Annotated in this window: 97 protein-coding genes, 4 tRNA genes and 1 pseudogene (1 of these 102 running past the window's edge); 45 read left to right on the top strand and 57 right to left on the bottom strand. The window is 45.6% G+C overall.

The genetic code is table 11. The features are described 5' to 3' along the window. The 18 genes from L5L91_RS14665 to flgB form a co-directional block, all read right to left on the bottom strand. Positions 1–37: the 5' end (the start) of a hypothetical protein gene (locus tag L5L91_RS14665; protein WP_113940811.1), read on the bottom strand. It extends 290 nt beyond the left edge of the window; 37 of the gene's 327 nt are visible here — the first part of the coding sequence; the start codon lies at positions 35–37; its stop codon lies off the left edge, out of view. After that, entirely contained in the window at positions 6–386 is a 381-nt protein-coding gene (gene fliS / locus L5L91_RS14660; RefSeq protein WP_113940812.1) for a flagellar export chaperone FliS, read from the bottom strand. The genes L5L91_RS14665 and fliS overlap by 32 nt, the downstream gene beginning before the upstream one ends. Before the next feature lie 13 nt (positions 387–399). Beyond that, positions 400–1,746: a flagellar filament capping protein FliD gene (gene fliD / locus L5L91_RS14655; protein WP_113940813.1), complete on the bottom strand. Its 1,347-nt coding sequence runs from the start codon at positions 1,744–1,746 to the stop codon at positions 400–402. A gap of 302 nt (positions 1,747–2,048) precedes the next feature. Further along, entirely contained in the window at positions 2,049–2,867 is an 819-nt protein-coding gene (locus L5L91_RS14650) for a flagellin (RefSeq protein ID WP_113940814.1), read from the bottom strand. A gap of 220 nt (positions 2,868–3,087) precedes the next feature. Next, positions 3,088–3,891 (bottom strand): flagellin, encoded by an 804-nt coding sequence (locus L5L91_RS14645; protein WP_113940815.1) that lies wholly within the window; start codon positions 3,889–3,891, stop codon positions 3,088–3,090. Between the two features lie 215 nt (positions 3,892–4,106). After that, positions 4,107–4,919, bottom strand: coding sequence for a flagellin (locus L5L91_RS14640; RefSeq protein WP_006083386.1), 813 nt, complete (start codon positions 4,917–4,919; stop codon positions 4,107–4,109). A gap of 144 nt (positions 4,920–5,063) precedes the next feature. Then, entirely contained in the window at positions 5,064–6,077 is a 1,014-nt protein-coding gene (locus L5L91_RS14635; protein WP_263236986.1) for a hypothetical protein, read from the bottom strand. A 12-nt stretch (positions 6,078–6,089) separates the two neighbouring features. Continuing rightward, positions 6,090–7,007 (bottom strand): flagellar hook-associated protein FlgL, encoded by a 918-nt coding sequence (gene flgL / locus L5L91_RS14630; protein WP_263236985.1) that lies wholly within the window; start codon positions 7,005–7,007, stop codon positions 6,090–6,092. An 11-nt stretch (positions 7,008–7,018) separates the two neighbouring features. After that, on the bottom strand, positions 7,019–8,392 hold the full coding sequence (gene flgK / locus L5L91_RS14625; RefSeq protein ID WP_113940818.1) for a flagellar hook-associated protein FlgK: 1,374 nt from the start codon (positions 8,390–8,392) through the stop codon (positions 7,019–7,021). Beyond that, entirely contained in the window at positions 8,389–8,796 is a 408-nt protein-coding gene (locus tag L5L91_RS14620; protein WP_113940819.1) for a rod-binding protein, read from the bottom strand. Before L5L91_RS14620 ends, flgK begins: the two co-directional genes overlap by 4 nt. Then, positions 8,796–9,908: a flagellar basal body P-ring protein FlgI gene (locus L5L91_RS14615; protein ID WP_113940820.1), complete on the bottom strand. Its 1,113-nt coding sequence runs from the start codon at positions 9,906–9,908 to the stop codon at positions 8,796–8,798. Before L5L91_RS14615 ends, L5L91_RS14620 begins: the two co-directional genes overlap by 1 nt. 14 nt (positions 9,909–9,922) lie before the next feature. Next, the gene (gene flgH / locus L5L91_RS14610) at positions 9,923–10,585 is read right to left on the bottom strand and encodes a flagellar basal body L-ring protein FlgH (RefSeq protein ID WP_113940821.1); all 663 of its coding nucleotides are present in this window, start codon (positions 10,583–10,585) and stop codon (positions 9,923–9,925) included. Between the two features lie 10 nt (positions 10,586–10,595). Continuing rightward, complete coding sequence (flgG, locus tag L5L91_RS14605; protein ID WP_006083393.1) at positions 10,596–11,381, bottom strand: flagellar basal-body rod protein FlgG; 786 nt, start codon at positions 11,379–11,381, stop codon at positions 10,596–10,598. An 11-nt stretch (positions 11,382–11,392) separates the two neighbouring features. Continuing rightward, positions 11,393–12,127, bottom strand: a complete 735-nt coding sequence (locus tag L5L91_RS14600; protein ID WP_131523393.1) for a flagellar basal body rod protein FlgF — start codon at positions 12,125–12,127, stop codon at positions 11,393–11,395. A gap of 14 nt (positions 12,128–12,141) precedes the next feature. Next, positions 12,142–13,344 carry a flagellar hook protein FlgE gene (gene flgE / locus L5L91_RS14595; RefSeq protein ID WP_113940823.1) on the bottom strand — a complete coding sequence of 401 codons (1,203 nt, stop codon included), beginning with the start codon at positions 13,342–13,344 and terminating at the stop codon, positions 12,142–12,144. Between the two features lie 22 nt (positions 13,345–13,366). Continuing rightward, the gene (locus tag L5L91_RS14590) at positions 13,367–14,029 is read right to left on the bottom strand and encodes a flagellar hook assembly protein FlgD (RefSeq protein WP_263236984.1); all 663 of its coding nucleotides are present in this window, start codon (positions 14,027–14,029) and stop codon (positions 13,367–13,369) included. Between the two features lie 2 nt (positions 14,030–14,031). Continuing rightward, positions 14,032–14,448, bottom strand: coding sequence for a flagellar basal body rod protein FlgC (gene flgC / locus L5L91_RS14585; protein ID WP_113940825.1), 417 nt, complete (start codon positions 14,446–14,448; stop codon positions 14,032–14,034). Positions 14,449–14,456: 8 nt separating this feature from the next. Further along, the gene (gene flgB, locus L5L91_RS14580; protein ID WP_113940826.1) at positions 14,457–14,807 is read right to left on the bottom strand and encodes a flagellar basal body rod protein FlgB; all 351 of its coding nucleotides are present in this window, start codon (positions 14,805–14,807) and stop codon (positions 14,457–14,459) included. Positions 14,808–15,026: 219 nt separating this feature from the next. Between flgB and flgA the strand changes: the two genes are divergently transcribed. The 3 genes from flgA to L5L91_RS14565 all read left to right on the top strand — a co-directional run bounded on the left by flgA (position 15,027) and on the right by L5L91_RS14565 (position 16,471). Next, on the top strand, positions 15,027–15,641 hold the full coding sequence (flgA, locus tag L5L91_RS14575; RefSeq protein WP_263236982.1) for a flagellar basal body P-ring formation chaperone FlgA: 615 nt from the start codon (positions 15,027–15,029) through the stop codon (positions 15,639–15,641). Between the two features lie 100 nt (positions 15,642–15,741). Further along, positions 15,742–16,023, top strand: coding sequence for a flagellar biosynthesis anti-sigma factor FlgM (gene flgM / locus L5L91_RS14570; RefSeq protein WP_113940828.1), 282 nt, complete (start codon positions 15,742–15,744; stop codon positions 16,021–16,023). Continuing rightward, complete coding sequence (locus L5L91_RS14565; protein WP_113940829.1) at positions 16,016–16,471, top strand: flagellar protein FlgN; 456 nt, start codon at positions 16,016–16,018, stop codon at positions 16,469–16,471. The genes flgM and L5L91_RS14565 overlap by 8 nt, the downstream gene beginning before the upstream one ends. Before the next feature lie 85 nt (positions 16,472–16,556). On the opposite strand, the gene L5L91_RS14560 is transcribed toward L5L91_RS14565, so the two are convergent. Genes L5L91_RS14560 through L5L91_RS14530 form a run of 7 tightly spaced genes read right to left on the bottom strand, consistent with a single transcriptional unit; the run spans position 16,557 to position 23,359 of the window. Then, positions 16,557–16,982, bottom strand: a complete 426-nt coding sequence (locus L5L91_RS14560) for a hypothetical protein (protein ID WP_131523390.1) — start codon at positions 16,980–16,982, stop codon at positions 16,557–16,559. Beyond that, positions 16,960–18,309: a FliI/YscN family ATPase gene (locus L5L91_RS14555; protein WP_113940831.1), complete on the bottom strand. Its 1,350-nt coding sequence runs from the start codon at positions 18,307–18,309 to the stop codon at positions 16,960–16,962. Before L5L91_RS14555 ends, L5L91_RS14560 begins: the two co-directional genes overlap by 23 nt. Next, entirely contained in the window at positions 18,287–18,997 is a 711-nt protein-coding gene (gene fliH, locus L5L91_RS14550) for a flagellar assembly protein FliH (protein WP_131523389.1), read from the bottom strand. Before fliH ends, L5L91_RS14555 begins: the two co-directional genes overlap by 23 nt. Beyond that, positions 18,997–19,983, bottom strand: coding sequence for a flagellar motor switch protein FliG (locus L5L91_RS14545; protein WP_049821660.1), 987 nt, complete (start codon positions 19,981–19,983; stop codon positions 18,997–18,999). The genes fliH and L5L91_RS14545 overlap by 1 nt, the downstream gene beginning before the upstream one ends. 16 nt (positions 19,984–19,999) lie before the next feature. Continuing rightward, complete coding sequence (gene fliF / locus L5L91_RS14540) at positions 20,000–21,676, bottom strand: flagellar basal-body MS-ring/collar protein FliF (protein ID WP_219255430.1); 1,677 nt, start codon at positions 21,674–21,676, stop codon at positions 20,000–20,002. A gap of 12 nt (positions 21,677–21,688) precedes the next feature. Then, positions 21,689–22,027, bottom strand: a complete 339-nt coding sequence (gene fliE / locus L5L91_RS14535) for a flagellar hook-basal body complex protein FliE (RefSeq protein WP_261272829.1) — start codon at positions 22,025–22,027, stop codon at positions 21,689–21,691. A 30-nt stretch (positions 22,028–22,057) separates the two neighbouring features. Continuing rightward, complete coding sequence (locus tag L5L91_RS14530; protein WP_263236980.1) at positions 22,058–23,359, bottom strand: sigma-54 dependent transcriptional regulator; 1,302 nt, start codon at positions 23,357–23,359, stop codon at positions 22,058–22,060. 1,062 nt (positions 23,360–24,421) lie between these two features. On the opposite strand from L5L91_RS14530, the gene L5L91_RS14525 reads away from it, so the two are divergent. From L5L91_RS14525 to L5L91_RS14485, 9 genes are all read left to right on the top strand, one after another. Further along, positions 24,422–25,303 carry a FliM/FliN family flagellar motor C-terminal domain-containing protein gene (locus tag L5L91_RS14525; protein ID WP_263236979.1) on the top strand — a complete coding sequence of 294 codons (882 nt, stop codon included), beginning with the start codon at positions 24,422–24,424 and terminating at the stop codon, positions 25,301–25,303. Then, entirely contained in the window at positions 25,296–25,652 is a 357-nt protein-coding gene (locus tag L5L91_RS14520; protein ID WP_011848040.1) for a FliM/FliN family flagellar motor switch protein, read from the top strand. The genes L5L91_RS14525 and L5L91_RS14520 overlap by 8 nt, the downstream gene beginning before the upstream one ends. Further along, positions 25,649–26,383 carry a flagellar type III secretion system pore protein FliP gene (gene fliP / locus L5L91_RS14515; RefSeq protein WP_263236978.1) on the top strand — a complete coding sequence of 245 codons (735 nt, stop codon included), beginning with the start codon at positions 25,649–25,651 and terminating at the stop codon, positions 26,381–26,383. The genes L5L91_RS14520 and fliP overlap by 4 nt, the downstream gene beginning before the upstream one ends. A 4-nt stretch (positions 26,384–26,387) precedes the next feature. Continuing rightward, positions 26,388–26,657 (top strand): flagellar biosynthetic protein FliQ, encoded by a 270-nt coding sequence (locus L5L91_RS14510; protein ID WP_006083412.1) that lies wholly within the window; start codon positions 26,388–26,390, stop codon positions 26,655–26,657. A gap of 1 nt (position 26,658) precedes the next feature. Then, on the top strand, positions 26,659–27,438 hold the full coding sequence (gene fliR, locus L5L91_RS14505; protein ID WP_168825895.1) for a flagellar biosynthetic protein FliR: 780 nt from the start codon (positions 26,659–26,661) through the stop codon (positions 27,436–27,438). Further along, positions 27,435–28,565 (top strand): flagellar biosynthesis protein FlhB, encoded by a 1,131-nt coding sequence (flhB, locus tag L5L91_RS14500; RefSeq protein WP_263148216.1) that lies wholly within the window; start codon positions 27,435–27,437, stop codon positions 28,563–28,565. The genes fliR and flhB overlap by 4 nt, the downstream gene beginning before the upstream one ends. Before the next feature lie 15 nt (positions 28,566–28,580). Then, positions 28,581–30,662 carry a flagellar biosynthesis protein FlhA gene (flhA, locus tag L5L91_RS14495; protein ID WP_168825899.1) on the top strand — a complete coding sequence of 694 codons (2,082 nt, stop codon included), beginning with the start codon at positions 28,581–28,583 and terminating at the stop codon, positions 30,660–30,662. A 316-nt stretch (positions 30,663–30,978) separates the two neighbouring features. Then, entirely contained in the window at positions 30,979–31,734 is a 756-nt protein-coding gene (ric, locus tag L5L91_RS14490; RefSeq protein ID WP_198573128.1) for an iron-sulfur cluster repair di-iron protein, read from the top strand. A gap of 132 nt (positions 31,735–31,866) precedes the next feature. Further along, positions 31,867–32,370 (top strand): helix-turn-helix domain-containing protein, encoded by a 504-nt coding sequence (locus L5L91_RS14485; protein ID WP_105250431.1) that lies wholly within the window; start codon positions 31,867–31,869, stop codon positions 32,368–32,370. Positions 32,371–32,399: 29 nt separating this feature from the next. Here the strand turns inward: L5L91_RS14485 and L5L91_RS14480 are convergent, their stop codons facing one another. From L5L91_RS14480 to lptM, 7 genes are all read right to left on the bottom strand, one after another. Further along, the gene (locus L5L91_RS14480; RefSeq protein ID WP_113940843.1) at positions 32,400–32,978 is read right to left on the bottom strand and encodes a HupE/UreJ family protein; all 579 of its coding nucleotides are present in this window, start codon (positions 32,976–32,978) and stop codon (positions 32,400–32,402) included. Positions 32,979–33,091: 113 nt separating this feature from the next. Beyond that, positions 33,092–33,823 carry an HAD-IA family hydrolase gene (locus tag L5L91_RS14475; RefSeq protein ID WP_263236976.1) on the bottom strand — a complete coding sequence of 244 codons (732 nt, stop codon included), beginning with the start codon at positions 33,821–33,823 and terminating at the stop codon, positions 33,092–33,094. Beyond that, on the bottom strand, positions 33,823–34,743 hold the full coding sequence (gene xerC / locus L5L91_RS14470; protein WP_263193318.1) for a tyrosine recombinase XerC: 921 nt from the start codon (positions 34,741–34,743) through the stop codon (positions 33,823–33,825). The genes L5L91_RS14475 and xerC overlap by 1 nt, the downstream gene beginning before the upstream one ends. 57 nt (positions 34,744–34,800) lie before the next feature. Next, the gene (locus L5L91_RS14465) at positions 34,801–35,430 is read right to left on the bottom strand and encodes a DUF484 family protein (protein WP_173496192.1); all 630 of its coding nucleotides are present in this window, start codon (positions 35,428–35,430) and stop codon (positions 34,801–34,803) included. Next, the gene (gene dapF / locus L5L91_RS14460) at positions 35,427–36,254 is read right to left on the bottom strand and encodes a diaminopimelate epimerase (RefSeq protein WP_105250436.1); all 828 of its coding nucleotides are present in this window, start codon (positions 36,252–36,254) and stop codon (positions 35,427–35,429) included. Before dapF ends, L5L91_RS14465 begins: the two co-directional genes overlap by 4 nt. Before the next feature lie 76 nt (positions 36,255–36,330). Next, positions 36,331–37,575: a diaminopimelate decarboxylase gene (gene lysA / locus L5L91_RS14455; RefSeq protein ID WP_168825915.1), complete on the bottom strand. Its 1,245-nt coding sequence runs from the start codon at positions 37,573–37,575 to the stop codon at positions 36,331–36,333. A gap of 57 nt (positions 37,576–37,632) precedes the next feature. Further along, positions 37,633–37,824, bottom strand: a complete 192-nt coding sequence (gene lptM, locus L5L91_RS14450) for an LPS translocon maturation chaperone LptM (RefSeq protein ID WP_168825920.1) — start codon at positions 37,822–37,824, stop codon at positions 37,633–37,635. 79 nt (positions 37,825–37,903) lie between these two features. On the opposite strand from lptM, the gene cyaY reads away from it, so the two are divergent. Then, entirely contained in the window at positions 37,904–38,233 is a 330-nt protein-coding gene (gene cyaY, locus L5L91_RS14445) for an iron donor protein CyaY (RefSeq protein ID WP_105250439.1), read from the top strand. Positions 38,234–38,316: 83 nt separating this feature from the next. On the opposite strand, the gene L5L91_RS14440 is transcribed toward cyaY, so the two are convergent. Further along, on the bottom strand, positions 38,317–40,728 hold the full coding sequence (locus tag L5L91_RS14440; RefSeq protein WP_263236975.1) for a class I adenylate cyclase: 2,412 nt from the start codon (positions 40,726–40,728) through the stop codon (positions 38,317–38,319). A gap of 202 nt (positions 40,729–40,930) precedes the next feature. Here L5L91_RS14440 and hemC point away from each other — a divergent pair, with 202 nt between their 5' ends. From hemC to L5L91_RS14385, 11 genes are all read left to right on the top strand, one after another. Beyond that, positions 40,931–41,863 carry a hydroxymethylbilane synthase gene (hemC, locus tag L5L91_RS14435; protein WP_131523367.1) on the top strand — a complete coding sequence of 311 codons (933 nt, stop codon included), beginning with the start codon at positions 40,931–40,933 and terminating at the stop codon, positions 41,861–41,863. Positions 41,864–41,867: 4 nt separating this feature from the next. After that, positions 41,868–42,608, top strand: a complete 741-nt coding sequence (locus tag L5L91_RS14430) for a uroporphyrinogen-III synthase (protein ID WP_263142975.1) — start codon at positions 41,868–41,870, stop codon at positions 42,606–42,608. 60 nt (positions 42,609–42,668) lie between these two features. Next, the gene (locus tag L5L91_RS14425; RefSeq protein ID WP_263197086.1) at positions 42,669–43,850 is read left to right on the top strand and encodes a uroporphyrinogen-III C-methyltransferase; all 1,182 of its coding nucleotides are present in this window, start codon (positions 42,669–42,671) and stop codon (positions 43,848–43,850) included. Continuing rightward, entirely contained in the window at positions 43,847–45,013 is a 1,167-nt protein-coding gene (locus tag L5L91_RS14420; RefSeq protein WP_168825925.1) for a heme biosynthesis HemY N-terminal domain-containing protein, read from the top strand. The genes L5L91_RS14425 and L5L91_RS14420 overlap by 4 nt, the downstream gene beginning before the upstream one ends. Before the next feature lie 433 nt (positions 45,014–45,446). Then, on the top strand, positions 45,447–53,093 hold the full coding sequence (locus L5L91_RS14415) for a beta strand repeat-containing protein (RefSeq protein WP_263236973.1): 7,647 nt from the start codon (positions 45,447–45,449) through the stop codon (positions 53,091–53,093). A 90-nt stretch (positions 53,094–53,183) separates the two neighbouring features. Next, the gene (locus L5L91_RS14410) at positions 53,184–55,361 is read left to right on the top strand and encodes a type I secretion system permease/ATPase (protein WP_105250446.1); all 2,178 of its coding nucleotides are present in this window, start codon (positions 53,184–53,186) and stop codon (positions 55,359–55,361) included. Then, positions 55,358–56,740: an HlyD family type I secretion periplasmic adaptor subunit gene (locus L5L91_RS14405; RefSeq protein ID WP_263236971.1), complete on the top strand. Its 1,383-nt coding sequence runs from the start codon at positions 55,358–55,360 to the stop codon at positions 56,738–56,740. The genes L5L91_RS14410 and L5L91_RS14405 overlap by 4 nt, the downstream gene beginning before the upstream one ends. Positions 56,741–56,770: 30 nt before the next feature. Continuing rightward, on the top strand, positions 56,771–58,192 hold the full coding sequence (locus tag L5L91_RS14400; protein WP_105250448.1) for a TolC family outer membrane protein: 1,422 nt from the start codon (positions 56,771–56,773) through the stop codon (positions 58,190–58,192). Continuing rightward, a complete protein-coding gene (locus tag L5L91_RS14395) occupies positions 58,189–58,797 on the top strand; it encodes an OmpA family protein (RefSeq protein WP_219251756.1) in 609 nt (202 codons plus the stop codon). Before L5L91_RS14400 ends, L5L91_RS14395 begins: the two co-directional genes overlap by 4 nt. Before the next feature lie 19 nt (positions 58,798–58,816). Further along, a complete protein-coding gene (locus tag L5L91_RS14390) occupies positions 58,817–59,524 on the top strand; it encodes a transglutaminase-like cysteine peptidase (RefSeq protein WP_105250450.1) in 708 nt (235 codons plus the stop codon). Positions 59,525–59,532: 8 nt separating this feature from the next. Next, complete coding sequence (locus L5L91_RS14385) at positions 59,533–61,452, top strand: EAL domain-containing protein (RefSeq protein ID WP_105250451.1); 1,920 nt, start codon at positions 59,533–59,535, stop codon at positions 61,450–61,452. A 258-nt stretch (positions 61,453–61,710) separates the two neighbouring features. Here the strand turns inward: L5L91_RS14385 and L5L91_RS14380 are convergent. From L5L91_RS14380 to L5L91_RS14365, 4 genes are all read right to left on the bottom strand, one after another. Then, a tRNA-Pro gene (locus tag L5L91_RS14380) sits at positions 61,711–61,787 on the bottom strand. A 156-nt stretch (positions 61,788–61,943) separates the two neighbouring features. Continuing rightward, a tRNA-Pro gene (locus L5L91_RS14375) sits at positions 61,944–62,020 on the bottom strand. A 32-nt stretch (positions 62,021–62,052) separates the two neighbouring features. After that, a tRNA-His gene (locus L5L91_RS14370) sits at positions 62,053–62,128 on the bottom strand. Positions 62,129–62,181: 53 nt separating this feature from the next. Beyond that, positions 62,182–62,258, bottom strand: a tRNA-Arg gene (locus L5L91_RS14365). Positions 62,259–62,464: 206 nt separating this feature from the next. Here L5L91_RS14365 and L5L91_RS14360 point away from each other — a divergent pair. Continuing rightward, a complete protein-coding gene (locus L5L91_RS14360; RefSeq protein WP_263236969.1) occupies positions 62,465–65,113 on the top strand; it encodes a diguanylate cyclase domain-containing protein in 2,649 nt (882 codons plus the stop codon). 47 nt (positions 65,114–65,160) lie between these two features. On the opposite strand, the gene rep is transcribed toward L5L91_RS14360, so the two are convergent. After that, the gene (gene rep / locus L5L91_RS14355) at positions 65,161–67,173 is read right to left on the bottom strand and encodes a DNA helicase Rep (RefSeq protein WP_113940857.1); all 2,013 of its coding nucleotides are present in this window, start codon (positions 67,171–67,173) and stop codon (positions 65,161–65,163) included. Between the two features lie 234 nt (positions 67,174–67,407). On the opposite strand from rep, the gene ubiK reads away from it, so the two are divergent. The 3 genes from ubiK (at position 67,408) to L5L91_RS14340 (ending at position 68,505) form a co-directional block, all read left to right on the top strand. After that, positions 67,408–67,662: a ubiquinone biosynthesis accessory factor UbiK gene (ubiK, locus tag L5L91_RS14350; RefSeq protein ID WP_006083441.1), complete on the top strand. Its 255-nt coding sequence runs from the start codon at positions 67,408–67,410 to the stop codon at positions 67,660–67,662. A 93-nt stretch (positions 67,663–67,755) separates the two neighbouring features. Next, positions 67,756–68,121, top strand: a complete 366-nt coding sequence (locus L5L91_RS14345; protein WP_173247981.1) for a hypothetical protein — start codon at positions 67,756–67,758, stop codon at positions 68,119–68,121. Positions 68,122–68,157: 36 nt separating this feature from the next. Further along, complete coding sequence (locus L5L91_RS14340) at positions 68,158–68,505, top strand: hypothetical protein (protein ID WP_263201275.1); 348 nt, start codon at positions 68,158–68,160, stop codon at positions 68,503–68,505. On the opposite strand, the gene L5L91_RS14335 is transcribed toward L5L91_RS14340, so the two are convergent. Continuing rightward, positions 68,502–69,674 carry a winged helix-turn-helix domain-containing protein gene (locus L5L91_RS14335; RefSeq protein ID WP_263236967.1) on the bottom strand — a complete coding sequence of 391 codons (1,173 nt, stop codon included), beginning with the start codon at positions 69,672–69,674 and terminating at the stop codon, positions 68,502–68,504. The two genes, L5L91_RS14340 and L5L91_RS14335, sit on opposite strands and share 4 nt — an antisense overlap. A 249-nt stretch (positions 69,675–69,923) precedes the next feature. Here L5L91_RS14335 and L5L91_RS14330 point away from each other — a divergent pair, with 249 nt between their 5' ends. From L5L91_RS14330 to L5L91_RS14320, 3 genes are all read left to right on the top strand, one after another. After that, the gene (locus tag L5L91_RS14330) at positions 69,924–70,454 is read left to right on the top strand and encodes a hypothetical protein (RefSeq protein ID WP_263236965.1); all 531 of its coding nucleotides are present in this window, start codon (positions 69,924–69,926) and stop codon (positions 70,452–70,454) included. Positions 70,455–70,630: 176 nt separating this feature from the next. Next, positions 70,631–72,109, top strand: coding sequence for a cell envelope integrity protein CreD (gene creD / locus L5L91_RS14325; RefSeq protein WP_263236964.1), 1,479 nt, complete (start codon positions 70,631–70,633; stop codon positions 72,107–72,109). Between the two features lie 93 nt (positions 72,110–72,202). Continuing rightward, on the top strand, positions 72,203–73,012 hold the full coding sequence (locus L5L91_RS14320; RefSeq protein ID WP_411568915.1) for a phosphatase PAP2 family protein: 810 nt from the start codon (positions 72,203–72,205) through the stop codon (positions 73,010–73,012). Positions 73,013–73,095: 83 nt separating this feature from the next. On the opposite strand, the gene L5L91_RS14315 is transcribed toward L5L91_RS14320, so the two are convergent. Then, on the bottom strand, positions 73,096–73,821 hold the full coding sequence (locus L5L91_RS14315; RefSeq protein ID WP_263236958.1) for a substrate-binding periplasmic protein: 726 nt from the start codon (positions 73,819–73,821) through the stop codon (positions 73,096–73,098). A gap of 189 nt (positions 73,822–74,010) precedes the next feature. On the opposite strand from L5L91_RS14315, the gene L5L91_RS14310 reads away from it, so the two are divergent. Then, positions 74,011–74,511 carry an Lrp/AsnC family transcriptional regulator gene (locus L5L91_RS14310; protein WP_105253008.1) on the top strand — a complete coding sequence of 167 codons (501 nt, stop codon included), beginning with the start codon at positions 74,011–74,013 and terminating at the stop codon, positions 74,509–74,511. Between the two features lie 333 nt (positions 74,512–74,844). Beyond that, entirely contained in the window at positions 74,845–76,209 is a 1,365-nt protein-coding gene (locus tag L5L91_RS14305; RefSeq protein WP_263147542.1) for a sodium-dependent transporter, read from the top strand. A gap of 243 nt (positions 76,210–76,452) precedes the next feature. Here L5L91_RS14305 and L5L91_RS14300 read toward each other — a convergent pair whose 3' ends face one another. From L5L91_RS14300 to ilvC, 10 genes are all read right to left on the bottom strand, one after another. After that, the gene (locus tag L5L91_RS14300) at positions 76,453–77,316 is read right to left on the bottom strand and encodes a Tim44 domain-containing protein (protein WP_263147544.1); all 864 of its coding nucleotides are present in this window, start codon (positions 77,314–77,316) and stop codon (positions 76,453–76,455) included. A gap of 504 nt (positions 77,317–77,820) precedes the next feature. Further along, the gene (locus tag L5L91_RS14295; protein ID WP_263236956.1) at positions 77,821–78,312 is read right to left on the bottom strand and encodes a DUF4303 domain-containing protein; all 492 of its coding nucleotides are present in this window, start codon (positions 78,310–78,312) and stop codon (positions 77,821–77,823) included. Positions 78,313–78,359: 47 nt separating this feature from the next. Beyond that, positions 78,360–78,980: an imm11 family protein gene (locus L5L91_RS14290; RefSeq protein ID WP_263163973.1), complete on the bottom strand. Its 621-nt coding sequence runs from the start codon at positions 78,978–78,980 to the stop codon at positions 78,360–78,362. 501 nt (positions 78,981–79,481) lie between these two features. Further along, the gene (locus L5L91_RS14285) at positions 79,482–79,742 is read right to left on the bottom strand and encodes a hypothetical protein (RefSeq protein ID WP_263163972.1); all 261 of its coding nucleotides are present in this window, start codon (positions 79,740–79,742) and stop codon (positions 79,482–79,484) included. A 1-nt stretch (position 79,743) separates the two neighbouring features. Then, positions 79,744–80,877, bottom strand: coding sequence for a pyridoxal-phosphate-dependent aminotransferase family protein (locus L5L91_RS14280; protein WP_263236955.1), 1,134 nt, complete (start codon positions 80,875–80,877; stop codon positions 79,744–79,746). Positions 80,878–81,084: 207 nt separating this feature from the next. Beyond that, a complete protein-coding gene (gene ilvA, locus L5L91_RS14275) occupies positions 81,085–82,686 on the bottom strand; it encodes a threonine ammonia-lyase, biosynthetic (RefSeq protein ID WP_263237002.1) in 1,602 nt (533 codons plus the stop codon). A gap of 17 nt (positions 82,687–82,703) precedes the next feature. Next, entirely contained in the window at positions 82,704–84,563 is a 1,860-nt protein-coding gene (gene ilvD / locus L5L91_RS14270; RefSeq protein WP_263236954.1) for a dihydroxy-acid dehydratase, read from the bottom strand. Positions 84,564–84,620: 57 nt separating this feature from the next. Continuing rightward, positions 84,621–84,878 (bottom strand): acetolactate synthase 2 small subunit, encoded by a 258-nt coding sequence (gene ilvM, locus L5L91_RS14265; RefSeq protein ID WP_006083459.1) that lies wholly within the window; start codon positions 84,876–84,878, stop codon positions 84,621–84,623. Beyond that, positions 84,875–86,548, bottom strand: a complete 1,674-nt coding sequence (gene ilvG, locus L5L91_RS14260; protein ID WP_263236951.1) for an acetolactate synthase 2 catalytic subunit — start codon at positions 86,546–86,548, stop codon at positions 84,875–84,877. Before ilvG ends, ilvM begins: the two co-directional genes overlap by 4 nt. A 674-nt stretch (positions 86,549–87,222) precedes the next feature. After that, the gene (gene ilvC / locus L5L91_RS14255; RefSeq protein WP_263236947.1) at positions 87,223–88,701 is read right to left on the bottom strand and encodes a ketol-acid reductoisomerase; all 1,479 of its coding nucleotides are present in this window, start codon (positions 88,699–88,701) and stop codon (positions 87,223–87,225) included. Positions 88,702–88,932: 231 nt separating this feature from the next. Between ilvC and ilvY the strand changes: the two genes are divergently transcribed. Continuing rightward, a complete protein-coding gene (gene ilvY / locus L5L91_RS14250) occupies positions 88,933–89,805 on the top strand; it encodes an HTH-type transcriptional activator IlvY (protein WP_105250471.1) in 873 nt (290 codons plus the stop codon). Positions 89,806–89,998: 193 nt separating this feature from the next. Here the strand turns inward: ilvY and L5L91_RS14245 are convergent, their stop codons facing one another. From L5L91_RS14245 to L5L91_RS14230, 4 genes are all read right to left on the bottom strand, one after another. Then, positions 89,999–91,315 carry a hemolysin family protein gene (locus L5L91_RS14245; RefSeq protein WP_105250472.1) on the bottom strand — a complete coding sequence of 439 codons (1,317 nt, stop codon included), beginning with the start codon at positions 91,313–91,315 and terminating at the stop codon, positions 89,999–90,001. Between the two features lie 755 nt (positions 91,316–92,070). Then, a complete protein-coding gene (locus tag L5L91_RS14240) occupies positions 92,071–93,855 on the bottom strand; it encodes a GGDEF domain-containing protein (RefSeq protein ID WP_263237001.1) in 1,785 nt (594 codons plus the stop codon). Positions 93,856–93,900: 45 nt separating this feature from the next. Beyond that, entirely contained in the window at positions 93,901–94,929 is a 1,029-nt protein-coding gene (locus tag L5L91_RS14235; RefSeq protein ID WP_198573256.1) for an ABC transporter substrate-binding protein, read from the bottom strand. Between the two features lie 694 nt (positions 94,930–95,623). Continuing rightward, the gene (locus L5L91_RS14230; protein ID WP_263236946.1) at positions 95,624–96,742 is read right to left on the bottom strand and encodes a YwqG family protein; all 1,119 of its coding nucleotides are present in this window, start codon (positions 96,740–96,742) and stop codon (positions 95,624–95,626) included. 218 nt (positions 96,743–96,960) lie between these two features. On the opposite strand from L5L91_RS14230, the gene L5L91_RS14225 reads away from it, so the two are divergent. The 3 genes from L5L91_RS14225 (at position 96,961) to L5L91_RS14215 (ending at position 100,454) form a co-directional block, all read left to right on the top strand. Then, positions 96,961–98,487, top strand: coding sequence for a YifB family Mg chelatase-like AAA ATPase (locus L5L91_RS14225; RefSeq protein ID WP_219251774.1), 1,527 nt, complete (start codon positions 96,961–96,963; stop codon positions 98,485–98,487). Between the two features lie 112 nt (positions 98,488–98,599). Next, on the top strand, positions 98,600–99,496 hold the full coding sequence (locus L5L91_RS14220; RefSeq protein ID WP_105250476.1) for an acyltransferase: 897 nt from the start codon (positions 98,600–98,602) through the stop codon (positions 99,494–99,496). A 13-nt stretch (positions 99,497–99,509) separates the two neighbouring features. Continuing rightward, the gene (locus L5L91_RS14215) at positions 99,510–100,454 is read left to right on the top strand and encodes an acyltransferase (RefSeq protein WP_263236944.1); all 945 of its coding nucleotides are present in this window, start codon (positions 99,510–99,512) and stop codon (positions 100,452–100,454) included. Positions 100,455–100,461: 7 nt separating this feature from the next. Here L5L91_RS14215 and L5L91_RS14210 read toward each other — a convergent pair whose 3' ends face one another. After that, the gene (locus tag L5L91_RS14210; protein WP_173496164.1) at positions 100,462–100,956 is read right to left on the bottom strand and encodes a DUF523 domain-containing protein; all 495 of its coding nucleotides are present in this window, start codon (positions 100,954–100,956) and stop codon (positions 100,462–100,464) included. 300 nt (positions 100,957–101,256) lie between these two features. On the opposite strand from L5L91_RS14210, the gene L5L91_RS14205 reads away from it, so the two are divergent. The 6 genes from L5L91_RS14205 to L5L91_RS14180 all read left to right on the top strand — a co-directional run bounded on the left by L5L91_RS14205 (position 101,257) and on the right by L5L91_RS14180 (position 113,173). Next, positions 101,257–102,024 carry a GntR family transcriptional regulator gene (locus tag L5L91_RS14205; RefSeq protein WP_006084449.1) on the top strand — a complete coding sequence of 256 codons (768 nt, stop codon included), beginning with the start codon at positions 101,257–101,259 and terminating at the stop codon, positions 102,022–102,024. Between the two features lie 52 nt (positions 102,025–102,076). Further along, on the top strand, positions 102,077–102,955 hold the full coding sequence (gene prpB, locus L5L91_RS14200; protein ID WP_006084450.1) for a methylisocitrate lyase: 879 nt from the start codon (positions 102,077–102,079) through the stop codon (positions 102,953–102,955). Between the two features lie 167 nt (positions 102,956–103,122). Further along, the gene (gene prpC / locus L5L91_RS14195) at positions 103,123–104,250 is read left to right on the top strand and encodes a 2-methylcitrate synthase (protein ID WP_263236941.1); all 1,128 of its coding nucleotides are present in this window, start codon (positions 103,123–103,125) and stop codon (positions 104,248–104,250) included. 80 nt (positions 104,251–104,330) lie between these two features. Further along, on the top strand, positions 104,331–106,934 hold the full coding sequence (gene acnD, locus L5L91_RS14190; RefSeq protein WP_263236938.1) for a Fe/S-dependent 2-methylisocitrate dehydratase AcnD: 2,604 nt from the start codon (positions 104,331–104,333) through the stop codon (positions 106,932–106,934). Between the two features lie 139 nt (positions 106,935–107,073). After that, positions 107,074–108,276 (top strand): 2-methylaconitate cis-trans isomerase PrpF, encoded by a 1,203-nt coding sequence (gene prpF, locus L5L91_RS14185; protein WP_263236934.1) that lies wholly within the window; start codon positions 107,074–107,076, stop codon positions 108,274–108,276. Between the two features lie 370 nt (positions 108,277–108,646). Continuing rightward, positions 108,647–113,173: an EAL domain-containing protein gene (locus L5L91_RS14180; protein ID WP_263237000.1), complete on the top strand. Its 4,527-nt coding sequence runs from the start codon at positions 108,647–108,649 to the stop codon at positions 113,171–113,173. Between the two features lie 72 nt (positions 113,174–113,245). Here the strand turns inward: L5L91_RS14180 and L5L91_RS14175 are convergent, their stop codons facing one another. Next, positions 113,246–114,337 carry a branched-chain amino acid aminotransferase gene (locus L5L91_RS14175; RefSeq protein ID WP_263163952.1) on the bottom strand — a complete coding sequence of 364 codons (1,092 nt, stop codon included), beginning with the start codon at positions 114,335–114,337 and terminating at the stop codon, positions 113,246–113,248. Between the two features lie 228 nt (positions 114,338–114,565). Between L5L91_RS14175 and L5L91_RS14170 the strand changes: the two genes are divergently transcribed. Next, the gene (locus L5L91_RS14170; protein ID WP_263163950.1) at positions 114,566–114,838 is read left to right on the top strand and encodes a Rho-binding antiterminator; all 273 of its coding nucleotides are present in this window, start codon (positions 114,566–114,568) and stop codon (positions 114,836–114,838) included. Between the two features lie 13 nt (positions 114,839–114,851). Further along, positions 114,852–115,232: a hypothetical protein gene (locus tag L5L91_RS14165; RefSeq protein ID WP_263236932.1), complete on the top strand. Its 381-nt coding sequence runs from the start codon at positions 114,852–114,854 to the stop codon at positions 115,230–115,232. Here L5L91_RS14165 and L5L91_RS14160 read toward each other — a convergent pair. Further along, positions 115,179–115,343 (bottom strand): annotated as a pseudogene (locus tag L5L91_RS14160) (group II intron reverse transcriptase/maturase); the annotation flags it as partial. The gene L5L91_RS14165 and the pseudogene L5L91_RS14160 overlap by 54 nt on opposite strands.

Here is a 115,343-nt window from a genome sequence, read left to right as displayed (position 1 = left end):
ACTGCTTAATTGAGATTTGTCCATCCTTCTCTGACATTAGTAATCACCTGAGTCACTGGAACTAGCGCTTCAGCACTGTTTTCAACACTGGCGCTGACAAGCTGACGGCTACAAAAGTCATAGAGACGATGTAAGCTCACGGCAACCTCACCACCATTTTCAAGGTCAAGCATAGAGTCCAAGCCATGCACGATATTAAGGCACTTATGGATACTCATTCCTTTCGCCTCAAACCTTTGGTATTCCATATGGCCAGCGGTCCGCTCTAGTTCTTCCAATAAACCATCAAGTAGCATACGCACCATGTCATGGGTTGTTGCTGCCGCTACTTGTGCATCTAAAGCGGTTTGCTTGTAGGCATTAAATGGATCGTACTCATTTAACATTTTTTACTGCTTCCTATGAAAACAACTGACTTGCGGAATTAAATTGATTAATGGTGGATTCCATTGCCGTAAACTGGGTTAAATAAATCTGATACTTTTGATTCATCTGATAATCATGGCGCGCCATACTGTCATTCACACTTTTAATCTGCTTATTTAGCGCTTCCTGCTTTTGATCGATATAGCCATTAAACTGTGTAAAAGGTTTTAGGGTCTTTTCTATGCTTTTGATATAACTGTCAGGACCAGTAAACATGGCTTGTACTTTTTCTGGATCACTTTTAAAGCTATCGGTCAGCTTAGCATCATCAATTTTTAGTTTTCCGTCTCGTCCAATCTCAATCCCGATATCAGACAAACGCATGCCATTAGCAGCCGTTGCAAATACAGAATCACGTAATTTAGACTGGAGAAGGCGAATAGAGGTATCCCCCTTCAACACTCCAATTTGCGCTTCACTCACTGCAGTGGTTTTGTCTTCCTTATCTTTATCGGAAGAGCCAGAATCAGAGGTTTTAACGCCCATAGAACGAGTTAATTGATTAATTTGCGTCATTAAAGAATTAAATGAATCGACAAAATCCTTAACCGCTTTCTTATTCGCTTCAAAATCGTCTGTGACTTTAATCATGCTGCTTTCACCAGCCGCATGCACCTTGACTAATTCGAGGCTGACACCATCAACAACATTTTCTAGATAGTTACTACTGCTGGTAATACTGATACCGTTTAATGTGAGTTCCGCATCTTGTGCTGCACGACGTTCTGTCATGCCCCAATCGGCACCGTTAAACTCTACCTTCACTTGATTCGCGACACCCGATTCCTTTGAAGACAGCATAAATTCGATTTGGTTACCTGTGCGCACTAATGACGCTTGTACACCAGGATTACCCACTTGTTTATTGATCACATCGCGTAACTGAGACACAGAAATAGCCGCACCGCCATTAACCGTTGCCAAATCAATTTCCATACGCTTAGTCGGATCACTACCGACTTGAATACTGATAATACCCGACGTTGGCAACAATTCACTTTCAGAGGAATAGGCTTTAGTCAGTTGATGCGCTTGCGCAAGTTTATGCACACTCAAATCATAGTTGCCCTTAGGCGCATCAGATTTAACTGTCGCGGTCGCATTCTCGCCCGTAACCGTAGCAATTTTGCCTTTAGCTGCATCGCCACCCATTTCACTCAGCTTAGTGGCCATCTTCTTCATATTATTTTCGAGCAACGTATAAGCATCTAACTGTGTTTTGCTGGCAGTTAGCTTGCCTTTGTAAAGCGTATCTTTACCTGCGCGGTCTGCGCCAATCAGTTGCTGAGCAAATTGTGCTGCATTCATACCTGAAATCATGACTACCTCCACTCGTTCTAGAGCAAAACGCATGCCAAAAACAAGCTACTGTTTTTAAATGAATTTAAATAATTAACTGGCCCAAAAACAGCTAAATACTTCCGCATGAACACTTAAACAGGAAAACCATCTTCCACTTTGTGTTATCGAAAATTACCCCCTAAAACATGAACCTTATAGGTTTCAATCTCGGGTTTAGCGACTATCGACCAATACATAAACCGTGGCTAAAATAAAAATGCCAGTCAGCGCAACTAACTGGCATTTTAGCCGTGACCAATGACATCACTTGCTCAATAACATTAACGCAATAAACCCATGACTAAGCCCGTGTTCTGGTTAGCAGAGGACAGTACTGTTGTACCCGCCTGAACTAATAATTGATTACGTGTCATATTGGCAGATTCAACCGCGAAATCGGCATCCATAATACGGCCGGCAGCGGCTTTAGTATTTTCAGTTACACTGGCAAGGTTAGCCGCAGTATGGCCAAGACGGTTAATGTTGGCACCTAAGGTTGAACGTTCTGTCCCCACTTTAGCCAAGAAGGTATCAACAGCCCCGATAGCCGTATTGGCGGCTGCAGAAGTCAACAAATCACCAGTAACAGTCTTATCAATAGCACCTAAGGTAACTGACATTTGCTCTGCTCCATCCGAGCCAATCTGAAAGGTCACACCTTTGACGAGTACACCATCAGTAGCATCTTTAAATAAGTTATTACCCGCATAGGTTGTATTTTCTACAATACGGGTAATTTCTGCATTTAATTGCTTAAATTCATCATCCAACGCTTTTAAATCTGCTGTAGAGTTAACGCCGTTTGATGCTTGAGTCGCCAATTCTTTCTGGCGGTTAGCAATAGTCGTTAATTCTTCTAACGCACCATCTGCGGTTTGCAGCATAGAGGTCGCATCAGAAATATTGCGTGAAGCCGTTTCCATGCCCTTTACGTTAGCGCTCATGCGGTTAGCAATTTGCAAACCCGCTGCATCATCAGATGCGCTATTGATACGTAAACCCGTCGACAAACGCTCCATAGCATTAGTTAATAGATTATTACTTTTATTAACAGCACCTTGTGCAACAATTGACGCGTAATTAGTGTGAACACCTAACATATCAGCTCTCCTAGAAAAAACAGTTATCTTGGCTATGCCTGAATCCCGGTATAGCTCCATAACTAAGTAAGGCGACAGCAACAGCGCAAAACTAAAACTTATTTAAAAATAGATGGGATCACCTCTATAAAAACAGACTTAAATGGCATCCACAAAACGCCATAAAAAATGCCAGCAAGCTAAGCTTACTGGCACTTAAAACTAACTCAACTCAGCGTAATTAACGCAGTAGCCCCATCACTAAACCTGTATTTTGGTTAGCAGAAGACAGTACCGTTGTACCCGCTTGAACTAATAATTGATTGCGGGTCATATTGGCAGATTCAACCGCGAAATCGGCATCCATAATACGTCCAGCGGCGGCTTTGGTATTTTCAGTCACACTGGCAAGGTTAGCTGCAGTATGTCCAAGACGGTTAATGTTGGCACCTAGGGTAGAACGTTCTGTACCGACTGCAGCGATGAAAGTATCAACAAGGGCAATTGCCGCATTCGCGCCAGTAGTTAAATCACCAGCAGCCAGCGCTGCATCATCTATGGCTGTTGTTGTAACAACCAATTTTTCACCCGTTCCGGCACCAATTTGGAAGGTAACACCAGCCTCCAACTTGGTGAATAAGTTATTACCGGCATAAGTTGTATTATCGAGAATACGGGTAATTTCGGTGTTTAATTGAGTAAACTCATCATTCAGAGCCGTTAAATCATCAGCAGAGTTAACACCGTTTGCCGCTTGAGTGGCGAGTTCTTTCTGGCGATTAGCAATGGTCGTTAATTCTTCTAACGCACCATCAGCAGTTTGTAGCATAGAGGTCGCATCAGAAATATTACGTGAAGCGGTTTCCATACCTTTAACGTTAGCGCTCATGCGGTTAGCAATTTGCAAACCAGCAGCATCATCAGATGCGCTATTGATACGTAAACCTGTCGATAAACGCTCCATTGCATTAGTCAATAGGTTATTGCTTTTGTTAACAGCACCTTGAGCAACAATTGAAGCGTAATTAGTGTGAACACCTAACATATATAGTTCTCCATTAAATAACGAGTAGCGGGGTTAGACCTGAGTTCAGGGATAACTAACTAAAGCGACCACACAAGCGCTTAACTAAAACCTATTTAAAAATAGAGTGTATGACACTATAAAAACTAGACTGAAATGGCATGCACAAACACCATAAAAATGCCAGCAAGCTAAGCTTACTGGCATTAAAACTAACACTGACTAATTGAATAAAATTAGCGCAGTAAGCCCATCACTAAACCCGTATTTTGGTTAGCTGAAGACAGTACCGTTGTACCTGCTTGAACTAATAATTGATTGCGGGTCATATTGGCAGATTCAACCGCAAAGTCAGCATCCATAATACGGCCAGCAGCGGCTTTAGTATTTTCGGTAACGCTCGCTAAGTTAGCAGCAGTATGGCCAAGACGGTTAATGTTGGCACCTAAGGTAGAACGCTCAGTACCCACAGCGGCTAAGAAGGTATCCACAAGGGCAATTGCAGCATTGGCGGTACCACCAGTTAAAGTACCTGCGACAGTTTTAGGAATTGCGCCTAATTTAACATCCATTGTTTCCGTTGTTCCGGCGCCAATTTGAAATTTCACGCCCGTACCAGAGGTCAATACACCAGTATCGAATAATTTATTACCGGCATAAGTGGTATTTTCTACAATACGCGTTATTTCGGCGTTCAATTGCGTGAACTCATCATTTAATGCCGTTAAATCAGCCGCAGAGTTAACGCCGTTAGAGGCTTGAGTAGCCAATTCTTTCTGGCGATTAGCAATGGTCGTTAATTCTTCTAACGCACCATCAGCGGTTTGCAGCATAGAGGTAGCATCAGAAATATTGCGTGAAGCCGTTTCCATACCTTTTACGTTAGCGCTCATGCGGTTAGCAATTTGCAGACCAGCAGCATCATCAGATGCACTATTAATACGTAAACCCGTCGACAAACGCTCCATAGCATTAGTTAAAAGGTTATTGCTTTTATTTACAGCACCCTGCGCAACGATTGAAGCGTAATTAGTATGAACACCTAACATAGTAGTTCTCCAGAAAATAACGATTGTTTTGGTTAGGCCTGAATCCAGGCATAACTCATTAAGGCGACATGAAAAGCTCATCACTGAAGCCAAATAGCTTATTTTCAAAAATTAAATAATCACACTTAGGGTTCGCTTCAAAAATTAGAGCAGCAGAGCGCTAACCTGTTCGCGGTTCGTATTTCCCTGCGCCATCAAAGATGTTACTTGATAGGCAAAAGGATAGGGTTGCATAAATTTATGCAAATGCTGGAGTTCAAATTTGGGCTGACTAGATGCGGTCAATTGCTTAACCTTCACCAGTAGTAAACGGTGGGATGCTTTAATATCATCAATTTGCACTGTGACTTTTTTATCTACCTTTGACACTTTAGCCAATGTCATTTTTAACTTTTCAGTATCCGTAAAATTCCATTCACGGGGATCCTGCCAACTAAATTTCTCTTCTAATGGTATATTCCTCGGCTCACCCGCGGGCAATCTTTGCCCTTCGCCCACCATTAAAATCCCCCCATTGAGCTTCATCCAAGTCTCATGCTGTGCAGTAAACACTGTGTCATTGCTCGATAAGCGGTCGATACTTATCCCTATCGAAGCTAAAACAGGCTCTATGATATCTTGTAGCTCTAAGCGATTTTTATTGGCAGGCAAAAGCAAATGCAATGTTTGCTTCTCAGTAAAAAGCGTAATCCGCTCATCGCGGTTCTTAGGTGATGTGAGATCGACTCGTCGGAACCTAAAACAATGTAATGCCGCAGGCTGAGATGCTGAAATCAAATTCAAATGATGATCGAGTAAACGCTTTCCTTGGTAATAAGGCCTAATCTCGATTAATTGTCTTCGACACTCTTCCGCTTTATGTAATGCATCTTCAACAACTGTGTTTTTACTGAACAAGCAGGTTTGTAGCTGTTTGTTTAGTTGACCTAGGATACTTTTGGCTGAAATCAAGCTCTGTAACACCACTTGCGATGCACTAATATTATGTTGCTCTTGAGTCACCTTGGCCCAACGTCCGTAGGCTTCCAATCTATGCTTAGGTATGGGCCTCGCTTTCGGTGCACTGCGGGGCGCACCTGATATCGGAGCAACATAATGAGACGTTACCGTCTGACTTTGACGTAACTGACTAAGTGACTCACCTATCCCTTTGATCATTTAACTCATTACCTACATATGATTGAAAAGGGACAGCTGGCTTATCTGTACAAAAGTTTGCTGGGTAATTTTTAATGCGGTTAATTTGACATTGAACTCGGCAGTGGCTGCGGCATAATCGAGTTCCTGCGTTTCACCTATCACTTGTTTACTAAACAACACCATTTCTTCATGGGAGCTTTTAACTAAAGCGAGATTATTTTGTTTGCCACCAAAATCGGTAATAGCCGCACCTATGCTATCTAAGGTTTCACTTAACGCTGTTTGTATTCCACTCGCGGCTGCACTAAAAGCAGGATCGCTTGGTGATAAGCTTGGATCATTTAATACGTTAATATAGTCCATTGCTTGATTTAAAATATCTTGACCAGCATTGGAGAACAAGACTTTTTCGGCGGTGACATTAGCCGTAGTCCATGAAGAGTTAGACGTTTGTACCGTTCTCTCGCTAGTATCACCTTGGTAGACGTATCGCCCAGCCGCATCCTTAACTACCGCAGCTTTCTCAATCGCATTACCGGAAAAGAGATAATTACCCGACTCATCGGTGGCGTTAATATTATCCACTAACCCCTTTAAGAGTTCTTCCATTTCAGAAGCATAGGATGCTCTATCCTCTTTCGAGAGATTCGAACTATTAGTCGCAATACTGATTTCTTTCATCCGCTGCTGCGTCTCAACCATGCTGGATAAATAGGTTTCAGCACGGCTCATATTGGTACTTAAGGAATCGATATTTTTAATGTATTGCTGTACTAGTGCTAAATCGCGTTGGTTATCCATTACCCGAACAACACCAATAGGATCATCCGAAGGCGATAGTATTGAAACACCTTTAGAGAGCATTTGATTCAAACGTGCCACATCATAGGTCGTGTTCTGCAAACTGTTTAAATTGTTAGTGTATAAATTTTGCATTGTTACACGCATGAATAAAGTCCTTAAAAGCTACTAAGCATAGTTTGAAACAGTTGATCTGCGGTGGAAATCACCTTCGCATTTGCCATATATGACTGCTGATAGATGATCAAATTAATCCCTTCTTCATCGGGATTCACACCACTGGTACTCGCCCATTGGGACTGCGCATCTTTTTGCAAATCTACACTGGTTTTAGCAAATGAAATCGCTTGGCGAGAAGCAGAACCTAACTGGCCAACCTTGCTGGAAAAGGATTCCGCTAAGCTTGTATTACTGCCAAGACTAGTAAAACTCAGTTCTTTATTCGCTAGCTGTACTAAAGCTTTTAAATTTGCGTTATCGCCTTGGGTGCCATCTTTACCAAAGGCAAGTTTATCAGGCGTAAAACCGGCCGTTAGAGATAAGCTTCCTCCTGGGTTATTAGCTTGATAAGTAAATAAATCCTGTGACGGTGTCGCACCATTTAAGTCAGTGCCAGAAGCAAGAATAGAATTAAACTCGGTCGCTAACATGACCGCTAATTCATCTATGTACTGTTGCGAATCCGCAAGCTGCACATCACGGTACGTAAGCAAGGCACCTAAACTGCCACCAGCGGTTTCATCAACATTAAACTGGCTAGCACCAAATTGGATAGTCACCAAATCGTTCTTAGGATTGGTGGGATCGGGATTACTCGTTAACTTAGCGGCAGTATTTCCCGTCAATAGTGGCTCACCTCGGGCCAGCGAGATATTGACCATGCCTTGGCTATCTTCAACAACCCGAATATCTAAAATCGCCGCTAAGTCATCAATCGCAGCATCTCGACTATCTTGCAGTGCAGGGGGAATCGTTCCTGTCACACTTGCCGCCTGAATGTCGCGGTTGAAACTGGCAATAATATTTAGTTGTGAGTTGATCTCTTTTACGGACGAACCAAGCTGTCCATTGATCTGATTACGTTGCGAATCAATATTGTCGTTGATTGCATTCACTCTTTGGGCAACGGCTTTAGCCTCATTAAGTACACCTTGTCGGTAGGCAATGAGATTAGGTTGTTCCATAGATGAATTTAGGGCGGCGAATAATTGATCTAGGCCTTTGGAGATATTATTCCCTTCGGCACCAAATACTTGTTCAGCCTGACGCAAATAACTACTTTGCACTTTAGAAAAACCAACAGCACTCGTGGTTTGCCATAACTGCGCAACTTCGTATTGATCAGAGATCCGTCTAACACCATCAACAAACACGCCCGCGCCGGAGCCATAAGCACCGCCACCAACCGAACTTAACATCACCTGCTGACGTGAATAGCCTGCAACCATAGCATTAGCAACGTTATTTGAGGTTGCATTCAATGCGGCCATGCTTGCCAATAAGCCAGACTTACCAATGTTCAACATGCTCATTTAAAATCCTTCACAACGGGCCGCATAATAAGTGCAGGCTGCATCGCTGTTGTTGTCATCTGTTGAGGATCAAAGGCGACCGGATCTTTCTCAGACTGAAATGAACGTGATAGCTGCTTAGTCATCACGTCAGCCAAGCCCATACCATTGACTTGGCTTAAACGACTTGCCAATTCCGCATCATGTAAATCTTGATAAAGGCCATTATTGCTTTTGGAGGTTAAAGGATTATCTTCATCGGCCATAGCGTCAGTGGCTGAGCGCATTTGCTTAAGTACCGTTTGCAGGAACTGCGCCTCAAATTGTTGACTGACTAATTTAAGTGCACCTTGCTCGCCATTCGCCTTAATCAAATCATCAGCATTCAGCTTATTTAAGTAACCGCCCGTATTTTCAACTTTCATTAAATCACCACCAAATCAGCTTCTAAAGAGCCCGCTTCCGCCAAAGCTTCTAGAATTGCCATTAAGTCCATTGGTGTCGCACCTAAGCTATTTACGGCACGCACGATTTCTTCAATTGCCGTGCCCTCAGGCCAAACAAACATACGTTTGTTACCTTGTTCAACCAATACTTGGCTATCATTAGTCACCACGGTTTCCCCTGCGGCATTACCAAGATAAGCGCCATTAGGCTGACTCACGTTTTCCCGTTCAACAATAGTCACTGTCAGATTGCCATGGCTCACAGCGGCTTTACGAACCACAACATCTCCCCCTAATACCACTGTGCCTGTACGACTATTAAACACGATTCGAGGTGAACGTCGGCCTTGGTCAATCTTGAGTTCTTCAAGCATTGACATAAAAGTCACACGCTCTCGATTCGACTTAGGCGCGTGTATCAGAACCTTGGCATGATCTTGCGCACGTGCAACATCGGGTCCAAATAGTTCGTTAACAGCCCGTTCGATATTTCGGGCGGTTTTAAAGTTAGGATCCTTAAGGTTTAATATGATGTCTTCATTATCACTAAAGTTACTTTTGATTGGTGCCTCAAGTAAGGCACCATTGGGGATAGTGCCAACAGTTGGCACATTCACAGTCACAGATGATCCATTACGACCGGCGGCAGAAATACCGCCAACCACTAAGTTGCCCTGCGCTACCGCGTAAACCTCACCATCGACAGCCCTAAGAGGCGTCATTAATAAGGTTCCGCCCTGAAGACTTTTTGCATCACCAAGGGATGAAACCGTCACATCTAAGGATTGTCCTGGGCTCGCCAGAGAAGTAATAGTCGCATGCACAGCAACAGCGGCGACGTTCTTTAACTTAGGATCGGTTTTATCATCAATCTGTACACCAAACTGTTTAAGCATATTGACGACAGATTGACTGGTAAATTTAACTTGAGAGCGGTCACCCGTTCCATTTAATCCGACGACTAAGCCATAACCCACGAGTTGGTTATCACGCAGACCTTGCACATCGACAATATCCATCAAGTAGCGGCTTTGCTCTTCCGCTTGCAGTGTACCAGTAGCCAAAAGTAACAATAATAAACAACGTAGCATCAAAATATCCTTTGCTAGAGCGGGAACCATGGACTATTGAAATAGCGAGAAGCCCATCCCATAGCATTACTGTCGGCAATGGCACCTTGACCACCATAAATAATTCGAGCATCGGCAATGCGTTGCGACGATATCGTATTGTCATTACCTATATCATCAGCACGTATAATGCCAAGTAAGCGTAAATACTCATCGCCTTGATTCAATCGCAGCCATTTTTCACCACGTATCAACAAGGTACCATTAGGTAAAACCTTAGAAACGGTTACAGTGATTGAACCTGATAACTGGTTTTGCTGTGTACTTGAGCCTGCACCATTAAACCCTCTCGAAAAAGAGGTTTTACCGTCAGCATTGGCCGTTTTATCACCAATATTGCCCGCAAGTCCCATACCCATATCTTGTTCTTTGTTGGTCTTGGTATCCGCTTTCTTACTCGAATAGGTTTTTTCATCTAACGCGACGGTTAAAATATCGCCCTCACGGAAAGCACGTTTATCCTTAAAAAGTGTCAACATGAAACCGGGACGATAAAGACTGCCATCCTTTGCATCTGGCAGGCTGTAGTCAATCTCAGGCGGTGCCCACTCTTTAGTGCCAGGTTTAGTCTCCTTATCTGGAATATGCGACATACAACCCGATAAGAGTGCAAACCATAAAAACCATAACCAACGCATGATTGCCTCTCTAAACCGATTGATTGAGGAACTTGAGCATATCGTCTGAGGCTGACACAACTTTGGCATTCATCTCATATGCTCTCTGCGTGGAAATCATTTCGACCATTTCTTCCACCACGTTGACGTTTGCGCCCTCTAGCGCACCCTGTCTTAAAGCACCTAAAGCTTGATCACCCGCCACACCTTCAACCGCCACACCCGATGCCGCCGTTTCACGGTAAAGGTTGTCACCTCGAGCTTCTAACCCTGCTGGATTAGTAAAGTTAACAAGCGTGATTTGACCTAAATCTTGAGGTTCAGCTTCACCCGCCATTTTCGCTGTGACAACACCATCGTTAGCAATGGTAACGGTTAGCGCATCTTCAGGGATCACGATATTAGGCACTAAAGGTAAACCTTGTGATGTGACCATCATGCCTTCACTACTGCGATAAAACTGACCGTCACGGGTATAAGCAAGATCGCCATTTGGCTCTTCTACTTGGAAAAAACCATGACCTTCGATCGCTAAATCCAACTGCTGACTGGTATTTTGCATATCCCCAGTAGTGAATATTTTTTGAGTACCAACGACTCTCGTTCCTGCACCTAATTGCAGACCCGATGGCAGATTATTCAGTGCATCAACCTGTCCACCTGGCTGACGTTGAACCTGATAAAACAGATCATTAAACGCAACACGGTCACGCTTAAAACCTGTGGTATTCACGTTTGCCAAGTTGTTGGCAATCGCAGTCATTTTCGTATCTTGTGCTGTTAGGCCGGTTTTACTTACCCATAACGCTGATTGCATACCAATAATCCTTAAACATTGCCCAGCAGACGATTACCAGCCTCGGCCAGCTTTTCTGCACTTTTCATTAACTTAACTTGAATCTCAAATTGACGACTCAAATCCATAGATGCAATAAGCTCTGACACGGCCTGCACGTTACTCGACTCAAGGAAGCCACTATCCACTAACACACCTTCATCTTGTGGCACTGCTTGGCCATCACGACGATAGAGCAACCCATCTTGCCCCTTTTGCATTAAGGCAAAGTCAGGATTCACTAGCTTTAATCGGCCCACTTCCTCAATGATCCCGCCTTCGGAGGGTAAAACACTGACTGTGCCGTCTTCACCCACAAAGACATCTTTATGCTCAGGCAACGCTATCGGCCCATCAACGCCTAATACAGGTCGGCCATCGATAGTCAGTTGCCCCTCGGCATTGGTCTCAATTGCACCTGAACGGGTGTATGCTTCAACACCGTCAACAGCCACACTGAACAAGCCTCGATCGCGGATCGCTAAATCCAATGAACGGCCCGTAGGATTGATCACCCCACTTTGCTGGCTAAAACCACTACTCTCAGTCTGTGCCATAACCCTTGTGTTCAAACTATTACCTTGAACAGCTAAAGGCACGGCATTAACGCGCTCAAGGTCGGCTTTAAATCCTGCAGTTTCAGCGTTAGCCAAGTTATTCGCGCGAATACTTTGCGCCTCAAGAATACGAACTGCACCACTGGCGGCGGTATAAAGCATCTTCTCCATGTCAGTGTCTCTTCTTAAATGGCATTAAGTAATGCTTGTTGCATAGTCGAGTTCACATCAAGAACTTTGGCGTTAGATTGATAATTACGTTGTGCCGACATGAGGTTAACCATTTCAGCGGTCGTATCCACATTCGAGCCCTCTAAATACCCCCCCGTTACAGTGCCCATAGTTCCTGTAGATGGCGCTCCCATAATCGCTTGCCCAGCGGTATTTGTAGCCACCCAAGCATTGTTACTCACGGCAGATAAACCATTGGGATTACTAAAGTTTGCGAGGACGACCTGACCCTGTAATTGATCTTGGCCGTTAGTATAAGTGCCATACAACATGCCATTGTCATCCAGACGCACGCCTTTCAATTCACCCGAGGTGTAACCGTCTTGAGATAAGCTGGAGTTGTTATATTTGGCGGCATACTGAGTGCTTTTATCAAAATTGATATCAAATTTAAGCGGTGATGCCCCATTACCCAATGTAAGGTCGAAGGTATCCTTTGTCGTAGTTGGATCTAAAATGCCTTTTGAATCAAATTTTAATGTTGTTTGGTCTGGCAGAAGAGTCCCATCCAGAGTGTAATTAACCGTCCACTCATTCGGCGCTGTTTTTACATAATACTGAGTCACCACATGCTCAGTACCCAAAGAGTCGTAGACACTGGTGGTACCAATAGAGTGATAACTATCAATATTTTTAGGATCAAATGGCACGGCTGGGACCGCTGGAGGAATAACATCGACTCTCGCATCGAGATTTGAAACCATGCTGACATTCGTTGTGGCTTTGGCCGCTAAAGAAGCCGTTTGTACCTGTAAATCACCCGCATTGCCAGTTTGCAATCTTCCCGTCGCATTCACAGAATATCCCTGTAAACGATTACCGACTGGATCGGTTATAAAGCCTTGATTGTCCTTATGGAACATCCCTGCTCTAGCATACATGGCGCCGCCATCATTCCCCTTGAGAACAAAAAAGCCTTCGCCTTGGATCCCCATATCAAGCTGACGACCGGTATAAGTTAAGCTGCCACCTTTAGAGAAGTTTTGGCTCGTTGACATCACGCCAACGCCACCCGCCTGACCACCATTATAAATGGATGCAAATTCACTACGGCCACCGCGAAACCCACTCGTCGATGCGTTAGCAATGTTATTACTGATAGTGTTGAGATCTTGAGTCGTCGCCTGTAAACCACTTAAAGCTATGTTAAATGACATCTTAATATCCTATAAAAATAATTTAAGAAACTTCAGAAATATTGAGCACAGAAACAACTCCAACACCATGGCCCATTTCAGCCATCATCATGCCGGATGCACTGGAGAAATGGATTCTCTCGATCGGTGCCTTAATATACGTTGGCGCAACTAAACTATTTTCACCTAGTGTCGCCTTAGCTTTGATTTCATATTGGCCTGCAGACAACCCCAGCTCAGCAGGATCGATAGAGAACCGAACATCACCAACATCCTGAGCACCGAGTTGAATAGTGCTAACGACCTGACCTTGTGCATCGATAATTTCAAGATCTAAGCCTTCAGCTGCATTCTCTAAATACACTTTGCCTTCAACCGCTTCACCATCGAGCTGAAACTCAGACACAGGCACCATGGCATTCTTACCAATCAAAGATGCCGACTGTACTATGCCCAAATTTTCCATCATGACCATTTGGCTTGATTGATTCTTCCGCATTCCCTCTAAGCTTTCGACCTGCGAAAACTGCGCTAATTGAGAGATATACTCAGCACTGTTAAGCGGTTTAGTGGGATCTTGATTCTTGATTTGTGCAATCATTAAGGTCATAAATTCATTCTTTAATGACGCAGCATCATTCCCTGGTGCCGTTAATGCACCTGCAGGATTCTGAATCGAGTTGTTACCAGAGCGAGCCAATTCCATTGCTATTTATTCCCTAGTTGCAATAAACCTTGCTGCATAGAACGCGCACGATTCATGATTTCAACACTGGTTTCAAATGAACGACTTGCCGCCATCATGTCAGCCATTTCTTCAATCGTGTTCACATTAGAGTAGGCAACATAACCTTGTTCATTGGCAAAGGGATGATTCGGCTCATAACGCATATCCAATGGGGCATCCGCTTGGACTATGTCGCTCACTTCAATCGAAGCACCAATCGCACCTTGTTGAGTCGCATCGTAAATAGTCGCAAATACGGGTTTTAATGCTCGATAGGCCGACTCAGGGTTTTCGGCGGCAGTTCCAGCGTTAGCTAAGTTACTCGCGACCGTATTTAAACGTATGGTCTGAGCATTCATGCCAGCACCCGCTATTTGATAAATATCGCCAAATGACATACAGGCTCCTAACGACCTTCAATAGCAGACTTTAGACCGGCTATTTTCATGTTTAAAAATGTCAAACTCGTTTGATAATCCATCGCATTCTGTGAATATCTTGCCTGTTCCTTACCGAGTTCCACGGTATTATCATCGGCAGAATTTTGATAAGGCATGCGATAAGCGAGGCTGTACTCTTGATTCATCTGCATGCCTGCTTCAACTTGCTTCATGGCCGCTTTGAAATCCAAATCCCTCGCTTTGTACCCCGGAGTTTCGGCATTGATTAAATTACTCGCTAATACCTTGCTTCTCTCCACTCTAAAATCGAGTGTCTGAGGATGTATTCCTAATGCTTTATCAAGGTTGATAGCCATCTCAACTCCTAGTACTGTATGCGTAATTAATTTAGATGGTCGAGCAGCTTACAATTAGCATGCCAATATACTTATCCATATAAAACAGTTGGTTAAATGAAATTGCTATCGATATACGGAAAGTTCTTTTCCCTCACTTTCTTACTGAGCATAGGGTTACTTCCGCTCAATGTGCACGCGAGAGGGAAGATCACGGCGACAGAACAAATATCTCTGCAAATGACAAACTCCGTAGCCGCAGAGATAGCTAAGTGGCAACAATCGCAAGAGATCAAAAAAGTCAGCAAAAAAATCACACTGCACATTCCTTCCAGCACAGCCAAGCTAAAAACGTGTAGCACGGCGCTCCAAGTCGAGGCTGCTAAAGGGCTCCCATTCGGTCGGATCCAACGAAAAATAAGCTGTGCCTCTGAAGGCTGGTCACTCTATGTTCGGGCCAAGGTTGCTCTCAGCGCCTACATTCCTGTTGCCAACAAAACGCTTAAGAGAGATGAAGTTGTCACATCAGAAAATCTACAATGGCAAATGCTGCCCTTAACTGCATCAGATCAAGACATTATTACTGATGAAAAACACATTTTAGGGCAAGCGGTTGCCAGAAAAATAATCAAAAACAAACCCATAAGAGCAAGCAATTTAAGTGCACCAGAACTCGTGAGCATAGGAGATGAAGTGATTATCGAAGCAGTCAGTGCCACCTTTTATGCCAATATGATTGGGATTGCTATGGATGCGGGTAAACAAGGTGATGCCATTAGAGTGAGGAATAGTAGTTCAGGGAAAATCATTACCGCCTACCCCATAGCTAAGGGGAGAGTTGAAACCCGTTTTTAACATTTAAGCCACCTTAGGATAAATTTAAAAATTTATTTTAGATTTATCCTATTTAGGTCGCCTATATCTAATATCTAGCCATTTATGACGATGAACATCTATGGAAATTAATAAAATTAGCAGTGCCTTGAGCACTGAGTTCAGCACGAGTAAGAGCGCTAATACGCCCAGAAAGCCCGTTGAATCAGAAAATCTATCAACGCCAACACGACAAGATATTAGTCACGACTGGCAATTGTTAGAACAAACCCAGAAAGAGTTACATACCATCTCCGACGTTGACACAGATAAAGTTGCTGCTATACGTCAGGCTTTAAGTAATGGCAGCTTTGAGCTGAGCTTAGATAAAATTGCAGATAAGATATTGATACAGCATGGATAATAGTCAAGTAAATAAGCGCGAACTTGTTCAAAGTTTAATTCGCGATATTCGTCAAGATCTTGATGGATATAGTCAATTAAAATCAATGCTTAAGCACCAACGTGAATTAATGCAACGCAGGGATAATGATGCGCTCTTAGCCCATAACGAGCGTCAAACTGCGCTGTGTAACAAGTTAGCTTTGAGAGCCAAACAGCGAAGCGAAAATCTCGCGACACTAGGTTTTAATAGTGACAATAGTGGCATGAGACGCTTAATCACGGCGCTACCTGATCACCTAAGACCGCAAATAAAAATGTCATGGGACAACTTGCAGCTCTTAGTTAAAGATAGCCAAACAGCCAATGAAACCAACGGCAGATTGCTCGTAATACAGCAAGAAACGATTAACCGTATCCTGAATCAAGATGGCCAACACCATGAAATTGATTACGGTGCCAAACGCTAATCAAACTGAATTATTGAGAGTTACCAAAGCCCTCGCTAATGGGACATAGTTTAAAAGGTGGCTCTCAGCTGTAATGACACAGCGCCTATTGGCCTTTATTCTTGTAATAGAAACCCGCCATATCATCAACAATAGCCTGTTCACGGCGCGCCACTTGTGCTTGTTCTTGTATATGTGTTTGTTTTTCAAGCCACTTCAAACCTTGCTGACGCCCTAATTGCTTACGCCATAGGCGATCAATACGCAGTTGTTCCTGTTGTAGAAAAACCTCCTTTTGAGCTAACTTCACCCGCATAGGCTCTAACACTTGCGCCATACTTGCGGAATTTTGCCAGAGCAAAACATTTGAGCCCTCTTTCGCACCACGATAAGTCAATATCATTTGGGCTAAGGCTTGATTTTGTTGTTGATTTAGTTGGACGCTTAGGCTGGAATCATCGCGTTTTTGCCCTAGCTGCGCTAATTTCTTTTCAGCTTGAACACGTAACTTAGAGAGATGACGCTGGCTCATATCCCATAACTCCCATCAACTGTTCCAATTGCACTAAACTTTCAGCCAGATTGACTTTACTGTGTGTGGTCTGGCGTAAAAATCGTGCCATTTCTGGATACACTCGCACAGCAAGATCCATTTCAGGATCTTGGCCAGCTTGGTACCCACCTAAAGGTAATAAGTCTCTAACCTCATTGTAACGACTCAAAAGATGTCTAAAGATCTGACTCTGTTCAATACTGCTAGAGGTCGCTATGTGCATGGCTAAGCGGCTCACTGACGCATTAAGATCAATCGCAGGGAAATGTCCTTGCTCGGCCAATTTACGACTTAGCACTATATGGCCATCTAAAATAGCTCTCGCTGCATCTGCAACAGGATCCTGCTGATCATCACCCTCGGCCAATACGGTATAAAACGCGGTTAACGTTCCCGTCGGATGTTCACCATTGCCCGCCATTTCCACCAGTCTAGGTAACTGTGCAAATGCCGATGGCGGATAGCCTTTGGTTGCTGGAGGCTCACCTAAACTCAAGGCGATTTCACGCTGTGCCTGAGCATAACGAGTCAATGAGTCGACTAATAGCAACACTTGCTTACCTTGATCTCTAAAAGCACAGGCAATGGAGTGGGATAACCGCATTGCACGTAATCGCATGAGCGGTGTGGTATCTGCAGGGGCTGCAATAATCACAGCCCGTTTACGCCCTTCTTCACCGAGTGTTTCTTCAATAAACTCCCTGACCTCACGGCCACGCTCACCAATTAAGCCAACCACCACGACATCTGCTTCAGTAAAACGAGTCATCATGCCTAATAACACACTCTTACCCACACCAGAGCCCGCAAAGAGCCCGAGTCGCTGGCCTCTACCAATAGGCAACAAACTATTGATGGCGCGAATTCCGACATCTAGCGGCTGCCGAATAGGTTGGCGCAGCAAAGGGTTGTAACTCGTGTGAGATTGCGGGACTTGTGAAACACCGGTTAAATCACCCAGTAAGTCGAGTGGTTGTCCAAGTCCATCAAGCACCCTGCCAAGCAAACCATCACCAATAGCAATTGTTTGCTCATCCGTAATAGGCAGCACTCTGGCACCTGGCATCAAGCCCTGTGTGGGCTCAATCGGCATAAGGCACAATACGTCCCGATGAAAGCCAACGACTTCAGCCTCAATTAAACGACCATTTCGCCCTTCAATCTGGCAACGATCACCCATGCCAAGCTGACAGCCAACAGCCTCAAGCAATAGACCATTGACTCGAATGAGACGTCCATAAACCCTTGCAACTGGAACCTGAGGCCAATCGTCATGAAATACATCAGACTCCAATCTCAGCCTCATTCAACTTGGTTTCAACCTGCTTCATGCAAGCATCGAGTCGTGTCTCGACTGAAGCATCTGCATCGGATTTATCACTCACAATTCGACAACTGCCCGCTGAAATACTGCTATCAGCGATGAGATTCCAGCCACGGATTTTATCTTCCGAGAGCTCTTTTAATTTAATCACGGCACTCGGCTCTAAATGGATTTTGATATCCGCTTGATCATCGGGCAACGCACTCAAGGTTTCTTCAACGAGCTTAAGAATTTGTTGTGGCTGCAGGGTTAGCTCGCAGCGGATCACTTGTTGTGACACTCGGCGTACTAATTCAAGGATCAAATTTTGCTGTTCACGAACCTGCTTTGCATGACCGTCTTCGAGTAGTTCTCTCAAGGCACCTAGCGGTACGAGTAAACTGTTGAGCTGCTCATCGATGGATGCTCTACCCGCTGACTGCCCATCTAACCGACCTTGATGAAAACCAGCTGCATGTCCAGCAATGCGCCCTTCTTCTATGCCAGCCTCATAACCCGCACTCTTACCTTGAATAACACCTTCGTCATAACCCTCATCGAATGCTTGTTGATAACTTTGAAAATCACTGCCCGCATCGGAATTTGATTCCACCGCATCGTGTAATGCAGGAAAACGATAACGACGAGCGAGATTGGTATTTAGACGCCAACGAGAATGCTTGTTTTCCATTAAACAACGACCTGTTCTTCAAATAGCTGCAATTCAATTTCACCTTCTTGCATTAATTGCTTCGCCAGTTCCATTATCTCTTTACGCGCACCACTCGCTCGGCTAACAGGTACACCACCTAACGCTTCAATTTGCGTTTCAATCGCTGACGACATACGTTTAGGCAAGGCATTGAGCAAGGCATCTTTCAATTCAAAATCAATGCCTTTTAATGCTAACGATAGGGTTTCAGAAGGTACTTGTCCTAATAAGGTCTGCAACGTTTCTTGCTTTTGTCGCCCAAGAATAATGAAGTCAAACATGTTATCGGTGACATCAATCGCCATCTGCTTATCATGGAGTTTGATCATTTCCATCAGCTGCTCTCTATCGCCTTCGAAGCGATTGAGGATATCGGCAACCTGTTTGACTCCCGCCACTTGCGTGTGACTTTTCTCCATTGCCATCAACATGCAGCGCTCAACCAGTTCTCGCAGTTCCTCAACAACGTTGCGGTCTAATTCGCCAAGTTGCGCAATACGAACGAGCACCTCATCTTGGCTATCACTAGGCAACATTTTTAAGATTTTAGCGGCACTTTCTGGTGGTAATAATCCCAACAATACCGCTTGCAACTGGCAGTGCTCATGGGTGATTTCACGGGCAAGTAATTGGGGGTCAACCCATTCAAGACGCTTAACAAGCACTTTAATCTCATCACCATAAATGCTATCGATAAGACTTTTAGAGACTCTGTCTCCCAAAGCGATATCGAGTGTCTTTTGTAAATAGGACCGTGAGGCTCTGGCGATACCCGATTGCTCTTTATAGCGTTGGAAAAAACGGCTGAGTACTGCCTCGGCTTCTTGCTGGGTAATACTCGATAACCGCGCCATTTTATGGCTTAAGTGTTGCACATCGTTACGATCCAAATGCGCCATGACCATGGCAGCACCTTCTTCTCCCATACTCAGTAATAACATGGCCGCTTGGGCGTAATTGTCCATCTTAATTTCGATTGAATTATTCACCGTCTTTATCGCCTATCCAATGAGCTATCACTTCTGCAACACGCGCGGGTTCTTTGTTTGCGAGCAAGGCTAAATGCTCCATTTTAACGGTCAAAGGTGAGCCGGGCTCGGGTAAACCTTGACTGCCTAGCCAGTCGGCACTCGGTAACTGATGTGCTTGATTTGGTAAAGTATCGGCGGAATGCCCATCGAGTGCAGCAGCGGAAGCGGCACTTAATGCAACGGGCTCAATTCTAGGCGCGGTAATTTGAGCGGTTCGGGTCAAGTGCTTAACCAGCGGCCTTAATACGAACAAAATAAGTCCAAAGCCAAGGATGCCGCCTATGATGTAGCGTAAATAAGCTTGGTAATTTTCTGATTGCCACCAAGGTGACGGCGTAAATTCGGCAGCGACGGTTGGGGTAAACTCAAAGGCATTAATGGTAAAACTATCACCTCTCGCCGCCGAAAAGCCGATGGCATCCTTAACCATATTGCCAAACTTGACCAGTTGGGCCTCTTCATTAAATGCTCCTTGACCCGTAGCACTATTAATAAGCACTGAAACTGAGAGGTTTTCGAGCTGCATTTGTTGATAACGAACATGACGCACAGAACGACCAACGTCATATTGACGACTTTCTTCCTGCTTCAAATTACGGGTCTTATCATTCGTCGCCTCTTTGCCTGCTTGGGGTGGCTTATTACTTAAAGCTCCGGGAATTCCCGCGGCAATACTATTACTTGAATCATCGACACTCGTACGCTCTTGAGTCACGACATTTTGCGGATCGAGTGACTCCTTAGTTTCTTCCACCTGATTGAAGTTTACTTTTGCAGTCACCCGCACTTGGAAATTATCTTGACCAAGCACAGGCTCGAGCATAGAGGCGGCATTAGCCACTAAGCTATTCTCAAGTTCACGCGTGTACTGTAACTGCTTGTTTCTAGACTGGCTAAGGTCTTGATTGCCTGAAATGTTCTCACTTAAATATCGACCATCTTGATCGACAACTTTGATATTACTGGCCGTTAGTCCAGTCACACTGCCAGCAACCAAATTAACAATAGCCTCAACTTGTGTTTCAGAGAGTCGAGTATTCGGGTCTAGCTGTAGCATGACGGAAGCCGTCGGCAGTTCAGGCTCCTGACGGATAAACAGAGTTTGTTTAGGTATCGCCAAATGAACTCTTGCGGCACGGACCGACTTTAACGACATGATAGTGCGAGCTAATTCACCTTCTAAACTATGGCGATACTTAGCTTGTTCCATAAATTGACTCGTGCCGAGCGCGGTATTGTCGAGTGCCTCCATACCCGAAGGTACTTTCGCTTTTACCCCTTTTGCGGCCAAAAGCATACGCGCATTACCGACTTGCTCTTCTGCAACGAGGACTGCCCCAGTATTAGCCTCGAGGCGATAATCAATGCCTTCTGCATCCAAGACATTTAACACTTGAGAGGTATCGACATTTTCTTGGCTGCCATATAAAGGTCGATACCCTGCAGTAGCAGTCCATAACATCAGCACTATGACACTAGCTACAACCACAGCGAGTAAAGCTAATGCTATGACCTGACGATCACCACGGTTAAAACGATGCCATTTTTGGGTCATGCCAGCAATGAATCCTGACGAAGATTCAGTCCCGGTAATATCCTGACCTGATTGAACAAAAGTGGTAGACATTCACACAATTCCTTAAATAGGCATCTTCATTACATCGTCAAATGCTTGCACAAGACGATTACGAATTTGGAGCATAGTCGCAAAGGACAAACTGGCCTTTTGCGAAGCAACCATGGCACCGACGAGGTCATCACTCTTACCACTATCGACTGCAGCCATCGCCATAGAGGATTGATTCTGATCTTGGTTGACGGCAGAAACTTTACTTTTAATTAACTCAGTGAATGAGCCATAAGCCATACCATTGTCGGCTGGATTTGAAGTGATGTTGATCGCACCTTTAGCCACTTCACGATGAATATTTAAGGTTTCCATCAACATACTTGAGCTACCAATCGCTCCATTAGACATATTTCATTCCTATTTACTTTTTTGATTGCTCTACGCTGCTTGATCTAATAACGTTTCGATATCAATCCCTGCTTCTCGCATTTGTACGAGACGATATCTTAAGGCTCTAGTCGTCATCCCTAGCGCCTGAGCACTTAACGTGCGTTGTCCATTAAAACGTTTAAGTACATCAATAATATATTGAAATTCTGCCTGTTGTTTTGACGCTTTAAGCCCTTCTGTCGCGCCCAAAGGCTCTAACTCGAGCGTTTCTTCTTGAATGTTTAATCCAAGTTCAGCAACTTGAATTGCCTGACCTCTGCGCATCACTAATGCACGCTGAATACAATTTTCGAGCTCTCTAACATTTCCAGGCCAATCATAGGTCACAAGCACTTGCCTTGCGTGCTCACTGAAATAGCAGCGACTTGCGTTATCAGACTGACCATATAAACCTAAAAAATGCTCAGCTAAAGGGAGGATGTCAGCCTTACGTTCTCTTAAAGGCGCGATTTTTAAAGGCAACACATCTAAGCGGTAGAACAGATCTTCCCTAAAATGACCAAACTCAACGGCCTGTCTTAAGTCGCGATTGGTAGAAGCAATGATCCTGATATCCAGTGGAATAACATGCTGCCCACCGAGTCTTTCGACTTCACGCTCCTGTAACACCCGAAGTAATTTTGCCTGTAACGGCAAGGGCATTTCACCAATTTCATCGAGTAATAAAGTGCCGCCATTTGCCTGCTCAAATTTGCCTGCTTTATCGCAAATAGCGCCAGTAAAGGCGCCTTTAACATGACCAAATAAGACAGATTCAAGAATACTTTCAGGGATGGCGGCACAGTTAATCGCAACGAAAGGCTTATGAGAACGAGAAGAATGGCGATGAATATAACGAGCAAGCGGCTCCTTGCCGGTACCACTTTCACCCAATAATAAAACACTGGCCTCAGTGGTTGCGGCGCGATGGGCCAACATCAACAATTGTCGACTAACAGAAGCCGCGACAACCAAACTAGAATCAGGTAATTCTAAACGGTGTAATCGCTGAATGGAGGCAAGTAGCTGCTCAGTTTCTACGGGGATTAATAGATAATCCTGTACGCCAGCACGCATTGCTGCGGCTGCCAACTCACCTTGCTCTGGTGCTAATAACGCGACGATATTACGGCCAGGAAAACGGGCAAGATAAGACTTCACATCACAAGGACTACAATCCGACAAGTTAACGATAGTGAGCCAAGGTAATTCCATTGCATCACTCCACAGATAAAAATCTTCCTGTGCTATCGAGCATGCAAGTTCAGCAGATATGTTTAATCCTTCAATCCGTATACTTAGGCCACCCACTCACTAACTCCCTTTCGTTTACAGAACATTAAATAACACCTTTATTTAGACCGATTAAGTATCTGTGCATGAATGTATATAAAAGCTATTACCGCTAATGCGCTATCATCTCGATAGAATGAGAGACTAATTACTAAGCCTCTTAAACAAATCAAGAAAAGACGAAACACAGGCTGAGGAAGAAAAACTTCCGCAACAGATATAAAAGCACGGACAAGACTCGTCACTCGATAACTAACATTCGCAACCCATAAAGGAATACCACTGTTTTAAATCAGGCAGAGATGTGTTCTTGCACAATTATCAATAGAAAATGTGACCACCAGCAACATTTAATGCGCCATGTTCAAAAAATAAGCTCCCATCAATTTAAATTGCAGTAAAACACTTGGAAATATAAATATTACCTGTAAAAAAGTGATACATATAACTTAGGACTGACTTATACCAAATATATTTGTAAAATAACATATCATAATGATAAAAATACAACGCCGTTAGTTTTCATTATGATGAGAAACTTGGGGACTACGCCTTTTGGTTAAATAAAGTGCAGACCGATAATTACAAAAAACGATAAAAATCAAAAACAAAAATAAAACCCATACAAATCCATCATTAATGGTAAACATGTAAGCGCTAGCATTAATACCTTTACGCCAGAATATCGACAAACGTCAAAATAACACCTGCCCGACTATTTATTGACGCTGAAATATAAGACTAAAAAGCATTAATATCTTCTTATACAATCTCAAAATAAACATTTTATTTACAAACTCCGTTGGCCTAGAATTCTATTCACATATATTTCAGCTTTTCTTATAATTATTATTGAATACTTTAGCCTTATTACCTTATCATCCTCGTCGTTTAAAACAGCTTTCAACCTTATGATCATGTGATAGGACGCTTAACTGTTTTAAGAAATTCATTAATCCTTAACGATAAAGAAATAAAAAATTAGGCTCTCTGTTTGTGTATGTTTTTCATACACCAACTGAATCGCGGAGGTCGCCAAGCAGTATTCTAGCGGGAAAAATACGTTTAATAGGAAGTAAAATGAAGACGACAGCGAAAGCTAGGCTTATAAAATCAAATTCTGATGAAATAATTAGACCTATTATGCTAGTTCAAGAAAAGCTAGCAAGAACGCGATTATTGCAACAGCTAGAAAAGCTACATCGTCCACTTATCGATGCCATAAATAATATCCTATCTCCGCTACTAAGACAGGGTCATCCCGCTGTTTCAGGGTCAACGTTAACAGAACCTAGAACACCTGTCGTTCCAGAACATTGCTATGCATGGTTTGTATTAAAACATCATCAAAATACCCTCGGTTATTGGAGAATTGATCGCTGTACGCTCGATCAATTGGCGAGTAATTATTACGGTAATACCTCAACACCATTAAGTTCTCCTTTGAGAAACCCCAGCCAATCTGAATTTAGGTTAGCCAAAAAGTTGCTACTTTCCGTGGTGGTGGAGCTACCTAATAGCACGATCGTAACCAATAATCTTGAAGTTGAGCTTATAAAAGGCCATATGCCACTCGCAGTATCGGCAGTATGGTCGTTCAATTTTACCAATGGCCCACTAACCCCTCCAATGCTCTTTTGCTTAACTGAGCATTTACTGGGGCATCTGGCCGAACAGCCTAAGAAATCTGAAGTATCTGCGGATTTACCCGCAAAACTAGCCGTCTGGCTAAAAAGTCTCCCCATAAAAATGCAGCTGACATTAGGGCAACATAGCATCCCGGTGCAATCACTCAGTCAGCTAAAAACTGGAGATATTTTACCCATTAATTTATATCCAAAAACGTTGTTATCAATCGGAAACACGACTCTATTCCATGCCTCTGTGCATAGTCATGAAGGACAAATGGTAGCGAAATTGACTCAAGATGTTTATCAAAATGAGGAGCAGGACATTGGCTGAACAATCTATTTTATCGGATGATGATTTTCTATTAGAGGACGATATTTTCTCTGAAAGCGCATTTTCAAAACCAGATAACCGTAAGGTGAAAAAAAATAATAACTTTTTCCAACAACTTCCCGTACAGGTCACCCTTGAACTCGCCAGCGCTGAGATGTCTTTGGGTGAGTTAAATCGGATGGGTGAAGGTGATGTTATCGCACTCGACCGTATGGTAGGTGAGCCGCTGGATATCAGAGTAAATGGTGCACTATTAGGAAGAGGCGAAGTCGTAGAAGTGGCAGGCAGATATGGCGTACGTTTGCTGGAAATAGAGAGCATTACTCTCGATGGGACAAGTAACGAATGATAGTTCGGGTATTGTTACTGGCGATTCTATTGTTTGCTCCCCAAGCCCTCGCATCGGAAGGACTGACCTTATTCACACTGGATAGCGCTCAAGACAGTCAAGCAGTTAACATTAAACTCGAAATTTTAGCGCTCATGACGGCCATTAGTTTCTTGCCCATCATGCTGATGATGCTAACCAGTTTTACTCGTATTATCATTGTATTAGCAATCCTCCGACAAGCTCTCGGACTACAACAAAGTCCCCCTAACCGAGTGCTTGTTGGGATAGCATTAGTACTCACTATCTTTATTATGCGCCCAGTGGGAGACAAAATTTATAAGGAAGCTTATTTGCCCTATGACCAAGGTAAGATCGAATTGATGGAGGCTGTCTCAATAGCCAAAATCCCTTTAACTCGATTTATGCTGGCGCAGACAAGAGAAACTGATCTTGAGCAAATGCTGAAAATAGCTAACGAACCCACACACATGAAAGCAGCAGAGGAAGTCCCCTTTTTTGTCCTTATGCCCGCATTTGTACTGAGTGAACTCAAAACAGCTTTCCAAATTGGCTTCTTACTTTTCTTACCTTTCTTAGTTATCGACTTGGTTGTCGCAAGTGTCCTCATGTCTATGGGGATGATGATGTTGTCACCGTTAATTATTTCTCTCCCATTTAAACTGATGGTTTTTGTATTAGTCGATGGATGGTCTATGACAGTAAGCACCTTAACCGCAAGTTTTGGGTAGCTAGATGGACATCAATGAACTGACCTCGCTCTTTGCTGACTCAATGTTTCTCGTCATCATCATGGTTTCTGTGTTGGTGACACCGGGACTCATTCTAGGCTTAATCGTTGCGGTATTTCAGGCTGCGACACAGGTCAATGAACAAACCTTGAGTTTTCTGCCAAGGCTTATCATTACTCTACTTATGGTTCTGTTTTCAGGCCATTGGCTCATACAACAGCTAAGTGATTTATTTGACAGGCTGTTTATGAATATTCCTCATATTATCGGTTGATATGCTTTCCCTCACCTCAACCGAACTCAGCATGTTAATCGGCAGCCTTTGGTGGCCATTCTGCCGGATCATGGGGGCATTTATGATAATGCCCTTGTTAGGTAATTCTTATGTGCCTGCAACAGTAAGAATTTTTCTTGCCTTAAGTATTGCAGCGCTTATTGCACCTATGCTGCCACCCGTTCCCGCTGTCGATGCGCTCTCGCTTGGATCATTATTTTTAGCCATAGAACAACTACTGATTGGATTTATGCTCGCGCTATTTTTAACCATTTTAATCCATGTGATGACCATGCTTGGCACTATTATGTCGATGCAGATGGGTCTAGCGATGGCGGTGATGAACGATCCTGCTAATGGCGACACCAACCCCATTCTCAGTGAATGGTTACAAATCTTTGGTACATTGATTTTTCTGGCTCTTGACGGCCATTTAGTCGGTCTCAACATCATTGTTGATAGCTTTCGTTTATGGCCAATTGGAAATGGGATTTTTGACTTACCGCTAATGGGATTGGTTAGTCGAATGGGCTGGCTATTTGCTGCATCGCTGATGCTCGCCATACCCGCAGTACTCGCCATGTTAATGGTTAACATCACTTTTGGTGTATTAAGCCGCGCTGCGCCGTCATTAAACATCTTCTCGCTCGGGTTTCCCATGACCTTGTTGATGGGCTTGATTTGCGTCTTCCTTTCGTTAAGCGGCATTCCAACTCGTTACAGTGATCTGTGCTTAGACGCATTAACTGCCATGTACCAATTTATCGGAGGGATCTCATGAGTAAAACGCCCCAACAAGATAAAACAGAAGAAGCTACACCGCAGAAAAAGCGTAAAGCGAGAGAAGAAGGCCAAGTTCCACGCTCTAAAGATCTTGCCTCCGCAGCACTGGTTGTTGGTTGCTCTGTCATGCTGACCAGTAATGCGGATTGGTTTGCGACGAGAGTCAGTGGATTAGCTAAATACAATATGCTGCTCACGCGGGCAGAGTTAGATCAACCTGACATCATGATGCGCCATCTTGGCGCCAGCCTAGTCGAAATGCTAAGCATCTTAGGCCCACTATTCATCATGGTTGCTCTGTTGGCCGCAGTTGCAGGAGCCTTACCTGGGGGGCCGATATTTAATTTTGGAAATGCTAATTTTAAGTACAGTCGTATCGATCCTCTTGCCGGTGTCGGAAGAATATTTTCCGCTCAATCTCTTGTTGAGTTACTCAAGTCATGCCTAAAGATTGTGTTACTGATCGGAATTATGTTGGTTTTCTTGAATGGTCACTTACAAGAACTACTTAGCTACAATCAACGCCCTATTGATGAAGCGGTTCGCGATGGCATCAATCTACTGTCGCAAGGCATGTTTTATCTTGGTACTGGGCTGCTCGTGATCGCCTTTATTGATGTGCCTTACCAATATTGGCATAACAGCAAAGAATTACGTATGTCACGTCAAGAGGTCAAAGACGAGCATACCCAGCAAGAAGGTAAGCCAGAGATTAAAGCTAAAATCCGCCAAATACAGCAACGAATGGCTCGCTCTCGGGCAGATACCACCATTCCAAAAGCGGATGTTCTCTTGGTTAATCCCACTCACTATGCCGTGGCATTAAAATACAATCCTGACTTAGCGGATGCGCCTTACGTTATCACTAAAGGCACCGAAGAACTCGCCCTCTATATGCGAGAACTCGCTAAAAAACATGATATTGAAATTATTGATATCCCACCGCTCACGCGGGCTATTTATCATTCAACGCAAGTAGATCAACAGATACCCAGTGCCCTTTTTATCGCCATAGCGCACGTATTAAGTTATGTCATGCAAATAAAAGCATCTCGTAAGGGCTTACAGCAGAAACCTGACCCTTTACCACATTTTTTTATTCCCCCTAATTTACGTCACGATTAAAGGATTGCTTAACCTATGAATTGGCTTTCTCGCACCTTTTCAGGAAATTACAGCTATATCGGCATTCCCGTCATGCTGCTCGCTATTCTGGCAATGGTGATTTTACCGCTGCCTGCATGGCTACTGGACATTTTGTTTACATTTAACATCGTCCTTGCCGTCATGGTGCTGCTGGTGAGCGTATCGATCAGACGACCGTTAGAGTTTTCTGTATTCCCAACCTTATTGCTCCTTGCGACCTTAATGCGTTTAACCTTAAACGTTGCATCGACGCGCGTAGTACTCATTGAAGGTCATGAAGGAGGCGATGCTGCGGGTAAAGTGATCCAAGCCTTCGGTGAAGTCGTTATTGGCGGAAACTATGTCGTCGGTGCGGTTATCTTCTTAATTCTAATGATTATTAACTTTGTTGTAATCACTAAGGGTGGCGAGCGGATCTCTGAGGTATCGGCGCGATTTACATTGGATGCCCTACCGGGTAAGCAAATGGCAATCGATGCCGATCTCAATGCTGGCACACTCACACACGAACAAGCCAGCCTACGTCGCCAAGATGTCGCCAGAGAAGCAGACTTTTATGGTTCCATGGATGGAGCCTCAAAATTTGTGAGAGGAGATGCCATCGCAGGACTCTTGATCTTAGCAATCAACATTATTGGCGGGATCAGCATAGGCATCTTTATGCATGATCTGAGTACAACAGAAGCCTTTAAAACCTATGCGTTATTAACCATTGGTGATGGCCTAGTTGCACAAATTCCATCATTACTACTCGCCACTGCTGCCGCAATTATTGTGACTAGGGTATCCGACGCAGAAGAAATGCCGACCCAATTGAGTCGACAGTTACTGGCTAACCCGAGAACCTTAGCCACTGCAGCCATTGTGATGGCGATTCTCGGTATCACCCCAGGCATGCCAGCACTGGTATTTTTATCTTTTGCAATACTACTAGGCTTTGCGGCGTGGAAACAAAACCAGAATAAGGCCTCCTTTACTGAAGAGAAAACTGAAGAACTCATAGAAACCAGCCTGACAGAACCTTCAGCGCCAAGCTGGGAATCCCTGCCTTTTACCGACATCATCGAAGTACGATTAGGTTATAGATTGGTTCATCTAGTCGAAAAAACCAAAGGAGCAGAATTACAAAAACGCCTAACAGGGATCAGACGTACTCTTTCAGAACAAATCGGATTTCTGCTATCGGAAGTGAGAGTGCGCGACAATCTAGCTTTAGCACCACATGCATACCAAATTAACTTTATGGGCACTCAAGTGGCTATCGCCGAATTAGAACCTGATCTGCTGCTCGCAATAAAAAGTGGTCCTGTTTACGGTAAAATTGATGGGATTTTAACCAAGGAACCCGCTTACCAAATGGATGCCATTTGGATTGCACCAGAGTTAAAGGCCAAAGCACTTAACTTAGGTTATTCGGTCGTCGATAATGCGACAATCATTGCCACTCATGTCAGTAAGTTATTGCGCGAATCACTGCCTGAATTATTGCAACATGATGATATTATGCAATTAACTGACAGGCTCAGTAAGCAAGCCCCCAAACTGGCGGAATCACTCAGTACCTGTTTAACCCCCATTCAGTTACTCAAAGTTTTCCGCTTGTTACTCAAAGAGCAAGTGCCGCTAAAAGACATACGCACCATAGCAACGACCTTGCTGGAATGCAGCGAGCAAACCAAAGATCCCGTTCTACTCGCCGCCGATGTGCGCTGCGCTTTACGCAATAGTATTTTGCATCAAATCGCAGGCAGCAGTCCGCAGTTGAATGTACTTACGCTGACCGCAGAATTAGAACAAACCTTAATGACAGCGTTAAATCAATCGCAGCAACAGGGCAGAGTTGCATTGGATAGTTTCCCTATCGAACCTAATCTACTGGCGCAGCTACAACAAAGAATGCCCCAATTACTCGCGGAGACAAAAGAGAAAGGCTATAACCCTATCCTACTTGTTTCTCCACAACTCAGGCCTTTCCTCGCGCGTTATGCATTAGCATTCGCCCGTGGACTTCATGTTTTATCCTATAATGAAGTCCCTGAAACAAAAGAACTTATGATTGCGGGACAACTCGGGTAATCATTACTCACAGTAGCTTAGCAAGACCCGCTGAGAGAGGTGCAACACACCTCTCTCTAACTTAACTGCATCGCTCATCACAACAAACTAAGCCTCTCAGCAAACCACAACTGCATACCTCCTATAGAATATTGATAACTCACAGCTCCAATCTCATTTCCAATCAAAGCAATACCCTTCTACTCCTTAAGAGATATTTCGCTCGTCTAACTGTGACATCATCGGCAAATCCTGAGTATTTTAGTCGGGTTTAGTTGCCACGATTAAAAGCTGCAAATAATATGAATGTAAATTTATTGCTGCTCTGGAGCTACTCATGTCTGCTACTTCTGTCTCAAAAGATGCACAACTCCCACCCCATGGGTTTAATTCTCAACACAATCATTGGCTAGAACGAAAAATAGGTGAACTAGTGGCAGAAGACTTTCGCCGCGCACATGTGTTTAGTCAATTTGGTATCGATTTTTGTTGTGGCGGGGGTAAATCACTGGCGGTCGCCTGTGAGCGTGCAGATGTAGATCCCGCAAAAGTGGTTGCTGCGCTGAATGCCGCAACACTTACCGGTGGCAAAGAAGATGAATTAAATCAATTACCCTTAGATCAACTTATCGAATATATAGAATCAACGCACCATCAATACGTGCGCGAAAAAGCCCCTTTATTGGTCGAATATTCCGAGAAAATGATTCGCGCTCACGGTGAGCACTATGCCGAAATCGTTCCCTTTGCGGGTTGGGTACGAGCCTTAGTTGAAGACTTAATGCCACATTTAATGAAGGAAGAAAAAATACTGTTTCCGGCGATCCGCGCCATGAGTCATGGAGAGCAGGTTGAGGCTTGCTTTGGCCATATTGGCAACCCCATCAATGCGATGCAACATGAGCATGAAGAAGTCGGTTTGATTTTGCAAAAATTACACGAGCTCACTAACGACTTCACACCACCTGAATATGCGTGCACTACATGGCGTGTTTGTTATGCCACTCTGGCGGAATTTGAGGCGGACTTACATCAGCATATTCACTTAGAAAACAATATTCTTTTTCCTAAGGCATTGGGTCTGACTCAATAATTGATTAAATGTTTATCCCGTAGCGGCTCCAAATTACAGATTTTCCGCTTAACCTTGAGGCCAGACCTAAGTCTGGCCTTTCAATTGTTGACGTGCTACAACAAGTCATGTGTCGCTGACGGATAAGCTGCCATGACATTTCAATCATTTGCACTCGATGATATTGCCAATTTGCACGAATCGGCCCAAGTAGAATTTAAACTCGCAGGTGGCCGCGATGGCCAAGGTCAATTACCCGAAGACATTTGGGCGACTTATAGCTCTTTTGCCAATACTTTGGGTGGCGAAATCATCCTAGGGGTACGCGAAGAACGTGGCCATTTCAGTATTGAAGGCATTCCCAACCCGCTTCCTGTTCTACAAGAATTTTGGGAAATACTCGATGACCCGAGTCGCACTAGTCACAATCTTTTAGCAATTTCAGATGTACAGATTATTGAAATTATGAACAAAAAACTCATTCGTATCCGCGTACCGCTGGCGCCTGAGCAGCTAAAACCTATCTACGTCGGCAGCGATCCTTACACTGGGAGTTATTTTAGGGTGGGAGATGCCGACATGCACGCGAGCCGTCGGCAAGTCAATCTACTGCTACGCCGCGCCCATCTTTGCATGAAGCAACTCAAGGCACGTTAATCCAGTAAATCTAACATCCTGTTATTACGTTAAAAACCTGCTAATAGATAGCCGCCCATGGCCGCAATCGCTACGCCAGTAACGCGCATTAAATTGCGTTGCCCTGTCATCCGCTGCATTCCAAGGCCTATCATTACTCCGCCTAAATGGATGACTGCTGTACCAAATAAAAATCCTAGGGCATACAGGACTGGGCTAGCCAATTCAGGCATTTCTGCGCCGTGGGCGTGACCATGAAAAATCGCGAATACGCCCACAAAGGCCATGGCGAATAACAATGGGATTTGGCGATCAAAAGCAATGGCAAGGCCGAGCAATAATACCGAAAGGGCAATGCCGATTTCAACGAAGGGAACGGCAATGGCATATAAACCTAAAATCCCGCCCACTAACATAAAGGTGACAAATGCTAAGGGGACAGTCCAAATCGCGCGGCCACCGAGCTGGGTGCTCAACATGCCCACACTCAACATAGCCAGCAAGTGATCGAAGCCCAATACGGGATGATTAAAACCCGACATGAAACCGCCACCTGAATGGATCTCATGGGCCGATACCGGCGCGATCCAACATAAAGAGAGCAGTAATAACAACCCGATACGCGCCATAAAATAGCCTTAGTCAGTGACTTTAGTGATATAAAACTTAACTTTAGTGCAAATTTGGCTGGCAAACCTTGATCTCAATCACCCAAAGATACAGATTAAAAATGCACGCTAAGTTAGTTTACGTCGATAGCCAATACTTTTATCAAAGCGTCGAGGGAGGCTATTTCTAAATGGGGCAACAAGGCGGCGATCGGTAAGGAATCGACTCGACCAAAACTGGGATTTAGCCACACAGACTGGCACCCCGCCAACCGAGCACCACGAACGTCTGCATTCATGCTATCACCAACATGCAGTAAGTGTTGCGGTGCAATCTTTAACCGCGAGCAAGCTAATGCGAACATGTCTTTAGCGGGTTTCATATGCACGCCATTACCTGGATGCAACACAAACTCGAAAGTTTCCCCTAAACCAATCCGCTCGGCGTCCACATTGCCATTGGTGATCCCGACTAATCTAAAATGCTGCGATAAGCGCTTGAGTAATAAGAGCACTTCGTCAGACACTTGAAAATGGCTGCGATAAAAATAAAAGCATGCTAATCCTTGCTCGGCGCCGCGTTCGGCTTCAGTCGCCGAATATCCTAATTGTATTAGGCCTTGGCGAAGCGTAGCTAAACGGGCGGCGCTAGTATCGTGGGCGAGCTCACGATTTTGCTGCAAAAGTTGCAGTTTTAGCCTGCGCCAATCATGGGGTTGCCACGCCTGCGATAATGGATAAGTCTGCAACAGAAACGTCGCCAGCTCAGCTTCGGCATTTAAAATATGCGGCAGATTGTCGTACAAGGTATCGTCGAGATCGAAACTGATCGCTTGAATATGTTGAGGCCTAAGATAGCAACGCATTATTTATCCTGTGTTTTTTTCGCTCTAGGATGGGCGTTATCATACACCTTAGCTAAGTGTTGGAAATCCAAACTGGTGTAAATTTGCGTGGTCGCTAGGTTCGCATGACCCAATAATTCTTGTACCGCCCGCAAGTCGGCGCTCGCTTCTAACATGTGAGTGGCAAAGGAATGGCGCAGCTTATGGGGATGTACTCGCACCGATAATGCCTGCTCTTGACTCCATTTAGCCATGCGCGCCTGAATACTGCGATGGGAGAGTCGCTTGCCTTTTTCAGTCACAAATAAGGCGTTATCTTCACAGGGGATCTGCTTTCGGCAATTGAGCCAATTCTGCAGCGCTGTAATCGCCAAACGACCGACAGGGACGATACGCTCCTTATTACCTTTACCTAAGACTCGCACTTCTTTCAAATCATATTGCACACTGGATAAATTGAGCGCGGCGAGTTCCGCTAAACGTAAACCACTGGAATAAAACAATTCCATCATGGCTTTATCACGCAGACTCAGCGGATCTGTACCTTCAATGTCCAGCAAATGACTGATGGCATCGACATCAATATTCTTCGGCAGTGGTTTGGTTTGTTTGGGGGCACTTAAGCCTTTGGCGGGATTAAGTTCAATCACGCCTTCGCGCAGCAAAAATTCACCCCATTGTTTTACCGCAGATAAACACAGAGAAAGCGATCGCGGGCTTAAACCTTTGCGGTGCAATTTGGCTAACACTTGCTGCCAATGCTCGCGGCTCACATTGAGTAAATGCACGCCTTCGGGCAAGAGATCGCTACCGCGATTAAGCTCGTAAAGGTAATTCCGTACTGTATGGGCAGACAACTGTCGCTCGGTACTCAGATAACATTCAAAGGTTTGTAACCATTGAGTATTTAATGCCGACACTTCGCCTGTTTGCGTACTCATATCGGTTTCCTCGTGGGTTTTGCTAAGCTTTGGGTGAGCACTATAGCTCAACGACCGTTACAGCTTTGCAAGCATATGCGCCAGTAAACGCCGCAACTGTTCCAGCAGCATGTTATCCATATCAGGATGAAAATGGGTGACATCTTGACTAGCAATGGCAAAAATCACTGGGTTGTCTTCCGACAATTTAGTCAGTGCCACCGAGCCCACTTCACTACCAAATAACCGTTTGGCTTCTTGTTGCGTTAGCCGACCAAAATAGTGACCTTTATGCAGCCTTTGATCCCATATTGCCTTCATATCGGCATCGAGAACGCTGATCAAACGCACATGACTGAAATTAAACTGTAATTTTAAACTGTCGGCTAAGATTTCTTTGAGTGACACTAGATCGGCACAATTCAGTAGTTGGAAGGATAACTCAGTATTGAATTGGTAAATTTTCTCGTTGCGCGCCGCCATCGTTAACAGACTGGTGATCTCTTCTTCCAACTGGCTGACTCGCTGGCGTAGCATTTCTTGACGACGTTCCACCAAAGAGATGGCGCCGCGCTCCAGGTGGGGCAGACGCATTGCCAGCAATAGCTCGGGATAGCGATTGAAAAAATCAGGATTATCAAGCAGATACTCGCGAATAATCAACTCATCAAAGGGCACATTCGTCTGCGGCATCAAGGGCTCTGTCATAACTGAATTTGTCCATCATAAACATGCTGCGCTGGACCCGTCATCCACAAAGGTTTCCCCTCGCCTTCCCAGTTGATGGTTAAAGTACCGCCGGGTAAATCCACCCGCACTTGCTGGCCGAGCTTCCCTTGCACTTGACCTACAACCACGGCCGCACACGCGCCAGTGCCACAGGCCAAAGTTTCGGCCGCACCACGTTCATACACCCGCAGCTTAATGTGGCCCGAATCTACTACTTGCATAAATCCCACATTCACACCACGGGGAAAGCGCTCATGCTTAGTGAGCATGGCACCAATTTCAGCAACAGCGGCGCTCGCCACATCTTCAACGTCGAGCACACAATGGGGATTGCCCATAGAAGCCGCGCCACATAAAAACGTTTGCAGTGGTGTTTGCAGTAAATAGGTTTTTTCGGCTTTCTTGGCTTTAAAGGGGATCAGACTTGGTTCAAGAATAGGCACGCCCATATTCACGGTAACTGTACCATCTCGCTCTAAACGCAGAGTCATCTTACCTGATGAAGTGCTAACACGGATTTTACTCTTATTGGTCAATCCTTTATTGCGCACAAAACGGGCAAAACAGCGGGCGCCATTACCGCATTGTTCGACTTCAGTACCATCGGCATTGAAGATGCGATAATGAAAATCTAAATCGGGATCATAGGGCGGCTCAACCAACAGTAATTGATCGAAACCTATGCCAAAGTTACGGTCGGCTAAACGGCGGATCTGCTCAGGCGAAAAGAACACGTTCTGCGTGACCCCATCGACCACCATAAAATCGTTACCCAGTCCGTGCATCTTAGTGAATTGGATCAAGATACTTATCCTTTAAGCCGAGGCGCCGCTCATTAAGTATGAAACCAAGCGCCTGAATCAATATAATTTTTCTAGTTTACGGCAGGAGTTGCTCACCTTGCCAGAGCTGAGACAATTTTTCTCGCTCACGCACTAAGAAAGCGTGCTCACCATCGACCATGACTTCGGCCGCACGAGGACGCGTGTTGTAGTTAGAGGCCATCGCAAAACCATAGGCACCACTCGAACGCACAGCAAGTAAATCCCCAGCCACTAAAGCCAGCTTGCGATCTTTACCTAAAAAGTCACCGGTTTCGCACACTGGACCAACAATATCAAACTCATAGGCCTCAGAGTCCCTTGGCACGACTGGGATAATATTTTGCCATGCGCTGTAAAGTGCTGGGCGAATTAAGTCATTCATCGCGCCATCGACAATCGCAAAACGCTTGTCGCTGTTTTCTTTCAGATACAGCACCTGAGTAACAAAAATCCCCGCATTAGCGGCAATCGCACGGCCCGGTTCGAAGATCAGCTTCAGTTGACGGTCGCCCATACGCGCTAATATGGCGGCGGCATACACATCAGGATGCGGCGGAGTTTCAGCATCATAGGTCACACCTAAACCGCCACCCACATCAAAATGCTCAATGACAATACCTTGTTCAGCCAGACGATCGATCAACGCTAGCATACGATCCATTGCATCGAGGAAAGGTTGAATTTCGGTTAATTGCGAACCGATATGGCAATCGACACCTTTCACTTTTAAATGTGGCAAAGCATGGGCACGGGCAAAGACGGTTTCGGCCTCATCCATAGCGATACCGAATTTATTTTCTTTAAGGCCAGTCGAAATATAGGGATGAGTACCCGCATCCACATCGGGATTGACTCGCAAGGAAACTGGCGCCACTTTACCTAAACGACCTGCGACCAAATTTAACTGCTCAAGCTCGGCGCTCGACTCGACGTTAAAGCAATAAATGCCCAGATTAAGTGCCTGTTCCATTTCGGCCGCAGTTTTACCCACGCCAGAGAACACCACTTTAGCGGGATCGCCACCCGCTTCAATCACTCTTGCTAACTCACCACCCGAAACGATATCAAAACCACTGCCTAAACGTGCCAACACATTCAGTACGGCCAAGTTCGAATTAGCTTTAACCGCGTAACAAATCAAATGTGGATGATCTGCCACGGCGTTATTAAAGGCATGCCAATGGCGCTCTAGCGTGGCGCGGGAATAAATATACAGCGGCGTACCATAGGTTTGAGCTAAGTCGGCGACCTGGCAGCCTTCGGCGTGCAGGGCATTTTGTTGGTAGAGAAAGTGATCCAATGTCTGATTCCTTACTGCGCTTTATCGCTGCGATAGTGATGATAGTTATAGCTGCTATTATTGTTGTGTTTTTTGTACTTCGATGGCTCGAATTTCGGTTTTAATCTCTTCTACTTCAGGCTCAGGTTTAGACGCCTCAACCTTTTTAGGCTGATTCACCTCTGTGGCCGGAGATCGATAGAGGGGGCCCTTCTGGCCGCATGCAGTAATGAATAGGCTACCAAGCAATAACAATAAAAACAGTCTCATTTTTCTCAACATCTGTGCATCTGGTGACTAATGGCCTTATAATCGCACCCATCTTGACGAAAGCAAAGGACAGAAATGCATGGCCATGACAGATACAGAATTTCACCAGCTCGCCGATGACATGTTCCAAGCCATAGAAAATGCGATTGAAACTGCGATTGATGAGCAAGATGCCGATCTTGATATCGATGCCAGTGGCAACGTATTGCAATTAGAATTTGTTGATGGCTCTAAGATAGTGATCAACAAGCAAGAACCTTTGCATGAGATTTGGGTCGCCACACGCTTTGGTGGATATCACTTTGGTTTTGTTGAAGGTAAATGGATGGACGGACGAAATGGCGGCGAATTTATGCCATTCGTGCAAGAGTCTATCGAGCGCCAAGGCGGCATTAAGCTTAGCTTCTAATCTAAGCCTGTCGTAGTGCAAAACCGTAATAGTACAAAACAATAATGGGAGCCTTGGCTCCCATTCTTTATGTTAAAAACCAGCTAAAACTCAGTGTCTTGATCGCTAACATCGATACCGAAAGGCGCCACCGTTAACTCTCCGGCTACCCGCACTAAATGGAAAAATTGCGGAATATTAAACCTGGCCCGTGAAGCATAATGCTCATCGAACACATAGTGATGGCTCACTTTATTTACCAACTCGGCCATGTTTGATCCCGCCTGCACGTAATGGCTTAGTTGATTTTCCTCATCGAGGATAAATACATCCAAGTTATCGACCCGTTGGCGTAGAAAATACTGAATCGCGCCTTTAGCTGCATAGTTTTGCACCACTTTCGGCATACTCGAAAAGGGATCGTCACCTAATTCAGGCCGCGGCAATAGTACAAGATGACTGCGGGATAACTGTTGATAAAATGACTTGGCATCGCTCAAGTCCTGATAGGCCATGCCTAAAGGATTAAAAAAGATCCCATAGCGAGTACGGCTTATCTGTAGTGGCTGCACTAAGGTGCTGGATTGCTGCACTTGTTGGCACAAACGCATAATTTGTTTTAGTAGATTTTTCACTGCTAATTTAAGCTGTGGGCGTAACTTCTGTGAACAGCTGATCACATCCATATCCACAGGTAAACTGGCCCGTCTTAGCCCCGGCGTCACAAAGGCTAAGGCTTGCAATACCGCGGTATCGCCTTCGAAGCGATGACACTGCCATTCACCCCAACTATTCAAGCAAATTGCATCTAACGCACCAAGCATATTGGCTTTTTTACGCCCGAGTGAGAACACGTTCGCATTCATCACATCGACCATCATTTCCTGTCCTTGCCATTCAATGGTGGGATCGCAATCCAGATTGAGCACGAAAATCAGCTTACGAAAATGCCATGGCTGGCATAAGTCACGTTTAGATACACGCCAATCGTGGTCGATAAAATTCAGTAACCGCTTTGAAGCTTCGGTAAGCCGTTTCGACTTTGCCTTACTCTGACCATATTCATGCCATTGAGTACTCGGCGTCGAGATCCCATTTAAACATGCCCAAATCATTAAGGCTGAAGGGGTTTTTCCCTTACATATTGCCGATTCGCCTAACAAATTTTGTGGCTGAGGCCCTTGTCGATACAGATAATATTGACGCTCGCGGGAGCTTGAGACCATAGTCACTTCGGACTCAGCGACTGAAGCACTCCACAGCAGATTCAGCTTAGCGATTTGGTCTTCATCTTGACTAAAATAGGTATGCAACTTGCGAGTCAGCATTCCCAAATCTTCGATCCGCAAACCTTCATTTAACTCATGTGTCGATGCGAAGCGTAATAAGGTTTGATAGCTCGCTAATAACAGTTCATTCAGTTGCTCGTTAAACCAATTGAGCTGGCCACTATGCCAATGTTCACAATTGTCTAAAGTGCTAATCAGACTATCTGGCCATTGCCAATCCTGCACCAGCTTTTGCAATTTAGGATAACGCCAATCTTTGCCCTCTTGGGTTCGACTCAAGTGCACGCCACATTTTAAATAGAAGCAGCGCCGCACTATCTCTAGTCGGCGAGTATCATTCTGCTTAAGTAAATAGGTTTCGATAATCTCATAGATAGAGTAATAGGCATCATTCGACGTCGAAAAATCACCGGCGAGCGTTTTCTGCCATAAGTGATCACAAAGCAGAGTTGAATGGGGATAATCACTGGCATAAGCCTCGAGTAGCAATACTTTAATCAGCGCCTTATGGGGCTTTTCTAAGCCCTTGTAGAGCTGCCATAACGAAGCACCAAAGTACTCACTCGCAGGTAATTCATGTACATCGCCTAGGGACAAGAGCGCAGGATTGAGTTTAGCGTCTGGCCACCATGCAATCGTTTTACCCGCCAAACGAATTTGGCTGCGATAAAACTCTTCAAGTAATAACCAATGTTGCATACTACCGCTATGCTCATGGGCCATTGCGGATTGACATCCACGAACGGCTTTACCGCCACAAAACTGCTGCGGATGAACTAAGTAAAAATTCACCTCAAACTGATACTCGGCAAACCAAGCAGTCAATCGAGTCGCTTTAATCTTGATTAGCGCCAAATCCTCAGCACTCAGATCAGCCCTATGTACTAACCAAACATCGACATCGCTCTTGGCATTTTGGCCAAAACTGCCAGTACTCCCCATCGCATAAACGCCTTCAAAGGCATTGATATCCGCTTCTTGAGTAGTAAAAGGCAGCGAGAACACATCGCAGGCCTGGGACTCAGTCTCACCAACCTGATACTCGTTGATTCCACAGGGCGTATTGGCGGCATGATAGCCAGGATACTGAACACCGTTCTGGTGAATTAAAAAAGGGATCAAATGGAATAAGTGTTTTTGTAGCGGCGATAGCAAAGCTAAGGCGCGTGCAATACGTACCTTATTAAGTCTTTCTGCTATATCAGGAAACTGTATTTGCCGATCCATTCAAAAACACAACACTTAAGCACTTATGGGAAATGTGCTCATGTTAACACTTTTACAAACTCGAGCAACTAAACGTGAAACCCGTCACACTTTCACGGTATCTAGAACATCGCCAACTTCAAAGAATCGATACGGCTTCCTTACATAAACGATTTGCCAATGTTAGCATTGGCGCAACTAAGATCTTTGATGGAAACTAGGCATGTCTGAGAACCGCATACGTATCGCAACCCGCAAGAGTCCGCTGGCCATGTGGCAAGCTGAATTTGTTAAAGCCGAATTAGAACGCATTCACCCCGGTATTGTGGTGGAATTGCTGCCAATGAGCACTAAGGGCGACGTTATCTTAGATACGCCGCTAGCCAAAGTGGGCGGTAAAGGTTTGTTCGTCAAAGAGCTTGAAGTCGCCATGTTAGACGATCTTGCCGATATCGCGGTGCACTCAATGAAAGACGTGCCAGTCGACTTCCCAGAAGGCTTGGGCCTTGAAGTCATTTGCGAGCGTGAAGATCCCCGCGATGCCTTTGTATCAAATTTATATAAATCGATCAGCGAATTACCATTAGGCGCAACTGTGGGCACCTCGAGCCTACGTCGTCAATGCCAACTGCGCGCATCACGCCCTGACCTTATTATCAAAGATTTACGCGGTAACGTAGGCACTCGTTTAGCCAAACTTGATAACGGCGAATACGATGCCATTATTCTTGCAGCTGCAGGCTTAATCCGCCTGAAACTGTCTGAGCGGATTGCTAGCTTTATCTCTGCCGAAGAATCCTTGCCCGCCAACGGCCAAGGCGCTGTGGGTATCGAATGTCGCACCAACGACGCACGCGTTAAGGCCCTACTGGCACCATTAGAACATTTAGAAACGCGCTACCGTGTGATTGCCGAGCGCGCGATGAACACGCGCCTAGAAGGTGGATGCCAAGTGCCGATTGGCGCATTTGCCGAAATCAATGGTGATGAGATGACATTACGCGGCCTAGTCGGTAACCCTGATGGTAGTGAAATCATCGAAGGCGTGATCACAGGTCCAAAAACCGACGCCACGCAATTAGGGGTTGCCCTTGCCGAAGAGCTATTGAGCAAAGGCGCAAAAAGCATACTCGACGCTGTTTACGCTAAAGCATAAGTCGATGAAAGTCTTACTGACGCGCCCTGAAGGGCGCAATCAGTCCATGATCGATGCCTTGAATCAGCAAGGCATTAGCCATTGGGTTACACCTCTACTGTGTGTCGAAGCAACGCCGCCCATCACAACGAATAACTCGCACCCACTGGCACACGCCGATATGATTATCTGTATCAGCGCTAATGCAGTCAGCTTTGCCGACTATGCCTTAACAACCGCTCATTCTCGAATAAAAGGCTGGCCTCAAGCTCAATATTTCGCAGTAGGTCATGCGACTTGGGAAGCATTAAATCAGCTCGGCATTGAAGCCCTCGAAGCCCCAGATGATTGTCAGCAGACCGAAGGTCTACTCACGCTCGCGCCTTTGCAAGATATTAAAGGTAAGCAGATTACGATCATACGTGGCGTTGGTGGCCGTGAAGCCTTAGCTGAACGACTGGCTGAGCGCGGGGCAACAGTGCGCTATTGGGAAGTATATCAACGGGCTTGTCCACCACTCAATGGACAACAGATCGCACAACAATGGCAAGAGTTTGGCATCGACACTATTGTCGTCACCAGCGGTGAAGTACTGGATAACCTGATTAATCTAGTGCCAAAAGAGTTATTTGCATGGCTGCGCTCATGTCATATCATAGTCCCAAGTAACCGAGTAGAAGCTCAAGCTCACGCCTTTGGTATAACCCAAGTCACCAATGCCAATGCCGCCAACAGCAAAGCCGTGCTAAACGCCCTTAAACTCTAAGCGCTATTTAGCCCGATTTAACTCGAATTTCGGCAGTAGCATGTTTTCAAGGACTGTTAAATGGATAACAACAAGCACGACGCAAAGAGCCCTGAATCACAGGCTACCTCTATTATTGAACCATCAATAACGACTGATGACACGCCCATAACTTCAGCGCCATCAACTGAATCCCAAACAGCCAAAGCCACACCTTCAAGCACGTCGAGTCAAACGCCAGCATCCAATAGAAGCTCGTGGGCGATTCGCTTTGGGGTGTTATTAGCGCTGGGTTTAACCGCTTGCACCCTTGGCGGCGGTTTTATGTTATACCAACAGATGCAACAGCAACTGCTGGCGCAGGATGCGAAAAATATCGCCCTGCAGGACCAATTACAGCAAGCCCTGCTACAACCCAATCAACGTATTGGCCAGCTTGAACAGCAACAACTGAATGATGCTAAGACCTATCAAGAATTAACAAAATTGGCAGAAGACCAAAATCAACTGCAGGACAGGATCAATAAACTTGCCCAGCGCAGTCCAACGCATTGGATGGCGTCAGAAGCCGAATATCTAGTAAACATGGCGGGCCGTAAACTTTGGTTAGAAAAAGATCCCCGCACCGCCACCGATCTATTAAAGTCGGCGGATGAAACCATCGCCGCCATGAACAATCCCGCTTTGCTACCTATTCGTAAGGCTCTGGCAAAAGATATCGCCGCGACTGCAAGTATTAAAACCACAGATATTGATGGTAGTGTATTAGCCCTCGATGCCTTAATTGAGCAACTCGATAAACTACCCCTTAATCGCACCGATGCAGAAACCGATGCCCCTGAAGATACAAACATTACTGGCGATTTAAATGACTGGCAGAGCAACTTAGGGAAGACGTGGAAAGCGTTAACCCAAGACTTTATCACCATACGCCATAGAACCGCCGATGCACCCGCTTTACTTGCTCCTGAGCAACAGTGGTATCTGGTTGAAAATATTCGTCATAAACTGCTGCAATCTCAACTTGCGTTATACCGCTACGACAGAGCCGCTTATCACCAATCATTAATGATGGTGCGTAAGTGGATTCAAACCTATTTTGATACTCAAGATCACAGCACTGCTGAAGCCATCGCCAAAATCGATACATTGGCGACATTAGAACTTGATCCTATTACTCTGAAATCCTTTGCTGCAAAACCTCTGCTATTACAGCTGACAAGCTATGGTGAGCTGACCTCATCAGAGGATGTGCCATTATGATCAAGATATTAATTTTCTTAGGAATAATACTAATAGGGCTCTGCATTAGCCCTTGGTTGGTGGGCAACACAGGTTATGTATACATTGCGGCAGGTGACTACCAGATTGAGACCAGTTTAGTTTTTGGGATCATTGCCTTAATTGTATTTTATGCCATGTTCCAAGTACTAGAATGGTTGGTGATTAGCGCCATTAATCTCATGCTGCGTAGCCGTTTTATTCCTCGCCACTGGCGCCGTCGCTCCGCGAAAAAGCATACCTTAATGGGTGCACTGGCTCTGGCAGAAGAAGATTGGCCAGCAGCAGAACGCGCTATGATAAAAGGCGCCGATAATGGCGAACTCCCTGCACTTAATTTACTTGCAGCGGCTCGTGCTGCCCAGTACCAACAGAAAATAGCAGAGCGTGATCAATATCTTGACCGTGCAGCAACACAACCGCTGGCCGCGAATGCCGTCGCAACCACGCGTACTCGATATCTGTTAAAACAAGGTGAGTTAGCTTTAGCCCGCACCGAGCTCGATAAATTAGCCCCCACAAGTAAGAGCAAAGCACCGGTACTCAAACTCGCCCTCGAGTTATATCGAGCGCAAGAGGATTGGGATGCGCTCAAGCTATTATTACCTATTTTGAAGAAACGCCAGATCCTAGATGACACCCAGCTAAATGAACTCAATGTAATCACTCACTGCGCTTTACTCAAAGCCGCAACCATTAAAGGCGAAGAAGCCTTAGAACAATGCTGGCAGTGGTTATCTCGCAGTGAGCGCAATCAGTCTGAGTTTTTGGCGATTTATGCTGTGGGTTTATGCCGCTTTAATCGCAAAGAGCAAGCGCTGAAGCTACTCTCGAAAAAATTACGCACTGCTCCTGAATCTGCACTTTTAGAAGTCATTCCAGAAATAACGACAGCCCAAGATACAGAAATCCGTAAGCAGTTACTCAAGCATGAAATCACCCATGAGAATAATGCCGACTACCAGATGTGCTTAGCTAAACTTTATCAGCAAACACGGGATATGAAAGAAGCCAGAACCTGCTGGCAAAATGTTTGCCGACTCGAACCCACAAAAGCCTCTTGGTTGGCGCTTGCACGGATTCAAGAACAGTTAGGTGAACAAGGTAACGCAAATCAAAGTTATCGTCAGGCGGTTAATCTGTAGTTCTACAATGCCTGCAACCTAGTCGCCGTGATTTGAGTAACGAAAGATCACGGCACTTGCCAATGCTGGCATATTAAAACCCACTTAACTTGCCAAAAATGTTAAAAACTAGATCGTGTCGCTTCTTTTCCGTAAAAACCACTCTCCCAATCCAGATTAATTTCTTATAACTATGCTTAATCTTAGAGTTAAAAAGTACTAAATACGGCCCTTTTTATAGATATAGCTACTACATCTAGTTATAGGTCTAAAAATTGTCACTTTTGCGCATTAAGATCCGTAAAACCGCATAAGAGCAGGCAACACAAGCGCGTCAAAAAATTGACTTAAGTCGTTTCGTTAGCTAAAATTCCACCACTTGTATCACAGTGCGACATATTTGTTGGACTTGTGCGTCTATGGATTAACACACTTTGGCTGTTGGGAGCTTACTATGGGATCGGTAATTACATCAAAGAAAGGTTTGCTTAAGTTAGTAAAAGGGCAAATCAATGTCGAAGTTGATGGTTCAAATCAACCCGCTAAGGATGGCGAACAACTCCCTAAAGGTGCTGTGCTCCATATTGGAGAAAACGCAACCTATGAAATTACCTTCGATGATGGCACTAAGCTATCAAATGAAGTCGCGCCCAGCGAAACTACTGCAGCAGCCTCTGGCACGGCTAACGAAGCAGCCCTAGATGAAATTCAAGCATTACAAGATCTTATTGCATCCGGTGAAGACCCAACTCAGAACCTACCAGAAACCGCAGCAGGCAACACACCAGGCAGTGATGGTAACTCGGGCTATGTCACTCTAGCCCGTAGCGGCACAGAAACCATTGCAGCTTCAGGCTACTCAACAAGCGGCCAAGCACTGACTGGAACGACGGTTAATATTCCACAATTCACCATTGCAGCAGACTCACCTTCAGCACTTGCTAATGACAGCAACACTTCCAATGAAGATACTGTAGCGACTGGCAATGTGCTCGATAACGACACTGATGTGGATTCCACTCTAAGTGTTGTGAGCTTCGAAATCAGCGGCACCACCTACGCAGCAGGCACAGAAGTGACTCTCGAAGGTGGTATTTTAGTTTTAAATACCGACGGCTCTTACACCTTCACGCCGAATGAAAACTGGAATGGCCAAGTACCTGTCATTACCTACACAACCAACACGGGCTCAACTGCAACGCTAACCATTAATATCAGCCCTGTCGATGATCCTTCCATCCTTGCAAATGACAGCGCCACAGTTGCAGAAGACACTGTAGCTACAGGCAATGTGCTTGATAATGATTCCGATATCGACAGCACCCTTTCCGTTGTCAGCTTCACCGTGAACGGCGATACTGTTACCGCTGGCACCACCGTTTCCTTAGAAGGCGGCAGCTTAGTCATCAATGCCGATGGCTCTTACACCTTCACGCCAAATGCAAACTGGAATGGCCAAGTACCAGTCATCACCTACACCACTAACACTGGCTCAACAGCCACATTAACCATTAATGTGACCCCGGTTGATGATGCCTCTGCGTTAGCCAACGATACTAATACCGTTGATGAAGATACCGTTGCCACCGGTAACGTGCTCACCAATGACAGCGATGTGGATAACACCTTATCGGTCGTTAGCTTCACCGTGAACGGCGATACTGTTACTGCCGGCACCACCGTTGAACTTGAAGGCGGCAGCTTAGTCATCAATACCGATGGCTCTTACACCTTTACGCCTAATGCAAACTGGAATGGCCAAGTACCTGTCATTACCTACACCACTAACACTGGTTCAACAGCAACACTAACCATTAATGTTAACCCTGTCGACGATCCCGCTGACATCACGCTCGGTAACGGCGACAGCGATGCTGGCACCGTCACCGAAGACGGCGATTCCGACACCCTGCCAGGCACAGTACAAACGGTGGCCGGCACCTTAACCGTCACCGACGTCGACAACGGCGAAGCGGTATTCCAAGTGCAAACCAATGTCGCCGATGGCAACTACGGTTTCTTCAGCATYGATGCCGACGGTAACTGGACCTACACCTTAAACAACAGCCACAGCGACGTGCAGTCACTCAAGGCGGGTGAAACCCTGACCCGTGAYATCACRGTCACCAGTGCCGATGGCACCGCCAGCCACACCGTGACCATCACCATTGTCGGCGCGAACGATCCCGCTGACATCACGGTCGGTAACGGCGACAGCGATGCTGGCACCGTCACCGAAGACGGCGATTCCGACACCCTGCCAGGCACAGTACAAACGGTGGCCGGCACCTTAACCGTCACCGACGTCGACAACGGCGAAGCGGTATTCCAAGTGCAAACCAATGTCGCCGATGGCAACTACGGTTTCTTCAGCATTGATGCCGACGGTAACTGGACCTACACCTTAAACAACAGCCACAGCGACGTGCAGTCACTCAAGGCGGGTGAAACCCTGACCCGTGACATCACGGTCACCAGTGCCGATGGCACCGCCAGCCACACCGTGACCATCACCATTGTCGGCGCGAACGACTATCCAGTAATAAATTCCGTATCAAATGCTACGGTATCTGAAGAGGGGCTACTTAACGGTATAATTGATGTTATTGGTAATTCTGATACTACAGATGATGTTTCTGCTAGCGGCACAATAAATATTAATGATGTTGATGGTGACTCTTTAAGCGTTTCACTTTCTGGCCCAACAGAATTAATGTCAGGCGGACAAGCTGTAAATTGGCTCTGGGATGCGAATACACAAACACTAATAGGCTACACAGGTGTTATTGGCGGCTCTTCCTATGTTGAAGTTATGGCTGTAGTTCTAACCGCTCCAACTTCTGGTGATTCCAATTGGACCTATTATGTGACTTTAAAGGCACCACTTGATCATCCAGACACTACATCTGAAGATACTATTACATTCGATATAGGTATTACTGTTAATGATAATCATGGTGGCACCTCTACAGGTAGCTTTAGTGTTACGGTTGAAGATGACGCACCTGAAATCGCATCTATTAGCCCTGTCGAAGTAACGAATATAGATATTCCTGATACTTTAGTCGGTCTATTCTCTCTAACTGGCTATAGTGGCAACAACAATCTTCTTGATTTTGATGGTTTTACGATCACAGCCAAAGGATTTACTTCATCAACTAACTCAAGTTTAATTGATGCCGCAATCTTTGGTAGTGGTAGTGGAATAGGTGTTAGTAGTGTTGATGCCCCTTATCATAATCTCGCGAACGAAGTCGATTTCCGTAAATTTGCAGATGGAAGTTCTGCATCTGAAGAAATCATCATTACTCTCGATCCAGGAACTGTTGCCTACGGCGTGAATATCCAGTTTTCCCATATGTTTGGCGGCGAACTAGAAGTCGGTGTCGTCGAGTTTTGGCGAGATGGCCAACTTATCGCAACTCAAACATTTAGCTCTGACGCTAATAGTGGTGACTATGCTGCTAATTTCCAAGTCTTACAAGGCGGATTTGATACCATGGTTATCAAGGCGCTAGATAATGGTCAAGGGCCTCACAGCAACGATAATAGTGATTTTACAATAACGGCAATTGAATTTACTGGTTCACCAACCCCTCCAGCAATCGCTTTTGCTACGGGAGTAATCAGCCCAGAGTGGGGGGCTGATGGTAAAGGCTCATTAACGTTGACTGGCAGTACAGAAAACAATTTGCTTACAGCATCAGGCAGCACAATTACCATTACTCAAAATGCAAATACGCTTACTGGTATAGATGAAAATGGTGAATTAGTATTTAGATTAGAATTTACACCTGGAACAGGCACTTGGGAGTTTTTCCAATACCAAGAAATGCTCCAACCTTCTGATGGCGATATTGATTTCACAGTAAGAGCAACAGATCGTGATGGTGACTACACCGACGGTTCTTTCTCGGTTATTCCGCAGTTATACATAGCGCCACCTTCTGCACCAGAAGTGACCATTATCGATGACACTAATAATGACTCGTATTTAAGTCCTACTGAAGTAGGAAATGACGACGTTCAAATACAAGTCGAAATTGATGCTGCTGATTTTGCTGCTGGAGGCTATGTCAATCTCACTATTACAAACAGTGGTGTAACAACCAATGTCGAACTCAAACTGGTCAACGGTGAACTGCAACTTGCAAATGGTTCTCCAGCAACAGGTTTTAGTTATAGTAATGGTGTCATCAGTTGGACCGAAAGCACACCTGCGGCAGGCCAAAACATTACAGTAATCGCCACCCAAACAAACTTTGCCGGAAATACTTCTCCTTCCGGCTCTGACAGTGCAGCTGTTTATCTGCCTGATAATCGCCAAATCGTTGTTAATGAAAGTGATCTTCATGACAATATTCCTAATGTTGTCTCAAGTACAATTAGTTTTACCGCAGGAAACCAAGCACTGACACAGTTCCGTTTTAATGAGTCCACCATTAACGCTGCGACCAACCTTGCTGCTGGTGTAAGCATAGTGTGGGCCATTGCCGCAAATGGCGCGCTAATAGGTTCGATAGATAGTATTGACGTGATTCAATTAACCCTCAGCGGCGGCTCAATTGCTGCTGGTACAGCGGGTGATGTCACAATTAATGTTGAACTTCTCGATAACATAAAACACTTGAATGCTCTCGATGGCACAAATCTAAATTCACTGATCAATGGTATTATTATTGAAGCTGTTAGCGCCGATGGTAGCGTTTTGACTGGTAATTTAAGCATCGTTATTAATGACGATCTAATCTCCATCGACCCTGTAAGTACCTCTGGAGTAAATAGCTCTACTGCTGACAACATAGTAGGCGCCCTCAATATTATTGGAGCCGATGGTAATGATCATACCCTTGATGATAATTACAGCATAAGCCTTACAACGAATATTACGGGATGGAATGGAACAACAGTTACATTCGCTAACTCCGGTATTACGGCCGATGGATTAACTGTCTTTTACTACGTTGATCCAGCTAATCCAAATGTGCTTATTGCATATACAGATACCAATGGTACAGCCTCTGCCTATACGGGAGCAGCCAACCAAACGTTAATATTTACATTAACGACTGATTCTAATAGCAATGAGTACACTTTCGATATCAATCAAAGCATTGATGAACTTTCGACTATCCAAATCGCAGGCTTAGTTGGTGGACAGGGCGGTATCGGTGACGCTGTCTACGTCACGAGCAATAACTCAGCGAGTGGCTATGGTGTCTATAACGATATTTCTAAAATCCCATCAGGGGAGAATATTGCATTCACACTTACCGCCCGAGATCAAAATGGTGATCTTGGCCGTGTCAATGGCACCAACAACGGCTTTGGAGTTGACAATCCAAGTGTTAGTGGTAACGAAGTTTTAATTGTTAATTACTCTGAAGATGCTGCGACTGCGAGTTTTAATTTTACAGGCGCGACATCAATTCATTTTAAAGCCTATGATGAACAAGGTAATCTGCTAGGTGAAGGAAATATTACCAGCGGCCAAGTCATCCAGAACTTAGGTTCGATTGGTTATATTGAATTATCAGCTTTAGCAGGGACAAACTTCCAATTTACTGGCACAACTGCACAGACAATTGTGAGCTCCACTCAAAATGTCGATTTACATTTTGATGTAACAGTCACAGATAGTGATGGTGATACTAATACTGGCGGATTTAACGTCCATCTTGAAGCACCCAATACAACCCCAATCGCACCTGTTGCTCTAACCACTAACGCTATTGCAAGCCTTAACGAAGCTGACTTGCAGGCTGGCGCCCCTGATATGAGCGTACAAACACTCAGCTTTAAGTCCGGTAGCAACTCCATTGGTAGCTTCCAATTTGGTGATTTTAGTAGTATTTCCGTAACTGGTATTAATGCTCAAATTCATTGGGTGATAAATGCTGCAGGTCAATTAATCGGTACCGTTTATGGACGCGAAGCACTTCGCTTAACTTTAGATTGGGATCGTATTAATGCAGGAGAACAGGGAGATGTCACAGTTACCGCAGAATTACTCACTAATTTACCCCACAGCGTAAATGTGGATAATCTTACGGTAAATGGAATTAAAGTTGTTGCTATCGATGGTGCGGGTAATACAGCACATTCCACTGTCACTGTTAATGTTGCTGATGATGTGGATATTGCAAAAAATGATACAGACCAACTGGATGTTGTTGTTGACTCATTTAAGTTTTCTGGAGTTGTTGCTAATTGGCAAGGTACTACTGGTGGTACAAATATCACTAAATATGATGGTCCAGATAACGATACAGGCCTAGATCAGATTCGTTGGGGTGACCCATCTAGTTGGTATGGAAGCCAATCAGGCTATGGCTTTTTGGATAACGATGCAGCTTTACAGGGCTCGCTATCGCTCAACCAGGATATCGTTTTGGGTACATTTACCCACTACAATTATTCAATTACATCAGGTACATCTATTACTGCAGCCACAATGCAAGTGACCTTTAACGTCACAGATGCATACGGAGTAACCACACCTGTAACCTTAACACTTAACTTCAATCATAACGAAACACCTAATACGAACGACCCAATTGCTTCACGCGATATTGTCACTGTAGGGCAAACTAGTGTGACCTTCAACTATGAAGGTCAAGTATACACAATGCAAGTTATTGGATTTAAAGACACTAATGGCAATATTGTCACATCTATCTACACGAATGAAGATGCTGCGACAAGTTACCAACTGGTTGTACGTATGGTTGCCGGTAATGGGTATACCTTACCAAACACTGACGGTAATGTGTTGACAAACGATGTAGTTGGAGCTGATGGTCCATTGACCATTATTGGGGTGGCCAAGGGCGATCTTACCAATACAGGCGGTGTATCTGGGCAAGTAGGTTCAACCATAACGGGCTTATATGGCACTCTGGTACTAAATGCAGATGGTACCTATAAGTACCAACTCACAGCAAATGCAAGCCAATTACCAGCAGCAGGAGCGTTAGAAACCTTCACTTATACCATTCGAGATAGTGACGGTGATGTATCAAGTGCAACCTTGAAAATCAACGTTAATCCCGTCAATAGCGATGGTATTAATATTGCGGACGCCAACCTTATTACCACTCAAGGTTCTAGTCTGAATGACACTATGGTCGTTGTTAATGGTGAAAATGCTAATAACCAAAACCAAAAAATATTGAACGTCAGTTTTGGTGGTGGCCAAAGCGGTATCATCACAAACAGTAACGGCAAAGAGGTTATTGCTTCTGGAGCTAACAATAAGAGCTATAGCACTACGGATATCCAAATCGTTAATAGCGGCGAAGGTAACGATCATATTGAAACCGGCAAAGGTAACGATGTTATCTATGCGGGTAAAACAGGCTCGACTGGATATGGTTCCGATGATGCTCTTGAGCTATCAGTCAATACGCTCCTAAATCACCATATTATGACGGGCGAATTAACTGGCTCTAACAGAATGGTTGATAGTAACGGCCTATTATTGGCTAATGATGTCGCTTCACATAACGCTGATATTGTAAATGCTGGCAGCGGTGATGATCGAATTTATGGTCAATCTGGCTCTGACATTCTCTATGGTCATACTGGTAATGATTATATTGATGGTGGTAGCCACAACGATGCACTTCGTGGTGGAGACGGTAACGACACCTTAATTGGTGGACTCGGTGATGACGTCCTGCGTGGTGATAGCGGCGCTGACACCTTCGTATGGCGCTATACAGATGCAGACCAAGGTACTGACCACATCATGGACTTCAATGTAAGTGAAGATAAGCTTGATCTGAGTGATTTACTCCAAGGAGAAACGGCTAATACGTTAGAAAGCTATCTGAACTTTAGCCTAGATAGCAATGGCTCTACCGTTATCGATATAGATGCAAATAAAGATGGAGTTATTGATCAACATATTGTGCTTGATGGGGTTAACCTCTATAGCCAATATGGTGCAACTGATAATGCGGGTATTATTAATGGCTTACTCGGTACCAATGGTAGTGGGCCGTTAATTATCGATACCCAGCCTGTAAATCCAGAAACACCGCAGGGATTAACTAGATTTACTGATGATCCTAATACCAATGGCAATGTGATCCCTTAGATAAAATCGTTTGGATGGCCTATAGAAATATAGGCCATCATGACCGATACTTGCCATAACCATATAAAAATCCAAAGGATAAGTAATTAGGTGTCTGCTGCAGCTTCTGAAAAAATTGATCAATGGACCATTTCAGCCTCACAAAGAGTGTTAGTGGATCCTTTGCTGGATTGTTTAGTGTTACTCACTGAGCATTTTGGCAATCCGTGCTCGAGCGATTCGCTTGCGGCAGGTTTACCCTTGTCAGGTACCGTGTTATCACCCGACTTATTGCCTCAGGCGGCTTCAAGAGCGGGTCTAGCGGCTAAGCTATCTCGAAAAGGCTTAAACGAAGTATCACCTATATTGCTCCCCTGTATTTTATTATTAAAAGACAAAAAAGCCTGTATATTGCGAGAACTTGATGTTGCATCAGATAAAGCAATTATTCAATTACCCGAGACAGGCGGTGAAGAGACACTGACAATTGAGTCGCTCGAAGCCTTATATGTGGGATATTTATTCTTAGTCAAACAAGAATACCGTGGCGACATGGGCTTTGATGTTTATCTACACGATAATAAAACCCACTGGTTAGTCCAAACCCTCAAAGATTCAGCCCCCATTTATCGTGATGCATTAATCGCTTCTGTATTGGTGAATTTATTCGCCTTAGTTTCACCGTTATTTATTATGAATGTGTATGACAAAGTCGTCCCAAACCTCGCCTTTGAATCCCTTTGGGTTTTAGCGATTGGTGCGGCGATTGCTTATATGTTCGATCTTATCATGCGGCAACTTAGAAGTTACCTCATCGATGTTGCAGGAAAAAAAGTAGATATTATAGTGTCTTCGCGACTTTTTGCTAAAGCGATAGGCATTCCCCTAGAAAAACGTTCTCCTAGTATCGGCGGCATGGCGAAACAGTTAGGTGAATTCGATAACATTCGTGAAATTTTAACTTCGGCAACGATCACTACTTTAGTCGATCTCCCCTTCGCGATATTTTTCTTAATTATTATTTTTATTGTCGCTGGTGATCTCGCTATAGTTCCAGTCATTGGTGGCATCATCATTATTGGCTTCACGCTTTATATTCAACCTAAACTCAAAGCGGCAATCGAAGAAGGCAATAAATTTTCAAGCTTAAAACATGGGCATTTAATCGAGAGCTTATCAGCGCTAGAGTCAATTAAAGCTAATGGTGCTGAAGGAATTGTGCAAAAAAGCTGGCAACAGATGATAGGCCACAGTGCAAACTGGCAGTTAAGGTCAAAAAAGCTCTCCAACTCAGTATCGAACGTAGCGAACTTTACGGTGCAATTTACCGTTGTCTGTGTGGTGATTTTGGGCGTTTATCGTGTGGCTGATAATGCGATATCTATGGGCGGAATTATTGCTGCGGTCATGCTATCGAGCCGTGCCATTTCACCTATGGCACAACTTGCAGGCCTGATGACTAGAGCAAACCACACAGCCAGTGCACTACGCCAACTGAATGAAATCATGACTCAAGAAGATGAGTTTGAAAATAAAGGACATTTAGTTAGCAAACAAAGACTCATAGGCAAAATCAATGCTGATCATGTTGGTTTTAGTTATCCCGGTTCTGAAAAGCCTGTGCTGCATCCGATGTCGCTGACCATAAATCCCGGCGAGCGTATTGCAATTATCGGCCGTAATGGTTCAGGTAAAAGTACGCTAGCTAAGTTACTGGTCGGGCTATTTCAACCCACGGCAGGAAGCTTGCGCTACGACGGCTTAGACTCAGCACAGATTCATCCGAGTGATTTACGTCGTAATTTTGGATACCTACCGCAAGATGTCACCCTATTCCATGGTTCTATTCGCGACAATATTTTATTTGGTACACGTCAAGTCACTGAACATCAACTCATCCGCGCGGTACAGCTTTCTGGTGTGAGTCAATTCACCAACCTAGAAGCAGAAGGCCTAGACCAACAGGTCGGCGAAGGCGGCATGTCACTCAGTCGCGGACAAAGACAAACTGTCGCCCTTGCTCGCGCCACACTGAATGATCCCCCAGTGTTACTGATGGATGAGCCTACGGCGAGTTTAGATGCTCGCGCTGAACAACAATTTATTCGTTCAATGCAAAATGTCAGCAAAGATAGAACGTTAATTCTTATTACCCACAAGATGCATTTATTGCAACTCGTCGACCGCATTATTGTACTTGAACGCGGCCATGTGGTTGCCGATGGACCTAAAGCAGAAGTGCTAGAAAAACTCAATTTTGGCCTAGTGAACGGAGAGGCTAAAAGATGAGTAAACATTTAACAACAAACGACTTAGACATGGTTGATGATGTCTATGGCGCCATGATGACAGACGCTCCCAGCGGACACAGATTAATCATATGGGCACTTGCTGCTATGGTAGCGTGTTTTTTACTGTGGGCGGGGTTTGCTCAATTAGATAAGGTTACTACTGGAACGGGAAAAGTGATTCCTTCATCACAAGTTCAAGTGATCCAAAGTCTAGACGGCGGCATAATGCAAGAACTCTACGTTCAAGAAGGTGAGATAGTCACAAAAGGGCAGCCTTTAGTGCGTATTGATGATACCCGCTTTCGCTCCGACTTTGCTCAACAAGAGCAAGAGGTTTATGGCTTAAAAACCAATGCTATCCGCATGCGTGCCGAACTCGACAGCATTCTAATATCAGACATGACCTCTGATTGGCGTGAACAAGTGCTCATCACTAAAGAAGCATTGGTATTCCCTGAGGCTATCATTGCTGCGGAACCCGCCTTAGTGAAAAGACAACAAGAGGAATACAACGGGCGCTTAGATAACTTAAGTAACCAACTTGAGATCCTTGTACGTCAAATTCAACAAAGACAGCAAGAAATTGATGATCTCGCCTCTAAAACAACGACATTAACGACGAGCATGCAGCTAATATCCCGCGAGCTTGAACTCACTCGACCTTTAGCCAAAAAAGGTATTGTTCCTGAAGTTGAGTTACTCAAACTCGAACGCACGGTAAACGACTTGCAAGGTGAATTGAATTCAATGCGTTTACTCCGCCCTAAAGTAAAAGCGGCATTAGATGAGGCTATCTTAAAACGCCGTGAAGCCGTATTTGTTTACGCTGCAGAGCTGCGCGCGCAGCTCAATGAAACTCAAACCCGCCTCTCTCGCATGAATGAAGCACAAGTTGGCGCGCAAGATAAAGTCAGTAAGGCGATTATCACCTCCCCTGTTAATGGCACCATTAAAACCACGCATATCAATACACTGGGTGGTGTAGTGCAACCTGGAATCGATATTATCGAGATAGTACCGTCGGAAGATCAACTGCTGATAGAAACTAAAATCTTGCCTAAAGATATCGCTTTCTTACATCCAGGATTACCCGCCGTAGTGAAAATTACCGCCTATGATTTTACCCGCTATGGCGGCCTTAAAGGAACTGTCGAACATATTAGTGCCGACACTTCTCAAGATGAAGAAGGCAATAGCTACTATCTCATCAGAGTTAGGACAGCAGAATCTAGTTTAACCAAAAACGATGGCACACAGATGCCAATTATTCCGGGGATGTTAACTTCAGTTGACGTTATCACGGGACAAAGATCCATACTTGAGTACATTTTAAATCCAATTTTAAGGGCTAAGGACACAGCGCTCAGAGAGCACTAAGCCTTTTTTTTATAAACCGGGAGGTTGGTCATGAAGACTTCAGCAATACGACAATTTCAATGTTCAAAGATAGCCATAGTGCTGTCATTAATCCTGTTACCTTTATCGGCTCAAAGTCAGACGTTAGAACAAGCCGTTGCACATACGCTAGATACAAACCCAGATTTACGAGTGGCCTTCAACCGCTTTAAAGCGCGAGAAGAACAAGTTAATCAAGCGATAGCAGGCTATATGCCAACTATTGATGTCAATGGTGGCTACGGTTATGAACAAACCGACAGCGTATCGACACGTAGACGACCCAATATCGGCGAAGTCGATAGCAAAGGGGTGGCTGAATTAAATCCCGGAGAGTTTGGTGTTAGCATAAAACAAATGCTTTTCGATGGTTTCTACACCAGCAGTGAAGTTGATCGTTATAGTTTTGAAGCTAGCGCAGACCAGTGGGCACTGCTTGCTGCCGCTGAAGATATGGCACTCGATGTCAGTAAAGTCTATCTCAACTATTTACGCACCGATGAAGTGTTAAAATTAGCCGAGAAAAACCTTAACAGCCATAAAGAAATTTATGACCAGATTAAACAACGTACTGACTCAGGTTTAGGCTCAATCGCAGACCTATCACAAATCTCGGGACGTTTGGCGCGTGCTAATGCTAACGTTATTTCTGCTCGCAACAATTTACTTGATGCAAAAGCACAGTACGTCAAAATTGTAGCGGCGGCACCGGCAGACTTAATATTACCAGTGCCAGATGCAGACATGCTGCCAAAGGATCTTAGCTCTGGCATTATTGTTGCGCAAGAGAATCACCCCATACTCAAATCTGCAGCAAACGATATTAGTGCCGCAGAAAATGAACGCTCTTCAGTACAATCCAATTACTACCCTCAGGTTTCTTTAGAACTGAATGGTAACTGGAATAACGATATTAGCGGCGAAGATGGAATATCAGGTGCTGGTGCTTTCCGCAGTGATGTGGGTGGTCATAGTAACGATCTCGTCGCCATGGTGAGGGTGAGATACAACTTATTTGCGGGTGGTAAAGATCTTGCCCGTGAAAAAGAAACTGCTTACAAGTTAGGTGAAGCGAAAGAAATCCGCCAACGTGCCCAACGTGAAGTTGTTGAAGGGGTAAACCTAGCTTGGAACGCATTTGAAATGCTAGCGCCGCAAAAACAATATATTCGCGATCATGTCGTGGCCGCAAAGGATACTCAAACAGCCTATGCACAACAGTTCAACTTAGGCCAACGCAGTCTACTCGACTTATTAGATACCGAAAATGAGCTCTTCGAGGCGCGTAAAGACTACTTACAAGCTGAATATGATGAAGTTATTGCTAAGTATCGCGTGCTCAATTCTACAGGGCGATTATTAGACTCACTTAAAGTCACTAGACCTGATGCGTGGCGCGGAGAGCGCAATTATGAAGGAGGAGCTAACAAATGAAAACTCTCACATTTTTTCTAAGTGTCACTCTTTTAGCTGGTTGTTCGATGCGCGATACGGTTAATATTGACGAAATGGTCACAACTCAAACCTATGATCTATCTGATAAAGATAGCGATGGTGTCATTGAAGCCCGTGAACGCTGCAACGACACAGCCCAAGGGGCAGGTATTGATAACTATGGCTGTGGCAAAATAAAAGCGATTAACGAGCGAAAGGAAATAAATATTTTATTCCCGAATGACTCTGCTTATATTGCGCCTGAGTACTATCCTCAAATTGAAGAGGTGGCTATTTTTCTACGTCAGTATCCAACGACCAAAGTGACTATCGAAGGTCACACGAGTCGCACAGGAACCGATGAACGAAATACAGTATTATCTCAAGAACGTGCAAATGCTGTCACCGCAGTACTGGCTGAACGCTTTAGTATTGATAGAAGTCGATTAACTGCTATTGGATATGGTTCTAGCCGCCCAATTGTTTTAGAACAGACGCCAGAAGCAGAAATTCGTAACCGTCGTGTTGTTGCAGAAGTCACTGGTGATGATACGGCAACAGACATGAAATGGACAATTTACTCGGTCGATGACAACTCAAAATAAAGGACTAACACATTAGGTTATGAACGGCAGACTTGATTATAAAGATTCATTATTGCGAGTCTGCCGCTTTAGCCTAATAGCGTCAGCCTTAGGCATATGTTGCCTATATGCGGCCCCCACACAAAACCTTGATGAAGTGAAGATAACTTCAACCCTAGAAAAACATTACGGCGAACGTGCTGGAATGCGAGCAAGGGCTTGGTTCAAAGTGTTATCGGAAGCGAGTACGCTAGATGAAAAAGAAAAGTTATTGAAGGTGAATAACTTTTTTAATTTATTCCGTTTTGTGGATGACAGTAAATTATGGGGAGACTCGAATTATTGGGCAACGCCGATGGAGTTTATTGGTGTGAATGGCGGTGATTGCGAAGACTTTTCGATCGCAAAATACTTCACCCTACTCCAACTTGGTGTTCAAGAGGACAAGATGCGGATCACTATGGTTAAAGCCACTACGGTTAATCAATACCATATGGTATTGGCTTACTATGAAACACCATCATCAATTCCTTTAGTGCTCGATAATCTTGACCATGAAATAAAACCCGCCACAAAAAGAAAAGATCTACTGCCTGTTTATAGCTTTAACGGTAAACAGTTATGGCTCAATAAAGAGCAAGGTCGAGGCGTACTGGCAGGGTCCTCAAAACGATTAGAAAAATGGAACGATCTTAACCATAGATTAGGTGTTGACCGTCTTAGGCAACCAAAATTAAAACTGGAGTAGCACCAAAAATGACACTGTTTAGACAGATTTATTCGCTGCTTTTTAGCCTGTTCTTGCTTGTAGTAGCAAGCCTTGGCTATGTGCAATTCACTGAGACTCAAAGCTTTTTAACAAAGCAAATGGAGTCCGATCTAAACAATGCCAGCACTTCACTCGGTCTAATGCTTACCCCAGCACTCGAAGCTGGCGATACCGCAGCGGCAGAAACCTTAGTGAATGTTATTTTTGAAGGTGGTTACTATCAAAATGTAAAATTGACTTGGATGGTCGATGGTAAGCAACAAGAGTGGAATAATCCTTTAAAAATTGAAGATGTCCCTCAATGGTTTATCAATCTAGATCTGTTTAAAACCATCAAAAAACAAAGCACTATCACCTCGGGTTGGCTGCAGCTAGCACAGCTTGAAATCACTGCTCATCCTGGTTTTGGTTATCATGAACTATGGCGAATCATGTCCAATACCATCATAGCCTTCTCACTACTTTTTCTCGTTGCTATTTTTACAGCAAGAGTAGGCTTAACATGGATATTGAAACCTCTCCACACCCTGTCTGAACACGCGAAAAGTATCGCAGCACGCCAATTTGGTCCAGACATGGCACTACCCAAAACCACCGAATTAAAAGACTTAGTGACTGCATTTAACAGCATGTCAGCTCAATTGAAACAAGTGTTCCATTCTCTTGACGAAGAGGTTGGCGCGTTACGTAAGAAGAATCTTGTCGATCCGGCGTCAGGCCTGCCTAACCGCCAATATGTAGTAAGTCGTTTAAATGGTTGGTTAAGTGAACCTAGCAGCGGCGCTTTATTCCTCGCCAAGCTCGACTGGCTCGAAGAAGTGCACAGTAAATATGGCTATCAAGTTCGAGATGAAACCATACGGATCCTCGCAGAAAAGTTTCAACAGCAATTAAACGAAATAACGCCTTCGGTCATAGGGCGTATTGCCGCCTATGAATTTGCATTTTTAGTGACCGATGTTGAACACGATCAGATCAGCAAATATTTACAAACACTTATCCGTACCATCAATCAAGAAATGTCAAAAGCAGGCTGTAAGCCCAACGAAGACTTTGCTATCGGTATTGCTGAACGTATTGGGCAAATGAATGTGTCGGATATTTTGGCCCAAGCCGACAATGCCCTTCAAAAAGCGTTACAAGAAAATAAAACCTTCCACTGGTTTGAAACCACAGAGCAGCAATTATTCACCCGCGAGCAATGGCGCGATAACCTAAGCCATGCCATCAGCAATAAGAAGTTTAAGTTTAGATGGCAACCCATCCAATTTTGCGATGGTGATGGCATAGCGCAACGGGAATTGTATTGCCAATTAGAGCTTGGCGATCAACTCGCCCATGCAGGGCAATTTATGCCGTATATCGAATTATTATCACTTGGTGCCTTACTCGATAAATGCTTAATTGAAACTGTCTACGAGCAAAAACTGCTCGAGCGGAGCTATGAACCGCTCGCAATTAACTTAACCCACCAAAGTATTAACGATCCTCAGTTTCATGAGTGGCTAAATCAATTTTTGCGAAATGCCACATTTATTGAGCGCATCTGCTTCGAAATCCCTGAGGCTGGTGTTTATAGTGATCTTAAGTCATGCCAGCACTTATGTAACATCATTCGCGATAACGGTGCTAAGTTTGGTATTGACCACTTTGGTCGTCAGTTTGGCTCTATGTCTTATCTACAGGAATTAAGACCTAGTTATGTGAAGCTGGATCAATCCTTCGCCTACTATGATGAGACACACCACAACAGCGAATTGTGCCGCGCCCTAATCAACGTAGCAAAAGGATTGGACATTCAAGTCATAGTGACGGGTATTCAAGAAAAGGCTCAGCTAGAACGTTTTAACGAGCTTAGAACAGATGCCTATCAAGGCTTTATCGCCCCGCCAGTGAATCTTGACTAAGCCGTATTATTAAGAAGTGGTTTTGCAAACAAAAAGCTCCGTAAGGAGCTTTTTGTTTTTCTACGGTTGAGTGACTATGCCGATACAGTTCAGCAAATCTGCCAGGTGTAAATAAGAACTGTAGCCAACTTCTATACTCATTAAGGATGCGCTATCAAGCGACAACAAACATGATAATGTCAGTGAGTAGTTCCATTTCGCCAATGCAAAAAAGCCTCAGTGTATTCATTAATGAATGCTGAGGCTTTTCTACTTATTTGGTCGGTGATAGAGGATTCGAACCTCTGACCCTCTGGTCCCAAACCAGATGCGCTACCGGACTGCGCTAATCACCGTAAATTTTGTACTATTGTTTACATACGCTTAGAGGGTTCACCCTCTCGTCCACTTTCATCCAAAACATCTGGATGCGTTATAGGACTGCGCTTATCACCGTAAAACATTAACTATTTACTTAACTTACATTAAGCTCGCTAGTCACGCGAAGAATTTGGTCGGTGATAGAGGATTCGAACCTCTGACCCTCTGGTCCCAAACCAGATGCGCTACCGGACTGCGCTAATCACCGAGAATGAAAATCTTTATATCAAAGTAAATGAATGGGGTGACTGATGGGGCTCGAACCCACGACAACCGGAATCACAATCCGGGACTCTACCAACTGAGCTACAATCACCACTGATTTTCACTTACTTTACTAACCTTAAAGCTCACAACTCTGTTCGGAAGTGGTGCGCCCAAAAGGATTCGAACCTTCGGCCTCACCCTCCGGAGGGGTGCGCTCTATCCAGCTGAGCTATGGGCGCTCGCCTTGGTTAGCGCCGCATATACTAGGGTCAAATCCCCTTTGAGTCTATAGCTGTTTTGCACTTTTTTTACTGACTGCTCAAGTTTTATCACATTAGCTGACTTTTAAAGCGGAATGCAGCCAAAATATGACTTGGATGTTACAGTATTTCATGCTAATTATAGACTTTGGTAAAAGCAAACATATATTTAACTAGTGAGTATCATGTTTAAGGATGAAGATGAAACTGGCCAGCCGCGTGTGAGTGAAATTGAACGCTTACGCAAAAAAATTATTCGCTTAAAACAATTAGCGCATAAATATAAGCATGCTGAGATCATTCAAAACGCATTACTCGAAATATCCAATATTGCGACTCATGCTTCTTCACTCGAAGAATTCTATGTCGGCGTACATAGCCATCTAAAACAGCTCATTCCCGCTGATAATTTTTTTATTTCAACCCTGGATACTCACACAGGTGAACTCGCCATCCCATTTTTCGCTGATGAGAAAGATGCCCATCCAGCGGAGCTTTATCCTGAACAATCACTATCTACATTATTACAGCAAGGATTAACAGGCTACGTACTCAGAACCGGGAAAGCTTTGTTGTGTAACAATGACACAGTCAATGAACTGATTGCCGCTGGAGAAATTGTTAATTTAGGTTCTCCCTGTCATCTGTGGCTGGGCGTGCCCATTAAACAAGATGACATAGTAACAGGTGTGTTAGTGGTGCAAACCTATGACACAAACATCAGTTATGGTGAAATCGAACTCGAGTTAATGACGTTCATTTGTCACCATATTGCTGGGGTAATGGAACGACTAAAACATCAAGAACAATTAGAACAAGCTATCCAGCAAAGGACAAAAGAACTCAGCCAAGCCTACGATAAGTTAAAACTAGAAGTCTATGAACGGCGTAGAGCTGAACGCTTACAAAAATCACTGTTCGAAATCGCCGAGCTAGCAAGTTCCAGTGCAGACAACCCAGACTTTTATGCCCAATTGCATAATGTTATTCGACACCTCATTCCCGCCAACAATTGCTATATCGCGCTTTTGGATGACACAGAAACCCACCTCACGTTTCCTTTTTATGTATCGCAATTAGCCAATAAGCACCCTGGCACTCGGCCGCTACAAGACGGCTTAACCGAATATGTGCTCAAACATAAGCGCCCACTATTGCTAGATCAAAGCAGTATCAATGCATTAATTGCCTCTGGTGAGCTGTATTCCCAAGCGCCAGCGTTAAATCATACTCAAACCATGCATCAGTGGATCGGAATCCCGCTTTTTATCCATGATCAAGTTCGTGGTGCGTTAACGATTTACAGTTTTAGCATGACACAGAATTACCAAGTTAAAGACTTAGAATTACTGACATTTGTATCACAACATATAGGCTCGGCTATCGAGAAAAAGCTGTCCGCAGAGTCCTTACAACGCAGTTATGAAGAGCTAGAAGAAAAGGTTATTGATCGTACCAAAGCGTTAGCCGAACTGAATAAAAGTCTTGAGAAAGAAATTCAACAACGCCGTAATATGGAAGCCAAGCTAGTTCACGATGCCAAACATGATGCACTTACAGGCCTGCCTAATCGCGCTATGTTTATGGAGCGTTTATCTCAAGCGATCAAGCATGTTCGTCGCCATAGCTTAGAACAGTTTGCCCTACTGTTTATCGACCTCGACCGCTTCAAACAGATTAACGACACTATGGGACACCTAGAGGGCGATAAATTCTTAATTGAGACGGCAAGCCGCCTCAAGTCCTGCATTCGTGATAATGACACCTTAGCGCGACTCGGTGGCGATGAGTTTGTGATACTGCTCGATAGCATTAACAACATCAACGACGCGAAAGATATATCAGAAAGAGTGATCCAAAAAATATCCCAGCCCTATCGACTTGGCACAATGGAATTTAGTTCTGGAGCCAGTATCGGTATCACCATCAGTGGCAAGCACAGAATTGATACCAGTGAATCTATGTTACGTAATGCAGATACTGCCATGTATCAGGCGAAAGCCAATGGTAAAGGCTGCTATGTTATTTTTGATGATAACGCCCAACATCAGGTCATGCAGGATGTCGAGTTAGAAACTGAATTTAGACATGCATTACACCATGCTGAAATCCAGCTTAGTTACTTACCAGTAGTCAATTTTAAAACAGGTCAAGTGCATGCATTAGAAAGCCGCCTGTTCTGGCAACATCCGCAGCGTGGGCTCTTACAGCAGGAACAACTTAGCACGCTTGCTGAACAATCACACCTTACCGTTGAGCTCGATAAATATACGATCAACATCATAGATAGCAGCTATCCCCAACTCCTCAAGCAATATGATGAATCTGTTGAATTACATGTCATGCTTTCGAGCCAACATCTCAAGCATAAGCATGTACTGCGCAGTTTGAAAAACACTCTCAAGCAAACCCAGTTAAACCTGAGCCATTTGTGGTTATTCTTCAATGAAAAAGCCCTAGTGCAGGAAACTGAAAATCATATCAATGGCTTTGAATTGTTGCAGAAGCTCGGGGTAAAACTCGGTATCAGCCAGTACGGTAGCGGCTATAGTGCATTAAATAGCTTATTGTTTCTGCCGATAAAAGGCTTAAAACTCGATGCCAACCTCACCAAACAAATACAAGGCGAGCAACAGCTTAAGTTAATGTCTGCCTATCAAAAAACGGCATCAACCTTAGAGCTTCAAACCTTTGTCGATGGCATTGATAACCCTGAACAAAAACGTATCTTCAATGAACTGGGTTATCAACTGGGTCAGGGGGCTGCTTTAGCCGACACTTTTACCTTATGTGAAACCCAACCACAGATCTGTGCTCAGCTCGAATATGCCTAGTAAAAAATAAGTAGCTGATTTAAAAGAATAGTAAGCGAAACCGCTCGCTATTTTTTAAACATGTCTCTTAAGCTAGAAATATTTGCCCGCCCCGTTTGCATCCGCTCCTGTTCCGTTTGTTGTGGCTTACGATTTTCCCACACCACATCATCTTGAGGTAACTCAAGTAAGAAACGGCTTGGTTCACAACGCATGGTTTCACCAAATTGGCGCCTTTCGCGGCAGAGGGTGAACCAAAGCTCTCGTTGAGCTCGAGTGATACCCACATACGCCAACCGACGCTCCTCATCGACGTTATCTTCGTCTATGCTGGTTTGATGGGGCAAGATACGCTCTTCTACTCCAACCATAAACACGAAGGGAAACTCTAAGCCCTTAGAAGCATGCAAGGTCATCAACTGCACCTGATCGCCGCCTTCATCCTCACTATTGCGCTCCATCATGTCCCTGAGCGTCAATCGAGTCACCACCTCTGGCAAGGTCATAGGCTCATCTAACTCGTCACCCGCGAGCATCTCTGTCACCCAACGGTAAAGCTCTGAGATATTCTTCATCCGCATTTCAGCGGCCTTGGCACTGGTGCTGGTTTCGTATAAGTAATCTTCGTAATTGATCTTACGGATCAAATGCTTCACCGCCTCGACGGGTTCACCACGTTCAGCATGATCCCCAGTCTCCACAATAAAACGACCAAACTGATATAAAGATGACATAGCCGCAGGCGGTAAATGATGATTCAGTTCAGGCTCAAAAATCGCCGCAAACATAGAAATATGCTTCTCGTTGGCAAAATTACCTAAACGCTCTAAGGTTGATGGACCTATGCCACGTTTAGGCAAATTCACGATGCGCAGGAAAGCATTATCGTCATCGGGATTCACCACGAGTTTTAGATAGCCCATGATGTCTTTAATTTCAGCACGAGCAAAAAATGACGTACCACCACTCAATTTATAAGGAATACGGTTCGTCATCAGTGCGCGTTCGAGTAACCGTGATTGATGGTTGCCCCGATACAAAATCGCATAATCGCCAAACTGAGTACGGCCAACAAACTTGTGCCGCACAATTTCGGCAACAACACGTTCAGCCTCTTGCTCCTCATTGGCGGCAAACAGCACCCGCAACGGCTCACCATAGGCAAGCTCGCTAAACAGGGCTTTATCATAAACATGGGGATTATTCGCGATAAGAATGTTCGCAGCCCGTAGGATCCGCTGGCTAGAACGGTAGTTCTGCTCCAGTTTAATCAGCTTAAGCTGTGGAAAATCTTTACCCAATAACACGAGGTTTTGTGGCTTAGCACCGCGCCATGAATAGATTGACTGATCGTCGTCCCCCACCACAGTAAAGCGTGCCCGATCACCCACTAACAGCTTTACCATTTCATATTGGCTGGTATTAGTATCTTGATATTCGTCCACCAGCAAATATTGGATCTTGGTTTGCCAGCGCGTACGCACTTCTTCATGGTGGCGCAACAATAAGGTTGGCATCAGAATCAAATCGTCAAAATCTAAAGCGTTATAGGCTTTCATATGTTGAGCATAACGCTGATACAACATAGCAAATAAGTGCTGTTGCTCATCTTTAGCGATTTTGCGTGCATGCTCGGGAATAATTAAGCCACCCTTCCAGTTTGAAATCGTACTGGCAAGCGCTTTGAGTAAATCTTTATCTTCATCCAACTCGTCTTGGGTTAACTCTTTGAGCAGTGCCAAGGTATCTTGATCATCAAACAGCGAAAAACCCGGTTTTAAACCTAAGACCTTATGCTCGCGTTTAATGATCTCAAGCCCTAAAGTATGGAAGGTTGAAATCCACAGACCTCTGGCTTCCTTGCGGCCCATAGACTGAGCGACCCGCTCTTTCATCTCACGGGCAGCCTTATTGGTAAAGGTCACCGCCGCGATATTACGCGCCTTATAGCCACATTTTTCGACCAAGTAAGCGATTTTATTGATAATTACGCGTGTTTTACCACTACCCGCACCCGCCAAGACTAGGCAAGGGCCTGAAACATAATGAACAGCATCGTTTTGGGCGGGATTGAGTTTCATCTTTGCGCAATATCCAAACAAGTCGACAGAAAGGGATGGGATCATAGCAGAATCGACAGTTTTAAGGCTAACAAATCCCCGCTTAGGTTGAGCAGAACTCAACTCTGTAGATAAGCTTCTCCGTGATATAAACCCCAACAACAGCCAACTAAAGTGTTCACGCGTCTGCTTTACTTTTGAAAGCTAACGTACTGAGTTACAATCGAGCTATTCAGTAAAGAGGCGGACAAGATTATGATCAATCCAAAGAAAATCGAAGAAATGGCGAAACAATTGAGCGAAAGTTTGCCCAGCGGTCTAAAGCAATTTGCCGGTGAATTTGAAGAGCGCAGTAAGCAAGTACTGCAAAATCAATTGCTCAAGTTGGATATGGTTTCCCGTGAAGAATTTGATGTGCAGCAACATGTACTACTGAAAACCCGCGAAAAATTAGAAGCCCTACAAGCTCAAGTCAATGAGTTAGAAAAAAAGCTCAACGCAGCGGGCTAACTTATCATGCATGTTTGAAAGAGCACAGTTAGCGATAGCGCAGCTGTGCTTTTTGTTTTTAACACTTCAAGCATTGAGTCACTTGGGGAAATAATGCAACAACTCGCCAGCTATATCCTTGCTATTGAAGGCTATCCAAGCCCTGTCTACGTGGTAAGCCAATCAAACGAGCAGCAAACCTATCACGATGATAATGTGGAGATTTGTGAGTCCATAACGCTTTATCACTTCGATAACGGGGTTGTGATTAGCAAGCTAAGCGAGCAAGATAAACAAGCTTATGAGTCAGACATGGTTTGTGAAGATTATTGGCTCAGCTATCGGGTTGTAACAGCTCATATTGCGATTTCGCCGCAGCAAAAATCCTTTAGCAATCTATGTCAGCAAAGCTTTTGGCTTAAGATGCAGCAAGGGCTGGCAGTAAAGCCACCGCTGCAACCAGAGCATAAACAGACTTAATGCTTTAGCGTCGAACAATCAAGGAATGAAGCTACAATGGATGTCACAATCAGCACACACTATCAGGACTATCTTCTTTGGGCATTATGGTTGCTTGGTGGCGTGCCGCTACTCACTTATCCCGGTGTGCTTCTCGCCAGTTTGATGGGACTGGCCAGTCAATCAAGCATTAAACCCGCTTTTATCTATCGATTGATGAATCAGTGTTTTCTATGGGGAAGCCTAGTTTATCCCGCCGTGTATATCCTCTGTTATCGCATTACGAGCGATAGCACTGCGACTTCTTCATCTTTAGTCATTGCTGCGTTGCCACTGCTGTATCTAATCTTACTGTATGGCTGCTTTCGCTTTATGGATGCTCCAACTAAAGAGACAAATAATTAAAGCTTTTGTTGGCGAGCATACTTTTGCTTAAGGCCTTTATGGTTAGCTTTGACTAACTTCCAGCGGTCACAGCCATTGAAACGAGCATATTCACTGACTGCGATATCAAAGGCCGCACAGAAATCCTCATCTAAGCCATTCACCATCACGCCCTCTTCTAAGGTTAATTGCTGTAATAGCAATAGGTTAGCTTGGCGATCGGCTTTAACATCCACGCGGCCAACAAAAGTGTCGCGCCACAGAATTGCTAAAGAATAATAACCATACTGACGCTTTTCGGCTGGGACATAGACTTCAATTTGATAATCAAAATCAAACCATTGCTTTAATCTTTGCCGTTGGATCAATAAATTATCGAAGGGATTAAGCAGCCACACTTTATTAGGTAATGGTGCATTTAGCTGTAATGAAGGGCGATAAAAGTAGCTTTGGCCCGCCGTCTTAAAACACGCTAATAACCCGAGAGCTAACAACTCTGCCAACTCTTGGGCTACTGCTGATTTCATACCTTTGCGTAAATAAGCCATTTGCGCCGCAGTACCGAAGGCGTGGGCATCGAGATAACGATCAATTAGATAGCGGGTAAACTCACTATCTGTCGGTGCTTTGGCATTTATATCTTGTGGCAACACTCGTGCGGTAAGATCGTAAACCTTTTGAAATTTCTCCCGCCGCACCACCATCAACTCACCACGCATAAACAGCTGCTCTAGGGCCTTCTTCGCGGGCTTCCAATCCCACCAGGTACCGTTTTTAGCTTCACTATGTTCGAAATCACTGGCCTTGAGTGGCCCTTCTGCAAGGATTCGCGCCCGCACTTCCTGCATTATTTTATCGTCTGGCTCAAACCAATGCTTACCGCCATTTTGCAGCTGCTGTTTACGCTGCAAACTAAAACGGTAATCGGCAATCGGTAAATAAGCTGCCGCATGGGACCAATATTCGAAGACCTCTCCTTTGGCTAAAGCCATATCGAGCATCTTTGGCTGATATTCTGGCATACGACTATGCAGCACATGATGATGCGCTCGCTCAACCACGTTGATAGAGTCAATTTGTACATAACTGAGACGTGAAATTGCCTCGGTGACAGAGGTATATGGTTGCAATAATCCTTGCTGCTGCATATTTAATTGCAGCCACTCGCGAGGTGAAAAGGGATTAGACATCGATTCTCCAAATTCAACGACAAGCAAATACCAAACCAGAGCAAAAAACATAACAAACTGAAAATAAAAGCATTTGGCACACTATTCAACGAGTAGGTTTGTGAAATGTACGCACAAGTCTACTCACTAGGCAGTATCTTCGGATAACATAAGCCATTTATACCTTAACGGCTATCGGTTTACCTGCCCGTTAGTTTCACGACTCGAAATAGAGCCTATCTGGCATAGGCTCTTCATTAAGGATTGATGATGAATATCTACTATCGCCAAGCACAACTCTGCGGCCGCAAAACGGGTAATGGCACTAAGCTGCCATTTTTGATGAATATCTTGTATTCACTTGCTGCTAAAAATGGCGATCACCAGCCCTTTTCAATGGATGACATTAACGCCGTACTGTTTAATCAGCATCAGTCGATTGGTTGCTCTATCGAGGCGCCGCTACCGATAGTGAGTTGGCGCACCGAAGCGATAGAGTATGAGTTATTTAAAGGCGAAGAGCTGGTGTACCTGCCCCAATGTATCATCTTTAGCAATGGCGCCATTGCCTATGTCATTGTCGTCATGGGTGATGAGTATGAGCTGCGTATTTGGCCCGATTACAGTAACCGTGATCGAGAAAAACACCACTGGTTTTCCCACCATGCCGTAGTCTATTCCGCAGAACTTGACGTCTTTAAACAAAGCTTCAAAGCACTGCTCAAGCATATTGAAAAAGAAAATGACTACGAGAAAAAACACCCAAAATTTGGCAAAGACATCCCACTATCAGATTCATAAACTTGAATAATGAGTATGGATTTAGCGGCAATCGCCATAATTTTGCCACTATTGATCAGCAACTTGCCCGCAACTTTTGTAAAAAAATCTGTTTTAATACCCGCCGTGATACCGAGTTAACTCTGCACAATCTTAGCGGATAAGTCTCGGTCGTATTTCATAGGGAATGAAATTCAATGTTCAGCATTATTTTCTGGGTACTCACCCTACTTAGTTTGGCCTTATTTGGTAGCGCAGCCTATTTAGTGGTGCGCGCACTCCTCAAAAAATTTAATCGAAGTCAAGGAATCGATATGTCAGCACAAGAACCGTGGGCAGCAGCCACCGCAAAGGGAACGGCATTAAAAAACACCACCTTATTAAAAGCCTTAACCATTGGCATACTCTCAATCCTCGCGTTGATCCCGCTGGGGATCATTATGGATATGACTTCTGATCGCCAAACCCTTTACCACAGCGTTGTCGATGAAATCGGCCGTTCATGGGGTGAGCAGCAAACCCTCTCAGGTCCTGCGCTGGTGATCCCTTATAGCTATTTTGTGTTACAAGAAGAAGTCAGTAACGACGGTAAAACTCGCCATGAAGTGAAGCGTACCTATCAAGATGAGCTAGTGATCCTACCGAAAAAGCTCACCCTCGACTTAGACCTAAAACATGATTTTCGCACCCGTGGCATTTATCAATCGCTGGTGTATAACGCAGCTCTACAAGGTCAGGCCGACTTCAGCCTTAACCGTTATGATATTCCTAACCTTATCGCCTTCGATAACAAAAATGCCCGGTTAGTCTTTGGGGTGTCATCGAATCAAGCAATTGATAAAGTAGAAAAAATTGAAATCACCGGTGAATCGACATTACTCTCTGGATCACTGATGTCGGGCACGGGGTTAACCACTGGCGGTTTAGAAAAAGGCTTTAATCAAAAGATCCAAGTCAGCGAAGCAAGTGATTTTAGTGTGGATTTTGCCATGACACTACGCGGCTCTCAGTCTATCAGCGCATTGCCACTAGGCGAGCAAACGCTAATCAATATTAGCGCCGACTGGCCGCATCCAAGCTTTAAGGGATTATTACCCGCAGAACGGGACATCAACGCGCAAGGCTTTACTGCAAGTTGGAATATCAGCCACTTAACCCGTAACTATCCACAAGAGTTTATTAAGAGTAATCAATCGACTCTGACTGAAGTGTCGGCTAATGCGATTTTATTCGAACCAGTGACTCACTACGGCAAGATTGATCGCTCGGTAAAATACGGCCTACTGTTTATCGTGCTGACTTTTATCATGTTGTTTATCTTCGAAATCGGACAAAAAACCAGCCTAAGCACGATTCAATATGTGTTAGTCGGCAGCGCCATGGCCTTGTTCTATTTGCTACTACTCTCGCTATCTGAACATCTAGCCTTCTTGCATGCCTATTTAATTGCCGCCTGTATTCCCGTGCTGTCGGTATCGGCTTATGTAGGGAGTGCCACAGCAAGTATTAAGCGCGGTGCATTAGTGGGCATTATGCTGGTGAGTTTATATGCCGTGCTGTACTCAATACTGCAACTGGAAGATTACGCCCTATTGATGGGTTCAGGTTTACTGTTAGTCGTACTGTTGATTTTGATGTTCGTGACTAGGCATCACCCTAAGAACACGGCGCAATAGCGCCCTACCGATCCACCCTTGAAGACCCCCGACAGCGCCATCTTTTGCTGTCGGGATTTTTTTATTGGCAAAACCATTGCCGCGTTGTAGCCTATGGCGTTTTATGAAGAGGCTTATATTTTGACCCATAGCGTCTATCTTTTACGCCGTTTAGGTTTAGCTTGGATACTGTTGGCAACCATTCCGGGCTTACTATTACTGACACAGAATCAGCTGTTTCCACTGATCGATCTGCACTCTACCTTAGCCAAAACCTTATATTGGATTACCATGACTGGCACTGCGCCCTATGGCGTCGCAACAGTCTTGTTTGTATTGGCGATCGCCTATCGTCATATGCCTAAACCACTCTTTATAAGTTTATTTTTTGCCATCAGCCTCAGCCAAGTTATCAGCTTAGGCTTAAGCCACACCCTCAAATCCTATTTTAAAGAGCCCAGACCTAATCTCGTTTTTCTAGCAGAACAAGCACTGCCTAAGCATGAACCGCTTTCACTCGATGCCTTTTATCAATTGGATAAACAGTCACGTTCAAAGACAATTGCCAATGCACTCGATGGCTTGATCGCTGCAGAACCCGCCTTGAAACTCGACTCACGGATCCATCAGCATTGGGAAGATGAAATCGGCTATTCTTTTCCTTCGGGACATACCATTTTTGCTGTGACGCTAGTGCTTACCGCCAGCTACTATTTGCTACTCGCTGGATTACCTAGCTTAGTCATGGCGTTATGGATCTGGGGATTTTTGATGGGATTAAGCCGTATGCTGCTTGGCATGCATTGGCCGCAGGATGTGCTGTTTTCAACCTTTTTAGCCGCCATCATCAGCGGATGTAGCGTGTTCTTTGTCAGTAAGTTGCGTCCACTCTCCCATGCGTTTGCTAAAGGATCTGAGCGCTAACGCTGTTAATTCAGCGTCTGGATTTGGCTGTCGACTCACATACGACAGCTTCAAACACTATGAAGTTAAATACTTAGGCATTGCTAAGCACTGCCTAAGTATTTTGCCACTAGAGCCTGATAAATTCCATTGGCCTTAATTCTAGCGAGCCCTTGATTGAAAGTATCCCGCGCCACTGAGTTGTGGAACACCATTCGATAGGATGTTGGGGGGAAAATAAAGTGGTAGCTTAATGCTTGCTGGGTATCAACATCATCCTCAACGAACTTATTCAGTTGAGCGAATATATAACGATCGGCAATCACAGTATTAATGCGACCTAAGTACAACATACGGTTCTGGCTTAATTGGCTATCGACTTCACGATAAATAGTCTGTTGCGCTACGGCATTAAACTCAGGGCCAAGTAAGAAGCGAGCATTTTCAAAAGCGGCGACACTGTACTTTTTAAGATCCGCAATACGTGTTATTTCAAGGCGTTGTTCGGCCAAACTGATCGCCACATTGGTATATTCAACATAATCATTAGACCAATAACCATCAACGCCATTCGCAGGGTTCATCGTCATTACAGCATCCAATCGATCTTTATTGAAATATAAAACTTGGCGTTTACGAGAGTAGAATTTGAAGTTGACTGGCTGCCCCATTTCCTTAAACGCGGCCTTAATAATATCGATCTCAAGCCCTGATTCAGCATCTTCGATAATATAAGGCGGTCGATTTAGAGCACTACCAATGGTTAACGATGCAGAAAATACATAAGTCGGTAATATGAATAAGCAGATTAGCAACAAACTCAAGCGCATACAGTGTCTCACTCTTATTAGCATCATAACAATAGCGGTAAATAACGGGAGTTCCAAACAGCGCGACTCCCAAAATCTCTATCCGTTATCACTGTCACAACCTTAAAATGTCTCATTTGATCAAGATTTTTGGCAAAGTCCGCTAAGACTGGCAAACTAGAGGCTGACTCAGTTAACCCTAAGCTTTCGATGACAGACACTCACCCCTACAAACTCGATCAACTCGATTTAACGATTCTGCGCTTACTGCAAACCCACGGCAGATTATCGAATCTCGAACTGGCCAATAAAGTCGGACTATCGCCATCTCCTTGCTCGCGCCGTGTTAAAGCCTTAGAAGAAGCGGGTTATATTGCCGATTATGCAACGCGTCTGTCGGCGGATAAGTTCAACCTGCATTTGACCGCGTATATCCATGTTCGAATGGAGAAACATACACCGGCGATTCTCAATCAATTTGAAACCAATGCACTCGCCTACGAAGAAGTCCAAGAATGCGCGCTGATCACGGGCTCAGAGGCCGACTATCAACTTAAAGTGCTAGTACAAGATATGGCGCACTTTCGCACTTTCCTGTTAGATAAACTCACGACCAACGTGCATATCGCAGGGGTGCATTCCAGCTTTGTCCTCAAAAAGGTTAAGGACCACACGGCCATTCCCTTAGGGCACGTCAACATTCAAGCATAAGCCAACAGTCACAGCAAACACCGCAAGCAAGACAGATGCACAAGTAACAGTCATAGCACAAAATAGCGGTTAGACATCTGCCATACGGTATTTTTTGACCATAAGATCACAATTCAATGAATTTTTATCATCGCAATGATTCGCCAAATCTCAACCATCAGTCGCACCTGATAGCAATAAAATCTCGCACAAAACAGATAGGCGGCACACAACATTAACTTATAGCCAAAAACCGATAAATTATTGCCGGTTAACACCAAATTAACGCACTAAAATTGCGTTGAAATCCTAATTTATCCGCCTAAGATACGCCTTCTTTTTACGGGAGGCACAATGCAATCGGCCAATACAAGTTCAACTAACCACTTCAGCTCACGCTTAGGTTTTATCATGGCGGCAGCCGGTAGCGCCGTTGGCGTCGGCAATATTTGGGGATTCCCCACCCAAGCGGCCACCCATGGTGGCGGCGCCTTTCTACTTGTGTACCTAGTGCTGATTTTCATCCTAGGCATTCCCATGCTGATGGCCGAGCTTATGATAGGTCGCCACGGACAAACCAACCCCGCCGATGCCATGGGTAAACTCGGCTTCAACTCACTCACCCGCGGTTTAGGCAAGAGCATAGGTTTGCTTTCCATAGTGACAGCGGGATTGATTTATACCTTCTACAGCATTCTCTCCGGCTGGTTTGTCAGCTTTGCCATCGCGCCTATCGCCACTGCCTTTGGCTCGAATGATACCGCCGCTTGGCTAGTGGATTTTTCGCTGTCACGTAATCTGGTGTTTACACTGATCTTCAGCACGCTGGTGTTTCTGGTATTACTGCAAGGCGTGCAAGAAGGCATAGAAAAATGGTCGAAACGCTTAATGCCGTTATTACTGATCATGCTGATCGCGGGCGTGGCGTATATCTTCACCCTAAATGGTGCGAGCGAAGGGATAAGCGCGCTACTAACACCTAACTTTACCAAGGCACTGGCGCCAGATACCTTGATCAGCGCGCTCGGACAAACCTTCTTCTCCCTTACCATAGGCACAGGTGCCATGATGGTGTACGGCAGTTATCTGAACCAAAAAGAGAATATCGCTAAACTGACCGTCTGGGTTGCCTTTACCGACAGCGGCATCGCCTTTCTCGCCGCCTTTTTAATCATTCCAGCCATGTATGTGGCCCAGCACAATGGCGTGCAGATTTTTAACGCCGAGGGTAAATTACTCGATTCGGATGCATTGGTGTTTACTGTCTTACCCGCGTTATTTTCCACCTTAGGCGATACGGCTAACCTCATCATCAGCGTGATTTTCTTTATTCTGCTGATCATCGCGGGTTTAACCTCGGCCATTTCCATCGCCGAAGTGCCGACGAGTTATGTGATGCAAAAGTTCGGACTCAGCCGTCAACGCGCCACCTTGATCATCGGCCTATTGTTGACCTCATTATCCTTATTACTGGCGGTATTTTTTGAGACGCTATTTAGTTTCACTATAATGCTGACCACCCAAATCGCCCAGCCGCTGGTCGCCCTCGGTATTGCGGTTTACTTAGGTTGGATTTGGCGCCAAACCCAACTGCTCAAGGCAATTCGTGGGCAAGAAGGTGTCGATAGCACAGGGCTTTTCTGGCGCATTTGGCCAAGATATGTAAAGTATGTTTGCCCAGTGCTGATTATCGCCATAGCCATCAGACAATTTGTGTAACCATTTGAAAAAATAACAAAATCCACGCTAATGGCGGGGATTTTTTATTTAGCAATTGATGCACTAATTAACTACTTTAAAATAATCAGCAAAGTCTTGCTGCCGCCAATAGTGAATGCGATGACAGCCGGATTTTTTCAATCTATCGATGACGTTGAACTGCTAGGGTAAGGCTGGATTGAAACGAAAGGGGATGTAAACAGCAGCCTTAAGAGATTAAGGCTGCTTTAAACACTGAGCTGATTACTGTTCGATACCCACAATTAACCAAGGTGAGTTGGCTTGCGTTACGTTACGCTCTAAATGCCAGATTTCCTTAATGTCCTCTTCTACGCCTTCAACGGTATCGCAATAGCGGCCGCTAAATTTAACACTCACTTCCGCAAGATTTGCATTGTGTGTGGCGCGGACAAGTTCTGCATCCAAAAACATCACTTCTGTGTGCTGATCGCCAACTAACTCGCGACGTTGGTTGCTGAGTTCATTGTAAAGATCAATAGAAACATACTCTTGGATTTTGCTTAAATCGTTTTCATTCCACGCCAATTGCAGGGTTTTGTAGTGACTACGAGCGCCTTCCAAAAAGCTTGGTAAATCAAAACCCGCGGGTAAATTAAAGGGCACATCGCTTATCGCTTGGCCAAAGCCATTGCTGCCGCTGTTTGCATTGGTGGCAAAACCTGTTTGTTCAGTCTGTTGGCGCTGTAGATTAGTACTTGGCTGACTCGCCCCTGCATAGGCCGGTCTTGGCTGCGCCCCCGCTTTTGAGGCCATCACAGTACGAACGATTTTGAATAGCACGAATGCCAGCAAACCGATAATCAAAATATCCATGATTTGAATATTTTCAAAACCACCGCCCATAAACAGCGCAGCCAATAAGCCACCTGCTAATAAACCGCCTAACATGCCGCCCATCATACCTTTTTTGCCCGGTGCTCCCGCTGGCGCCGTAGTCGGTGTGTTGGTCGCCGCTGGTTGAGCCGGAGCCGTTTGATGGCTTTTGCCGATAGATTTACTACCGCCGAATTTTTTTGCTTCAACGACTGGGCTAGTAACTAAGCTAACCGCAAAAATCATCGCCAGCATAATAAATAACTTTTTCATTTATAGGATCTTGTTCGTGTAATCTGAGGTGCTGCCATAATAGCGGGATGACATTATATGTCAATTAGCAAAAAGCGAAGGCTGATTGTCCTGTGCATATTTAGTGAGTTGCGATTAGCACTGTCATTCCAGTGACGCGCCAACTTTGGTTTAAAAATAAGTCATCCATGCGGGCTCGACGGCTGCATCTGCTGTATATGGACATACGAATGTCGCGATCACATGGATGTGAATGAGCGGCCATGCCGCCAACGGTCACTTACATGCCAGTGCTTAATCCCATAAACTGCCGTACATTCTGATAGCCTGAACTACCCAAACCGAAGTCCAGACAGAGGTGACCATCTCAGCAGTCATATCTTTTGAATCAAGATTTAGAATAATCGCCATGAAGAAAAGATGCGTTTGTCCTATATTTTTTCATCTTTTTTAAAAAGAGATTATTTTTCTATTTTTATAGATAAACCTGTACGGTTAATTAGTCAAATCTTAAAATAAATGCCATTAAAAGGGGGCATCGTTTATTAATTTTGCAGAAGAGTTTTCTATTTCCTCAGACTCATCGTCGTCAGTAATTGAAACAAAACACACTGTCGAATTTAGCTCAATAGGCAGTTCTCTTTTTATTCTGATTAGTACATTTGATAATGTCTTAATTAGTTCATTTTTAAACTTTGCAAAGTTTATTTCTCGAGATGAGTCCTCTCGAAGCATCTTACTTATTTTAGAGAAGGCTCCCGCATTATATCCATCATAAAACCACTCAGATACTGCCCATCTATAGTAATTTTCACACTCTATGCTCTGATCTTCTTCAGCAACGAGAATGCTTTTAAGCTTACCCTCAGAGCTAGCACTTAATGATGCTGACATGGCACTACTGTCAGTGTAAAGAGATACCGCATAGAATGCCTCATCTTTATTTTCTAACAATAACATCTTGATTGTATCGTATGTAATTTCAAAGCATTTTTCTTCTAACTCAGTCCAGTCCATTATTCACTCCTTGTACTTAGCTTCAATATTTTCATTTTATGATACACTCAGCTCCATGCAGAATACTGATAATTATCATTTATTTCCTTAAAACTCACACCCGTTAAACCAAGAGCCTCGTACTCGTTTTTAAACTGAATAGAACATACAGAAGCCGCTATCTCGTTACAAAAGAATAAATGTTCACAAATATTATTCTTTATTTTAAATTTATCTATAGACTCATAATATGTCTTCTTTAACCCACGTTCCTCTTGCGTGTTCAATTTCCCAGAATCTAAGTCAATCGAGATAGTATAAATGGACTCATCCTTATCTAAGATAGACAAATAACTTAGTGGAAAAAATAAAAAGTACTTTTTCTGCGGACGAACTCCTCGATGCAAGTTAATATCGACAGGAATACGAATACACTTAACCTTTAATTTTTCACACAAATATAACATTTCATTAGAAACTAAATTTTCATCAACCAAATAATCACCATTCAGTTGATATGTTTTTGCTTTAAGAGAATAAGCATTTAAAAAATCAACCTCACATGGTGGTGAGTCATAAAACTCATAGTCAGGTAGCTCAGGAGTCCAATGTTTATCCATAAAATACGGTATTCCCTTACCATCAGGATCTGATTGCACAATAAAAAATGGCTGTAGATTTGTACTCAAAATCACTACCCTGTAATAGGTTAAAAGTTTAATGTCCCTAAGAAAGCATTAGCGCATACTTAAATTTATTGTAAACATCGTTTTACTCTGTTGCCAGCAATAATATTCCCTCGCAAGTCAAAAAAGCTTAACGAACCACCATTATTTAATTCTTGGTATTAAATTCTCGGAATGCATCATTGTAAATAACAGACTATCAGGTATACCAAGGGTTTAACGGGATTAAGCACTGTCGTGGAAGTGACCATTGGCGGCATGGTCGCTCATTCACATCCATGTGTTCGCGACATTCTAGTCTTGTTATAAATCTAGCCATATATAGCAGATGCCGCCGTAGGGCCGATAGGGTCAACTTATTTTTTAAACTAAAGTCGGCGAGTCAGTGGAATGACAGTGCTAAATCAATATTACCTGCTGCCAAAAGCGACTTTATTAATAAAATTAAAAAATCCCCGCATTTCGGGGATTTTCGTTTAATCAAAACCACTAAAACTAACTAAGTTACAAACACTTTCCATCCGATGAATCATCGGAAGAAAGTGCTCGACTGATGCCGCCGAAGATGACATTCAAGAAGCCGATACCGACATCTTTTTGTCGCTCATCTGCGCTGCCCGTATCGTGGCCGCTCGCGTCGCGCATGCTTTGATTATTATTGGTTCCGCGCACAAAATCGCAGGAGACATTGCTCGTATTATTCACCGAGCAGGCACTGAGCAAAGCGATCATTAGCCCGCAAAAGGCAAAACGTAATCTTGGCATATTAGTTCAACACCTCTTCTAATGCCTTGAGGCATAAAGAGACATTTTCTCGACGGGCACCAAAGCCCATTAGACCGATGCGCCATGCTTTGCCCGCAAGGGCGCCAAGGCCGGCGCCGATTTCGAGGTTATAATCCTTCAGCAAACGAGTCCGCACCGCAGCATCATCGACGCCAGCGGGGATGTAAACTGCGTTAAGTTGTGGCAGACGCGAATCTTCGGCAACCACAAAATTTAGCCCTAACTTTTCCAGCCCAGCACGCAGCACTAAGTGCATGTCATGATGGCGTTGCCACGCATTTTCTAAACCTTCAGCCGCCAACATACGCAGGGATTCATGCAGTGCATAAAGTGCATTAACGGGCGCAGTGTGATGGTAACTACGTTTGCCGCCCGCGCTGGTCCAATAGGCCATCACTAAGCTTTGATCGAGGAACCAACTTTGCACTGGGGTCTTGCGATTCTTGAGTTTTTCGACGGCTGCAGGCGAGAAAGACACGGGCGATAAACCCGGTACACAGGAAAGGCACTTTTGACTGCCAGAATAAATGGCATCTATGCCCCATTCATCGACTCTTAATTCGACGCCGCCAAGGGAAGTCACCGCATCAACTATGCTCAAACAACCATAGGTTTTAGCTAATGCGCACAGGGTTTTGGCATCGGACAGCGCGCCAGTTGAGGTTTCGGCGTGCACAAAGGCTAAAAATTTGGCATCTGGATTGGCTTTCAGTACCGCTTCAACCGCAGCAGGATCAACAGGTGTGCCCCACTCATTGTCCACCAGCACGGCAATGGCGCCCATACGCTCGACGTTTTGGCGCATACGCTCACCAAACACACCGTTACGGCAGACAATCACCTTCTCACCCGGCTCGACTAAGTTAACGAAACAGGTTTCCATGCCCGCACTGCCCGGCGCTGATACCGCCATGGTCATTTCGTTTTTAGTTTGGAAGGCGTATTGGATCAGACTCTTAAGCTCATCCATCATGCCCACAAACAGCGGATCTAAGTGACCAACCATAGGTCTGGACTGCGCCGCAAGCACTTCAGGATAAACATCCGACGGGCCAGGGCCCATTAAAATACGGCGAGGAGGATTAAAAGCGGTAAAACGCGGTGCTGGTAACATCATGTCTCCTTAATGCGTGTAGGTGTAGGTCGAAGTCTAGTTATTATTCGTTAGCCAATCGTCAGCGGATTAAGTCAGCGACTTAACTGTGGCGCGCTAATCGGCGGCTAGAGTATTAAGTCTACAAAACTACCACAAAAAGGAGCGCCTGTGCGCTCCTCCTTTAGCCTTAGTTATGACTAACATAACTATCACGCGCATGGTGCGCTAAGGTTGTAACGCCTTGTTGCCGTTACCCGCATTTAAAAACAGCTGATAGGCAGGGCTTTGGGTTTCCTCTTGATAGACAAAACCCAACTCAGTTAAAAACTGTTGGAACGGCAAGGCATCACTCGCGGGCACTTCAAATCCCGCCAGCACTCGGCCAAAGGCCGCGCCGTGGTTACGATAATGGAACAGACTGATGTTCCATTTGCTCTGCAAGGTCGTTAAAAACTTCAGCAGCGCACCGGGATATTCAGGAAACTCAAAGCTAAATAAACGCTCCTCTAAAGGCTCTGGTGGATGACCACCGACCATATAACGCACATGCAATTTCGCGGTTTCATCCCCGGATAAATCCTGAACTTCAAAACCATTAGCCTCTAAAGTGGCGATGATTTGTTCTAGCTCACCTTGGCCTCGGCTTAAGCGAATGCCAGCAAACACCACGGCAAGATCACGACTACTGAAACGATAGTTAAACTCTGTCATCACCCGCTTATCGAGCAACTCACAGAATGTTAAGAAACTTCCCGGACGCTCAGGGACTTTCACCGCCAGTACCGCTTCTTTTTGCTCACCGAGTTCGCAGCGCTCCGACACATAACGCAGACTGTGAAAATTCACATTGGCGCCACTTAAAATCGCGGCGACTTTCTCACCATTGCCGCAATCACCATTGGCATTAGCGCTGATATATTTTTTAAGCCCAGCCAAGGACAAAGCCCCTGCGGGTTCGGCGATCGCACGGGTGTCCTCGAAGATATCTTTTACCGCAGCGCAGATTTCATCCGAAGTGACAGTCACTACTTCATCGACATAAAGTTTCGCGACTCGAAACGGCTCAGTGCCGATACGTTTAACCGCCACGCCGTCGGCAAATAAACCGACTTGCGCCAGTGTCACAGGTTCGCCCGCTTCCATCGCTGCCTTTAAACAGGCGGCGTCTTCTGGCTCGACGCCGACAATTTTCACCTGCGGCATTACCGCCTTGTAATAGGCTGCGATACCCGCTATTAAACCGCCGCCGCCCACGGGTACAAATACCACTTCGAGATCACGCTGCTGCTGCAACATCTCTTGGGCGATAGTGCCTTGGCCTGCGATCACAGCTTCATCATCGAAGGGCGCGATATAGACTCGGCCCTCTTCTTTAGCCATCGCCATCGCAAAGCCATTGGCTTGATCGAAGGCTTGGCCGTGCAATACCACGTTGCCACCTAAACGGCGCACCGCATCGACTTTAATATCGGGCGTCGTCTCAGGCATCACAATCACAGCATCCACACCGCGACTCGCCGCCGACATAGCCACACCCTGAGCATGATTGCCTGCCGAAGCACACACCACGCCGCGCTGGCATTCTTCTTTCGTCAGCTGGGCGATACGGTTATAGGCACCGCGTAACTTGAAGGAATGCACTGGCTGCATATCTTCGCGCTTCAAAAATACCTGACAACCTAAACGCGCCGATAACTTGTTCATGCTGGAAAGCGGCGTCACTTTCGCTATGTCATACACGGATGACAACAGGATTTTTTGCAGATAGCTTTGTGCCAACTGAAAATGGGCTAAATCCGCCTGAGTTTGCGATGAGAGTGGCAACATAGATGCAGTAAACATAATTAGTCCTCCAGTTTACTGCGATCGCGCACCGCGCCCTTGTCGGCACTGGTGGCGAGCATGGCGTAGGCCTTAAGTGCGAGTGACACATAACGCTGGCGACCAATAGGTTTCCACGCCATTGGGCCAAGACTGTGCATTTTTTCGCGGCGAGCATTGAGTTCAACATCGCTTACTGCCAGCTTGATGCTGCGCTTGGGGATATCAATTTCGATGCGATCGCCATTTTCAATCAAGGCGATAGTGCCGCCAGCGGCCGCTTCGGGTGAGACGTGGCCAATCGATAAACCTGAAGTGCCACCGGAGAAACGACCGTCGGTGATCAGCGCGCAGGCCTTGCCTAAACCGCGTGATTTTAAGTAACTGGTCGGATACAACATTTCTTGCATACCTGGGCCGCCTTTCGGGCCTTCGTAACGGATAACCACCACATCACCCGCTACCACTTCGCCGCCTAAGATACCCGCCACTGCGTCATCTTGGCTTTCATAGACACGAGCAGAGCCGATGAAGGTCAGATTAGATTCATCCACGCCCGCCGTTTTAACGATACAGCCGTTTTCGGCAACATTGCCCGACAATACGGCAAGCCCGCCCTCTTGGCTAAAGGCAAATTCGCGGCTGCGGATACAACCTTCTTGTCTGTCGTTATCCAGTGATGGCCAACGGCAATCTTGGCTAAAGGCTTTGGTGGTCGGAATGCCCGCAGGCCCCGCCATAAAGAAGTGTTTTACTTTTTCATCCTGCGTCTGCATCACATCGTATTTCGCCAATACCGACTTTAAATTGCCACCTTCATCGGCCGCCACATGGAACACATCGGTATGCAGCAATCCGGCTCTGTCTAGCTCACCTAAAATCCCCATCACGCCGCCCGCGCGGTGCACATCTTCCATATGATATTTAGGCGTCGATGGCGCAACCTTACAAAGGTGCGGCACAAGGCGCGACATACGGTCAATATCCGCCATGGTAAAATCAACATCGGCTTCCTGCGCGGCGGCCAATAAATGCAATACAGTATTAGATGAACCGCCCATGGCGATATCTAAGGTCATGGCATTTTCGAAGGCTTTAAAGTTGGCGATATTACGTGGCAATGCCGATTCATCATCTTGATGATAATAACGTTTTGCCAACGCCATCACGCGGCGACCCGCTTCCAAAAACAGCTCGCGGCGATCCGAGTGGGTTGCCAGCATAGAGCCATTACCCGGCAGCGATAACCCTAGTGCTTCGGTTAAACAGTTCATTGAGTTGGCGGTAAACATGCCAGAACAAGAACCGCAGGTTGGGCATGCGCTACGCTCGATTTTGGCACTGTCTTCATCGCTCACGTTCGAGTCGGCGCCCGCCACCATAGCATCGACTAAGTCGAGTTTGATGAGCTTATCCGACAACTTAGTTTTACCCGCTTCCATCGGTCCACCAGACACGAATACCACAGGAATATTGAGGCGCAGCGCCGCCATCAACATGCCGGGGGTGATCTTGTCGCAGTTGGAGATACACACTAAAGCATCGGCGCAGTGGGCATTAACCATGTATTCCACACTGTCGGCGATAAGCTCGCGCGATGGCAGACTGTAAAGCATGCCGCCGTGGCCCATGGCGATACCGTCATCGACGGCGATGGTGTTGAATTCTTTGGCGATACCGCCCGCTTCTTCGATAGCGCTCGCCACCAATGAGCCCATGTCTTTTAAGTGCACATGACCCGGTACAAACTGAGTAAAGGAGTTAGCAATGGCGATAATTGGCTTACCAAAATCATTGTCTTTCACCCCTGTGGCGCGCCATAGCGCACGGGCACCCGCCATATTGCGGCCTTCGGTACTGGTAGCTGAACGTAACTTTGGCATTGACTGTATCCTTTATCTCAAATCGAAAATGGTATTCTTAATTCACATGGCGAATGCTTAAGCATTTGCCGTTTGTTGCAAGCTCAGCGGTAACAATACCTTACACTGGGTCACATCAATCAGTTTATTCAACTGATTACTTAACAGTTCGATGGCACGTTCGCTATCGACCTCCATATCCAGCGACAGGCTAGCGTCGTCATTCATACGCATCTGCATTTGGGTAATCGTAAAACCACGATGGCGAGTCACGCGCAAAACACGCTCAAGCACTTCGGGGCGTTGTTGAACCGTTAATTCCAGAGAGTGGATCATGTTTGTTTCTCCATTTCGTCCATCATATCGCTGTTTGATGCGCCGGGGGGCACCAGTGGCCAAACGTTAAAAGCATCGTCGATTGCAACGTGTAACAAATACGGGCCCTTAGCCGCTAACATTTCGGTTAAGGCTTCTTCCACTTCGTCGGAAGAAAAAATCGTCCGGCCGGGAATATCAAAGGCGGAGGCCAATAAGACAAAATCAGGGTTATCGGATAAATCCGTTTCGCTGTAGCGCTCTTCAAAAAATAGCTGCTGCCACTGCTTCACCATGCCAAGCTTTTGGTTATCAACCAGCACGATTTTCACCGGCAGCTTACGGCGTTTGATGGTGGTCAGCTCCTGCACATTCATCATAAAAGAACCATCGCCAGAGACAGTCACCACTGTCGCATCGGGACGGGCCACTTGCGCACCAATCGCGGCGGGCAAACCAAAGCCCATAGTGCCTAAACCCGCGCTGGACAGGTGATCCTCTGGGCGGCGGAACCACATATGTTGGGCCACCCACATTTGGTGCTGGCCCACATCGCAACAAACAACATTGTCTTCGGGTAACTTATTGGCTAAACGGCGCAGCAGCGCAGGCGCATAGATCAAACTGCCGGGGTGTTGATAATCCCATTGATGCTTACGACATAAATGCTCCACCTCGGCCTGCCAAGGCGTGATGTTCATCGACATGGCTAAGGCAGGCAGGATTTGGCGTAAGTCACCGGCGATTGCCACCTCTGGCATACGTAACTTGCCCAGCTCAGCGGCGTCTATGTCTAAATGGATCACTTTGGCCTTGTCGGCAAAGCTCGCTAAACGGCCGGTGACTCTGTCGTCGAAACGGGCGCCAACCACGATCAGCAAATCACAATCCTGTACCGCTAAGTTAGCCGCTTTGCCACCATGCATGCCTAACATGCCTAAGTAACCTGGCGTGCCGTGGGCGATACTGCCAAGCCCTTTCAAGGTCGCGACCGAAGGTATACCCGTTACTTTGATAAACTCACGCAGTTGATCGACCGCGCCCGCCATGCCCACACCGCCACCGACATACAACATAGGTTGTTTCGCTTCTGCCAACAGCGCACGGGCGGCCTCGATATCACTCATCTCGGCTTGGGGTTCGTTGGTGACGGCCAGCAAAGGTGTACGGTATTCGAGGTGAGCGAGTTGGATATCCTTCGGGATATCGACCAACACAGGGCCAGGGCGGCCGGATGCGGCGATTTCGAAGGCTTGATATAAGGTTGGGATAAGATCGTTGATGTTTGTCACCATAAAACTGTGCTTAGTGCAGCTCAGTGACATGCCCAGCACATCGATTTCTTGAAACGCATCTGTGCCGATAACGGCGGTGGAGACTTGACCCGTAATGGCCACGATAGGCACTGAATCTAACAACGCATCGGCAAGTGAGGTGATAAGGTTAGTCGCGCCTGGGCCTGAGGTCGCAAAACACACGCCGGTTTTACCGCTGGCTCTTGCGTATCCTACGGCGGCAAAGGCGGCGCCTTGTTCGTGACGGCTTAAGAGATGTTCAACAGGGCTTCCATAGAGGGCATCGTATATTGGCATAATGGCACCACCTGGGTAACCAAACACTGTGGTGACTCCATGTGCTGCTAACACTTTGATTACCGCGTCTGCACCTCTGATCATCTGCCCTGGTTCCATATTCTCTCTCGCTACATTAGTCCTGAATTGCCGAAAATCGACGCTATTTTTTACTCTTTCGAAACTTAGAATCTTGCTCTAGGCCCTGAAACGAAGAACCCCCCGGTCCTTTAGGAGCGGGGGGTTCTTTCGAAACTTTTAACCTTTTAGGTCTATCAGTTCGCCATACGCCGCCCCCGCTGTGATTTAATAATCACGACGGTAATAATCACGAGAATGAGCTTGGCAGCTTGGTTAAACATCAATATGGATTCCTAATCGGTGTTTCTAAAATTTGGGTATTGAATGAAAGTTAGTATCGCTTTGGGCTTTGCCCTAGCGCGAGCTATTAGCTTTACCATAAAGCAACGGCCAAACACAATAAAAAATATCTTTTGTCAAAAAAAATTCAGCTTCCCTGCCGAGACAATGCAAAACAACAAAGTAAAACGTTAACTGTTGAGCCTCAGTCGGCGCAATTCACCTACTGAACGATAGACTCACTAACTGTGTCGTTTTTGCCCGCTCGACAACCCACTGAACAGGAAAAAATTTGTTTCTCACTAACTGATTTATCACTAAGCAAGCTCAAGATGCGCGTTTCACTATCTTGAGCTTGCTTGGGAACTGAGTTGAGACCCAAGTCCTTTGAGTCTCAGCCCTCTCCCCCAATGCAGGGCTTAACTAACTATCACTTAAGCCTCAACAATGCTCTTCATATCAGTCATGTAACCGCGAAGCTCAGCGCCAACATATTCCACTGCCGTTTCACGAATAGCTTCGTTAACAGCGATGAGCGTTAGGTTGTCGACACCGGTTGTGCTGTCTTTCAGGCCAGCACCTAAATACTCAGATGACATGGCATTAACATAGTCGCGCAGCATAGGTACAGCGGCGTGATTGAACAGGTAGCAACCGTATTCGGCTGTGTCTGAAATCACTACGTTCATTTCGTACAAACGCTTACGGGCAATCGTGTTAGCGATAAGTGGGGTTTCGTGCAGTGACTCGTAATAGGCCGACTCTTCCACAATACCTGCAGATACCATGGTATCGAACGCCAGTTCCACACCCGCTTTGATCATAGCGACAAGGAAAATACCTTTGTCGAAATAGGTTTGTTCGTCGATATGCTCGCTCGATACGGGCGCATTTTCGAAACCTGTTTCGCCAGTTTCGGCTCTCCAACGCAGTAAGTTCGCATCATCGTTTGCCCAGTCTTCCATCATAGTGCGTGAGAATTCGCCGCTGATGATGTCATCCATGTGCTTTTCAAATAATGGTTGCAGAATTTCTTTTAAATCTTCTGCAATTTCAAATGCTTTAATCTTGGCTGGATTAGACAAACGGTCCATCATGTTAGTGATGCCGCCGTGTTTCAGCGCTTCAGTGACCGTTTCCCAACCTTGCTGGATAAGCTTGGCCGCGTAGCCTGGCTCAACGCCATCGGCGATCATTTTCTCGTAACCTAAGATGGCACCCGTCTGCAACATACCGCACAGAATGGTCTGCTCGCCCATCAGATCCGACTTCACTTCTGCGATGAAAGACGACAGTAAAACACCGGCCCTGTCTCCACCCGTTGCGCTAGCGTAGGCTTTAGCAATCTCTAAGCCATCACCGTTTGGATCGTTTTCTGGGTGAACTGCGATAAGGGTAGGCACACCAAAACCACGTTTGTATTCTTCACGCACTTCAGTACCTGGGCACTTAGGAGCAACCATCACCACAGTGATGTCGGAACGAACTTGCATACCCTCTTCAACAATGTTGAAGCCGTGTGAGTAAGACAAGGTAGAGCCTTGCTTCATCAGTGGCATAACTGCGTTAACCACGTTTGAATGCTGTTTGTCCGGCGTCAGGTTAAGCACCAGATCCGCCGCAGGGATTAATTCTTCAAAGGTACCGACACGGAAACCGTTATCGGTTGCTTTTTGCCATGAGGCACGTTTCTGTTCAATCGCTTCAGGACGCAGGGCAAAAGAGATATTCAGACCCGAATCACGCATGTTCAAGCCTTGGTTAAGACCTTGAGCACCACAACCTAAAATAACAATATTCCAATCTTTGATGTAGTTACAGCCGTCACTAAACTCAGAACGATCCATGAAACGACATCGGCCAAGCTGTGCTAATTGTTGACGTAAATTCAGAGAGTTAAAATAGTTAGCCATCTGATATACCACCTATAAGTCAGAAATTTTGGACGCAACCAAACTAACATAATGTTACGACTTGGTTGTGATTGAAATCACTATAACCCATGCTTATCATTGCTTAAAATGATATATTCGGAACTTCATATTGCATTATACGCAACGTCAGCCGCAATAACGCTCAGTAACACTGGCAACAACATCGGCGGCAATATACAGCACTCAAGCTCAGTCTAAACAGGATAAGTTATGGATATTCGTACCCTCAAATTGTACCTGCACTTATGTGACAGTTTGCACTTCGCCAAGACGGCGGAGCAGATGCATGTGAGCCCATCGACCTTAAGCCGAGCCCTGCAAAGATTAGAAGAAGAAGTGAACGCTAAGCTGTTAGAGCGGGATAATCGCAGCGTGACCTTAACCCACGCGGGACACGAGTTTAAGCGATTCGCCGAGCAGACCTTGAACCATTGGAGCACACTCAAGCACAGTATCGATCTCAAGCAGGACGTGCTGCGCGGTCGGTTAAATCTGTATTGCTCGGTCACTGCCGCCTACAGTCATTTACCGGGTTTATTGGATCTATTCCGCCAAGAGCATCCCTTCGTCGAAATCGCCTTAACCACGGGAGATGCAGCGAACGCGCTAGCAGAAGTGCAGCAGAATCGCGCCGATATCGCCATCGCTGCCCTGCCCGATCCTTTCCCCAGCAGCTTACACTTTGCCAAAATCGACGATGTGCCGCTGTCGATTATCGCACCGACGATCCGCTGTGCAGTACAGCAACAAGTTAGCCAAACGCCCATCGATTGGTCGAGCGTACCCTTTATCATCCCAGATCATGGCCCAGGGCGGCGCCGCGCCGATAACTGGTTCAAACAAATGGGCATCAGCCCTAATATTTACGCCCAAGTCTCGGGACAGGAGGCGATCGCCTCTATGGTAGCGTTAGGTTGCGGCGTGAGCATGAGCCCCGAAGTGGTGATCAATAATAGCCCAGTGCGAGATCGCATTCAGCTACTCTCGTCGCCGGTTGCTATTCCACCGTTCGAGTTAGGTTGCTGCTGCAAAGTGAAACGACTTGATGATCCCATCGTTAATGCGTTTTTGGATGTGATTTAAACGGGGAAAGTAATACAAAATAAAAGTGCGAGTGAAGAGTTTCAACGAGATAGAAAACCGAAACGGCTCTCAAAAAGCTAAAAACTTAGCTAAAGAGAACCGCTTCACTATCGAACAGTTGCTATCAAATTGGTGCTAACAAACTATTGCCACAGGATTTCTATCGCAAGGCAATCAACACAAGATGACAGGATTACACATCCGGCGAGTTGAGCTTATCAATAGGATCGATACGAGTCACCAATAGCTGATCGACCTTGTACGAATCGATATCGACCACCTCAAATTTATAGCCTGCATAGTTCACGAAATCCGTACGCTTAGGGATTTTACGCAGCATATACATCATAAAACCAGCAATGGTTTCGTAGTTCTGATTATGCGGAAACTCCTCAATACCAAAGGCGCGCATTACGTCGGTAATAGGCGTCACACCGTCGACTAACCAAGAGTTGCTATCACGGGCGATGATCTGCTCTTCGCTCTCGTGCAATGACCAAGCCCCCATTACGGCGCGCTGTAGATCGTTGGTAGTCACAATCCCCACCACTAAAGCGTATTCGTTCATTACCACGGCAAAATCGGCGCGACTATTTTTAAAGTATTCCATCGCTTCTGACAGGCTCAGCGTATCGGGAATGATCAGCGAAGTATGGATTAAGTTACTGCCTTTTAAGATGATATTCTCACCGTTGATCACACGGATCAGCAATTCTTTCGCATCCACGAAGCCTTTGATCATATCCAACTGACCATCGCAGACGAGGAACTTAGTATGGGGATCTTCAGAAATTTTACGCTTGATATCTTCTTCACTGTCTTGCAGTAAAAAGTACACTAAGCTTTCACGGGCCGTCATGGCCGAAGTCACAGAAACGGTTTGCATTTCAAACACATTTTCCATCATCTGTTGCTCACCACGATCTAGCACCCCAGCTTCGGCACCCGCATTCATGACGGCATAAATGTCGTCGGAGGTGATGGCATCGTTACGCACGGTTGGGATCTGCAGCAGTTTAAAGATACCACTCGCCATGCCATTGAAAAACCACACTAATGGGCGTAATAGCACAATACAGAAAGACATAGGCCCGACAACAGCTAAAGCGACAGGCTCAGGCATCGCCATGGCAATGCGTTTTGGCATTAAATCGGCGACTAAAATAAAGGCGCTGGTTACCGTTATGAAGGATAAAACAAAGCTCAATTGGCTCAGCCAAGGCTCGGCGACTAAAGGGGAAAGCAATTGATAGAAGTAAGGCCGAAATGCCGACTCCCCCACAATACCGCCCATGATGGCAACGGCATTAAGACCAATTTGTACTACCGTAAAAAAGCTGCCGGGAACGGCTTGTAACTGCAGCACTTTTTCTGCTCGTGCATCGCCTTCATCGGCTAACTGACGTAAACGAATTTTACGTGAAGCGGCAAGTGCAATTTCTGACATAGAGAAAAAACAACTCGCGCCGATTAGACACAATATAATCATCACGTTATCAAAGAGACTCATGTAACACCTTTCATTTAACACTGGACTAACTAGGACCAACTCGCGCTTTATTGCTCGCAAGTCAGTTGAATTCATTGTATTTGAGCAAAGTTTGCTTTGTCTGGTCGCTGCACAACAAGATTGTATTGACCACTTTCACCCCAAAGATGAATGAGCGCTTAGATGACAATCCTTAGGGTGCACTCAGTATATCTGCAAATTCACGAGTTATGCGTGACTCCGCTCTCGCAGCCCACGCATAGCGCTAATGCACTTGCATCATTTAAGTAATGTTTTATGTCGAAACGACTGAATATACAGCATTTAATTATTTTACTCGACTCGATGGCATTAGACATCCGAGCGCGGTGGCTTTGATATTGAGCTGCTAGAACGTACATTTAAACCAACAGAATTGACTATGCAGTCGTGGCTTTGCTTAGTTGCGTTACGTAAAATACGTCCAGAATGGCAGCATGGATGTCACTCAGAGTGCATCGCTAAATCGACAATAGGCGACAGATTATATCTCATCTGCCGCCTAATATTACCTCACCTTGAGTAATTTTTATCTTAGCGACTTATCTACAGCTGTGTTTCACATAAATGTTATCAATTAGTTAGCATGATTGAGGACGTCTGTGGCGTGGTGATGCTAACCGAATATGTCTCCAATTTTGCAGCATAGCGCCTAGACTCTTGAAGCTCAGTAGCCAATCCAGCAACGTGTTGTGATATCTTGGCGAAAGAGTAACGTCACCTTCAACCGGCTCCCATTAAATCACTTCAACCTCGACTCTATTGCGACCTTTATCCTTAGCGCGATAGAGGCAAACATCGGCGCGGCGTAATACGTCGGCCATCTTAAATCCCGAGATCTTATCTAATGGCAAAAACACGCTGCCAATACTGATCGTCACCACAGCCAAGGGAGATACTTGATGGGGAATATTGAGTTGCTCAACGAGATAACACAGTTGCGTAGCAATAGCCGTTAACTGTGCTGGCGTGACCTGCTCGACGACCAAAGCAAACTCTTCACCACCAATGCGAGCCAATAGAGCATTGTTCGGCAGGATATCGCACTGTGCTAAGGCATCTGCCACCCGCTTGAGCACAGTATCGCCTTCAAGATGACCATAAGTGTCGTTGTAGGATTTGAAATAATCGATATCCAACATTAACAATCCCGCTGGAGTGTTAGCTTGTAGCACAGTAGCTAATCTTTCGGTAAAGGGTCGTCTATTAGCTAAGCCAGTTAACTCATCGGTTTCAGCCATCACCTTTAATTGGCTATTCGCGGCAACCAGCGCTTGTTGTAGCACTATCATCTGACGCTCTTTCTGTTCGCGTAGCAGTAACTCGTTCAATGCGGTGGCGAATTGGGTCAGCATATTCTTTTTCTGGGCGTTCCAATTTAATGGCCGCGACACAGTCGACAGCGAGAGCAATCCCAATAACTCCCCAGCATTTTTAATCGCAAAGGCGGCAATCGAACATATCCCCACGGATTTCATTACCTCATATTCCTGTGGTGAAAAAGCCTTTAACGCCTCAAGATCCTCAATCACTAAGGTCGATTCCGTCTCGAATTTTTTAGCCAGTTGAGCAATATTATCTACCGAAATCACTTGGACCTTATTTGCGTGTAAGTCACTGGTCCAAAAGCTGCGGTAATAGGCATGCTGCTGATTGAATTCGAGAAGACTCACCCTTTCAACATCAAATAACTGACCTATTTTGTGGCATACCTCAGTTAAGGTTTTATCCACATTGCAGGTATCTATACTCAAAAATTGCAACGAAATCTCAGCCAACAATTGATTCGACTGCGACTGCCAATCTAATTCTTTAGTTCGTTCTTTGACTAAGTCAGACAATAAATGCTGCTGTTGTTGCAGTGCACGTTGCTGACGTTTATTGATGGCTAAATCATTACGTATCCTTTGATACATACCCTTAAGTGACAATGCAACATGGGCTATTTCATCGGGTCTTGCGGTTACCGTCTCGGGCACAGATAACTTTTTTAACGAGTTAAGATTGATTTTATTAGTGAAATCTTCCAATGCCGACAATCTATCTGTCACCATGAGTCGCACTAAGGTCAAAATCAAATAAATCATCAATAGGGTCTTTAACCCATTACCGAGCACGATAAAAATCAACTGCCGCCACAGCTCGTAGTAAAGCCGATTGGTATCTAACCCTACGGTCAAAGTCGCTATCGACTGCTCTTGATAGGTCACAGGATAGTGAAATAGAGTTTGCGACTCATCATCGGTTAACAAAGGTTTACCCAGATGCATAGTGACGCCATCGATACTGTCTAAATGTACACTCGACACTAATGGCATCATCCCCAGTCCAGAGAGCAAATCCGATAACAAGCTACGGTCGACGTCCCACAGTGACTTAGCCACGCTTGGCAAAATAGATTCTGAATACTCGCGGATATCCGAAGTCGCATTATCGATACTATCCTGATAGTTCCAAATCAACTGTACCAGCATAGTTAACACAGCAAAAAACGAGCTCACCCCAATAATAATCAGCGTCATCTTGTGGCTAATAGAATGATTATGATGCTTCATGTACACCTGTTATTACGCCTTGAGGGGCAACTTATTCAAAATCTGAGACTGGAAAATCTGTGGCCAATCTCGAGCAACTAACATTTGATAAAATGCCGAATCTGGTTGCAAAACACCGAACAAGGCAACATTGTCATAGGGGAGATATTTTTTATGCTGCTGATAATATTGCAATTCGACCAAACCTAAAGCGCCAACCAAAAAATGCCCGCCACCAATAACACTCACAGAGTGCTGGCGACAAAGCTGTAAAATCTCAGGTGAAGTATTGATCGTACCGACAAATACATCTTTACCAGACACCAAACCTGTTTCCTTCAATGCCTTAAGCACCCCAATCGCCATACGATCACTGGCGGTCCAAATCACATTCAGATCAGGATAACGATTCAGCAGGGTTAACGCTTGCCCATAAGCCACAGCCTCACTCCATTGGCCATAAACCGTTTGAGTCAGAGTGGCATTGGACTGCATAAAGAAATAGTCACTGGCGCCTTGGGTACGTAGCACTGAAGCAGGCGTCGATTTATCGCCCGAAATCAACAGAACTTTAGCCGCCTTTCCTTCTAAATCGTCCATTAAGGCCTTAGCGGTCGCCGAACCAATAGCGTAATTATCGGGAATAATGGCGGGTAACAGATATTCTTGCCAATGGGGATCTTGCAGCAAGGCATCACGCTCGCCAGGGGAAATATCATTTAAAATCAATTGCACATAGACAGGGTGAGGATAAAGCGCCTGCAACATTTTTATCGCGGATTGTTTTTCATTAACCAGAATAACGTAATTAGGTAACGCCTTTGCAGAAGCTAACAACTCATCGAGTTGGGTTATCATCTTGAAGTGATTGCGATCGGAATGAATGATATCGAGTTTAATATCGAGTGTCGTCGATGCCGCCAACATCAATTGGTCGACATCTCCCCAAAAACTGTCATCGACAGCCCCAGGATTAAAAAAAACCACATCGAGTTTTGCCCATGCTGCCCCACCAAAACCCGCAGTACAGATAAACACACACGCTAACATCCACGAACGCATAGGCGAGTTCTCCTCGACCATGTTCCCTCAAATGTCATCCTTCACAAGAGGTCACTTTATTATTATCGATTCACAACCTTGTTACCGCATCGCCGCCCAAAATGTTGCTAAAATCGGCAGCAGATGTTTCGATTAAACCACAAAATGATACAAAGTATACTTTATATGCTGACTATTTATTCCGACACCCTGTCTGTATAAGGAGTTCGAGTGGCTCAGTAGCAGAATGTTTATGGGGATGGTAAGTGGCGGCCTTATGGTCAGTCTTGCAACCTAACCACGGAGAAAATGACGGGGACTTAAAAGGAATACAAGTTAGAACTCAGACGTTAATGCAGCCTAGCGGTCAAGTTGAATCAAGGTCGTGGGAAGGGGAACCATGATTTTCAGTGGAGGGTAAACCAAATGAGACTACTCATCGATGCCCTCATATAATGGCATAGGTTAACCATCATCTATTAACTGATTGAAATAATTAAATATAACTATCAAGCACTCAATCTATTCAGTCGTAATCATTTCTCCCAGAATCAATCCTTTATAACTCATATTCATTCAAAGGCACTAAATTGTGCTTGTGACTCTTCTTTTAATCGGTCGCAACATACATCTTCAATCGTCTCGGTGTACTCCAATTGCTGTGTAGCCCGTATCGCCCAGCAAAAAGGTTGGCTGTAGCCAACCTTTCGATGAACTAATAATCATATATGCAGTAAATGCGATCGAATTTTCCTAACGCTAAATCGTCCCGGTGGATAATAAAATTCAACCGCATAGAGTGCTCACTATAGACAACTTTGAGCAGCACCAGATAATCTTCGGCATTGCCGCCTAACTCAGCCGCGGCGTGGAGTTCGGGGGCTTTATAGCGGCTATCTCCATGGCTATTAATGCTGGCGATACCATCGTAATACGGCAGCGGCTGCTCGGGGACGAGCAATGCCTGCAAGTTGGATGACCGCCACCCGGGCAATGCAGCCCATTGCGGTTGAGTGAGTATCTGACCGGGGATTAACCCCTGCTTATTCATTTGCATCAGCTCATAGCCCTTGAGCTGATCTTGCCACTCTGGTGCCAATTCATCATCCACAACCGCTAGGGCCTCCAGCACCATAGCTTGCTGCGGTTCAGGCAGTGCTTGTAAACGTGCCTTGGCTAACCGCAATAAATGCGGGTTGTCACTGTTAATCATGTCAGTGGCTATCATCTTAATGCTGGCAATCCCCTTAAGTTGATAAGCCGCCTCATACTCATAGTTTGCACATACCGCATCGTCGAACTTAAGCTCGGCAATCGCTTTTCCAGAGTTCAGTTGCTGATCCTCAGCGACATAATAGACATGGCCGCGAAGCATTTCCGAGAATCGCCAGCGCTCCAAAAAGAACAACAATCGCCCTTCTCGAGGCAAATAAGATTGAAACGCCTTCAGGTCGCTGCAGTTGAGCTGTGCGATAAATTGCATGGGCACACAGAAGGCTTGCGCCGCCTCGTCCCAATCCGAATCTTGCGACCAACAATAATGCTCCTCGATATACTCGCGAGTGTGGTCGAATTCCTCAGCGTAAGCATCCAGCATCTCCTCCCGTCCAACCAAGGTCACCGGGTAATCCATTCCCACAGGCAAATCCGGCAATCCACCCATCCGGCTGTTACCTAACTGGGCATAGTCTTCGATTGCACTGGGATAGAGATCGACACTACTTCGAATAAATGCCGAAAGCGTATGGGCAAGATGCGGGTCTTTAAACTGCGCCAACTTTTGCTCTAGCAGCTGCTGACGAATGGGGGAATTTTCTGCTAACAACATATCCATATTTACCTCACGACTCCAATGTTTGTTTTTTTATCATTTCTATCAACTATTTGCCACCTTCAAATAAGGCAAATTGCCAAACCTATCACACGATTAGCAAAGCCGGAGTCAACGGCTTGCTAATGAGAAGGGCAACGACCTAGGCGATAGGAAACCCCTCCCATTAATTACTGCTACACTCAAATTCAGCGCAAAAAAATTAGCAAAAGGATTTGTTTATGGCGATAGCCTGTGTCAATACCCGAGCCAGTTGTGGGGTCGAAGCTCCACAAGTCACAGTTGAAGTGCATCTCAGCAACGGCTTACCGGCATTTAATCTTGTAGGCTTACCCGAAGCTTCGGTAAAAGAAGCCCGTGAGCGAGTACGCAGTGCCTTGATCAATGCGGGATTCGAGTTTCCAATGCGGCGGATAACAGTCAATCTCGCGCCAGCTGATTTACCTAAACAAGGTGGCCGCTACGACTTACCCATCGCCGTGGGCATATTGGCCGCTTCGGAACAGATTCCCATTAACAGTTTAAAAAATATCGAGTTTGTCGGCGAGCTGGCACTGTCAGGGCACATACGTTACTGCCAAGGGTTATTGCCCGCGATTATCGCGGCGAAGCGCCAAGACCATACCTTGGTCTTACCGCTAGACAACCGCCACGATGCCGAGCTAGTCGGCTATCCCAATGTGTTATTTGGTTCGCATCTGCAAAGTCTAGCCGCGTATTTACAAGGGCAAAATCAACTGCCCACACTGGCGCCACAGTTAGAATGGGTAAGCCAAGAGACACCCGAGTCTCATACTTGCCTGAGCGATGTGATTGGCCAATATCAAGCCAAGCAAGCTCTCGAAATTGCCGCTGCGGGTAACCACAACCTCTTGATGCTAGGCCCGCCAGGTACTGGCAAGACCATGCTTGCCAGCCGCATGATGGCGCTATTGCCCGCGCTCAATTATGAGGAAGCGTTAGAAGTGGCGGCAATTCATTCCGTTGCTGGGCTCGACATTAAACCGCAGCATTTTTTACAGCGACCATTTAGGGCGCCGCACCACACGAGTTCTTCGATTTCCCTCGTGGGTGGTGGCAGTATCCCAAAACCAGGGGAGATCTCCCTCGCCCATCGCGGTGTATTATTCTTGGATGAAGTGGCTGAATTTCCGCGTAAAGTCTTAGATTGCCTGCGCGAACCGATGGAAACCGGCGAAGTGGTGATTTCCCGCGCCGCCGCTAAGCTGACATTTTTGAGTCGATTTCAATTAATCGCAGCGATGAATCCTAGCCCTAGTGGCGACTTGGATAGCCATCATAGATCCAGCCCTGAACAAATCCAACGTTACCTTTCGCGGCTTTCAGGTCCGTTTCTCGATCGTTTCGACTTGACCATAGAAGTGCCCAAACTTCCCGCGGGCACCTTGACTCAAGCCGCGCCGCAGACAGAAACCAGCCAAGATATAGCCAAACGAGTGAAGCTAGCACGTGAGCTACAACTCGCCCGTGCTGGTGTGCTCAATAGCGAACTTACAGGGAAACAATTGAAACGCTTCAGCGGACTCAGTGATGCTGATTTAGTGTTTTTGGAGCAAAGCGTGGTCAAGCTTGGCCTATCTGTTCGCAGTTTTCATCGTATACAAAGAGTCGCCCGCACTATCGCCGATCTTGAACAAGCCACTAATACCGAACGCCGTCATCTTGCCCAAGCACTGGGTTATCGTGCTATGGATAGGTTGCTAGCACGACTATCCCAGCAATATTGAATCAGCCGCTTTACAGTGAAGATGAACAAATGCACCGACCAGCAGTGCCTAAGATTGAGCCAAACGCCTACACCGAGTAACATAGGCCTCCAATTTTTGTCAGGGGGCTCGGATGGGAATGCTGTTTTCACAGATAAAAGGCTGTATTGCATTTTTAGGTTACGTTATAAATACCGTCTTTTGGACTATCCCAATCGTGTTAATCAGTTTTATAAAACTGATACCTATCAGTCCATTAAGGACTGCGACTAGTCATGTGCTCGATTTTTGTGCCAGCGCTTGGATCAGCGTCAATGGCGTGATTGAGCGTTGCTTACATCCCGTTAAAATAGAACTGAGTGGTGACACCGACTTTTCCACTAAAGAGTGGTATATGGTGATTGCCAACCACCAGTCTTGGGTCGATATCCTGATCCTGCAGCGGATTTTTAACCGAAAAATCCCTTTCTTAAAGTTTTTCCTCAAGCAAGAGCTGATTTTTGTACCCGTATTAGGCCTAGCTTGGTGGGCACTCGATTTTCCTTTTATGCGTCGTTATAGCACAGCGCAGTTGCGTAAGAATCCTAAGTTAAAGGGCAAAGACATTGAAATTACACGTAAAGCCTGTGCTAAGTTTAAGGCTAAGCCTGTGAGTGTGATGAACTTTGTCGAAGGCACGCGCTTCAGCAAGGCTAAGCATCAAAAACAAAACTCACAGTTCCAACATTTGCTAAAACCTAAAGCGGGCGGTATGGCCTTCGCGCTATCAGCCATGGGTGAACAGATCCACAAGCTAGTCGATGTCTCCATTTACTACCCAGACGCAGTACCGAGCTATTGGGACTACCTGACAGGCAAGTTGCCAAGCGTTAAAGTACACATCAAGGTCTCCGATATTGATCCTGCAATGCGCGGCGATTATATGAATGACCGCGATTTTAAAATTGGCTTCCAAGAACAACTGAATCAACTCTGGCTCACTAAGGATCAAGTGTTAAGCCAACTCGCTAGCCAAGCGAATAAAGAATAAAGGTAACGCCACTATGTTGAATTTCCTGCCTGGTTCAGTGTTGTTTATTCTGAGCTTAAGCTTGCTGATCATTAATACCGCCGTTTGGGGCTCGCTTATCAGCATTGGCGGATTAGTGAAACTTGTGATGCCAGCACAAAATGCGCGCAATGCGGTGACTACGGTCATGAACCGTTTTATGTGGGCTTGGGCCTGCTGCAACGGTGGCATCTTGTATTTGATCGCTAAAATTGAGTGGGATGTCAAAGGGCTCGAAGGACTCGATAAAAACAGCTGGTATTTGCTGATCAGCAACCACCTCAGTGGATTCGATATCGCCGCGCAAACTTACGTGTTACGTAACCACATCCCTATGCTGAAGTTCTTCCTCAAAAAAGAACTCGCCTATGTGCCGATTATGGGACTGGGTTGTTGGGCGCTGGATATGCCTTTCATGAACAGGACTAGCCCGGCAAAACTTAAAAAGAATCCAAAGCTTAAGGGCAAAGATTTAGCGACCACACGCCGCGCCTGTGCCAAGTTTAGCAATATGCCCACGTCAATCATTAACTATGTTGAAGGCAGCCGTTTTACCCAAGATAAACATCAGCGCCAAAACTCGCCTTATCAACATTTGTTACGTCCTAAAGCGGGTGGTATCGCCTTTACCTTATCAGCCATGGGCGAACAATTTACTAACCTGCTGGATATGACAATCGTCTACCCAGATGCGCCTGAAGATATTCTGTTTGGGGTGATGAATGGTAAGGTCAGTAAGATTATAGTGCGAATTAACGCCCTGCCCGTGCCTCAGGTAGATGCGGCGCGTTATTTCTCTGAGTCTGAGTACCGCGTCGAATTCCAACGCTGGTTAAACCAAGTGTGGGCGGAAAAAGATCAACAAATTCATGCTTTACTCCAAACACATCAAAGTGTGAATAATAAGGCCACCAGCCCAAATCACACTCAAGCAAGCTAGCTCGCCTCTAGCTTTGCTCTAGTTCAGCAACGCATGCCGCTGCAGCGGATAACTCCAATTCATTGAATACGGTTATTCCTGCGGCACTGAGTTTTTCAGCTGTTAATCCTTGTCCCGCAATTAACTGTTTTACAAATTGACCATCGTAAATCTGCCTATTACCACAGGATGGACTACGGGCTTTTAAAATCGCCACTTTAATCCCGTGTTGCAGCGCCAGCTTAAGCGCGAGATCAGCTCCCAGACTAAAAGCGTGGGTCACATCCTCACCTTGGGCAGTTAAGATGCGCTGTCCAATCCGCTCCGCTGGCGGTCTAGGTGTTGGCAAACCGCCTGCACATTCGGGACAAATCGCCACAATCCGCCCTTGCTCGAGCCACGTTTGCACCAGCTCGCTCTCCATCAAGTTATGGCCACCGTCGTAGCGCACCGCTTGTCCGAGTAAACAACTACTCACTAACACTTTTTCCACTGTCATCCCCAAATGTCTCATTCCGCCCATAGCATAACGTGAAGGATAAACATGCCAAATGCATTTGGATGATTTTCCCCAAAACCATCAACATCCGCAACAAGGTTGGAAGGTTAAAACCACTCCATTGTTGACAATTTAATATTTAAATATTCATAACATAAAATATTAATAACGAGATAATAAAAATAAAATGATAAAAATCAACAATAAAAACAGAAATTCATTGAAATATAGACTTACGTCTAAGTAAACACATTGTTGACAATCTGCCAAGGGAGGGCTATTTTTTACCCATTGTCGACAATCCTATTAATAGTGATGCGTTCTATGTTGAAGCAAGACACGACGTTCGTTTCTGATGACACTCAAGTTCCCCACCTGCACAAGGTCAAATCGACCTCGGCAGATAAGACGTCGACCACATTAGCCGATCAAATTTTGGTGCAGATCCAAACCAGCATCATCAAGGGCGAACTGCCTGCAGGCAGCAAGATTAACGAGCAAGCACTGGCCGAAAAATACGGCATCAGCCGCGGCCCGACCCGCGAAGCACTGCAAACCTTAGAAAGACAACGTTTAGTGGTGCGTGCGCCCCATGTTGGTGCCCGCGTCGCCCAGCTAACAGTGAGTGAACTTAACGATTTATATCAACTACGTAGCGTGCTTGAAGGCATGGCCTGCGAACTCGCCGCCAGCCGTATTACCCCAGAACAATTAGCCAAATTAGAAGATCTGCTCGCAACGCAAGAAGCGGCGCTCGCCAAGGGCGATACTTACTTCCAAGAGGAAGGCGATGTCGACTTCCACTACCAAATTATTCAAGCCAGCGGTAACAAGCATCTGCAGGAAACCTTAGTCGGCGGCCTGTATCACCTGCTACGTATGTACCGCTACCAGTGCACCAATAAAAATCGCCCAGTGAAAGCGATTGCCGAACACAGACGCATAGTCGAAGCCATTGCCCAGCGCGATGGTGAGTTGGCCAGTTTGCTGATGCGCCGCCATATCGAACAGGGGCGTAAAAATACCGAATTACGCTTAATTGAATTGCAAGCCAATGCAGCCGCAAAAGAAACCTTAGCCAACATTAGCTAAGTTCTTACGGCTCAATATGCCCACTTCCCATAAAATGGAAAAGGATAAAACCATGACCCAAAGCGCAGGATTACGTTTTCGCCAAGCTCTTGCTAAGGCCAAACCGTTACAAATCGTTGGCACCACCAATGCCTATTTTGCCTTAATGGCAGAACAAACAGGCTTCCAAGCCTTGTATCTTTCGGGCGCTGGCGTTGCCAATGCTTCCTACGGTTTGCCAGATTTAGGCATGACCTCAATGAACGACGTGCTGATTGATGCCGGTCGTATCACCTCAGCCACGCAGGTGCCTTTATTGGTCGATATCGATACTGGCTGGGGCGGCGCATTCAACATTGCTCGTACCATCAAAGAATTCGAAAAAATCGGCGTAGCCGCTGTGCACATGGAAGACCAAGTGTCGCAAAAGCGTTGCGGCCATAGACCTAACAAAGCGGTCGTGAGCATAGAAGAAATGGTCGATCGCATTAAAGCGGCCGTCGATGCCCGTACCGATCCTAACTTTGTGATCATGGCGCGCACCGATGCGGTTGCCGTTGAAGGTTTAGAAGCGGGAATTGAACGTGCTCAAGCGTATATCGCCGCCGGCGCCGACATGATCTTCGCAGAAGCTTTAACTGAGCTAGACCAATATCGCCACTTCAAGGCTCAAGTTAAAGCGCCGATTTTGGCCAACATGACTGAATTTGGTCAAACCCAATTGTTCAATAAAGAAGAACTCGCCGAGGCGGGCGCCGACATGGTGCTCTATCCACTCGGTACTTTCCGTGCAGCCAACCAAGCCGCACTGAACGTCATGCAAGCGCTGATGAATGATGGTCATCAACGCAACGTGCTAGACACTATGCAGACCCGTAAAGACTTGTATAAATACTTGGGTTACCACGCCTTTGAAGACAAGTTAGATCAACTGTTCAGCCAAGATAAATAACCGAAAAGCTGCAACCCTACAGGGTTTGGCGTTAAAACAGATTTAGCGTTAAACAAATTACATAAAAAGTGCAGCCTTAACCAATAAATGTCGGCGAATAAGAGCTCTGAAACGAGCACTGAAATCCGCCAGCAATAACCAAACAGAGTTAACGGAAGGGAAGGATTATGTCAGAAGCTAAAAAACTAAGCGGTGCAGGATTACGTGGCCAGAGCGCAGGCGAAACCGCATTGAGCACAGTGGGAGTGTCAGGCTCGGGCCTAACGTACCGCGGTTATGATGTGAAAGATCTCGGTGAAAATGCCACCTTCGAAGAAGTCGCTTACCTTATTCTTTACGGCGAGCTGCCCACTCAAGCCCAACTTTATGCCTACAAAACCAAACTCAAAGGCCTTCGCGGTCTGCCGCAAGCATTAAAAGAAGTATTGGAGCGCATTCCCGCCGACACTCATCCTATGGATGTGATGCGTACTGGCTGCTCTATGCTAGGTAACTTAGAAGCCGAGCACAGCTTTGCCGAACAGAGTGAAATCACCGACCGTTTACTCGCCGCATTCCCATCGATCATCTGTTACTGGTATCGCTTTAGCCACGATGGCGTGCGTATCGATACTGAAACCGATGACGATCAAATTGGCGCACACTTCCTCCACTTATTACATGGCAAAGCGCCGTCGGCACTGCATGCTAAAGTGATGGACGTATCGTTAATTCTTTATGCAGAACATGAATTTAACGCATCAACCTTTACCGCTCGCGTCTGTGCTTCCACCCTGTCAGATATGCATTCGTGCGTCACTGGCGCCATTGGTTCACTGCGCGGCCCGCTGCATGGCGGCGCGAACGAAGCGGCGATGGAACTGATCCAAGACATGAAAGATGAAGCCGATGCGCGCGACATCTTAATGGGCAAACTGGAGCGTAAAGATAAGATCATGGGCTTCGGCCATGCGATTTACCGCGACAGCGATCCACGTAATGCCATCATCAAAGAATGGTCAGAAAAACTGGCGGCTGCCAACGGTGACGACCGCCTATATCGAGTATCAGTTGCCTGCGAAACCCTGATGTGGGAACAGAAAAAACTCTTCTGTAATGCTGACTTCTTCCACGCCAGCGCTTACCACTACATGGATATTCCGACTAAGTTGTTTACGCCAATCTTCGTGTGTTCACGCGTCACTGGCTGGGCGGCGCACGTGATGGAGCAACGCTCTAACAACCGCATCATCCGCCCGAGTGCCGATTATGTGGGCGTTGCGCCACGCAAAGTGGTACCGATTGCCAACCGTTAAGCAAAATTGACCACACTTGGCGCGAGATTTCACTCAATGTAAGTCTCGCGTCAACTTCATTTTCCGAAATGGATGATGTTATGAGCACTGCTATGAATACCCAATATCGCAAGCCCTTACCCGGCACTCAACTCGATTACTTCGATACCCGCGAAGCCGTAGAAGCCATTCAAGCTGGCTCGTATGCCAAGCTGCCTTACACCTCGCGCGTTTTAGCTGAAAACTTAGTCCGCCGCTGCGATCCGGCCGTTTTGACCGACTCGCTAAAACAGATTATCGAATCTAAGCAAGAACTGGATTTCCCTTGGTTTCCTGCCCGCGTGGTGTGCCATGATATTTTGGGGCAAACCGCCTTAGTTGACCTTGCCGGTCTGCGTGACGCTATTGCCGCCAAGGGGGGCGATCCGGCCAAAGTGAACCCAGTTGTGCCAACCCAGCTGATTGTGGATCACTCACTCGCTGTCGAATTTGGTGGTTTTGATAAAGACGCCTTCGCCAAAAACCGCGCCATCGAAGACAGACGCAACGAAGACAGATTCCACTTTATTGATTGGACGCAAAAAGCCTTTAAAAACATTGATGTTATCCCTCAGGGTAACGGCATAATGCACCAAATTAACTTAGAGCGTATGTCGCCTGTGGTGCATTCACGCAATGGCGTGGCCTTCCCAGATACCTTAGTCGGCACCGACAGCCACACACCACACGTTGATGCACTGGGCGTTATCGCCATAGGTGTCGGCGGCTTAGAAGCCGAAAGCGTGATGCTAGGGCGCGCATCCTATATGCGTCTACCGGACATTATCGGTGTTGAGCTCACGGGCAGACCGCAGCCAGGCATTACGGCTACCGATATCGTATTAGCCTTGACCGAATTTTTACGCGCACAAAAAGTCGTGTCATCTTACTTAGAGTTCTTCGGCGAAGGCGCAGCGGCGCTGACATTAGGCGATCGCGCCACGATTTCGAATATGACACCTGAGTTTGGCGCCACTGCGGCCATGTTCTACATCGACCAGCAAACCTTAGATTATTTGACCTTAACGGGCCGCGAAGCCGAGCAAGTTAAGCTGGTTGAAACCTATGCCAAAACCGCAGGTTTATGGGCCGACAGCTTGACCGAAGTACACTATCCGCGCGTACTGCGTTTTGATTTATCTTCGGTGGTGCGCACCATTGCAGGGCCATCAAACCCACATGCACGGGTGCCAACATCAGAATTGGCTGAGCGCGGGATTAGCGGCGTAGTCGAAAACGAGCCAGGCTTAATGCCCGATGGGGCTGTGATTATCGCGGCGATTACCAGCTGCACTAACACCAGTAACCCGCGCAACGTGATTGCTGCAGGCCTGATTGCCCGCAACGCCAACGCTAAAGGCTTAAGCCGCAAACCTTGGGTCAAAACCTCACTCGCCCCCGGTTCAAAAGCGGTGCAGTTGTATTTGGAAGAAGCCAAATTATTACCTGAGCTTGAACAACTCGGTTTTGGGATTGTTGGGTTTGCCTGCACTACGTGTAACGGCATGAGCGGCGCGCTGGATCCTGTAATTCAAAAAGAAGTGATCGACCGCGACTTGTACGCCACCGCTGTGTTATCGGGTAACCGTAACTTCGATGGCCGTATTCATCCCTATGCAAAACAAGCTTTCTTAGCATCGCCGCCATTGGTCGTCGCCTACGCGATTGCCGGCACCATACGTTTCGATATCGAAAAGGATGTGTTGGGATTAGATAAAGACGGCAACCCCATCAAACTTATCGACATTTGGCCATCGGATGAAGAAATCGATGCCGTGATTGCGACAAGTGTTAAACCTGAGCAGTTCCGTAAAGTGTACGAACCCATGTTCGATTTAGCCGTCGATTATGGCGAACAAATCAGCCCGCTGTACGATTGGCGCCCGCAATCTACTTATATTCGTCGTCCACCCTACTGGGAAGGTGCATTGGCCGGAGAGCGCACGTTAAAAGACATGCGACCACTGGCGGTGCTGGGTGACAACATCACCACAGACCATTTATCGCCGTCGAACGCCATTATGATGGACAGCGCCGCAGGCGAATACCTGCACAAAATGGGCTTGCCAGAGGAAGACTTTAACTCCTACGCCACCCACAGGGGGGATCACTTAACCGCCCAGCGCGCAACCTTTGCCAATCCTAAGCTTAAAAACGAAATGGCAATCGTTGACGGCAAAGTACAACAAGGCTCACTGACGCGTATCGAACCCGAAGGCCAAGTGACTCGTATGTGGGAAGCGATTGAAACCTATATGGAACGTAAGCAGCCGCTGATCATCATAGCGGGCGCAGATTACGGTCAAGGTTCGTCCCGCGACTGGGCTGCCAAAGGCGTACGTTTAGCGGGCGTTGAGGCCATTGTTGCCGAAGGTTTCGAGCGTATTCATCGCACTAACTTAGTGGGCATGGGCGTGTTGCCACTGGAATTTAAAGTCGGTGACAACCGCGCCACCTATGGTATAGACGGCACAGAAGTGTTCGATGTCCTAGGCACGCCAGCGCCAAGAGCGAACTTAACTGTCGTTATCACCCGTAAAAACGGTGAGCGCATCGAAGTGCCGGTGACGTGTCGTCTCGATACCGCCGAAGAAGTGTCTATCTACGAAGCGGGCGGCGTATTGCAACGCTTCGCGCAGGACTTTTTAGAATCAAATCAGGCTTGAGTCGACATTTGAATCGACGCTCGAGTCTGGTTAGAGACGACACTTAAATATCAGCTAGCGAAACCGAGCGCCAGCGACTTCACCATTAAGTTACTGGCGCTCATTTGGACTCCATTGGGAGTCCTTTTGGAGTTAATGAATGAATGCTTCAACAATCCACGCGCCACAAATCAAAGTCGCCGCGACTTATATGCGCGGCGGCACCAGTAAGGGCGTGTTTTTCCGTCTGCAGGATTTACCTCAAGCCGCACAAGTTGCTGGCCCTGCCCGTGATGCCTTGTTACTGCGAGTGATAGGCAGTCCCGACCCTTACGGTAAGCAAATCGATGGTATGGGCGGCGCCACCTCGAGCACCAGCAAGACGGTTATTCTGTCAAAAAGCAGTCAAGCCGACCACGATGTCGATTATCTCTTTGGCCAAGTGTCTATCGACAAACCTTTTGTCGATTGGAGCGGTAACTGTGGCAACTTGACCGCAGCCGTCGGTGCCTTTGCCATCAGCAATGGCTTAATTGATACGGCCCGCATTCCACACAATGGCATCTGCACAGTGCGAATTTGGCAAGCCAACATAAGCAAAACCATTATCGCCCATGTGCCAATCACCAACGGTGAAGTGCAAGAAACCGGTGATTTTGAGCTCGATGGTGTGACCTTTCCTGCCGCCGAAGTGCAAATCGAATTTATAAACCCTGCTGCAGATGAGGATGCCAGCAGTGGCGGTGGCAACATGTTCCCTACGGGCAATCTTGTCGATGTGCTAGAAGTGCCGGGCATTGGCAGCTTTAACGCTACTATGATCAACGCGGGCATTCCCACCATTTTTATTAACGCAGAAGACTTAGGCTACACAGGCACTGAGCTACAGGATGATATTAATAGCGACAATGCCGCCCTTGCCAAATTTGAAACCATTCGCGCCTATGGCGCCGTGCGTATGGGCTTGATTTCGCATATTGATGAAGCAGTTGCACGCCAACACACGCCTAAGATCGCCTTTGTCGCTAAACCTAAAGCCTATGTGTCATCGAGCGGCAAAACCGTCAATGCCGATGAAATTGACCTGCTGGTACGCGCCTTGTCTATGGGCAAACTGCACCACGCTATGATGGGCACGGCTGCCGTTGCGATTGGTACGGCGGCGGCAATTCCCGGCACTTTAGTAAACCTCGCCGCAGGCGGTGGCGAAAAGGAAGCTGTACGCTTTGGGCATCCTTCAGGCACGCTGCGCGTGGGTGCGCAGGCCATTCAAGAAAATGGCGAATGGACAGTGGTTAAAGCCATTATGAGCCGCAGCGCTCGCGTACTGATGGAAGGTTTTGTGCGGGTGCCCGCTGCGTAATTTTATCTAAGTAAACAGTTCAACCAAAGACCTTGCTTCTCCCCCTTCCGGCAAGGTCTTTTTTCTATTCTCGCCCATCATTTTAATCTGCTTCGCCCGTATTTGTCTTAGCATGATATGTTGACATACCTGAAACAATGCTAAGATCCTTTAGCAAAAACGCCAGAATACAAACTCGTCATAAAAAGAATATTGGCAGTGAAACGGTACAGTTAATATATTGCATGATCTATTACAGAATCGCGCCCATCGATTTTGGTTATTTTTAAACCAAGTCAGCAATTTAAGTCGCATTTTTACAGCAAAATGGCATGTAAGGTCTAGGCTAAGAACTAAACTAAATAGAAACCTAATCAGGATGGGTCCGTTTTTGGTAGGGGAAAATTTGAGTCAACTAATCCACAAGCTAATGTTAAGTACGCTTTTTATCCTAAGTTTGTGGGGGATCTCGTGCAATGGATTAGCTCAACCATTGAGCGCGGCTTCCACACAGCTCAAATTTGAACATATTCGCAGTGAAGATGGCCTTACCCAAAATACGATTACTAGCCTGTTTATGGACAATGCCGGTATGTTATGGATTGGCACTCAAGATGGTTTGCATGCTTATAACGGTCACAGCTTCAATATTTTCCCCCATTCACCCAATGATCCGAGGAGTATTTCTGAGAGCTATGTATCTGACATTATTCAAGACTCAGAAGGTAATATCTGGGTTTCGACTTTCAGCCAAGGGGTAAATCGACTCGATTTGAGCACAGGGACCTTTGAACACTTTGGCCAAGAACAAGGGCTTACCGATCCGCGCACAACCAAACTCAGCGTTGTAGGCAATACACTCTGGATTGGTACTAAAGCAGGACTATTTTCCCTATCGACCAAAACCAAACGCATTACCCAAGTAAACTTAGGTAATAGTGTTCAACCCCACATCACCAGCTTAGCCAATGTTGAAGACACTTACCTTCTGGCAGGAACACAAGATAGCGGCACCTTTGCTGTCAGTGCCAATACTATCACTCGCTTAAATGTCCCGCAGAATCTCACTGCACATCAAATTAGGGCACATTCCGCTAATGCGATCACTTTAGCTCTGGGAGAGCAATTATGGCATTACAACTTGGCCTCACAACAGGGCGAAATCCTCTGGCAGACAGACGATAATGTGCCTTACATTAAAGATTTTATCCAAACTGAGCAGGGTGACTTTTGGGTTGTTGGGCCAGAAGCCGGTCTTATTCAACTCGAGAGAAACGATAAGGCATTTACTGCGACTTACCACAGGTATGATCCTAAGCGTACCAACAGTATTAGTGAAAATAACATACTGAGCTTACTGCAAGATCCCTTTGGCAATTTATGGTTAGGTGCCAGTTATTCTGGTCTGGATAAAATTAATACCCGTCGTCAGTATTTTCAGCATATTTACGAATCCACCCCTAACCTGTCGCAACAAAGTAACAACATTCGCACCTTGTTCCGCAGCCAAGATAATGCGCTATGGATAGGCACCGAAGGTGCTGGGCTTAAACGCATGTTGGCCAATGGAAAATATGAACACTACACGGAGCTCTTTGCTAACGCCTTAGGGATGCATCAACGCAACTTGAATCTTATCCTGCGAGATATAGACCAAGACAAAAATGGCGTGCTTTGGTTTGCCACTAACTATGGGTTAGGTCGACTGGCGCTAGATGGCCAATTCCAGTTACTCAAGGTGACAGAACGCACTGATCAAGGCTCAGAAACCAATTATATCCGTAGTTTAGATATTGATGAGCAAGGTCACCTCTGGGTGGCAACAACCAATGCCCTCTACCGTAAGGCGATAGATACCGATGAATTTACTTTTATCTCATTGGCACATATTGATAATTTCTATCCGGCACAAAATCAGTTTTTAATCCTCAGAACACACAAAGATACGCTATGGATAGGTACACTCGATGGCCTGCTTAAGCTGGATATGAAAACAGGCACAGGTAAATCCTACTTCCATCAATCCTCAGACAAAAACAGCCTGATCAACAACCGTGTCCGCGATATTTTAGTCACAAAATCGGGCGAGGTATGGTTTGCCACCCATGGTGGGATCAGCAAGTTACCGTCCCAAGAGACTGATGCAGGTTTTAGCCACTATACCCGCAATCAGGGATTACCAAGTGATACCATCTATGCCTTACTCGAGGATCAAGAACACAACATTTGGTTTAGTAGTAATGCGGGGATAGGAAAGCTCAATCCTAAAACCAATCGTGTCATCATATTTAATGAGCAAGAAGGGCTACAAGCACTGGAGTTTAACGGTGGCGTAAAACTTGAAGACAGCGATGGCGATCTCTGGTTTGGTGGCATTAATGGCATAAATCGTTTCAATCCAAAGTCAATTCCAGATCAACGACCCGATGTTAAAGTCGCACTCACTGGCTATAGTATTGCGGGTAAAGGGCACACTATTCTCGATTTGAGCCATCCACCTAGCATAGTAATGGACTATAGCGATCAGCTGATCAGTTTTGAGGTGACCTCATTGGATTTCAGCTATACGGGTAAAAACCGCTTCAGCTATTTTCTTGAGGGATTTGATAACGAGTGGCATGAGCTCCCCACAGGTAATGAAATCACCTTCACCAATATTAACCCTGGTCACTACCAACTGCATGTTCGCCATGGGCTGCAATACAACACTCAAGGTGACTACGCCCTTTCTGTCGATCTTCATGTACAAGCGCCCTTCTATCGAACTCAGTTCGCCTACGCCCTCTACAGCTTGCTCTCTCTATGGCTGTTGGCTTGGATCATTATCTGGCGTAAAAGGAAACGTCAGCAACAGCGCGAATTTGAAACCAGTATCCGCGCCTCAGAGGAGCGACTCAAACTTGCACTTTGGGCCTCTGGCGATGGCATGTGGGACTGGAACATACCAGAAAATCGAGTCTATCGTACCAATATGGATTCTTCAGTCCCCCATTGGAATAGCAGCAATATAGCCCATGAGAGCATGCACTCAGAGGATAGGGAAAGATTCAAATTTGAGCTTAACGAACACCTTCAAGGTCGTTCGCCTTTCTTCGAAGCAGAGTACCGAGTCGAACGCTCCCCCGGTAATTGGGTATGGATTTTAGACCGCGGTAAAGTGGTGGAAAAAGATAGCCTAGATAATCCGATCCGCATGACAGGGACCAACCGCAACATTACCTCACGCAAACTGATTGAAAACGAGTTGGTACTGTCATCACAAGTGCTCAACAGTATGAACGAAGCCGTTGTAGTGGGAGGATTAAATTATCGAATTCGTTCGGTCAACCCAGCATTTTGTGCCATTACAGGGTACACAGAACGCCAAATAACCGACAGGCATTTCATTCACTTAGCCTTTAGTCGCCAACAGCGGGAGTTGTTCAATACGATTGAACAACAGCTACTGCGTCACAAACATTGGGTCGGAGAACTGTGGATCCGCAATAAACAACGTCAGGCCATTTTAGTCTGGCTTGAAATCAACCAAGTGATCGATATCAAAGGCGAAACCAGTCACTTCGTTGCAGTATTTACCGACATCACAGAGCGGAAAAAAGCCGAAGAAGATCTGCGTTTCCTCGCCAGCTTCGACACATTAACTGGCTTACCGAACCGAACTTTATTTCAAGACAGGCTCAACCACGCGATTACTCAAGCGCACAGAGCGAATAATATCGTTGCCTTGCTGTTCTTAGACCTCGACCGCTTTAAACATATCAACGACTCTATGGGTCATCATGTCGGGGATTTGTTACTGAAAGCCGTGGCAAGACGACTGCAAAATGCAGTGCGTGATGGCGATACTGTCGCACGCTTAGGTGGCGATGAATTTACTATTATTTTAGAAGGTGTTGCGAAAACAAAAGCCGCAACCCTGATCTCAGAAAAAGTGCTCAGAGCATTCCAAACGCCCTTCCTATTGGACGATAAAACGCTGACCATCTCGACCTCAATTGGTATCAGCTTATACCCTAACGATGCGGACAATGCCGACTCACTGATTAAATTTGCCGATACCGCCATGTACCACGCAAAATCATCAGGTCGAAATAACTTTCAGTTTTATACCTCTAAGTTAAATGAAATCGCCACCCGTCATGTACAACTCGAAAGTGGTTTAAAGGAAGCTATCCAACGCAAAGAACTAAGCTTGGTTTATCAACCTAAATTCTGTTTACGAGATGGTTCACTCACAGGACTGGAAGCACTTTTACGTTGGTATCACACTGAACTTGGTCCTATTTCACCTGTGGAATTTATTCCACTGGCGGAAGAAACGGGTATCATCACTCAAATTGGCCATTGGGTGATCAACCACGCCTGCCAGCAATTAGCCGAATGGAATAGCCTAGGATTTAACGGGATCACTATCGCCGTCAACCTATCGGCTCGCCAACTGAAGGCGGACATTATCTCCACCATCGAAGTCGCTTTAGCCGTATCAGGTCTCCCGGCTCAATCCCTTGAGCTTGAGCTTACTGAATCAATGATCATGGGCAATCCGCAGGAGTCGGTCAGCATCCTATCTAAACTCAAGGCCCTAGGATTGACCATAGCCGTGGATGATTTTGGGACGGGTTATTCGAGCCTAAGCTATCTCAAACGCTTCCCGATAGACACACTCAAAATCGATCGAGAATTTGTCAGAGACATCACCAACGATCCCGACGATGCCGCCATCACCAGCGCCATTATTGCCCTCGCTCACAGCTTAGAACTGAATGTCGTCGCCGAAGGCGTAGAGACCCAAGAACAGCTCAACTTCTTGGCGATGCAGGGTTGCGATCAAGTACAAGGTTTCTTACTCAGTAAACCCTTAAATGCCGAAGATTGTTTAACCTTACTCAAAAATCAATCTAAGCCACAGCCACTTTGATTTAAGGCATTATCGACAAAAACAGCCAATAAAAAAGGCTCCTAGGAGCCTTTAAACATCACCACAAATTCCTTACTTTGCTAAACGTTTAACACGCTTAACCCAGCCTTCAGGACCTTTAATATGGCCCTTTTGGATTTCGGTATACAGTTTATAGATGCGCTGAACATGCTCACCCACTTCACCATTACCGACAGTGACAACATGGCCATCTTCAAAAATGTAGGAGCCCACAGCAGAAACCACGGCCGCCGTCCCAAAACCACCCGCCTCGATAATTTCACCAGATTCAATATCAGCGATAAATTTATCAAGCATGACAGTCTCTTGGCGCACTTCACAACCGAGCATCTCACCCAATTCCATAATGGATTGCGAGGTGATCGACTTCAAAATAGTATCTGTGAAGGTTGGAATAATCACTGTGCCATCTTTCAGAATGTGGAAATGGTTCATCGCGCCCGCTTCTTCAATCTGTTGATTGGTTGAATCGAGATATAGCACTTGCGATGCACCAAAGGCTGCCGCCGCTTTACCCGCACGCAACGAAGCCGCATAGTTACCCGCGGCTTTTGAGGCGCCAGTGCCACCCGATACTGCACGATGGAAAGTTTTGCTGATCAGTAAGCGTATACCTTTGTTCACGCCAGCCGCGTAATAAGCGCCACTTGGGCTTAACACGACACAGAAGGTATAACGCGAACTTGGGCTCACAGAGAGGCGGTCTTCTGTCGCAAAAATAAAAGGACGAATATACAGACACGCGCCTTCTTGCATCGGGAACCAGAGGCGATCGACATCGATCAACGCATTGATCGCATCCATCTGCATTTGTTCATCGATATTGGGAATACAGACGATATCGGCGGAGCGATTCATCCGCTCGGCATTCTTATTAATGCGGAAAGTATAAATCTCGCCATCTTCGTGCATAAAGGCTTTCGCGCCTTCGAAGATCGACTGGCCATAATGCAACGCCATTGCACCCGGTGCCATTTCAAATGGTCCATAAGGAACGATGCGCGGATCGCACCATTGTCCATCATGATAATCCATCAAAAACATATGATCGGTTCTGAGGCTACCAAAGCCCACATTCCCCTCGGGCTTGAATTGCTCAGTACGGCGCTCAGACGCAGGTTTTAAATTGTAAGTTATTTCCATCGCATACCACCTTGATTACTGAACAAGCAGACTAGGGAGCGACAGGAATAAAGTCAAGAGGGGCGCGCATATCTAAAGGTCTAAGCAAATAAAAACTCGCTAACATGCTTGGCTCAGTCTTTTACACTGCCTTAGATACTAGATAAAACAATCCGCATTGGGTCACACCTAATGCCAATGGCAAGTATTTTTGCCACAATAGGGTCGAACTCCCAATGAGATGATCCAATGTCAGATTATAAAATGATCCCCTGCGCCCACTACGACTATCTCGAACTCGCCTGTCTGCGTGGTTATCAACTCAACATTGAGCTTATTGATGGCACCCAGTGCCAAGGTAAAGCCATCACCACGCAGACAAGAGCCGACAAAACTGAGTGGCTTATCATCCAACTGCAACAAACTAAACAATCCCTTAGACTCGACCATATCGCTGCCATCACATCCCTCGAGCCTAATGCTGAATTTAGCCGAGTACTCATTGCGGCCAAGCAACCCTAGCAAAGGATATAACATGGCAACTATGATTTTATCGGTTGAAATCGGTCACTGGATCGGTGGGCATAACGGCCAATACCCCCATCTCATTGAATTTGATATGGCACATCTGGATAGACCCTTTCAGGTCAGCGAAGGTTGGGGGCATGGTTTAGGAGGCTCCGCTTACTCACTCGCACAATTTGTCGAAACGCCTTATTTCCTCAAACTCAAAACCGAGGCTCCTTGGGCGTTTGCCATTATCGAACAAGGCCTAGCCCAATCGGGTAGCCGGAGGTATCTAGCCTCCAGCCCCCACACCACCCTGCATGCGGCTCCGCACAGGGCGGTTCATTTAGAACGCCTAACTCACTTTCTGGTTAGGATAATGAACTGCAATCCATCCATCTCTCAGTGAACATAAACCTGCTTTCTTGAGATACTCATTACTCAGCGCTTGCTGTATCCCTGGTGTTTTCGAGCTTCGCCACGGCCCTTTGCTTGTAATTCCACAAGCAACGGCCGCTTG

The sequence above is a fragment of the Shewanella sp. SM55 genome, from assembly GCF_025654025.1.
GTDB lineage: Bacteria > Pseudomonadota > Gammaproteobacteria > Enterobacterales > Shewanellaceae > Shewanella > Shewanella oncorhynchi.
This window is presented reverse-complemented; position numbering and strand designations above follow the sequence as displayed.

Bases quoted from the DNA above. Each gene is read 5' to 3' on its own strand.
- L5L91_RS14335 (WP_263236967.1), bottom strand. From the start codon at position 69,674: ATGTCTAATCCCTTTTCACCTCGCGAGTGGCTGCAATTAAATATGCAG.
- flgB (WP_113940826.1), bottom strand. From the start codon at position 14,807: ATGGCTATCAACCTTGATAAAGCATTAGGAATACATCCTCAGACACTC.
- L5L91_RS14645 (WP_113940815.1), bottom strand. From the start codon at position 3,891: ATGTTAGGTGTTCACACTAATTACGCTTCAATTGTTGCTCAAGGTGCT.
- flgC (WP_113940825.1), bottom strand. From the start codon at position 14,448: ATGTCATTTGGCGATATTTATCAAATAGCGGGTGCTGGCATGAATGCT.
- L5L91_RS14300 (WP_263147544.1), bottom strand. From the start codon at position 77,316: ATGAAAAAGTTATTTATTATGCTGGCGATGATTTTTGCGGTTAGCTTA.
- L5L91_RS14440 (WP_263236975.1), bottom strand. From the start codon at position 40,728: ATGGATCGGCAAATACAGTTTCCTGATATAGCAGAAAGACTTAATAAG.
- L5L91_RS14210 (WP_173496164.1), bottom strand. From the start codon at position 100,956: ATGGGCGGAATGAGACATTTGGGGATGACAGTGGAAAAAGTGTTAGTG.
- flgM (WP_113940828.1), top strand. From the start codon at position 15,742: ATGGAAATTAATAAAATTAGCAGTGCCTTGAGCACTGAGTTCAGCACG.
- L5L91_RS14345 (WP_173247981.1), top strand. From the start codon at position 67,756: ATGCAACAACTCGCCAGCTATATCCTTGCTATTGAAGGCTATCCAAGC.
- L5L91_RS14215 (WP_263236944.1), top strand. From the start codon at position 99,510: ATGTTGAATTTCCTGCCTGGTTCAGTGTTGTTTATTCTGAGCTTAAGC.
- ilvY (WP_105250471.1), top strand. From the start codon at position 88,933: ATGGATATTCGTACCCTCAAATTGTACCTGCACTTATGTGACAGTTTG.
- ilvC (WP_263236947.1), bottom strand. From the start codon at position 88,701: ATGGCTAACTATTTTAACTCTCTGAATTTACGTCAACAATTAGCACAG.
- L5L91_RS14220 (WP_105250476.1), top strand. From the start codon at position 98,600: ATGGGAATGCTGTTTTCACAGATAAAAGGCTGTATTGCATTTTTAGGT.
- L5L91_RS14340 (WP_263201275.1), top strand. From the start codon at position 68,158: ATGGATGTCACAATCAGCACACACTATCAGGACTATCTTCTTTGGGCA.
- L5L91_RS14400 (WP_105250448.1), top strand. From the start codon at position 56,771: ATGAAGACTTCAGCAATACGACAATTTCAATGTTCAAAGATAGCCATA.
- L5L91_RS14385 (WP_105250451.1), top strand. From the start codon at position 59,533: ATGACACTGTTTAGACAGATTTATTCGCTGCTTTTTAGCCTGTTCTTG.
- xerC (WP_263193318.1), bottom strand. From the start codon at position 34,743: ATGAGTACGCAAACAGGCGAAGTGTCGGCATTAAATACTCAATGGTTA.
- L5L91_RS14330 (WP_263236965.1), top strand. From the start codon at position 69,924: ATGAATATCTACTATCGCCAAGCACAACTCTGCGGCCGCAAAACGGGT.
- L5L91_RS14480 (WP_113940843.1), bottom strand. From the start codon at position 32,978: ATGGCGCGTATCGGGTTGTTATTACTGCTCTCTTTATGTTGGATCGCG.
- L5L91_RS14310 (WP_105253008.1), top strand. From the start codon at position 74,011: ATGACAGACACTCACCCCTACAAACTCGATCAACTCGATTTAACGATT.
- L5L91_RS14230 (WP_263236946.1), bottom strand. From the start codon at position 96,742: ATGGATATGTTGTTAGCAGAAAATTCCCCCATTCGTCAGCAGCTGCTA.
- flgH (WP_113940821.1), bottom strand. From the start codon at position 10,585: ATGCGTTGGTTATGGTTTTTATGGTTTGCACTCTTATCGGGTTGTATG.
- hemC (WP_131523367.1), top strand. From the start codon at position 40,931: ATGTCTGAGAACCGCATACGTATCGCAACCCGCAAGAGTCCGCTGGCC.
- L5L91_RS14525 (WP_263236979.1), top strand. From the start codon at position 24,422: ATGAAGACGACAGCGAAAGCTAGGCTTATAAAATCAAATTCTGATGAA.
- flgE (WP_113940823.1), bottom strand. From the start codon at position 13,344: ATGTCATTTAACATAGCTTTAAGTGGTTTACAGGCGACGACTCAAGAT.
- L5L91_RS14245 (WP_105250472.1), bottom strand. From the start codon at position 91,315: ATGAGTCTCTTTGATAACGTGATGATTATATTGTGTCTAATCGGCGCG.
- cyaY (WP_105250439.1), top strand. From the start codon at position 37,904: ATGGCCATGACAGATACAGAATTTCACCAGCTCGCCGATGACATGTTC.
- L5L91_RS14465 (WP_173496192.1), bottom strand. From the start codon at position 35,430: ATGACAGAGCCCTTGATGCCGCAGACGAATGTGCCCTTTGATGAGTTG.
- fliR (WP_168825895.1), top strand. From the start codon at position 26,659: ATGCTTTCCCTCACCTCAACCGAACTCAGCATGTTAATCGGCAGCCTT.
- L5L91_RS14205 (WP_006084449.1), top strand. From the start codon at position 101,257: ATGTTGAAGCAAGACACGACGTTCGTTTCTGATGACACTCAAGTTCCC.
- L5L91_RS14175 (WP_263163952.1), bottom strand. From the start codon at position 114,337: ATGGAAATAACTTACAATTTAAAACCTGCGTCTGAGCGCCGTACTGAG.
- fliS (WP_113940812.1), bottom strand. From the start codon at position 386: ATGTTAAATGAGTACGATCCATTTAATGCCTACAAGCAAACCGCTTTA.
- lptM (WP_168825920.1), bottom strand. From the start codon at position 37,824: ATGAGACTGTTTTTATTGTTATTGCTTGGTAGCCTATTCATTACTGCA.
- L5L91_RS14240 (WP_263237001.1), bottom strand. From the start codon at position 93,855: ATGACGCTGATTATTATTGGGGTGAGCTCGTTTTTTGCTGTGTTAACT.
- prpB (WP_006084450.1), top strand. From the start codon at position 102,077: ATGACCCAAAGCGCAGGATTACGTTTTCGCCAAGCTCTTGCTAAGGCC.
- L5L91_RS14485 (WP_105250431.1), top strand. From the start codon at position 31,867: ATGACATTTCAATCATTTGCACTCGATGATATTGCCAATTTGCACGAA.
- acnD (WP_263236938.1), top strand. From the start codon at position 104,331: ATGAGCACTGCTATGAATACCCAATATCGCAAGCCCTTACCCGGCACT.
- L5L91_RS14600 (WP_131523393.1), bottom strand. From the start codon at position 12,127: ATGGAGAAGATGCTTTATACCGCCGCCAGTGGTGCAGTTCGTATTCTT.
- L5L91_RS14285 (WP_263163972.1), bottom strand. From the start codon at position 79,742: ATGCCAAGATTACGTTTTGCCTTTTGCGGGCTAATGATCGCTTTGCTC.
- L5L91_RS14510 (WP_006083412.1), top strand. From the start codon at position 26,388: ATGGACATCAATGAACTGACCTCGCTCTTTGCTGACTCAATGTTTCTC.
- L5L91_RS14315 (WP_263236958.1), bottom strand. From the start codon at position 73,821: ATGCGCTTGAGTTTGTTGCTAATCTGCTTATTCATATTACCGACTTAT.
- fliH (WP_131523389.1), bottom strand. From the start codon at position 18,997: ATGGAAAACAAGCATTCTCGTTGGCGTCTAAATACCAATCTCGCTCGT.
- L5L91_RS14615 (WP_113940820.1), bottom strand. From the start codon at position 9,908: ATGCTACGTTGTTTATTATTGTTACTTTTGGCTACTGGTACACTGCAA.
- flgK (WP_113940818.1), bottom strand. From the start codon at position 8,392: ATGAGCATGTTGAACATTGGTAAGTCTGGCTTATTGGCAAGCATGGCC.
- flhA (WP_168825899.1), top strand. From the start codon at position 28,581: ATGAATTGGCTTTCTCGCACCTTTTCAGGAAATTACAGCTATATCGGC.
- fliE (WP_261272829.1), bottom strand. From the start codon at position 22,027: ATGTCTAATGGAGCGATTGGTAGCTCAAGTATGTTGATGGAAACCTTA.
- L5L91_RS14225 (WP_219251774.1), top strand. From the start codon at position 96,961: ATGGCGATAGCCTGTGTCAATACCCGAGCCAGTTGTGGGGTCGAAGCT.
- L5L91_RS14430 (WP_263142975.1), top strand. From the start codon at position 41,868: ATGAAAGTCTTACTGACGCGCCCTGAAGGGCGCAATCAGTCCATGATC.
- L5L91_RS14590 (WP_263236984.1), bottom strand. From the start codon at position 14,029: ATGGAATTGGCTCGCTCTGGTAACAACTCGATTCAGAATCCTGCAGGT.
- L5L91_RS14475 (WP_263236976.1), bottom strand. From the start codon at position 33,823: ATGCGTTGCTATCTTAGGCCTCAACATATTCAAGCGATCAGTTTCGAT.
- prpC (WP_263236941.1), top strand. From the start codon at position 103,123: ATGTCAGAAGCTAAAAAACTAAGCGGTGCAGGATTACGTGGCCAGAGC.
- L5L91_RS14405 (WP_263236971.1), top strand. From the start codon at position 55,358: ATGAGTAAACATTTAACAACAAACGACTTAGACATGGTTGATGATGTC.
- fliF (WP_219255430.1), bottom strand. From the start codon at position 21,676: ATGTCTACCACTTTTGTTCAATCAGGTCAGGATATTACCGGGACTGAA.
- L5L91_RS14640 (WP_006083386.1), bottom strand. From the start codon at position 4,919: ATGTTAGGTGTTCATACTAATTACGCTTCAATCGTTGCGCAGGGTGCT.
- L5L91_RS14545 (WP_049821660.1), bottom strand. From the start codon at position 19,983: ATGGACAATTACGCCCAAGCGGCCATGTTATTACTGAGTATGGGAGAA.
- flhB (WP_263148216.1), top strand. From the start codon at position 27,435: ATGAGTAAAACGCCCCAACAAGATAAAACAGAAGAAGCTACACCGCAG.
- L5L91_RS14295 (WP_263236956.1), bottom strand. From the start codon at position 78,312: ATGGACTGGACTGAGTTAGAAGAAAAATGCTTTGAAATTACATACGAT.
- L5L91_RS14320 (WP_411568915.1), top strand. From the start codon at position 72,203: ATGGCGTTTTATGAAGAGGCTTATATTTTGACCCATAGCGTCTATCTT.
- creD (WP_263236964.1), top strand. From the start codon at position 70,631: ATGTTCAGCATTATTTTCTGGGTACTCACCCTACTTAGTTTGGCCTTA.
- L5L91_RS14360 (WP_263236969.1), top strand. From the start codon at position 62,465: ATGTTTAAGGATGAAGATGAAACTGGCCAGCCGCGTGTGAGTGAAATT.
- flgL (WP_263236985.1), bottom strand. From the start codon at position 7,007: ATGCGTGTAACAATGCAAAATTTATACACTAACAATTTAAACAGTTTG.
- ilvD (WP_263236954.1), bottom strand. From the start codon at position 84,563: ATGCCAAAGTTACGTTCAGCTACCAGTACCGAAGGCCGCAATATGGCG.
- L5L91_RS14420 (WP_168825925.1), top strand. From the start codon at position 43,847: ATGATCAAGATATTAATTTTCTTAGGAATAATACTAATAGGGCTCTGC.
- rep (WP_113940857.1), bottom strand. From the start codon at position 67,173: ATGAAACTCAATCCCGCCCAAAACGATGCTGTTCATTATGTTTCAGGC.
- L5L91_RS14390 (WP_105250450.1), top strand. From the start codon at position 58,817: ATGAACGGCAGACTTGATTATAAAGATTCATTATTGCGAGTCTGCCGC.
- L5L91_RS14165 (WP_263236932.1), top strand. From the start codon at position 114,852: ATGGCAACTATGATTTTATCGGTTGAAATCGGTCACTGGATCGGTGGG.
- L5L91_RS14650 (WP_113940814.1), bottom strand. From the start codon at position 2,867: ATGTTAGGTGTTCACACTAATTACGCGTCAATTGTTGCACAAGGTGCT.
- L5L91_RS14170 (WP_263163950.1), top strand. From the start codon at position 114,566: ATGTCAGATTATAAAATGATCCCCTGCGCCCACTACGACTATCTCGAA.
- L5L91_RS14305 (WP_263147542.1), top strand. From the start codon at position 74,845: ATGCAATCGGCCAATACAAGTTCAACTAACCACTTCAGCTCACGCTTA.
- L5L91_RS14635 (WP_263236986.1), bottom strand. From the start codon at position 6,077: ATGATCAAAGGGATAGGTGAGTCACTTAGTCAGTTACGTCAAAGTCAG.
- ilvA (WP_263237002.1), bottom strand. From the start codon at position 82,686: ATGTTGCCACTCTCATCGCAAACTCAGGCGGATTTAGCCCATTTTCAG.
- L5L91_RS14235 (WP_198573256.1), bottom strand. From the start codon at position 94,929: ATGCGTTCGTGGATGTTAGCGTGTGTGTTTATCTGTACTGCGGGTTTT.
- ilvM (WP_006083459.1), bottom strand. From the start codon at position 84,878: ATGATCCACTCTCTGGAATTAACGGTTCAACAACGCCCCGAAGTGCTT.
- fliP (WP_263236978.1), top strand. From the start codon at position 25,649: ATGATAGTTCGGGTATTGTTACTGGCGATTCTATTGTTTGCTCCCCAA.
- prpF (WP_263236934.1), top strand. From the start codon at position 107,074: ATGAATGCTTCAACAATCCACGCGCCACAAATCAAAGTCGCCGCGACT.
- L5L91_RS14565 (WP_113940829.1), top strand. From the start codon at position 16,016: ATGGATAATAGTCAAGTAAATAAGCGCGAACTTGTTCAAAGTTTAATT.
- L5L91_RS14395 (WP_219251756.1), top strand. From the start codon at position 58,189: ATGAAAACTCTCACATTTTTTCTAAGTGTCACTCTTTTAGCTGGTTGT.
- ilvG (WP_263236951.1), bottom strand. From the start codon at position 86,548: ATGGAACCAGGGCAGATGATCAGAGGTGCAGACGCGGTAATCAAAGTG.
- flgG (WP_006083393.1), bottom strand. From the start codon at position 11,381: ATGCAATCAGCGTTATGGGTAAGTAAAACCGGCCTAACAGCACAAGAT.
- L5L91_RS14425 (WP_263197086.1), top strand. From the start codon at position 42,669: ATGGATAACAACAAGCACGACGCAAAGAGCCCTGAATCACAGGCTACC.
- L5L91_RS14280 (WP_263236955.1), bottom strand. From the start codon at position 80,877: ATGTTACCAGCACCGCGTTTTACCGCTTTTAATCCTCCTCGCCGTATT.
- ric (WP_198573128.1), top strand. From the start codon at position 30,979: ATGTCTGCTACTTCTGTCTCAAAAGATGCACAACTCCCACCCCATGGG.
- L5L91_RS14560 (WP_131523390.1), bottom strand. From the start codon at position 16,982: ATGAGCCAGCGTCATCTCTCTAAGTTACGTGTTCAAGCTGAAAAGAAA.
- L5L91_RS14555 (WP_113940831.1), bottom strand. From the start codon at position 18,309: ATGAGGCTGAGATTGGAGTCTGATGTATTTCATGACGATTGGCCTCAG.
- L5L91_RS14620 (WP_113940819.1), bottom strand. From the start codon at position 8,796: ATGAAAGTTGAAAATACGGGCGGTTACTTAAATAAGCTGAATGCTGAT.
- ubiK (WP_006083441.1), top strand. From the start codon at position 67,408: ATGATCAATCCAAAGAAAATCGAAGAAATGGCGAAACAATTGAGCGAA.
- fliD (WP_113940813.1), bottom strand. From the start codon at position 1,746: ATGATTTCAGGTATGAATGCAGCACAATTTGCTCAGCAACTGATTGGC.
- flgA (WP_263236982.1), top strand. From the start codon at position 15,027: ATGACAAACTCCGTAGCCGCAGAGATAGCTAAGTGGCAACAATCGCAA.